The sequence below is a fragment of the Pseudooceanicola aestuariicola genome (genome assembly GCF_045763785.1).
GTDB lineage: Bacteria > Pseudomonadota > Alphaproteobacteria > Rhodobacterales > Rhodobacteraceae > Pseudooceanicola.
Window position 1 is genome coordinate 230,687 of the sequence record NZ_JBJGSF010000001.1, and the last position, 113,257, is coordinate 343,943.

General features: G+C 61.2%; 110 protein-coding genes, 1 tRNA gene and 2 riboswitches (2 of these 113 cut by a window edge). Of the genes, 55 read left to right on the forward strand and 56 right to left on the reverse strand.

The window, feature by feature from the left end; genetic code table 11:
* Positions 1-793: the 3' portion of a LacI family DNA-binding transcriptional regulator gene (locus ACI3GR_RS00980; protein WP_407491923.1), read on the forward strand. It extends 230 nt beyond the left edge of the window; 793 of the gene's 1,023 nt are visible here — the last part of the coding sequence; its start codon lies beyond the left edge, outside the window; its stop codon occupies positions 791-793.
* Complete coding sequence (locus ACI3GR_RS00985) at positions 793-1,998, forward strand: winged helix-turn-helix domain-containing protein (protein WP_407491925.1); 1,206 nt, start codon at positions 793-795, stop codon at positions 1,996-1,998. Before ACI3GR_RS00980 ends, ACI3GR_RS00985 begins: the two co-directional genes overlap by 1 nt.
* Before the next feature lie 58 nt (positions 1,999-2,056).
* On the opposite strand, the gene ACI3GR_RS00990 is transcribed toward ACI3GR_RS00985, so the two are convergent.
* The 4 genes from ACI3GR_RS00990 to ACI3GR_RS01005 form a co-directional block, all read right to left on the reverse strand.
* Entirely contained in the window at positions 2,057-2,842 is a 786-nt protein-coding gene (locus tag ACI3GR_RS00990; RefSeq protein ID WP_407491926.1) for an FAD binding domain-containing protein, read from the reverse strand.
* A 20-nt stretch (positions 2,843-2,862) separates the two neighbouring features.
* Entirely contained in the window at positions 2,863-5,229 is a 2,367-nt protein-coding gene (locus ACI3GR_RS00995; protein ID WP_407491928.1) for a xanthine dehydrogenase family protein molybdopterin-binding subunit, read from the reverse strand.
* Positions 5,230-5,306: 77 nt separating this feature from the next.
* Positions 5,307-5,792 (reverse strand): (2Fe-2S)-binding protein, encoded by a 486-nt coding sequence (locus ACI3GR_RS01000; RefSeq protein WP_407493578.1) that lies wholly within the window; start codon positions 5,790-5,792, stop codon positions 5,307-5,309.
* 38 nt (positions 5,793-5,830) lie between these two features.
* The gene (locus tag ACI3GR_RS01005) at positions 5,831-6,346 is read right to left on the reverse strand and encodes an SRPBCC family protein (RefSeq protein WP_407491929.1); all 516 of its coding nucleotides are present in this window, start codon (positions 6,344-6,346) and stop codon (positions 5,831-5,833) included.
* A 306-nt stretch (positions 6,347-6,652) separates the two neighbouring features.
* On the opposite strand from ACI3GR_RS01005, the gene ACI3GR_RS01010 reads away from it, so the two are divergent.
* The 6 genes from ACI3GR_RS01010 (at position 6,653) to ACI3GR_RS01035 (ending at position 12,974) form a co-directional block, all read left to right on the forward strand.
* A complete protein-coding gene (locus tag ACI3GR_RS01010) occupies positions 6,653-7,795 on the forward strand; it encodes a phosphoserine transaminase (RefSeq protein WP_407491931.1) in 1,143 nt (380 codons plus the stop codon).
* Positions 7,796-7,902: 107 nt separating this feature from the next.
* The gene (gene serA / locus ACI3GR_RS01015) at positions 7,903-9,498 is read left to right on the forward strand and encodes a phosphoglycerate dehydrogenase (protein WP_407491933.1); all 1,596 of its coding nucleotides are present in this window, start codon (positions 7,903-7,905) and stop codon (positions 9,496-9,498) included.
* 126 nt (positions 9,499-9,624) lie between these two features.
* A complete protein-coding gene (locus tag ACI3GR_RS01020; protein WP_407491934.1) occupies positions 9,625-10,356 on the forward strand; it encodes a metallophosphoesterase family protein in 732 nt (243 codons plus the stop codon).
* A 96-nt stretch (positions 10,357-10,452) separates the two neighbouring features.
* On the forward strand, positions 10,453-11,631 hold the full coding sequence (locus tag ACI3GR_RS01025) for an acetyl-CoA C-acyltransferase family protein (RefSeq protein ID WP_407491936.1): 1,179 nt from the start codon (positions 10,453-10,455) through the stop codon (positions 11,629-11,631).
* A 131-nt stretch (positions 11,632-11,762) separates the two neighbouring features.
* On the forward strand, positions 11,763-12,203 hold the full coding sequence (gene aroQ, locus ACI3GR_RS01030; RefSeq protein ID WP_407491937.1) for a type II 3-dehydroquinate dehydratase: 441 nt from the start codon (positions 11,763-11,765) through the stop codon (positions 12,201-12,203).
* A 3-nt stretch (positions 12,204-12,206) separates the two neighbouring features.
* The gene (locus ACI3GR_RS01035) at positions 12,207-12,974 is read left to right on the forward strand and encodes an HpcH/HpaI aldolase family protein (RefSeq protein WP_407491939.1); all 768 of its coding nucleotides are present in this window, start codon (positions 12,207-12,209) and stop codon (positions 12,972-12,974) included.
* 179 nt (positions 12,975-13,153) lie between these two features.
* Here the strand turns inward: ACI3GR_RS01035 and ACI3GR_RS01040 are convergent, their stop codons facing one another.
* The 15 genes from ACI3GR_RS01040 to irr all read right to left on the reverse strand — a co-directional run bounded on the left by ACI3GR_RS01040 (position 13,154) and on the right by irr (position 24,933).
* A complete protein-coding gene (locus ACI3GR_RS01040; RefSeq protein WP_407491940.1) occupies positions 13,154-13,627 on the reverse strand; it encodes a DUF3237 domain-containing protein in 474 nt (157 codons plus the stop codon).
* The gene (locus ACI3GR_RS01045) at positions 13,624-13,911 is read right to left on the reverse strand and encodes an ArsR/SmtB family transcription factor (RefSeq protein ID WP_407493579.1); all 288 of its coding nucleotides are present in this window, start codon (positions 13,909-13,911) and stop codon (positions 13,624-13,626) included. The genes ACI3GR_RS01040 and ACI3GR_RS01045 overlap by 4 nt, the downstream gene beginning before the upstream one ends.
* Positions 13,912-14,028: 117 nt before the next feature.
* On the reverse strand, positions 14,029-15,252 hold the full coding sequence (locus tag ACI3GR_RS01050) for a mandelate racemase/muconate lactonizing enzyme family protein (RefSeq protein WP_407491942.1): 1,224 nt from the start codon (positions 15,250-15,252) through the stop codon (positions 14,029-14,031).
* Between the two features lie 3 nt (positions 15,253-15,255).
* Positions 15,256-16,341 (reverse strand): zinc-binding dehydrogenase, encoded by a 1,086-nt coding sequence (locus ACI3GR_RS01055; protein WP_407491943.1) that lies wholly within the window; start codon positions 16,339-16,341, stop codon positions 15,256-15,258.
* A 96-nt stretch (positions 16,342-16,437) separates the two neighbouring features.
* Positions 16,438-17,763: a lyase family protein gene (locus ACI3GR_RS01060; protein ID WP_407491945.1), complete on the reverse strand. Its 1,326-nt coding sequence runs from the start codon at positions 17,761-17,763 to the stop codon at positions 16,438-16,440.
* Entirely contained in the window at positions 17,763-18,455 is a 693-nt protein-coding gene (locus ACI3GR_RS01065; protein ID WP_407491946.1) for an alpha/beta fold hydrolase, read from the reverse strand. Before ACI3GR_RS01065 ends, ACI3GR_RS01060 begins: the two co-directional genes overlap by 1 nt.
* Entirely contained in the window at positions 18,455-19,054 is a 600-nt protein-coding gene (gene pcaG, locus ACI3GR_RS01070) for a protocatechuate 3,4-dioxygenase subunit alpha (protein WP_407491948.1), read from the reverse strand. Before pcaG ends, ACI3GR_RS01065 begins: the two co-directional genes overlap by 1 nt.
* Before the next feature lies 1 nt (position 19,055).
* Positions 19,056-19,796, reverse strand: a complete 741-nt coding sequence (gene pcaH / locus ACI3GR_RS01075) for a protocatechuate 3,4-dioxygenase subunit beta (protein ID WP_407491949.1) — start codon at positions 19,794-19,796, stop codon at positions 19,056-19,058.
* Positions 19,789-20,172 carry a 4-carboxymuconolactone decarboxylase gene (gene pcaC, locus ACI3GR_RS01080; RefSeq protein WP_407491951.1) on the reverse strand — a complete coding sequence of 128 codons (384 nt, stop codon included), beginning with the start codon at positions 20,170-20,172 and terminating at the stop codon, positions 19,789-19,791. Before pcaC ends, pcaH begins: the two co-directional genes overlap by 8 nt.
* A complete protein-coding gene (pcaD, locus tag ACI3GR_RS01085) occupies positions 20,165-20,953 on the reverse strand; it encodes a 3-oxoadipate enol-lactonase (RefSeq protein ID WP_407491952.1) in 789 nt (262 codons plus the stop codon). The genes pcaC and pcaD overlap by 8 nt, the downstream gene beginning before the upstream one ends.
* The gene (gene pobA, locus ACI3GR_RS01090) at positions 20,953-22,122 is read right to left on the reverse strand and encodes a 4-hydroxybenzoate 3-monooxygenase (RefSeq protein WP_407491954.1); all 1,170 of its coding nucleotides are present in this window, start codon (positions 22,120-22,122) and stop codon (positions 20,953-20,955) included. The genes pcaD and pobA overlap by 1 nt, the downstream gene beginning before the upstream one ends.
* A gap of 46 nt (positions 22,123-22,168) precedes the next feature.
* A complete protein-coding gene (locus ACI3GR_RS01095) occupies positions 22,169-22,618 on the reverse strand; it encodes a MaoC family dehydratase (protein ID WP_407491955.1) in 450 nt (149 codons plus the stop codon).
* Entirely contained in the window at positions 22,618-23,598 is a 981-nt protein-coding gene (locus ACI3GR_RS01100; protein WP_407491957.1) for a threonine ammonia-lyase, read from the reverse strand. Before ACI3GR_RS01100 ends, ACI3GR_RS01095 begins: the two co-directional genes overlap by 1 nt.
* On the reverse strand, positions 23,595-24,413 hold the full coding sequence (locus tag ACI3GR_RS01105; protein ID WP_407491958.1) for an alpha/beta fold hydrolase: 819 nt from the start codon (positions 24,411-24,413) through the stop codon (positions 23,595-23,597). Before ACI3GR_RS01105 ends, ACI3GR_RS01100 begins: the two co-directional genes overlap by 4 nt.
* 103 nt (positions 24,414-24,516) lie before the next feature.
* Positions 24,517-24,933, reverse strand: a complete 417-nt coding sequence (gene irr, locus ACI3GR_RS01110; RefSeq protein ID WP_407491959.1) for a Fur family transcriptional regulator Irr — start codon at positions 24,931-24,933, stop codon at positions 24,517-24,519.
* 186 nt (positions 24,934-25,119) lie between these two features.
* On the opposite strand from irr, the gene fabA reads away from it, so the two are divergent.
* Complete coding sequence (gene fabA / locus ACI3GR_RS01115; protein WP_407491961.1) at positions 25,120-25,629, forward strand: bifunctional 3-hydroxydecanoyl-ACP dehydratase/trans-2-decenoyl-ACP isomerase; 510 nt, start codon at positions 25,120-25,122, stop codon at positions 25,627-25,629.
* A gap of 67 nt (positions 25,630-25,696) precedes the next feature.
* On the opposite strand, the gene ACI3GR_RS01120 is transcribed toward fabA, so the two are convergent.
* Positions 25,697-26,299, reverse strand: coding sequence for an SDR family oxidoreductase (locus ACI3GR_RS01120; RefSeq protein WP_407491962.1), 603 nt, complete (start codon positions 26,297-26,299; stop codon positions 25,697-25,699).
* 76 nt (positions 26,300-26,375) lie between these two features.
* Positions 26,376-27,755, reverse strand: coding sequence for an NAD-dependent succinate-semialdehyde dehydrogenase (locus ACI3GR_RS01125; protein WP_407491963.1), 1,380 nt, complete (start codon positions 27,753-27,755; stop codon positions 26,376-26,378).
* Between the two features lie 141 nt (positions 27,756-27,896).
* Between ACI3GR_RS01125 and ACI3GR_RS01130 the strand changes: the two genes are divergently transcribed.
* Positions 27,897-28,232 carry a zinc ribbon domain-containing protein YjdM gene (locus ACI3GR_RS01130; protein WP_407491964.1) on the forward strand — a complete coding sequence of 112 codons (336 nt, stop codon included), beginning with the start codon at positions 27,897-27,899 and terminating at the stop codon, positions 28,230-28,232.
* 110 nt (positions 28,233-28,342) lie between these two features.
* On the forward strand, positions 28,343-29,572 hold the full coding sequence (fabB, locus tag ACI3GR_RS01135) for a beta-ketoacyl-ACP synthase I (RefSeq protein WP_407491965.1): 1,230 nt from the start codon (positions 28,343-28,345) through the stop codon (positions 29,570-29,572).
* A 32-nt stretch (positions 29,573-29,604) separates the two neighbouring features.
* Here the strand turns inward: fabB and ACI3GR_RS01140 are convergent, their stop codons facing one another.
* Complete coding sequence (locus tag ACI3GR_RS01140; RefSeq protein WP_407491967.1) at positions 29,605-30,129, reverse strand: DUF421 domain-containing protein; 525 nt, start codon at positions 30,127-30,129, stop codon at positions 29,605-29,607.
* A gap of 187 nt (positions 30,130-30,316) precedes the next feature.
* Between ACI3GR_RS01140 and ACI3GR_RS01145 the strand changes: the two genes are divergently transcribed.
* Positions 30,317-31,102: an enoyl-ACP reductase FabI gene (locus ACI3GR_RS01145; RefSeq protein WP_407491968.1), complete on the forward strand. Its 786-nt coding sequence runs from the start codon at positions 30,317-30,319 to the stop codon at positions 31,100-31,102.
* Positions 31,103-31,159: 57 nt separating this feature from the next.
* A complete protein-coding gene (locus tag ACI3GR_RS01150; RefSeq protein WP_407491970.1) occupies positions 31,160-31,840 on the forward strand; it encodes a ferredoxin reductase domain-containing protein in 681 nt (226 codons plus the stop codon).
* A gap of 124 nt (positions 31,841-31,964) precedes the next feature.
* On the opposite strand, the gene ACI3GR_RS01155 is transcribed toward ACI3GR_RS01150, so the two are convergent.
* Positions 31,965-32,834: a hypothetical protein gene (locus ACI3GR_RS01155; RefSeq protein ID WP_407491971.1), complete on the reverse strand. Its 870-nt coding sequence runs from the start codon at positions 32,832-32,834 to the stop codon at positions 31,965-31,967.
* Between the two features lie 122 nt (positions 32,835-32,956).
* On the opposite strand from ACI3GR_RS01155, the gene miaB reads away from it, so the two are divergent.
* The 4 genes from miaB (at position 32,957) to ACI3GR_RS01175 (ending at position 36,589) form a co-directional block, all read left to right on the forward strand.
* Complete coding sequence (gene miaB / locus ACI3GR_RS01160) at positions 32,957-34,282, forward strand: tRNA (N6-isopentenyl adenosine(37)-C2)-methylthiotransferase MiaB (RefSeq protein ID WP_407491973.1); 1,326 nt, start codon at positions 32,957-32,959, stop codon at positions 34,280-34,282.
* 236 nt (positions 34,283-34,518) lie between these two features.
* Positions 34,519-35,109: an OmpA family protein gene (locus ACI3GR_RS01165; RefSeq protein WP_407491975.1), complete on the forward strand. Its 591-nt coding sequence runs from the start codon at positions 34,519-34,521 to the stop codon at positions 35,107-35,109.
* 10 nt (positions 35,110-35,119) lie between these two features.
* On the forward strand, positions 35,120-35,449 hold the full coding sequence (locus ACI3GR_RS01170; RefSeq protein ID WP_407491976.1) for a hypothetical protein: 330 nt from the start codon (positions 35,120-35,122) through the stop codon (positions 35,447-35,449).
* A gap of 120 nt (positions 35,450-35,569) precedes the next feature.
* A complete protein-coding gene (locus tag ACI3GR_RS01175; RefSeq protein ID WP_407491977.1) occupies positions 35,570-36,589 on the forward strand; it encodes a PhoH family protein in 1,020 nt (339 codons plus the stop codon).
* A gap of 51 nt (positions 36,590-36,640) precedes the next feature.
* Here ACI3GR_RS01175 and ACI3GR_RS01180 read toward each other — a convergent pair whose 3' ends face one another.
* Positions 36,641-37,021 (reverse strand): hypothetical protein, encoded by a 381-nt coding sequence (locus ACI3GR_RS01180; RefSeq protein WP_407491978.1) that lies wholly within the window; start codon positions 37,019-37,021, stop codon positions 36,641-36,643.
* A 190-nt stretch (positions 37,022-37,211) separates the two neighbouring features.
* Here ACI3GR_RS01180 and ACI3GR_RS01185 point away from each other — a divergent pair, with 190 nt between their 5' ends.
* From ACI3GR_RS01185 to metK, 5 genes are all read left to right on the forward strand, one after another.
* Positions 37,212-37,442, forward strand: a complete 231-nt coding sequence (locus ACI3GR_RS01185; RefSeq protein WP_407491980.1) for a hypothetical protein — start codon at positions 37,212-37,214, stop codon at positions 37,440-37,442.
* Positions 37,443-37,528: 86 nt separating this feature from the next.
* The gene (gene ybeY / locus ACI3GR_RS01190; RefSeq protein ID WP_407491982.1) at positions 37,529-38,029 is read left to right on the forward strand and encodes an rRNA maturation RNase YbeY; all 501 of its coding nucleotides are present in this window, start codon (positions 37,529-37,531) and stop codon (positions 38,027-38,029) included.
* Positions 38,030-38,092: 63 nt separating this feature from the next.
* Entirely contained in the window at positions 38,093-39,043 is a 951-nt protein-coding gene (locus ACI3GR_RS01195; RefSeq protein ID WP_407491983.1) for a hemolysin family protein, read from the forward strand.
* 11 nt (positions 39,044-39,054) lie between these two features.
* On the forward strand, positions 39,055-40,587 hold the full coding sequence (gene lnt / locus ACI3GR_RS01200) for an apolipoprotein N-acyltransferase (RefSeq protein WP_407491985.1): 1,533 nt from the start codon (positions 39,055-39,057) through the stop codon (positions 40,585-40,587).
* Between the two features lie 38 nt (positions 40,588-40,625).
* A riboswitch (SAM-SAH riboswitch) is annotated at positions 40,626-40,675 on the forward strand.
* A gap of 7 nt (positions 40,676-40,682) precedes the next feature.
* Positions 40,683-41,864 (forward strand): methionine adenosyltransferase, encoded by a 1,182-nt coding sequence (metK, locus tag ACI3GR_RS01205; RefSeq protein ID WP_407491986.1) that lies wholly within the window; start codon positions 40,683-40,685, stop codon positions 41,862-41,864.
* A 66-nt stretch (positions 41,865-41,930) separates the two neighbouring features.
* Here metK and ACI3GR_RS01210 read toward each other — a convergent pair whose 3' ends face one another.
* Positions 41,931-42,350, reverse strand: a complete 420-nt coding sequence (locus ACI3GR_RS01210) for a DoxX family protein (RefSeq protein ID WP_407491988.1) — start codon at positions 42,348-42,350, stop codon at positions 41,931-41,933.
* Positions 42,351-42,567: 217 nt separating this feature from the next.
* Here ACI3GR_RS01210 and ACI3GR_RS01215 point away from each other — a divergent pair, with 217 nt between their 5' ends.
* The 4 genes from ACI3GR_RS01215 (at position 42,568) to gltX (ending at position 46,473) form a co-directional block, all read left to right on the forward strand.
* Positions 42,568-43,131 (forward strand): hypothetical protein, encoded by a 564-nt coding sequence (locus ACI3GR_RS01215; protein WP_407491989.1) that lies wholly within the window; start codon positions 42,568-42,570, stop codon positions 43,129-43,131.
* 60 nt (positions 43,132-43,191) lie between these two features.
* Positions 43,192-43,905, forward strand: a complete 714-nt coding sequence (gene trmB / locus ACI3GR_RS01220; RefSeq protein WP_407491990.1) for a tRNA (guanosine(46)-N7)-methyltransferase TrmB — start codon at positions 43,192-43,194, stop codon at positions 43,903-43,905.
* Between the two features lie 153 nt (positions 43,906-44,058).
* Positions 44,059-44,964, forward strand: coding sequence for a hypothetical protein (locus ACI3GR_RS01225; protein ID WP_407491991.1), 906 nt, complete (start codon positions 44,059-44,061; stop codon positions 44,962-44,964).
* A gap of 183 nt (positions 44,965-45,147) precedes the next feature.
* Complete coding sequence (gene gltX, locus ACI3GR_RS01230; protein WP_407491993.1) at positions 45,148-46,473, forward strand: glutamate--tRNA ligase; 1,326 nt, start codon at positions 45,148-45,150, stop codon at positions 46,471-46,473.
* Between the two features lie 255 nt (positions 46,474-46,728).
* On the opposite strand, the gene ACI3GR_RS01235 is transcribed toward gltX, so the two are convergent.
* Positions 46,729-47,298, reverse strand: coding sequence for a gamma-glutamylcyclotransferase family protein (locus ACI3GR_RS01235; protein WP_407491995.1), 570 nt, complete (start codon positions 47,296-47,298; stop codon positions 46,729-46,731).
* Between the two features lie 116 nt (positions 47,299-47,414).
* On the opposite strand from ACI3GR_RS01235, the gene ACI3GR_RS01240 reads away from it, so the two are divergent.
* The 4 genes from ACI3GR_RS01240 (at position 47,415) to gcvP (ending at position 52,547) form a co-directional block, all read left to right on the forward strand.
* The gene (locus ACI3GR_RS01240; RefSeq protein ID WP_407491997.1) at positions 47,415-47,879 is read left to right on the forward strand and encodes an RrF2 family transcriptional regulator; all 465 of its coding nucleotides are present in this window, start codon (positions 47,415-47,417) and stop codon (positions 47,877-47,879) included.
* Between the two features lie 36 nt (positions 47,880-47,915).
* Positions 47,916-48,002, forward strand: a riboswitch (glycine riboswitch).
* A gap of 138 nt (positions 48,003-48,140) precedes the next feature.
* Entirely contained in the window at positions 48,141-49,259 is a 1,119-nt protein-coding gene (gcvT, locus tag ACI3GR_RS01245; RefSeq protein WP_407491999.1) for a glycine cleavage system aminomethyltransferase GcvT, read from the forward strand.
* 18 nt (positions 49,260-49,277) lie between these two features.
* Positions 49,278-49,637 (forward strand): glycine cleavage system protein GcvH, encoded by a 360-nt coding sequence (gene gcvH / locus ACI3GR_RS01250; RefSeq protein WP_407492001.1) that lies wholly within the window; start codon positions 49,278-49,280, stop codon positions 49,635-49,637.
* 69 nt (positions 49,638-49,706) lie between these two features.
* On the forward strand, positions 49,707-52,547 hold the full coding sequence (gene gcvP / locus ACI3GR_RS01255; protein WP_407492003.1) for an aminomethyl-transferring glycine dehydrogenase: 2,841 nt from the start codon (positions 49,707-49,709) through the stop codon (positions 52,545-52,547).
* 409 nt (positions 52,548-52,956) lie between these two features.
* On the opposite strand, the gene ACI3GR_RS01260 is transcribed toward gcvP, so the two are convergent.
* Both ACI3GR_RS01260 and ACI3GR_RS01265 read right to left on the reverse strand, forming a co-directional pair.
* Positions 52,957-55,497, reverse strand: a complete 2,541-nt coding sequence (locus tag ACI3GR_RS01260; protein WP_407492005.1) for an ABC transporter permease — start codon at positions 55,495-55,497, stop codon at positions 52,957-52,959.
* Positions 55,494-56,180, reverse strand: a complete 687-nt coding sequence (locus ACI3GR_RS01265) for an ABC transporter ATP-binding protein (protein WP_407492007.1) — start codon at positions 56,178-56,180, stop codon at positions 55,494-55,496. Before ACI3GR_RS01265 ends, ACI3GR_RS01260 begins: the two co-directional genes overlap by 4 nt.
* Between ACI3GR_RS01265 and ACI3GR_RS01270 the strand changes: the two genes are divergently transcribed.
* Positions 56,179-56,871 carry an arylesterase gene (locus ACI3GR_RS01270; protein WP_407492009.1) on the forward strand — a complete coding sequence of 231 codons (693 nt, stop codon included), beginning with the start codon at positions 56,179-56,181 and terminating at the stop codon, positions 56,869-56,871. The two genes, ACI3GR_RS01265 and ACI3GR_RS01270, sit on opposite strands and share 2 nt — an antisense overlap.
* Before the next feature lie 288 nt (positions 56,872-57,159).
* Here ACI3GR_RS01270 and ACI3GR_RS01275 read toward each other — a convergent pair whose 3' ends face one another.
* Entirely contained in the window at positions 57,160-58,308 is a 1,149-nt protein-coding gene (locus ACI3GR_RS01275; RefSeq protein WP_407492010.1) for a geranylgeranyl reductase family protein, read from the reverse strand.
* A 5-nt stretch (positions 58,309-58,313) separates the two neighbouring features.
* Positions 58,314-59,210: an alpha/beta fold hydrolase gene (locus ACI3GR_RS01280; protein WP_407492012.1), complete on the reverse strand. Its 897-nt coding sequence runs from the start codon at positions 59,208-59,210 to the stop codon at positions 58,314-58,316.
* 134 nt (positions 59,211-59,344) lie between these two features.
* On the opposite strand from ACI3GR_RS01280, the gene trxC reads away from it, so the two are divergent.
* Complete coding sequence (trxC, locus tag ACI3GR_RS01285; protein ID WP_407492014.1) at positions 59,345-59,770, forward strand: thioredoxin TrxC; 426 nt, start codon at positions 59,345-59,347, stop codon at positions 59,768-59,770.
* Positions 59,771-59,794: 24 nt separating this feature from the next.
* On the opposite strand, the gene ACI3GR_RS01290 is transcribed toward trxC, so the two are convergent.
* Positions 59,795-60,361 (reverse strand): L,D-transpeptidase, encoded by a 567-nt coding sequence (locus ACI3GR_RS01290; RefSeq protein WP_407492016.1) that lies wholly within the window; start codon positions 60,359-60,361, stop codon positions 59,795-59,797.
* 213 nt (positions 60,362-60,574) lie between these two features.
* Positions 60,575-60,781, reverse strand: coding sequence for a cold-shock protein (locus ACI3GR_RS01295; RefSeq protein ID WP_407492018.1), 207 nt, complete (start codon positions 60,779-60,781; stop codon positions 60,575-60,577).
* Between the two features lie 236 nt (positions 60,782-61,017).
* Between ACI3GR_RS01295 and ACI3GR_RS01300 the strand changes: the two genes are divergently transcribed.
* Complete coding sequence (locus tag ACI3GR_RS01300; RefSeq protein WP_407492019.1) at positions 61,018-61,578, forward strand: REP-associated tyrosine transposase; 561 nt, start codon at positions 61,018-61,020, stop codon at positions 61,576-61,578.
* 211 nt (positions 61,579-61,789) lie between these two features.
* Here ACI3GR_RS01300 and ettA read toward each other — a convergent pair whose 3' ends face one another.
* Positions 61,790-63,445 carry an energy-dependent translational throttle protein EttA gene (gene ettA / locus ACI3GR_RS01305; protein ID WP_407492020.1) on the reverse strand — a complete coding sequence of 552 codons (1,656 nt, stop codon included), beginning with the start codon at positions 63,443-63,445 and terminating at the stop codon, positions 61,790-61,792.
* A 150-nt stretch (positions 63,446-63,595) separates the two neighbouring features.
* Here ettA and ACI3GR_RS01310 point away from each other — a divergent pair, with 150 nt between their 5' ends.
* The 3 genes from ACI3GR_RS01310 (at position 63,596) to dacB (ending at position 67,010) form a co-directional block, all read left to right on the forward strand.
* Positions 63,596-64,765, forward strand: a complete 1,170-nt coding sequence (locus ACI3GR_RS01310; RefSeq protein WP_407492021.1) for an AI-2E family transporter — start codon at positions 63,596-63,598, stop codon at positions 64,763-64,765.
* A 69-nt stretch (positions 64,766-64,834) separates the two neighbouring features.
* Positions 64,835-65,446 (forward strand): nicotinate-nucleotide adenylyltransferase, encoded by a 612-nt coding sequence (locus ACI3GR_RS01315; RefSeq protein WP_407492022.1) that lies wholly within the window; start codon positions 64,835-64,837, stop codon positions 65,444-65,446.
* Positions 65,447-65,516: 70 nt separating this feature from the next.
* Positions 65,517-67,010: a D-alanyl-D-alanine carboxypeptidase/D-alanyl-D-alanine endopeptidase gene (dacB, locus tag ACI3GR_RS01320; protein WP_407492023.1), complete on the forward strand. Its 1,494-nt coding sequence runs from the start codon at positions 65,517-65,519 to the stop codon at positions 67,008-67,010.
* 2 nt (positions 67,011-67,012) lie between these two features.
* Here the strand turns inward: dacB and ACI3GR_RS01325 are convergent, their stop codons facing one another.
* Both ACI3GR_RS01325 and ACI3GR_RS01330 read right to left on the reverse strand, forming a co-directional pair.
* A complete protein-coding gene (locus ACI3GR_RS01325; RefSeq protein ID WP_407492025.1) occupies positions 67,013-67,159 on the reverse strand; it encodes a hypothetical protein in 147 nt (48 codons plus the stop codon).
* 129 nt (positions 67,160-67,288) lie between these two features.
* Positions 67,289-67,714, reverse strand: coding sequence for a tellurite resistance TerB family protein (locus tag ACI3GR_RS01330; RefSeq protein WP_407492026.1), 426 nt, complete (start codon positions 67,712-67,714; stop codon positions 67,289-67,291).
* A 107-nt stretch (positions 67,715-67,821) separates the two neighbouring features.
* On the opposite strand from ACI3GR_RS01330, the gene ACI3GR_RS01335 reads away from it, so the two are divergent.
* The 3 genes from ACI3GR_RS01335 (at position 67,822) to ACI3GR_RS01345 (ending at position 72,318) form a co-directional block, all read left to right on the forward strand.
* On the forward strand, positions 67,822-69,396 hold the full coding sequence (locus ACI3GR_RS01335) for a lysine--tRNA ligase (RefSeq protein ID WP_407492028.1): 1,575 nt from the start codon (positions 67,822-67,824) through the stop codon (positions 69,394-69,396).
* 104 nt (positions 69,397-69,500) lie between these two features.
* A complete protein-coding gene (locus ACI3GR_RS01340; RefSeq protein ID WP_407492030.1) occupies positions 69,501-69,908 on the forward strand; it encodes a DUF4864 domain-containing protein in 408 nt (135 codons plus the stop codon).
* 118 nt (positions 69,909-70,026) lie between these two features.
* Positions 70,027-72,318, forward strand: a complete 2,292-nt coding sequence (locus tag ACI3GR_RS01345) for a glycosyl hydrolase family 28-related protein (RefSeq protein ID WP_407492031.1) — start codon at positions 70,027-70,029, stop codon at positions 72,316-72,318.
* 7 nt (positions 72,319-72,325) lie between these two features.
* On the opposite strand, the gene ACI3GR_RS01350 is transcribed toward ACI3GR_RS01345, so the two are convergent.
* The 3 genes from ACI3GR_RS01350 to ACI3GR_RS01360 all read right to left on the reverse strand — a co-directional run bounded on the left by ACI3GR_RS01350 (position 72,326) and on the right by ACI3GR_RS01360 (position 74,399).
* Complete coding sequence (locus tag ACI3GR_RS01350) at positions 72,326-72,808, reverse strand: HugZ family pyridoxamine 5'-phosphate oxidase (RefSeq protein WP_407492032.1); 483 nt, start codon at positions 72,806-72,808, stop codon at positions 72,326-72,328.
* A 37-nt stretch (positions 72,809-72,845) separates the two neighbouring features.
* Positions 72,846-73,556 (reverse strand): hypothetical protein, encoded by a 711-nt coding sequence (locus ACI3GR_RS01355; protein ID WP_407492034.1) that lies wholly within the window; start codon positions 73,554-73,556, stop codon positions 72,846-72,848.
* A gap of 144 nt (positions 73,557-73,700) precedes the next feature.
* On the reverse strand, positions 73,701-74,399 hold the full coding sequence (locus ACI3GR_RS01360) for a response regulator transcription factor (protein ID WP_407492035.1): 699 nt from the start codon (positions 74,397-74,399) through the stop codon (positions 73,701-73,703).
* A 371-nt stretch (positions 74,400-74,770) separates the two neighbouring features.
* Between ACI3GR_RS01360 and ACI3GR_RS01365 the strand changes: the two genes are divergently transcribed.
* Positions 74,771-75,055: a hypothetical protein gene (locus tag ACI3GR_RS01365; RefSeq protein ID WP_407492037.1), complete on the forward strand. Its 285-nt coding sequence runs from the start codon at positions 74,771-74,773 to the stop codon at positions 75,053-75,055.
* A 266-nt stretch (positions 75,056-75,321) separates the two neighbouring features.
* Here ACI3GR_RS01365 and uvrB read toward each other — a convergent pair whose 3' ends face one another.
* Entirely contained in the window at positions 75,322-77,514 is a 2,193-nt protein-coding gene (uvrB, locus tag ACI3GR_RS01370; RefSeq protein WP_407492039.1) for an excinuclease ABC subunit UvrB, read from the reverse strand.
* A gap of 383 nt (positions 77,515-77,897) precedes the next feature.
* Between uvrB and ACI3GR_RS01375 the strand changes: the two genes are divergently transcribed.
* Entirely contained in the window at positions 77,898-78,209 is a 312-nt protein-coding gene (locus ACI3GR_RS01375) for an ETC complex I subunit (RefSeq protein WP_407492041.1), read from the forward strand.
* A 170-nt stretch (positions 78,210-78,379) separates the two neighbouring features.
* A tRNA-Arg gene (locus ACI3GR_RS01380) sits at positions 78,380-78,456 on the forward strand.
* A 691-nt stretch (positions 78,457-79,147) separates the two neighbouring features.
* Here the strand turns inward: ACI3GR_RS01380 and ACI3GR_RS01385 are convergent.
* The 7 genes from ACI3GR_RS01385 to ACI3GR_RS01415 form a co-directional block, all read right to left on the reverse strand.
* Entirely contained in the window at positions 79,148-80,356 is a 1,209-nt protein-coding gene (locus ACI3GR_RS01385; protein WP_407492043.1) for a hypothetical protein, read from the reverse strand.
* Between the two features lie 132 nt (positions 80,357-80,488).
* On the reverse strand, positions 80,489-81,958 hold the full coding sequence (locus tag ACI3GR_RS01390; RefSeq protein ID WP_407492044.1) for a trypsin-like serine peptidase: 1,470 nt from the start codon (positions 81,956-81,958) through the stop codon (positions 80,489-80,491).
* A 243-nt stretch (positions 81,959-82,201) separates the two neighbouring features.
* On the reverse strand, positions 82,202-83,143 hold the full coding sequence (locus ACI3GR_RS01395) for a reverse transcriptase family protein (RefSeq protein ID WP_407492046.1): 942 nt from the start codon (positions 83,141-83,143) through the stop codon (positions 82,202-82,204).
* Complete coding sequence (locus ACI3GR_RS01400) at positions 83,124-83,429, reverse strand: helix-turn-helix transcriptional regulator (protein ID WP_407492047.1); 306 nt, start codon at positions 83,427-83,429, stop codon at positions 83,124-83,126. Before ACI3GR_RS01400 ends, ACI3GR_RS01395 begins: the two co-directional genes overlap by 20 nt.
* Positions 83,430-84,197: 768 nt before the next feature.
* A complete protein-coding gene (gene acmB / locus ACI3GR_RS01405) occupies positions 84,198-85,397 on the reverse strand; it encodes a methyl acetate hydrolase AcmB (RefSeq protein ID WP_407492049.1) in 1,200 nt (399 codons plus the stop codon).
* Between the two features lie 96 nt (positions 85,398-85,493).
* Positions 85,494-86,516 (reverse strand): AraC family transcriptional regulator, encoded by a 1,023-nt coding sequence (locus tag ACI3GR_RS01410; protein WP_407492050.1) that lies wholly within the window; start codon positions 86,514-86,516, stop codon positions 85,494-85,496.
* 353 nt (positions 86,517-86,869) lie between these two features.
* Positions 86,870-87,820 (reverse strand): hydrogen peroxide-inducible genes activator, encoded by a 951-nt coding sequence (locus ACI3GR_RS01415; RefSeq protein ID WP_407492052.1) that lies wholly within the window; start codon positions 87,818-87,820, stop codon positions 86,870-86,872.
* A 99-nt stretch (positions 87,821-87,919) separates the two neighbouring features.
* Here ACI3GR_RS01415 and ACI3GR_RS01420 point away from each other — a divergent pair, with 99 nt between their 5' ends.
* On the forward strand, positions 87,920-88,885 hold the full coding sequence (locus tag ACI3GR_RS01420; RefSeq protein WP_407492054.1) for a sodium-dependent bicarbonate transport family permease: 966 nt from the start codon (positions 87,920-87,922) through the stop codon (positions 88,883-88,885).
* A 47-nt stretch (positions 88,886-88,932) separates the two neighbouring features.
* Positions 88,933-89,061, forward strand: coding sequence for a hypothetical protein (locus ACI3GR_RS01425; RefSeq protein ID WP_407492056.1), 129 nt, complete (start codon positions 88,933-88,935; stop codon positions 89,059-89,061).
* A 44-nt stretch (positions 89,062-89,105) separates the two neighbouring features.
* On the opposite strand, the gene ACI3GR_RS01430 is transcribed toward ACI3GR_RS01425, so the two are convergent.
* Entirely contained in the window at positions 89,106-89,333 is a 228-nt protein-coding gene (locus tag ACI3GR_RS01430; RefSeq protein ID WP_407492058.1) for a YdcH family protein, read from the reverse strand.
* 151 nt (positions 89,334-89,484) lie between these two features.
* On the opposite strand from ACI3GR_RS01430, the gene ACI3GR_RS01435 reads away from it, so the two are divergent.
* Positions 89,485-90,417, forward strand: a complete 933-nt coding sequence (locus ACI3GR_RS01435) for a hydrogen peroxide-inducible genes activator (protein ID WP_407492060.1) — start codon at positions 89,485-89,487, stop codon at positions 90,415-90,417.
* A 995-nt stretch (positions 90,418-91,412) separates the two neighbouring features.
* Here ACI3GR_RS01435 and ACI3GR_RS01440 read toward each other — a convergent pair.
* The 5 genes from ACI3GR_RS01440 to ACI3GR_RS01460 form a co-directional block, all read right to left on the reverse strand.
* Positions 91,413-91,745 (reverse strand): hypothetical protein, encoded by a 333-nt coding sequence (locus ACI3GR_RS01440; protein WP_407492061.1) that lies wholly within the window; start codon positions 91,743-91,745, stop codon positions 91,413-91,415.
* Between the two features lie 58 nt (positions 91,746-91,803).
* The gene (locus ACI3GR_RS01445; RefSeq protein WP_407492063.1) at positions 91,804-91,998 is read right to left on the reverse strand and encodes a helix-turn-helix domain-containing protein; all 195 of its coding nucleotides are present in this window, start codon (positions 91,996-91,998) and stop codon (positions 91,804-91,806) included.
* A 133-nt stretch (positions 91,999-92,131) separates the two neighbouring features.
* The gene (locus tag ACI3GR_RS01450; protein WP_407492064.1) at positions 92,132-92,791 is read right to left on the reverse strand and encodes a hypothetical protein; all 660 of its coding nucleotides are present in this window, start codon (positions 92,789-92,791) and stop codon (positions 92,132-92,134) included.
* On the reverse strand, positions 92,784-93,995 hold the full coding sequence (locus ACI3GR_RS01455; protein WP_407492065.1) for a tyrosine-type recombinase/integrase: 1,212 nt from the start codon (positions 93,993-93,995) through the stop codon (positions 92,784-92,786). Before ACI3GR_RS01455 ends, ACI3GR_RS01450 begins: the two co-directional genes overlap by 8 nt.
* A 266-nt stretch (positions 93,996-94,261) precedes the next feature.
* The gene (locus ACI3GR_RS01460; protein WP_407493580.1) at positions 94,262-95,164 is read right to left on the reverse strand and encodes an AEC family transporter; all 903 of its coding nucleotides are present in this window, start codon (positions 95,162-95,164) and stop codon (positions 94,262-94,264) included.
* Between the two features lie 137 nt (positions 95,165-95,301).
* Between ACI3GR_RS01460 and nthA the strand changes: the two genes are divergently transcribed.
* From nthA to ACI3GR_RS01480, 4 genes are all read left to right on the forward strand, one after another.
* Positions 95,302-95,907: a nitrile hydratase subunit alpha gene (nthA, locus tag ACI3GR_RS01465; protein WP_407492066.1), complete on the forward strand. Its 606-nt coding sequence runs from the start codon at positions 95,302-95,304 to the stop codon at positions 95,905-95,907.
* Entirely contained in the window at positions 95,904-96,554 is a 651-nt protein-coding gene (gene nthB, locus ACI3GR_RS01470; protein WP_407492067.1) for a nitrile hydratase subunit beta, read from the forward strand. The genes nthA and nthB overlap by 4 nt, the downstream gene beginning before the upstream one ends.
* A complete protein-coding gene (locus ACI3GR_RS01475; protein ID WP_407492069.1) occupies positions 96,547-96,897 on the forward strand; it encodes a nitrile hydratase accessory protein in 351 nt (116 codons plus the stop codon). The genes nthB and ACI3GR_RS01475 overlap by 8 nt, the downstream gene beginning before the upstream one ends.
* A gap of 82 nt (positions 96,898-96,979) precedes the next feature.
* The gene (locus tag ACI3GR_RS01480; protein ID WP_407492070.1) at positions 96,980-98,209 is read left to right on the forward strand and encodes an N-acetylmuramoyl-L-alanine amidase; all 1,230 of its coding nucleotides are present in this window, start codon (positions 96,980-96,982) and stop codon (positions 98,207-98,209) included.
* Positions 98,210-98,212: 3 nt separating this feature from the next.
* On the opposite strand, the gene ACI3GR_RS01485 is transcribed toward ACI3GR_RS01480, so the two are convergent.
* The gene (locus ACI3GR_RS01485) at positions 98,213-98,650 is read right to left on the reverse strand and encodes a hypothetical protein (protein ID WP_407492072.1); all 438 of its coding nucleotides are present in this window, start codon (positions 98,648-98,650) and stop codon (positions 98,213-98,215) included.
* Positions 98,651-98,789: 139 nt separating this feature from the next.
* Between ACI3GR_RS01485 and ACI3GR_RS01490 the strand changes: the two genes are divergently transcribed.
* From ACI3GR_RS01490 to ACI3GR_RS01500, 3 genes are all read left to right on the forward strand, one after another.
* Entirely contained in the window at positions 98,790-101,312 is a 2,523-nt protein-coding gene (locus ACI3GR_RS01490; RefSeq protein WP_407492074.1) for a penicillin-binding protein 1A, read from the forward strand.
* Positions 101,313-101,599: 287 nt separating this feature from the next.
* A complete protein-coding gene (prfB, locus tag ACI3GR_RS01495; RefSeq protein WP_407492075.1) occupies positions 101,600-102,724 on the forward strand; it encodes a peptide chain release factor 2 in 1,125 nt (374 codons plus the stop codon).
* A gap of 221 nt (positions 102,725-102,945) precedes the next feature.
* Complete coding sequence (locus tag ACI3GR_RS01500) at positions 102,946-103,827, forward strand: aldose 1-epimerase family protein (protein ID WP_407492076.1); 882 nt, start codon at positions 102,946-102,948, stop codon at positions 103,825-103,827.
* Between the two features lie 16 nt (positions 103,828-103,843).
* On the opposite strand, the gene ACI3GR_RS01505 is transcribed toward ACI3GR_RS01500, so the two are convergent.
* Positions 103,844-104,635, reverse strand: coding sequence for a lytic murein transglycosylase (locus ACI3GR_RS01505; RefSeq protein ID WP_407492077.1), 792 nt, complete (start codon positions 104,633-104,635; stop codon positions 103,844-103,846).
* A 166-nt stretch (positions 104,636-104,801) separates the two neighbouring features.
* On the opposite strand from ACI3GR_RS01505, the gene ACI3GR_RS01510 reads away from it, so the two are divergent.
* Complete coding sequence (locus ACI3GR_RS01510; protein ID WP_407492079.1) at positions 104,802-106,220, forward strand: amidase; 1,419 nt, start codon at positions 104,802-104,804, stop codon at positions 106,218-106,220.
* A 77-nt stretch (positions 106,221-106,297) separates the two neighbouring features.
* On the forward strand, positions 106,298-107,083 hold the full coding sequence (locus ACI3GR_RS01515; protein ID WP_407492080.1) for a DUF2189 domain-containing protein: 786 nt from the start codon (positions 106,298-106,300) through the stop codon (positions 107,081-107,083).
* Between the two features lie 23 nt (positions 107,084-107,106).
* On the opposite strand, the gene ACI3GR_RS01520 is transcribed toward ACI3GR_RS01515, so the two are convergent.
* Positions 107,107-111,216: a translocation/assembly module TamB domain-containing protein gene (locus tag ACI3GR_RS01520; protein ID WP_407492081.1), complete on the reverse strand. Its 4,110-nt coding sequence runs from the start codon at positions 111,214-111,216 to the stop codon at positions 107,107-107,109.
* On the reverse strand, positions 111,213-113,009 hold the full coding sequence (locus ACI3GR_RS01525; RefSeq protein ID WP_407492083.1) for an autotransporter assembly complex protein TamA: 1,797 nt from the start codon (positions 113,007-113,009) through the stop codon (positions 111,213-111,215). Before ACI3GR_RS01525 ends, ACI3GR_RS01520 begins: the two co-directional genes overlap by 4 nt.
* Before the next feature lie 247 nt (positions 113,010-113,256).
* Between ACI3GR_RS01525 and ACI3GR_RS01530 the strand changes: the two genes are divergently transcribed.
* Position 113,257: a 1-nt sliver of a hypothetical protein gene (locus ACI3GR_RS01530; protein ID WP_407492085.1), read on the forward strand. It continues 1,283 nt past the right edge of the window; just 1 of its 1,284 coding nucleotides falls inside the window; the start codon is cut by the window's right edge — 1 of its three bases falls inside, at position 113,257; its stop codon lies beyond the right edge, outside the window.

A 113,257-nucleotide genomic window follows, 5' to 3' on the forward strand; every position in this document is an offset into this window, starting at 1 on the left:
GAACATGGTCTTTCCCGAAGTTATGTCGGGCATCAGCCGCGTGCTGGAGGAGACAGAGCTGCAACCGGTGGTTGGCGTAACAGACTATTCGCCGGAAAAAGAACAGCGGGTCCTGTACGAAATGCTTTCGTGGCGTCCATCGGGCGTGATCGTCGCGGGGCTGGAGCATTCCGACCCATCTCGCACCATGCTGGCCGAAGCCGGGATCCCGGTGGTGGAAATCATGGACGTGGACGGTCAGCCCATCGACGCGGCGGTGGGTATTTCGCATCGCCGGGCCGGTCGCGAAATGGGCAACGCTATCCTGAAGGCGGGCTATAAACGGATTGGTTTCATGGGGACCAAACTGGGCCTCGACCACCGCGCGCGCAAACGGTTCGAAGGCTTCACCGAGGCGCTGGCAAAAGGCGGGGTGGAGATCGAGGATCAGGAATTCTACAGCGACGGATCGGCCTTGGCGAAGGGTCGTGAGATGACGATCCAGATGATGAAGCGCTCTCCTGACTTGGACTTTCTCTATTACTCCAATGACATGATCGGTGCGGGTGGTCTGCTGTGGCTGCAAGAGCAGGGGTACGACATACCGAACCGCATCGGGCTGGCGGGGTTCAACGACGTGCAGTTCTTGCATGGGTTGCCGACGAAACTGGCCACGATGGATTCCTGCCGTCAGGATATCGGGCGGCGTGCGGCAGAGTTGATCCTGAAGCGGTTGAATGGCGAAGAGGCCGAGAGCGGCAAGATCGAGCTGACGCCCAAAATCAATCTGGGTGACACCCTGCGCGCCAGCTGATGGCCCGCGCGGTTCTGGATAATCAAACCGCGCGACGGCTGTTTCTGCACAAACACCTTCTGGGCACCCCACCCGTTGGGCCGGGGAAGGGCGATGATCTGCTGAGCGTGATCCGCGATCTGGGTTTCGTTCAGGTCGATAGCGTCAGCACGGTTGAACGCGCGCACCATATGATCCTGTTTGCTCGTCGACCGGCCTATCGCCCTAAGGCGCTGACCCGATTGTTGGAAAAGGATCGGCTGCTGTTTGAACACTGGACGCATGACGCGGCGATCATTCCTGCAGAGTTCTATCGTTATTGGCATCTGCCGTTCCGTAGGTCTTATGAGCGTTTATCGCAGAAGTGGCAGAACTGGCAGGGTGGGGCGTATCTGGACGAATTGCAGCGGGTGTTGGACCATGTCGCTGAAAACGGGGCCTGCAAGTCGTCAGAACTGATCGCGGATGAGCATCGCGGGCAGTCTGGTGGATGGTGGAACTGGCATCCGTCCAAGGCGGCGTTGGAGTTTTTGTGGCGGACCGGACAGCTTGCGATTTCGAAGCGTCAGGGATTTCAGAAATTTTATGAAATTCCGGAAAAGGCCTATCCTGATCCCTGCGCTGAGCCTGTGCCGGACAATGGCGAGGCTATCGAATGGTTCTGTACCGAAGCACTGAACCGTCTAGGCTTTGCAACGTCCGGAGAGATCGCGGCCTTCTGGGATCACGTCTTCCCTGCCGAGGCAAAGGACTGGGTCGCTGAAGGATTGGCGTCAGGTCGCCTGCAGGAAATCGATGTTTTGGGCGTGGATGGCAAGCCGCGCAAATCCGTCGTCTGGCCCGGCACGGTCGAGGCGGCGCTAACTCTGGACCCAGCCCCAAACCGGGTCCGCATCCTAAGCCCTTTCGACCCGGCGCTGAGGGACCGCACGCGTGCTGAGCGGTTGTTCGGGTTCTTCTATCGCATTGAAATCTTTGTGCCGGAGGTTAAACGCCAATACGGGTATTATGTCTTTCCCATCCTCGAAGGCGAAACGCTGATTGGTCGGATCGATATGAAGGCGGATCGCAAAAACCGCGTTCTGGACGTGACCAAGCTTTGGCTAGAGCCGGGCGTGAAACCCGCAAAAGGGCGGCTGGCAAAGCTGGATGCCGAATTGAACCGGATGGCGCGCTTTGCTGAATGTGACAGGGTCAATTACGCTAAGGATTGGGTGCAGGCCTAAATGCGAAACGCCACCCCAAGGGATGGCGTTTCAGATTTTTCAGAAATCCCAGACGATATCAGGAGCAGGCAGTAACAGCCCTACCGGTCAGAACCTTCACAAGGTTCGCCCGGTAGGCCGCTGACCCGTGCAGATCGCTGATCATGTCGTCCGACGGCACAGACAGACCAGAGATCGCGTCGGCCGAGAAGTTCGACGACAGAGCCTCTTCGGCTTCCGTCCAGCGGAACACGCCGTTGTTCGACGCACCCGTCACGGCCACGCGGACCCCGTCGGAATACTTCGCGACGAACACGCCCGTCAGGGCAAAGCGCGACGCGGGCTGTTCGAACTTCTGATAGTTCGACGCCTCTGGGATCGGGAACTTGACGGCGGTGATGATCTCACCTTCTTCAAGCGCCGTGGCGAACATGCCTTCAAAGTAGTCGTCCGCCGCGATTTCCCGCGAATTGGTCACGATGGTCGCGCCCGACGCCAAAGCCGCCGCCGGATAGCAGGCCGACGGGTCATTGTTGGCTAGCGATCCGCCGATGGTCCCGCGGTTGCGCACCGCAGGATCACCGATGTTGGACGCCAGGGCCGCGAGGCCCGGGTAATCCGACGCCTCGGCTGCGACGGTGGCGTGGTTGGTTGCCCCACCAATCGTCAACGTGCCGCCAGAAGAGGACACGCCGACCAGATCGGAAATCCCCAAAAGGCTGACCAGCTTTGACGGCTGGTTCAGGCGTTGTTTCATCGTCGGGATCAGGGTTTGCCCGCCCGACAGCGGCTGCGCGTCTTCGTCTTTAAGCGCCGCCACGGCCTCATCCACAGAGGAGGGTTTGACGAATTCAAAGTTATACATCTTGTTTCTCCTATCGTGACTTAGCCGTTCATCGCGGACCAGACCCGCGACGGGGACAGGGGCATGTCGATATGTTCGACAGCATGACCGTTCCGGTTCAGCGCGTCCAGCACCGCATTCACCAGCGCGGGCGGGGATCCGATCGCACCGGCCTCACCACAGCCTTTAACGCCAAGCGGGTTGTGCGTGCAGGGCGTCTGGCAGGAATGGTCGACCGTGATCATCGGAATGTCCGATGCGCGCGGCATGGCGTAGTCCATGTAGGACGCCGACAGCAACTGACCGTCCGCATCATACGAACAGTTTTCCAGCATGGCCTGACCAATGCCCTGACCCACGCCACCGTGGACCTGACCTTCGACGATCATCGGGTTGACGACGTTGCCGAAGTCATCCGCCGCGGTAAAGTTCAGCACGTCGACTTTGCCGGTGCCTTCGTCCACTTCGACTTCACAGATGTAGGTGCCCGACGGGTAGGTGAAGTTCGCGGGGTCGTAGAACGCCGTTTCCTCCAGCCCCGGTTCGATCGAATCCAGCGGATAGTTGTGCGGCACGTAAGCGGCCAGCGTCACATCCCCCCAAGCCAGCGATTTATCGGTGCCAGCAACGGTGAATTGACCGTCCTTCAGCTCGATATCGCCTTCGGCAGCTTCCATCATATGGGCCGCGATCTTCTTGGCCTTGTTGATGATCTTTTCGGTCGCGCGGAACATCGCGGACCCGCCCACGGCGAGGGAGCGGGAGCCATAGGTGCCCATGCCCATCGGCGTGTTGGCGGTGTCGCCGTGCACGATTTCCACCTGATCCGCGCTGATGCCAATCATGTCGGCGATCACCTGCGGGAAGGTCGTTTCATGTCCCTGACCATGGCTGTGCGATCCGGTCATGACCACGATGCCGCCAGTGGCGTTGACGCGAACGGTAGCGGATTCGTACAGACCGGCGCGGGCGCCCAGCTGACCAACAAGGTTCGACGGTGCGATGCCGCAGGCCTCGATATAGTTGGAAATGCCCAGACCGCGCATCTTGCCGTTCTTCTTCGACTCTTCTGCCCGCGCTTCGAACCCGGCGACGTCGGCCAGTTCAAGCGCCTTGTCCAGCGTGGCGTGGTAGTTGCCGGTGTCGTATTCCACCGCGACCGGGGTCGCATAGGGGAACTGGTCAGGCTTAATAAAGTTCTGACGACGCAGTTCCGCCGGATCGACGCCCAGTTCGCGGGCACATTTGTCGATGCAGCGTTCCAGCTGATAGGTCGCCTCGGGCCGGCCAGCGCCGCGATAGGCGTCGACAGGCACGGTGTTGGTAAAGACGGCCTTCACGTTCACGTAGACAAGCGGCGTGCGATAGTTGCCCGCCATCAGCGTGCCGTGCAGCCACGTCGGAACCGACGGTGCGAAGGTCGACAGATATGCGCCCATGTTGGCGTAGGTGTCGGTGCGCAGTGCGGTAAAGTTATTGTCGGCGTCCAGAGCGATCTGGATCTTCGACACGTGGTCACGGCCATGCGCGTCGGACACAAAAGCCTCGGACCGCGAGGACGTCCATTTGACCGGGCGCTTCAGCTGTTTTGCTGCGAAGGTACAGAAGGCTTCTTCGGCGTAGTGGAAGATCTTGGTGCCGAAACCACCGCCCACGTCAGGGGCCACAACGCGCAGCTTATGCTCGGGGATACCCAGAACGAATGCGCCCATCAGCAGGCGGATCACATGCGGGTTCTGCGACGTGGTATACAGCGTCGACATGTCGTCATGCGCGGTATAGTCGCCGACGGCCACGCGCGGCTCCATCGGGTTGGCGACAAGGCGGTTGTTCACCAGCTCTAGCGTGGTGACATGGGCTGCCTTCTCGAAAGCTTCGTCCACGGCGGCCTTGTTTTCTTCGACGAAACCCCAGTCGTAGCAAAGGTTCGAGGTCAGGTCGTCATGCACCTTGGGCGCGCCATCCTTGACGGCGTCCTTCATGTTGATGACCGCCGGAAGCTCATCGTAATCCACGACGATCGCTTCGGCCGCATCGCGCGCTTCTTCGATGCTGTCAGCGACGACGGCGGCGATGATTTCACCGACGTGGCGAATTTTGCCCTCGGCCAGGATCGGGTGCTTGGGTTCCTGCATGGGTTGGCCATGCTTGTCCGTCACCTGCCAGCCACAGGGCAGACCGCCCACACCGTCGAAATCGGCGGCGGTGAAGATTCGGTGCACACCGGGCATGTCCGCAGCGGACGAGGTGTCGACGGAATTCAGCGTCGCATGTGCCACGTCAGAGCGCAGGAAATGCACATAGAGTTGCTTGTTCAGGTTGATGTCGTCCGTGTACCGGCCTTGACCGGTCAGGAAACGAAGGTCTTCGCGCCGCTTGGTGCTGGCGCCAATGCCGTCCTTAGGCATGGGTATTCCTCCCTTTGGGGTGGCGCCTCCTCCGGCGCCGATGTCATGTCACGGCGCACAGGCGCCGGGATAATGGCTTATTCTGCTGCGACCGCAGGCACGTCCTGACCGGATGCGGCCAGCGCGGCTTTGACGATGTTGTGGTAGCCGGTGCAGCGGCAGATGTTGCCTTCCAGATGGTGGCGGATTTCGGCCTCGGTCGGCTTGGGGTTCACCTCAAGCAGCGACGTGATCGCCATCACCATGCCCGGCGTGCAGAACCCGCACTGAAGCCCGTGATGATCCTGAAACGCCTGCTGAACCTTGGACAGCGTGCCATCGGAATTCGCCATGCCTTCGATGGTGGCGACGTCTGCGCCATCCGCTTCTGCGGCGAACATGGTGCAGGATTTGACCTGCTTGCCATTCACGTGAACCGTGCAGGCGCCGCATTGCGACGTGTCACAGCCGATGTGAGTGCCCGTCAGGCCCAGTTCTTCCCGCAGGAAGCTGGACAGAAGGGTGCGGCCTTCGGCGTCTCCGGACATGGTCTTGCCATTGACCGTCATTGAAATTTTCATGATTTCCTCCCTATTGCTTGCTTATTTCGCTGGCGGATGGATCAGCTTGTCAGCCGTTTGAACCATCCCTTTTTGGGCTGATCGCCCGGGCCTTCCTCTGCCTCGGCCTCTTCTTTCGGGCCTTCGACAGCATTGGCGAAATTCTCGAAAAACTGGTCGGCCATCTTTTTGGCGAACCCGTCGATGATGCGGCTGCCCAGCTGGGCCAGTTTGCCGCCAACTTTGGCTTCGACGTCGTAATGCAGACGCGTGCCGCCTTCGATCGGCTCCAGCCGGACGTCGGCGCCGCCCTTGGCGAAACCGGCCGCGCCGCCTTTGCCTTCGCCCGACAGGGTCAGGCTTTCGGGCGCATTCATGTTCGACACCGTCACTGTTCCCTTGAACGTGGCTTTCACCGGGCCGACCTTTTGAACCACGGTGGCCTCGAACCCGTCTTCCGGCGTTCCGGTCAGTTCCTGACAACCCGGCACGCATTCTTTCAGCACATCCGGTGTCAGAAGCGCAGCGTAGACGGTCTCTTGATCCGCCGAGATATCGCGGGAATCGGTAAGTTGCATAAAGAGCCTCCAATTTTATGCGAGCCTAGCGTGACTCGGCTACCCCGCAATCGCAAAGAGTGAAATGCCGCCTTTTTGGGTCTGTTTCACGGATCTGTCTCAGGCCTGAGACACTTTGATCGGACCCACGGTGCACAAGGCCGGGGAAGGGTGCGCGCGGTCCAGTTGCGACACGGCGAGCCATTTGCGACCTAATGGCGCGAATTTCCGTCATTTCTGTCATTGCCTGTTTACGGAATCAGGCCTATATGCGGCGGCGGGACACCCCTCCCCAACGAGGGGCGCTTGACTGGAAGGTTACCATCAATGGCGAACAACGCTCCGGCATCGCGGCCGGCTAATCCGCGATTCTCCTCTGGCCCCTGTGCCAAGATCCCCACATTTGAACTGTCCAAATTGTCCGACGCCGCTTTGGGTCGGTCGCACCGTGCTGCGATTGGCAAGGAAAAGCTGAAAGCCGCGATCGAAGAAACGCGCGACATTCTGGGCATCCCCGCTGACTACAAGATCGGCATTGTTCCCGCGTCCGACACCGGCGCGGTCGAAATGGCCATGTGGTCCCTGCTCGGCGCGCGCAAGGCGACGATGATCGCATGGGAAAGCTTTGGCTCTGGCTGGGTCACCGACGTGGTCAAACAGCTGAAGATCGACGCCGAAGTGAAAGAAGCCGGTTATGGTGAAATCGTCGATTTCGCTACCGTGGACTTCGACACCGACGTGGTTTTCACTTGGAACGGCACGACCTCGGGCGTGCGTGTCCCCAATGGCAACGCGATCCCGGCAGACCGCGAAGGCCTGACCATCTGCGACGCGACCAGTGCCGCCTTCGCGCAGGACCTGCCGTGGGACAAATTGGATGTGACCACCTTCTCTTGGCAGAAGGTGATGGGCGGCGAAGCGGCGCATGGGATGCTGATCCTGTCGCCCCGCGCGGTCGAACGTCTGGAATCCTACACCCCCGCATGGCCGATGCCGAAGATCTTCCGCATGACCAAAGGCGGCAAGCTGATCGACGGTATCTTCAAGGGTGAAACGATCAACACGCCCTCCATGCTGGCGGTCGAAGATTACCTTGTCGCGCTGGATTGGGCGCGCTCGGTCGGTGGGCTGAAGGGCCTGATGGATCGCGCGACGGCCAACGCCAAGGTCATCTGGGATTTCTGCGATCAGAAGGATTGGATCGCCAACCTCGCCGTTGATCCGGCGACGCGGTCCAACACCTCTGTCTGCCTGAAGTTCACGGACGATCGCATCAAGGACGGCGCAACCTTTGCCAAGGCCGTTGCCAAACGGCTGGAGGCCGAAGGCGTGGCACTGGACATTGGCGCCTATCGTGACGCCCCCGCCGGTCTGCGGATCTGGTGTGGTGCCACGGTCGAGACGTCAGACGTCGAAGCCCTGATGCCCTGGCTGGAATACGCCTTCGACGCCGAGATCGCAGCGCAGTAACGGTGTGGCGGGGTGAACCCCGCCCTACACCCCTGACACTCGTAGGGCGGGGTTCACCCCGCCTTCGCCCGACAAATCAAGACATATCAAATTGAGGAGCGCCCACCATGGCCCCCAAAGTACTCGTATCCGACAAGCTTTCGGAAACCGCCGTTCAGATCTTCCGCGACCGCGGCATCGATGTGGATTTCATGCCCGACCTTGGTAAGGACAAGGAAAAGCTGGCCGAGGTGATTGGCCAGTATGACGGTCTTGCCATCCGGTCCAACACTAAGGTCACTGCCGCCCTGCTGGAAAAAGCCGACAACCTGAAGGTCGTTGGCCGTGCAGGCATCGGCACCGACAACGTAGACAAAGACGCCGCGTCGAAAAAAGGCGTGATCGTCATGAACACGCCCTTCGGCAACATGATCACGACTGCCGAACACGCCATCGCGATGATGTTCGCCGTTGCCCGCCAACTGCCCGAAGCGTCCGCTTCGACCCACGCGGGCAAGTGGGAAAAGTCCAAGTTCATGGGCGTGGAACTGACCGGCAAGACCCTTGGCGTCATCGGCGCGGGCAACATCGGTGGCATCGTCTGCGACCGCGCCCGTGGCCTGAAGATGAAGGTCGTGGCCTACGACCCCTTCCTTGGCGAAGAAAAGGCCGAGAAGATGGGCGTCGAAAAGGTCGAGCTGGACGAACTGCTGTCCCGCGCGGACTTCATCACCCTGCACGTGCCGCTGACCGATCAGACGCGCAACATCCTGTCCAAGGAAAACCTTGCCAAAACCAAGAAGGGCGTGCGCATCATCAACTGTGCCCGTGGCGGTTTGGTCGACGAAGAGGCGCTGGCCGAGCTGCTGAAATCCGGCCATGTCGCTGGCGCTGGCTTTGACGTTTTCGCCGAAGAACCGGCGACGGAAAACGTGCTGTTCAACCTGCCCAACGTCGTCTGCACGCCGCACCTGGGCGCATCCACGACCGAAGCACAGGAAAACGTGGCCCTTCAGGTCGCGGAACAGATGTCCAACTATCTGATCGACGGTGCGGTGGAAAACGCCCTGAACATGCCGTCGATGACCGCCGAAGAAGCCAAGGTCATGGGCCCCTGGGTCGCGCTGTCTGGCCATCTGGGCGCGTTCATCGGCCAGATGACGGACGAACCGGTCAAGGCGATCAACATCCTCTACGATGGCGTCGTGGCCGACATGAACCTTGCCGCGCTCAACTGCTCGGTCATTGCGGGGATCATGAAGAAATCGAACCCGGACGTGAACCTTGTCTCGGCTCCGGTCGTCGCCAAGGAACGCGGCATCCAAATCTCGACCACCAATCAGGACAAATCCGGCGCGTTCGAAGGTTACATCAAAGTCACCGTTGTCACCGAAAAGCGGGAACGCTCTGTCGCGGGCACGGTCTTTAGCGACGGCAAGCCGCGCTTTATCCAGATCAAAGGCATCAACGTCGATGCCGAGGTCGGTCCCCACATGCTCTATACCACGAACGAAGACGTGCCGGGCATCATCGGGACACTTGGCTCGACCCTTGGGGAACACGGCGCAAACATCGCGAACTTTACCCTTGGCCGCGCGGCAGCGGGTGGCGAAGCGATCGCGCTGCTGTACCTCGACGACGCGCCGAGCGATACCGCGCTCAAGGCGCTGGCCGACACTGGCAAGTTCCGCCAGATCAAGCCGCTGACCTTCGACGCGGTCTGATCTGACAACCTGATCCTGCGCCGTCCCCATCCAAGGGGGCGGCGTTTTCACTTCGGACCTGTTGCTTGGCGTCGGGCCACCCTACCTTGCAGGCAGTCCATCCCCGAAAGCGAGCCGCGCCACCTCATGCCGAACGCCCCCCTTTACGTCATTCCCGATATTCACGGTCACGCCGACCAATTGGACCGTGTCCTGACCCATATCGAAGCGGACGGTGGCAATGACGCACGGATCATCTTTCTGGGCGATTACGTTGACCGCGGTCCCGACAGCCGTAGTGTGCTGGACCGGCTGATCGCGGGACGGGACGCAGGACGCGACTGGCGGTTTCTGCGTGGCAACCACGACCGCATGATGCAATGGTTTATGGAGCCTGTGCCGCGTTGGGATCCGCACTGGATGGTCGGGATGCACTGGTTCCATCCGCGCATCGGCGGCGTCGAAACCATGGGGTCTTATGGCGTGACGGCCGATGACACCCGACGGTTCAAAGAGGTCCACGCCGACGCGATCAAAGCCGTTCCCGCCGCCCACGTCCATTTCCTGAACAACCTCGAAAATCTGATCCACCTTGACGGTCTGTTGTTCGTGCACGCGGGCATCCGCCCCGGCGTGCCCCTAGCCGATCAAACCGAAGAAGACCTGATCTGGATCCGCGAACCGTTTCTGTCGGATGACCGGGATCACCCTACACTGGTCGTCCACGGGCATACCGCGCTGGAACAGGCGACGCATTTCGGCAATCGCATCGATCTGGATGGCGGCGCGGCCTACGGTCGTCCTCTCGTCGCCGCAGTTTTCGAAGGCCGTGACTGCTGGACGCTAACCGACAGCGGGCGTCAGGCTCTGACACCCTAGCACGCAAACATGCGGCCTCTGCGTTGCAACTTGCGGCGCGGCGGGGCATCAACGACTTAACTGGCGGCGCAGCCCGCCCCCAATGGGAGAGATCTTATGGAAGATATCGTCATTCTCAGCGGCGCACGCACCGCAATCGGCACCTTCGGTGGCAGCCTTGCAGGTACCCCGCCGACGCAGCTGGGCACCGTGGTCGCCAAAGCCGCGCTGGAACGTGCGGGCGTCGAAGGTGGTCAGATCGGTCACGTTGCCTATGGTCACGTCATCAACACCGAACCGCGCGACATGTACGTCTCGCGCGTGGCGGCAATCGATGCGGGCATCCCAGACACGACCCCCGCGATGAACGTCAACCGCCTGTGTGGCTCTGGCGCGCAGGCCATCGTATCGGTCGCGCAATCTCTGATGCTGGGCGATGCGGACTTTGGTCTGGCAGGCGGCGCGGAATGCATGTCCCGGTCGCCGTTCATCATCCCCGATCAGCGCTGGGGCGCCAAGATGGGCGATGTGCGCACGCAAGACATGATGCTGGGCGCGCTTAACTGCCCCTTTGGCACCGGCCACATGGGCGTGACGGCGGAAAACGTGTCTGGCGAACATGACATCAGCCGCGAGGCGCAGGACGCATTCGCACTGGAAAGCCAGAAGCGCGCCGCCGCCGCCATCGAAGCGGGCTACTTCAAAGACCAGATCGTGCCCGTCATGGTGAAACAGCGCCGCGAAGAAGTGGCCTTCGACACCGACGAACACGTCAAGGCGAACACCACGCTGGAAGGTCTGGCAGGTCTGCGTCCGGCGTTCAAAAAGGATGGCACCGTCACCGCGGGCAACGCATCCGGCATCAACGACGGTGCGGCAGCGCTGGTGATGGCCCGTGCCTCGGCGGCGGAAAAGGCGGGTCTGAAACCGCGCGCCCGCATCCTTGGCTATGCACACGCAGGTGTCCGCCCCGAGGTCATGGGCATCGGCCCGATCCCCGCGGTCGAGATGCTGTTGAAACGCACCGGCCTGTCGGTCGAAGATTTCGACGTGATTGAGTCGAACGAAGCCTTCGCTGCGCAGGCGCTGGCGGTGAACAAGGGTCTTGGCCTCGACGCGGCCAAGGTGAACCCCAACGGCGGCGCGATCGCACTGGGCCACCCCGTGGGCGCGACCGGCGCGATAATCACCGTCAAGGCGCTGTACGAGCTTGAGCGTATCGGCGGATCGAAGGCGCTGATCACCATGTGCATCGGCGGTGGTCAGGGCATCGCACTGGCCATCGAACGCATGTGATCCGACCTCAGGTTTGACTATCGAAGGGCGGCCCAAGGGTCGCCCTTTCGCATTCCAGCACATCAGCAACCGTATGGCGTCATGGCCCAAACATGCTATGACCACCCGGAGTTACCCACCCCGAGGCCCCAATGACCAAGCCCATCGCCATCCTGAACGGCCCCAACCTGAACCTGCTGGGCCAGCGCCAGCCTGAAATCTACGGGGCCGATACGCTGGCCGACGTCGAAAAGCTTTGTGCCGACACGGCAGAGGTGCTGGGAACCTCGACCACCTTCTTCCAGTCGAACCATGAAGGCGAGATTGTCGAGGCGATCCATCAGGCCCGCCATGACGCATCCGCCATCGTCATCAACCCGGCCGCCTACACCCATACATCCGTCGCAATTCTGGATGCGCTGAACGCCTTCGACGGCCCCGTGATCGAGGTGCATATCTCGAACGTCCACAAGCGCGAGGCATTCCGCCACCATTCCTATGTCTCGGCCCGTGCCGATGCCGTCATCGCGGGCTGTGGGGTGCAAGGCTATGCCCTCGCCATCCAGCGCGTCGCCACTCTGTTGAAAGCGTAACCCATGGATTTGCCCAAGAACCGGTTTAAAGCCGCGCTGAAAGAAGGCCGCCATCAGGTCGGCTTCTGGAACACAATCGCTGGCCCTATCGTGCCCGAAGCGCTCGCAGCCCATGGATTCGATTGGATCGTGGTTGATACGGAACACACCACGACCGAAGCGTTTCAGGTCCACGCCTCGCTTCAGGCCATCGCGGCCTATCCCGAGGTCTCGGCGGTGGTGCGGCCCGTGTCCAACGACCCGGCCTATATCAAACGCTACCTCGACATGGGCGCGCAGACGTTGATGATCCCCTTCGTCCAATCGGTGGAAGAGGCGGAGGCAGCGGTCACTGCCATGCGCTATCCGCCGCGCGGCATCCGCGGCATGGCCGGCGGCACCCGCGCGTCGCGCTATGGTATGGTCAAAGATTATATGACCCGCGCCGAGGAAGAGCTGTGCCTGATCGTGCAGGTCGAAACCGTCGACGCGATGGAGCACTTGGAAGACATCGCGCAGGTCGACGGTGTGGATGCGGTGTTCATCGGTCCTGCGGACCTGTCAGGCTCTATGGGCCATCCCGGCAATCAGGCGCACCCGGACGTGGTGGCGGCGATCGAGGACGGGTTCTCCCGCCTGAAAAAGATCGGCGTTCCCTCGGGCATCCTGACGCTGAACGAAGATTTCGCCCGTCGGCTGATGGACCTTGGGTCCGGCTTTACCGCAATCGGGACGGATATTTCGTCGATGATGCGTGACGTGGGCGCAGTCAAAGGGCGGCTGGCAAAGTGACGCGCTGACGCGCGTGCCTCCGGCGGGGATATTTTCACGACCAAAGAAGTCGGGGCCACGTCCCTTGTTCTTCTGGTTCGAAAATACCTTGGGGGTCCCGGGGGCAAAGCTTCCGAGAAGGTTCGCATTGGGCAAAGCCCCCGAAAAGGTGCGTATGGGGCAACGCCCCGAAATGGCGCCTAGTCCACCGTGTAAAGAGATACGGTCACACCCAGTTGCTGGCGCGATCCGGTGCCGATGAACAACGTGCGGTTCACCCAATCATAGCGCGGATCGCCGGTTTCCAGTCGCGCCTGCGTGCGCATGTAATATTGGTCCGCCGGAACCACTTCGCCCGCCATGATGCGCTTTAGAACCTCTTCGGGTCCGTGGCGATAGCCGTAGTTGATGATCTCGATCACCGCGCCATCGTGGGTTTCCATCGCGTAGCGCGTGTCCAGTTCGGCGACGCCACTGGGCCAAATGGTTTGCCAATCTGCACCGAGGTTCAGCAATTTGCCGTTCAGCTTTGGTCCTTCGACGCGGCCTCCGATGATCGGGATGATGCGGCGATGACCCGCGCGGCCCTGTCCCATTTCGCGGATCGGGTCCAGTTCCACGTGCAGATCGCAGACATGGGTCAGGCCGGGGGCCGGGTGGGTGGCTTGGGTCATTGTGTGGGGCCGCAGAACTGACGGTAAAGCAGGCCGATGACCTCGGAGACCTGTTCGTTGGCGAGGCTGTAATACACCGCTTTGCCGTCGCGCCGGGTGCTGACGAACCCTTCGTCGCGCAGTCGCGCGAGCATCTGGCTGACCGCCGCCTGACGCATGCCCAGAAGCTCTTCGAGTTCCCCGACCGAGCGTTCGCCGCCGCCGAGGTGACACAGGATCATCAGACGCCCTTCATGCGCCAGCGTCTTTAGAAACGCGGCGGCGCTTTCGGCGTTTTTCTCCATCTCGAGAGGAGAGACTGAGGGTTGAATCTCGGCCAAGTGCGGCAATCCTTTGTTGTATCTGACGAAGTTTTTACCACGTAGATCTGGCCTTGTGTAGATCCCGGTCAAGTGCGTGGCTTATTCGCGTGGCGCGCCCCCGGCAAAGCTGTTGCCCTGTGCGTAATCACAGGGCGCTTCCTGCATCTCAAGGTGCAGTGCGGTGCCAGTGTAAGGGTGCGCGCGGGCCAGATCCTCATCCACCTCAATCCCGAGGCCCGGGGTGTCCGGGGGGCGAACAAAGCCACCCTCGACCTTGATCGCACCTTTGATCAGGTCGTTATGGAATGCGGTTTCGATCGTCTCAATCATCAGCAGGTTCGGGCAACTCGTCGCCAGATGGATGTTGGCGGCCCATTCGATCGGCCCCGCATAAAGATGCGGCGCAATCTGTGCGCCCGCGGCTTCGGCCAGCGTCGCGATCTTTTTGCCTTCCCAGATGCCTCCTACGCGGCCCACTGCGGGTTGCAGAATACGCACGCCAGCCTGCAATAGCGCCGCGAACTCCGCCTTGGTCGTCAGGCGTTCCCCGGCGGATACAGGGATGGTTGTCGCGGCCTGTACGGCGGCGATGCCCGCCCAATCATCCGGTGGCACCGGTTCTTCGAACCACAGCGGGTCATAAGCCGCGATGGCCTGTGCCAGCCGGATCGCGCCGTCCGCCGTGAACTGTCCGTGTGTGCCAAATAGCAGATCGGCCTTTGTCCCCACGGCCTCCCGAATGGCGCGGCAGAAGGAGGCTGACAGGGCGATATCCGTTAGCGCAGGGCTATGTCCGCCGCGGATCGTATAGGGCCCCGCAGGGTCGAATTTCACCGCCGTATAGCCACGCGAGATCAGATCGCCCGCGCTCTCTGCCGCCATCTCGGGCGAGGTCCAGAAGTCCGGCAAGGGATGGTGCGGCAGCGGATAAAGGTAGGAATAGGCCCGCAGACGATCGTTCATCTTGCCGCCTAGCAGGGCCCAGACCGGGCGACCCCGATCTTTGCCAAGGATGTCCCAGCACGCGATCTCTAGCCCTGAAAACGCGCCCATCACGGTGGGGTCTGGCCGTTGCGTGAAACCCGCCGAATAGGCGCGGCGGAACATCAGTTCGATATTTTCTGGGTTTTCGCCCGCCATGTGCCGGTTGAACACGTCGGCGATCACGGCGCGCATCGCATCCGGACCAACGCTGGTGGCGTAACATTCGCCCCAGCCGATTAGCCCGGTGTCGGTGGTCAGCTTGACCAATATCCAGTACTGACCGCCCCAACCCGGTGCGGGTGGGGCGGTGATGATGATATCGCAGCTATCCAGCCGCATCCGTTACTTGAAGACGATGACGTTGCGCCGGGCCGCGCCGGACTTGGTGTCTTCGATCGCTTCGTTGACCTGATCCAGAGTCCAGCGTCCCGAAATCAGCTCGTCCAGCTTCAGGCGACCCTGTTTGTACATGTCGATGATCCACGGAATGTCGCGTTTCACCACGACGTCGCCCATCATCGACCCGACGATTCCCTGACCTTGGTTGGCCATGACCAGCGGCGAATAGGAGGACGTCTTGTCACCATGCGGCAGGCCCACCATGACGACGCGACCACCAGCGCCAAGGTAGCGCGGCGCCTGATCATAGACCTGCGCGGCCCCGACGGTCACCAGAACAGCGTCCGCGCCTTTGCCGAGCATCTTTTTCACTTCGGACCAAGGCTTGCCTTCGGCCAGAACCACGTCGGTCGCGCCGAATTCCTTAGCCACTTCAAGTTTTTCGGGCAGCATGTCCACGGCCACGACGCGGCGCGCCCCGGCGATTTTGGCGCCTTGGATGGCGTTCAGACCCACACCGCCTGCGCCGATGACGACGACGTCCTGACCCACTTCGATGTCGGCGGCGAAAACAGCCGCGCCAACGCCGGTGATCACGCCGCAAGAAATCAGCGATGCCACATCCTTGGCCATATCATCCGGGATCACACAGATCTGCGACTGGTCGACCACGACCTTTTCCGCAAAAGCGCCCGAGGCCATAGCTTGGAAAATCGGCTCTCCATTCTCGTCCGAGATGGGGGATCCTGCCATGTTGTCCTTGGGCGTCGCGCAGATCGTCGGCTTGCCCGATTGGCAGGGAGTGCAGTGGCCGCAGGAATGGATCAGCGTGACGCAGACGCTGTCGCCTTCTTTGATGCCCATAACGCCGTCACCGACCGAGGTGACGATACCAGCCGCTTCGTGGCCGTAAACTGCAGGCAATGCGCCGCCGAATCCGCCCTGCCAGAACGAGATGTCGGAATGGCAGATTGCCACCGCTTCGATATCGACAGCCACTTCGCCCATGCCCGGCGCGCGCAGCTGGACCTCTTCGATCTTAAGGGGCGTGTTGAATTCCCGGCATACTGCCGCGCGTACCTTTTGCATGTGATCCTCCCAGTGATTGACCAAACCTGTACATTCAGGCGCACCTTAGGCAAGGCCGGATTGGAATTCCACTATTCGGAAGAATTTTCCGCAACGTCAAGTGGCGCGGGCGGCTTTCGCAAATGCGCGGGCCTGATCGGCCGCGTCGCCCAGCTGGCCTTCGGGGCCAAAAACGGGGCTCAGGTCGATATCCGGAAAGGCCTGCTGCGCCGCGTCCTGAAGCTGCGCGCCAGAGCTGATCACCTCTTTGCACAGGCGTTTCACTTCGGCCTGCGCATCGGGGCGGGGCATGTGGGACGACAAATGAAAGCTGAGCGCCTCGGCCTGCATCAGGCCTTGCGACTGGTCAAAGGCGGCTTTCATGGCGTCCGCGTTCGGGGTCAGCCCCGGGACCATCTGACGGGCGGTTTCCACGCAGGCGGCCGCCGCCAAGCAAAGCTGGGGCACCACCATCCATTCGGTGAACCACGCGGCACCGTCGCGCTGCTGGCGCGCCATGCCAGCGCCTTGCAGCGTGGCGTTCAATCCCACCGCATGGCGCGCGGTGGCCACCAGAACGGCGGGCTGCACGGGGTTCTGTTTCTGCGGCATGGTGGACGATCCGCCCGCCTTACCCAAACGGATTTCGCCGACACCGGATTGCGCCATGATGGTCAGGTCTTCGCCCATCTTGGCCAAAGCGATCGAGACGCGGGCCAGCCATTCGGCGACCTTCAAGACCGGGCTGCGATCCGCATGCCAGCTGCGGCCCGGATCACCAAGGCCAAGGCCTTTGGCCAATGCCGCGCGCAGGGCAGGGGCCTTATCGCCCCAGACCGATCCCGTACCGGCTGCGCCAGATAGCGACACGAGGAGAGAGGCCTTCACCCCCTCCAAATCGGCCAGACAGTCGATCAGCGGCTGCCCCCAGCCTGCGACGACCGACCCAAAGGACACGGGCGTCGCATATTGCCCATAGGTCCGCCCCGCCATCGGTAGGTCGGCGTTGTCTTCTGCCAATGTGCCAAGCGTGCGAACGGTTTCGTGCAATGCGGTTTCGACCAGCCCCAACAACTGGCGCAGCCGCAGCATCAGACCGCTGTCCACGATGTCTTGGGACGTCGCGCCCCAATGTACGTACTGCGCGTGTTCCGGCGCTTGCATTTCGTCCCGGAAGGCCGTGACCAGACCCGGCACCGGCACGCCGTTGACCGCCGCCGCAGCGCCCAAACCGCCTGGGTCCAGCGCGATTTCCAGTGACGCACGGTGGATAGCCTTGGCGGACAATTCCGGGATGATGCCCAATTCGCCCTGTGCCTTGGCCAGCGCGCCTTCGACGATCATCATCGCGCGCACTTCTGCGGTGTCGGTGAACAGCTTTGACGCCTCGCCCGCATCGAAAAGCTTGTGATAGATTGCGCTGTCGTGGACGGAACCGGCCATTATGCCCCCAAGTCGTTCAGATGTTTGGCCAGACCGGCCGGGTCGGACAGGAACGGCGAATGACCCGTGTCCATGCGCCGGATGGCCGTGATGCCAGCCGCCATCCGGTCCTGATCCACAGCAGGGATCACCCGGTCTTGGGTGCAGACGATGACCGCCTTGTCGGCGCTGTCGAAATTCGCGCCCAGCTGGATCGGATCGCGGTGCGGGTCAGAGGGTTCATAGCAAATCCGCTCTAGCGCCCAGTCCATCGTTGCCTGATCCGCATCATTATACAGGGCCGGCCCCGCGCCATCGGTATCAAAGCAATAGCTGAGCTTATCCTCGGCCCGTTTGAACCGCACCTCTGCGCGTTCCCCCGTCAGCGCGCCCATAAGCCCGCCGACCGTATCGCCGTTCTGGGGGATCAACGCGGCGACATAGATCAGACGTTCAACCCGGTCCGGCGCGCGTTCGGCAGCGGCTGAAATCGCCAGACCGCCCGCAGAATGGCCCACCAGAACGGCCGACCCGTCATAGGCCGCCAGAACCGCCTCGGCTTGATCTGCCAAACTCAATCCCGCAACGCCGCCGCCGCGTCCGGGCAGGTCGATGGCCGATACGGAATGTCCCTGCGCTTGTAACGCAGGGACAATGTCACGCCAGCACCATGCGCCGTGGCAGGCGCCGTGCACGAGGATGAAGTGGGTCATCAGATATCCAGAAATACCGTTTCCTTGTCGCCCTGAAGGACAACGTTAAAGGTATACTGACCGTCCCCGGTCTTCTTGGCAATCAAGGTATCCACACGCAGGCGCTGTTCGATCCGCGCCAGCAGGGGGTCACTGTCGTTGTCTTCATCTTCGAAATAAATCCGGGTCTGAAGGCCGACGTTGATCCCGCGCGCCACCACCCAGATCGAGATATGGGGCGCCTGCTTTCCGCCACCGCGCGCCGGAACGGCCCCGGGTTTGACGGTGCGCAGGGTGAACTTGCCGCTGTCTGCGTCTGCCGCGAAGCGGCAAAAGCCCGAAACGGATGGGTCCGCGCCGTCTTGGCCGGGGAATTTGCCCGCTGCATCGGCCTGCCAGGATTCCAGCATCGCGTCGCGCAGCGCCCAGCCGGTGCCGTCGATGACCTCTCCGGTGATCTCGATGATCTGACCTTTGGCACCATCGGCAATCGGGCTTCCCCCGATTTCCTGATCGTAGGCACCTGCATTGCCCGCGTAGGTCGGCATACAGCCGATGTGGACGTAAGGGCCTGCCGTCTGGGACGGGGTTTCGATCAGACTGTCCAGTTTCTGTACCATCTTACATCCCCTCCAGCTTGTTTTCGAACATGGTCTGACGACGCCCGCGCAGCACGATGTCGAACTTATAGGCAAGGAAATCCATCGGACGCGCTTTGGCCATGTCCAGCGGCGCGACCAGAGTGTCCAACTGGCTGCGATCCTTGATCGTTGCCGCGATGGGGCAGCGATAGATCAGCGGATCGCCTTCGAAATACATCTGGGAAATCAGGCGCTGACCAAAGGCATGTCCAAAGATCGAAAAGTGGATGTGCATGGGCCGCCAGTCATTGGCACGGTTCGGCCAAGGGTAAGCCCCGGGACGGATGGTCAGGAATTCGTAATACCCATTCTCATCCGTGATGGTCCGCCCGCAGCCGCCGAAATTCGGGTCGAGCGGGGCGAAATACGTATCCTTCTTGTGGCGATACCGGCCACCGGCGTTTGCCTGCCAGATCTCGACCAGCGTATGCGGCACGGGCCGCGCGTTTTCGTCCAGCACCCGACCATGAACCAAGATCCGTTCGCCGACTGCGGGCGCTTTGCCCCGCGTCCAGTTCATGATCAGATTGTTGTCCCATTCGCCCAGCATGTCGTGGCCGAACGTGGGGCCGGTTTCCTCGGACGGAGAGCTTTCCATCGACAGCAGCGACCAGCGCGGGCTGCGCGGGACCGAGGTCTTGTAGTCGATGTCGTATGCGGGCGGATGCACATCCCGGTTGCGGGGGATCAGCGGACCCAGATCCCTGTTGGCGTCAGTCATTCTTGGCCTCCAATTCGGCATAGATTTGACGGGCGACTTTGAAGGCGTGGTTCGCGCGTGGCACGCCAGCATAGATCGCCACATGATGAAGCACTTCGCGGATGTCCTCCTTGGTCGCGCCGGTGTTCACCGTCGCCCGCAGGTGCAGTTCAAATTCTTCGAAATTTCCAAGACCGGCCAAAAGCGCCAACGTGATCATCGACCGTTCGCGTTTGCTTATCGCATCCGACGCCCAGACCGTGCCCCAGGCACCTTCGGTGATCAGGTCAACGAACCCTTTGTCAAAGTCTGTCGCATTGCCTTGAGATTTGTTCACGTGGGCTTCGCCCAGAACGGACCGGCGGGTGGCTTCCCCTGCGGGGCGGCGATCAGGCATGCCCTGTCTCCTTTATGAAATCGGTGAGGATCTCGGCGTAGTCTTCGGGCTTTTCGACACAGGGCAGATGCCCCGCCCCGCGGATCAGCGCGAACTTGGACCCCGGAACCAGATCGACGGTTTCACGCACCAGATCGGGCGGGGTGGATCCGTCTTCGGACCCGGCGATGCCTTGTACGGGCAGGCGCAAACCAGACGTCGGCGTATAGAAATCCGTGCCGGAAATCGCGGCGCAACAGCCCGCGTAGCCATCGACCGATTGCTGGGTCAACATGGTGCGCCAGGCCGACAGTTCGGGCGTCGCGCGGAAGGCCTTGCCGAACCACCGTTCCATCACCCCGTCGGCCATCGGTTCGATGCCCGAAGATTTCACCGCCGCGATCCGCTCGTCCCACATCGACGGAACACCGATCTTGGCGGCCGAGTTCGAGATGACCAGCGCCCGCACCTGATCCATGCGTTTCACCGCAAGGCCCTGACCGATCATCCCGCCAATAGACAGGCCGACAAACAACGCGTCGCGGATGTTCAGGTGGTCCAGCAGTTGCTCGGCATCGCGCACTAGCGTGCCCATTGAATAGGGCGCAGGGGTCGCGCGGGTCAGGCCGTGGCCGCGTTTGTCATAACGGATGAATCGCAGACCCTTGGGCAGCAGCTGCAGTACCGCGTCCCACAGCCGAAGATCGGTGCCCAAAGAGTTCGCGAACACCACCGGCGCGCCGTTCGGGTCGCCATCGTCGCGGTAATGCACCGCCAGCCCATCAAGTTCTGCTATACGCATCAGTACGGAAGCCCCACATAGTTTTCCGCCATGACCTTCTGCGCAGCATCGTTATCACGCAAGAAGGCAATTTCCGCCTGCTGCATTTTCAGGTCGAATTCCGTCTGGTCGGGGAAGCGATGCAGAAGGGTCGTCATCCACCAGCTGAACCGCTCGGCCTTCCAGACGCGCAGCAGGGCCTTGGCGGAATAGCCTTCGATGCCCGCATCGTCCTTTTCCAGATAATGATCGCGCAGCGCGTGATACAGGTAATGGATGTCCGACGCCGCGGTGTTCAGCCCTTTGGCCCCGGTCGGCGGTACGATGTGGGCCGCGTCCCCGCACAGGAACAGCCGGCCATATTGCATCGGTTCGCAGACAAACGACCGCAGCGGCGCGATGGATTTTTCGATGGTCGGGCCGGTGATCAGCTTGTCGGCGGCCTCGTCCGGGATGCGGCGCTTCAGCTCGTCCCAGAAGGCGTCGTCGGACCAGTCTTCGGGTTTGTCGGTCCGCGGGCACTGCACGTAGTAGCGCGACAGATTCGCATTCCGCATCGAACACAGCGCAAAGCCGCGCGGTGAATTTGCGTAGATCAGTTCGTCATCCACGGGCGGTGTTTCGGACAAAACACCAAGCCAGCCAAAGGGATAGACCTTTTCATATTCGCGGCGCACGTCCTGCGGGATGGTCTGGCGGGACACGCCGTGGAACCCGTCACAGCCCGCGACATAGTCGCAATCGATCCGTGTCTCGACCCCATCGACCTTGTAGGTGACATAGGGCGCGTCGGTCTTGGCGTTGTTGATCACCACGTCTTCGACGTTGAACACAATCGCGCCGCCGTCTTTTTCCCGCGCCTCGTACAGGTCGCGCGTGACCTCGGTTTGGCCGTAGACGACCACCGATGTGCCGATCTGTTTGGCAAAATCGATACGGAAGGATTCGTTGTTGGCCGCGATCAGCGTCCCATCATGGACGAAACCTTCAGCTTCCAAACGGTCGCCCAACCCGACCTCTTTCATCAGGTTGACCATGCCGCGTTCCAGCACGCCGGCGCGGATACGCGACAGAACGTATTCCTTGGTTTTCCGTTCTAGGACGACAGAGTCGATGCCTGATTTCAGCAGTAGCTGAGACAACAGCAGACCGGACGGCCCGCCACCGATGATGACGACTTGAGTTCGCATATTCGCCTCCCCTTGGCGGGTAGGTGACTCAAGTTAGTTGTCTGTGTCAATTACTTTGCGGGGCGCGTCTACGCTGCATATGTGTGATCGAATAGGTGAGTATCAGGTCTTCCTTTTGATTTCTCACGGAATAGTCGATCACGACGCGACCCCTGTCGGGGCGCGATTTAGATGGCACCTGTTCAACAACCTCAGCAAAAACCCGGATTTCGTCGCCCGGACGCACCGGTTTCAGCCACCGGATTCGGTCCATCCCCGGCGACCCCATCGAAGATTCGTTCAAGATGTTGGCCTTCAACGTCAGCGCAAAGGCCACCGCGCAGGTCTGCAACCCACTGGCGATGATCCCGCCGTAAATCGACTGCGCCGCGGCTTCGGGATCGATGTGAAACGGCTGGGGGTCATAGACGCGGGCGTAGTCCATGATGTCCGCTTCGGTAAAGACATGCGCAGGCGTGTGAAATGTGAACCCCACCGTCAGGTCTTCGAAGAACATCAGGTCTTGTCCCCATGTCTCGCCAGCGCTTCGGTGAACATCGCCGGGTCCACATTGCCGCCGGAAATCGTACAGATCACCGCTTCGTCTTCGATCTGATCCTTGCGCAGCAGGGCGGCCGCCAAGGCCACCGCGCCGCCGGGTTCCGCCACGACCTTGAGCCGTAGAAAAGCCTGCGCGACCGCATAAAGCGCCTCGTCATCCGTGACCGCCAAACCGGGCCCGCAGAGCCGTTGTATGATCGGAAAGGTCAGATCGCCCGGTTGCGGCGTCACGATCGCATCGCAGATCGACCCGCCCATCTGCGCATTCCGCTGGATCGTACCAGATGCCTGCGACCGGGCCACATCGTCAAAGCCCTCAGGCTCAACCGGACGGACGCGCAGGCCCGGTGCCTCGGCCTCAACCGCCAAAGCGATGCCCGAGGTCAGGCCGCCCCCGCCGCAGCACACCAGCACATCGGCGTGGTCGATCCCCGCCTCGCGCGCCTGCTCCGCGATCTCCAGCCCGACGGTGCCCTGTCCGGCGATCACCTGCGGTTCGTCATAGGGTTTGACCAGCGTCAACCCACGCTCATTGGCGATGGCCGCACCAATCTCTTCCCGGCTTTCGGTGGTGCGGTCATATAGCACCACTTCGGCCCCAAGCGCCGCTGTATTGGCCCGTTTCAACGCGGGCGCATCGGATGGCATCAGGATCACGCAGGGTGCGCCATGCTGCGCGGCGGCCCAAGCCATGCCCTGCGCGTGGTTGCCGGACGAATAGGCCATGACGCCCGCCTTGCGGACCTCAGGCTCCATCGCAGACAAGGCGGACCATGCGCCGCGCGCCTTGAAGCTACCGGTATGCTGCAGACACTCGGGTTTGACGAAAACCCGGCGTCCTGCGATGTCGTCCAGAAACGGGGACGACAGCAAGGGCGTGCGCCGGATGACGCCAGCGGCACGGTCTGCCGCGGCGCGGATCATGTCGATGTTCATTGCAGCTTCTCCAGCCATAGGCGCAGACCGGTCAGCGCCTCTTCTTCGTCAAGAAACGGGATGTGTCCGCGGTCCGGGACGGTTGTAACGATCAAGTTGTCCCGTCGCCGCGCCATTTCCTGAACCGTTTCGGCGGACAAGAGGTCAGAGTTTTCGCCGCGGATCACCAAACAGGGCAAATCCGCCAGCAGGTCGTACACGGGCCACAGATCGGGCGCGGGCTGATCGAACGCGGCAGCCACCGCATCGCGCAGCGCCAGATCGTATTTCAACGCCAACCCGTCGCCGGTTTCTTCGACGTTGTGCGACAGGAATGTGCGCCAGCGTTCGACCGGGATATTGTCAAAGGCCGGATCCGTCAGCTTGGCCCGGGCCAGCACGTCCAGCGACGGGGCATCCGGCACCACGCCCAGATAGCCCATGATCACGTCCAAGCCGCCCGCATCCACCACCGGGCCAATGTCGTTAAAGGCCACGCCCAGAAGCCGGTCGTGCGCCATCGCGCCAAGGATCATCGCGATCAGCCCGCCGCGCGATGTGCCGATGACCGCGGCCTTTTCAATTCCCAGATGATCCAGCAGGGCGATGGCATCCTTCGCCTCGGTCGGGACGGCATAGGTGTCTTTGCCGGTGTTTTCCGACAGTCCGCGCCCCCGATAATCCATGCGGATCAGGCGAACACCCGGCAGATGCGGCGCAACAAAGTCGAAATCGCGGGAATTGCGGGTCAAGCCCGACAGGCACAGGATGGGAAGACCTTCGCCCTGTTCTTCGAAATACAGGCGGGCCCCGTCCGGGGCGTTGAAATAGGGCATGGACCGTCCTTCCGCTCAGGCAAACAATTTTGCCAGACCGTACCACTAAGGTCGCGAGGGGAAAGAGGTTTTACAAAATCCAGCCGCAGCCGGGGCGACGCGCTTAACGGCGGCGCAGGCGGATGACCACGTCGACCTTGGACAGTTCGGCGCCTTCAGGGATGTCCGGCAGGCTGGTGATCTTTAGCTGTTCTGCAGGTGCATCGGTCAGGTGACCTTCGTCTTCCCAGTAGAAATGCGGGTGATCGCCGATGTTGGTGTCGAAATAGCTTTTCGACCCGTCCACGGTGATTTCCTGCATCAGACCCGCATCGCAAAACGCCTTGAGCGTGTTGTAGACCGTCGCCAAGGACACCGACTGACCGGTTTCCTGAACCGACGCGAACAGGCTTTCCGCTGTGACGTGGCGGTTCTTGCCATCACCCACCAGAAGGTCGGCCAGCAACATACGCTGGCGCGTGGGGCGCAAACCGCCCTTCGTCAGCCAGTTCGTTGCAGTATTGTCAGCCATATCTTTCATCCGGGCGTACACCACGTCCAATTGCTAGGTCGTTGCTGAATATAGGGGGTTTCGACCGAGGAATTCAATGCTCTTGCTCTGATTGTGGTTTCGGGATGGGGGTGACGAGGGCCGCGCCCTTGCCTCTGCCGGGACGTGGGTGCTAGAGGGGGCGAAGTTTTTCGACAACCAGAAGGGGCCGTCGACATGGCCGAGTATCCGACCAGCTTTGACCGGGATGATCTGCTGAAATGTGCGCGGGGCGAATTGTTCGGCCCCGGCAACGCGCAGCTGCCAGAACCGCCGATGTTGATGATGGACCGGATCACCGACATCAGCGGTGACGGTGGTGAGCATGGCAAAGGCCACGTCCGCGCCGAATTCGACATTACCCCGGACCTGTGGTTCTTTGACTGTCACTTCCCCGGCAACCCGATCATGCCCGGTTGTCTGGGTCTGGACGGATTGTGGCAGCTGACCGGCTTTAACCTTGGCTGGCGCGGATGGCAGGGGCGCGGCTATGCGCTGGGCGTGGGCGAAGTCAAGCTGACCGGGATGGTGCGTCCTGATCGTAAGATGCTGACCTACAAGGTGGATTTCACCAAGGCGATCCAGACCCGCCGCCTGACCATGGGCGTCGCCGACGGTATCGTCGAAGCGGATGGCGAAGTGATCTATCAGGTCAAGGACATGAAGGTCGCGCTAAGCGAAAGCTAAGCCGGACCTGTTCCATGTTAAAAGGGGGGCCGCATGGCCCCCTTTGTTGTTTCAACAGGCGGACAGATTATGCCGTCTGCATATCCTGCGCTTTGCCGTCGTGATCGCCGGTCACCGCAGCCTCGGCCAGAACAGCCGCCACATCCGCGCGCCGCGCCTTGGCCTTCTGGTCCACGCTTTCGCCCAGCACCACGTCGCCCGTTTTGGGATCATCGTTCAGCGCCACGGGCCGCAGGATCGAATAGACAAGGCCCGAATGCTTCAGGTGTTCGTCCGCCGCGTGCTTGGCCTTTAGGTAATGCGCGATCTCGTGATCCTCGGGCGGGTTGTCCGCGCCGATGGAACTTAGCATCACAAACCGCGCGACCATGGCCTTTTGGGCAATGTCGACCAGACGCTGCGCACCGTCGCGGTCTACCTTGTCGGTCATGTCGGCGCCGGTGCTGCTGCCCGAACCGGCGGCAAAAACGACCACGTCGACCCCGTCACAGACGTCGGGGGACAGATTGGTCAGATCGCCCATGCGCAGATCGGTGCCCTCCGGCAGGCCGGATGTGTCAGAGCTTTCGCGCACCAGCGCAATCGGGTTGACGCCGCGGTCGCGCAATTCGCTGACGACCAGTTGCCCGGTTTTGCCGGTCGCACCGGCCACGAGAATATTCAGGGACATATGGACCCCCCATGTTTCGAATGAAAAATGCGGGCGGCCCGTCGCAGGCCGCCCGTCGTAACGTCGTTGCTGTCGCTTAGGACGGCAGGAACACCGCTTTGATGTTCACGAATTCAGTCATGCCAAAGCCGCCGTGTTCGCGCCCGTAGCCAGAATCCTTGACACCACCGAAGGGCATGTTCGGATCGGCCGCGCCAAAGTTGTTGATGCGCACCATGCCGGTGTCGAACTCTTCCCGGGCCAGTCGCAGGGCGTGCTCTTCATCCTGACAGAAGATGCCGCCGCCCAGGCCGTATCTGCTGTCGTTGGCGATCCGCATCGCATCTTCGTCGTCCTTGGCGCGGATCACAGCCGCCACGGGTCCAAAAATTTCGTCGTCATAGGCTGGCATGCCGGGCGTCACATCGGTCAGCACGGTTGCGGGGTAATAGGCCCCGGTGCGATCCGCGACCTCACCGCCGCAGGCAATCTTAGCGCCTTTTTCGACGCTTTCCTTGACCTGATCACGCACGGTGTTCAGCTGCTCTTCACTCGACAGCGGGCCAAGCTTGGTGTCCTCATCCATCGGGTCACCCATAGGGATCTGACCCATCTGGTCGACATAGGCATTAACGAAGGCGTCATAGACCTTATCCGTTACAACGAACCGCTTGGCGCTGACGCAGGTCTGGCCGTTATTATAAAGCCGACCCATGACCGAGAATTTGACCGCCGTTTCGATATCGGCCTGTTCCAGCACCAGATAGGCGTCATTCGACCCCAGCTCGAGCACCGATTTCTTCAGGTGCTTGGCCGCGACAGACCCGATGTGGCTACCTGCGCCGTCAGACCCGGTCATGGTCACGCCGCGCACCAGTTTGTGCGCGATGACCTCGTCACTGGTGTCGTGGTCGATGATGATGACCTGAAACAGGTCTTCGGGCAGGCCGGCCTTGATGCACAGGTCGCGCAGCATCAAGGCGCTGCCGGTACAGATCTCGGCGTGTTTCAGCACGCATCCGTTGCCCGCCATCAGGTTCGCCGCCAGCACGCGCACCGGCTGATACAGCGGGAAATTCCACGGCTGGATCGAATAGATCACGCCAATCGGCTGATAAGTGACCACGCCGCGTTTCTTGCCGCCGGAATGTGTCCGTTCTTCGTCTTTCAGAACCTCTGGGCCGCGATCGGCCGTGTATTCGAACAGTTGCGCGCACAGTTCGACCTCGGTCAGGCCGTCCTTGTACAGCTTGCCAACCTCCTGGGTCATCAGCTTGGCGATATCGCCTTTGTATTCGCGCAGCATGTCGGCGATGGGGCGCATGATCTTGCCACGGTCCTCGTGGCTGAGTTTGCGCCAATCCTCGAACGACTTGTGGCTCGCCTCGACCTTGGCAAAAGCCTCGTCCTTGGACATCACGTCGTAGGTGGTCAGGTCTTCGCCCGTGGCGGGGTTCTTGGTGGTGATGGTTGGCATGAAAATCTCCAGTTCTTTCAAAGCGAACCAACGGCGGGCTAGGGGGGTTCCATGATCGTCCCGATCAGCCGATCACGGCAGCGCGAGGCTGCGACCACGTTGACCGTATCCAAAAGCACATCGATGCCCTAAGGCGGTGGAATGAGTGATCCTTTGCCCCCGTGCCCCGACTGCGCCTCGACCTTCACCTACGAAATGGACGCTCTGCTGGTCTGTCCGGAATGCGGGCATGAATGGTCCGCGTCAGACGAACAGGGTGATGTGATCCGTGACAGCGTGGGCAACGTGCTGCAGGACGGCGATACCGTGACGGTGATCAAAGACCTCAAGCTGAAGGGCACGTCCCAGACGGTCAAGGTCGGCACCAAGGTCACGAACATCCGGCTGGTGCCCGGCGATCACGACATCGATTGCAAGATCCCCGGCGTCGGGCCGATCGGTCTGAAATCACAATTCGTCCGTAAGGCAACCAAGTAACGCCCCGCGTCAGGGGCTTGCACGGCGATGGGATAGCGCTTTGACCGCTACGCCTTGCACGCCCGGGCCCCGATGCCCTACATAACCGACAATACAGCAAGGGATATGTTATGCGCCGAGTCGTCGTCACCGGATTGGGGATCGTCTCCTCTATCGGGAACAATGCGGAAGAAGTCACCACGTCGCTGAAGGCGGGGAAATCGGGGATCGTTGCCTCGCCCGAGATGGCAGAGCACGGGTTCCGCAGCCAGATTGCCGGAACGCTCAAGATCGATCCGGCCGAACATATCGACAAACGCACCCTGCGTTTCATGGGGGGCGGCGCGGCTTATGCTTATATCGCGCTGCAACAGGCGATCGCGGATGCGGGCCTAGGCGAAGACATCATCTCGAACCCGCGCACCGGTCTGGTGGCAGGCTCTGGCGGGCCGTCCACCAGCGCGATGTTCGACGCGCATCAGACGGTGCTGAAAACCGGTGCGACCAAGCGGATCGGGCCCTTCGCGGTGCCGAAATGCATGTCGTCCACCGTGTCCGCGAACCTCGCGACCGCGTTCAAGATTAAGGGCATCAACTATTCGATCACCTCGGCCTGCTCGACCTCTCTGCATTGCATCGGCAATGCGGCGGAACAGATCATGCTGGGCAAACAGGACGTGATGTTCGCAGGCGGCGGTGAAGAACTCGACTGGACCCTGTCCTGCCTGTTCGATGCGATGGGGGCGATGTCGTCCAAATATAACGACGCGCCCGAAACCGCATCGCGCGCCTTCGACGAATCCCGCGATGGGTTTGTCATTTCCGGCGGCGGCGGCATGGTGGTTCTGGAAGATCTGGATCACGCACTGGCCCGCGGCGCCACGATCTATGCCGAGGTGACGGGATACGCCGCCACCAGCGACGGTCACGACATGGTGGCCCCGTCGGGCGAGGGCGGCGAACGCGCGATGCGTCTGGCCGTCGCGACCCTGCCCGAAGGCCGCAAGGTCAGCTATATCAACGCGCACGGCACCTCGACCCCCGTGGGCGATGTGGGCGAAATCCAAGCCGTCCGCCGTGTGTTTGGCGAAGGCACCACGCCGCCCGTCAGCTCGACCAAGTCGATGACGGGTCACGCGCAGGGTGCCGCTGGCGCGTTGGAGGCAATCTTCTGCCTGCTGATGCTGAAGGACGACTTCATCACGCCGTCGATCAACGTGGCCACGTTGGACCCGGCGCTGAAGCCCGAAGAGATCGCGACCAAACTGGTGGAAAACGCCGGTCTGGATACGGTGATGACGAACTCTTTCGGGTTCGGTGGCACCAACGGCTCGATGCTGCTGTCGCGCTACACCGACTAAGCTACACCGACTAATCGGATACCCGACGCGCGTCAGTCGCGCGTCGGGTCCGTCACACCTTCTAACAATCGATCATCGTATTCGGCCCCATGCAGGACCGAGATATTGCCCGTTGTTTCAAGCACGACAGCGCGGACCTGATCGAAATTCAGCGCATTGGCTTCGCGCAGCTTGGCGATCAGATCGTCGCGCGTCACTCGCGTCCGCGATAGCGTGTCATCGAAAATCACACCGTCTTTCATCAGCAAAACAGGCCGGTTCTGCAGAACGCGCGTGACTGTCAGGCTGGCCAGTCGCGCCCGCGCCACGGCCCATTGCACGCCAAGCAGGGTACTGATGGCCAACACACCTTGCCAGAACCCCGACCATTCCGTCGCCTGAGAGCTGCCCGCCAGCAACGACCCTGTAGCAACCGTCACCACGAAATCGAACGCCGTCATCTTGGAAAAGGCCCGCAGACCCACAAGCCGCACGGTCATGATGACCCAGAAAACCGCCAGCGTGGACAAGATCACGGCGCGCAGAATGACGTCCAGAGAAGTCAGGGTTACGAACATTGTGCCTCCGTTCGGTTGATGCGCATGTCACGCGCCTGTGACCAACACATCGCAGGTCGCCTTGTTCCGTCTTGGCGGCTGTGACGCAAACGCTACGTCTGGTGATCGGTGTTCCGGACAACCTTCGACAACTTGACGCCAGTCGTTAGATTGGTCACATCCAAGACGAAGTCTGGGGGAAGTACCGATGTTGTCTCTTGAAAACAAACGCGGCCTTGTGATGGGCGTCGCCAATGAACGGTCCATCGCATGGGGCATCGCCAAGGCCATGGCCGAAGCGGGCGCAGAGCTGGCGTTCAGCTATCAAGGCGAAGCCTTTGGCAAACGCGTGCTGCCGCTGGCGCAATCCGTCGGCTCGGACTTCATCGTCGATATGGACGTCACCGATGAGGCGTCGATGGATGCAGGCTTTGCCCAGCTGAAGGACAAGTGGGGCAAGATCGATTTCGTCGTTCATGCCATCGCCTATTCCAACAAGGACGAACTGGGCGGCCGTTTCATCAACACCAGCCGCGAGAACTTCAAGAACTCGCTTGATATCTCGTGCTATTCGCTGATCGACGTGGCCCGCCGCGCGGCCCCGATGATGAAAGAGGGCGGCACCATCCTGACCCTGACCTATGGCGGCTCGACCCGCGTGACGCCCTATTACAACGTGATGGGCGTGGCCAAGGCAGCGCTGGAATCCGCTGTCCGGTATCTGGCCAATGACCTTGGCCCCGATGGCATCCGCGTCAACGCGATTTCCCCCGGCCCGATGAAAACGCTGGCGGGCGCGGCCATCTCTGGTGCGCGCAAAACCTTCCGCCAGACCGAAGCGAATGCACCCCTGCGCGCCAACGCCACGTTGGAGGCGGTCGGCGGTACGGCGGTCTATCTGGCCTCTGACGCAGGCGCCTTCACCAGTGGAGAGATCATCCGAGTCGATGGCGGCTATCACGTTCTGGGCATGCCGCAGCCGGAAAACCTGTAAAGCCCGCAGGGAACCACCGAAGCGCCGCACTGGTTGAGGTATCAAAGGAGATACCTCATGACCCAGACACTTACGCTGCAACGCATCGAACCCGTCACGCCGGACACGCACCACCTGTGGTTTGACCGGCCCGAAGGCTTTGATTTCACCCCCGGTCAGGCCGTCGACATGGCCTTGGACAAGGACGGTTGGCGCGACGAAAAACGCCCTTTCACCTTCGTGTCACTGCCGGATGAACATCAGCTGCAGTTCGTCATCAAATCCTACCCCGACCATGACGGCGTCACCGAACAGATCGGCAAGATGACCAAGGGCGACAAGGTTCTCATCGAAGAGCCGTGGGGCGCGATCAGCGACGAAGGCCCGGGTTATTTCATCGCAGGCGGCGCGGGTATCACGCCCTTTATCGCGGTGATGCGCAAACGTCTGGCTGACAAGGGAACGCTGGAAGATTGCACGCTGATCTTTTCCAACGAGACCGAAAAAGACATCATCCTGCGCGAAGAGTTCGAACAGATGAACGGTCTGAAAACGATCTTCACCGTCACCGATCAGGACATCGCCGGGAAGGGTGTCGAGACGCAGAAGATCGACAAGGACTTCCTGTCAGACAAGATCGAGCCGTCGAAGGGCAAATACTACATCTGCGGTCCCGAGCCGATGATCGACGATATCGAACAGGCGCTGAAAGATCTGGGCGTCGACGAAGACCGGATTATCACCGAAGATCTGGACTGATCAGTCAGGTCCGATTTGGTCAGCGGGGCGCCGGAAAACCGGCGTCCCGTTTTTTGCGGACCATGGATGCCTCCGGCGGGGATACTTCTGGGAAGAGGATGGGGCAGGGGGCTCTGGCTTCAGCTCAGAACCACTGGCCCGGTTCCATCAGGCCCAGATCCATCAACTGCTGCGACGTCCAGTCGAAGCTTTCCGAATTGTGCCAGTGGAAAGTCTTGATGTCGTGGGTCGACCCGGGATTCCGCTTTAGCGCTTTGGCCACGCGGAACGAACAGACCGCGGCCGTCAGGTTGTTGTGCCACTTGCAGGAATATGTGTTGTACTCTTCGTCATCGAAGGTGAAATCGGGACGCAGCACCAGCCCGGGACGGGCGCGGAACAGCGAAATCCTGTCGATGCGGCGGCGATCGGGGGGCACGAACTCTTCGAACCGCCAGCGCAGACCGCCGAAGAAATCCAGCTGCCGTTCTTTCGGGTGATTATGTACCTCTGGGTCCAGCCGCGCCTGCGCGTAGTAACCGGACTTGTCCAGACAGGCATCGTCCAGCGACACCGCGTTGGGCGCGTCTTTCAGATTGCTGGCGTATAGATCGATGACATAAGTCAGCATGGCATCGCGCCGTTCTTCGCCGTGGAATGTCATCATCTCACCGATGCTGCGCGTTTCGCAGAAGGGAAAGAACAGGTACTCGGCGTTGTAGCAGTAATAGAGCCACGCGCCCGGCGCGATGCTAATGGCGGCGTTCACCGCATCGATCAGCGACGCGCCGGCGGCCATGTCGTAATTCACCCGGATCACACTGGTCTGCAGCTTACGATCCAGCTTGAATTCCGGATGGCCGAACAGAACCACGGACTTAAAGCCCGCGTTCAGATGATGGTAGAGGGTGCTTTCGATCTCGACCCCGTCTTCGGCAAAGATCATCGCCGACGGCCCCTTGGTAAAGGCCGGGGGACGCGCCGCGATAAAACTGTCTAGATCGGGAAACTGCACGGGGTCATTCCAGAATGTTTTTCGCAACGTCCCGTCTTTTGCCCTGCATTGCAAGCCCATGCACTTTCCGTTAGTCAGCGCTGAATTCCCCACCAGTCTGTCCAAGCGATCCGAGCCGAACCATGTCCCAGCCGAAAAAGCTATTTATCAAGACCTACGGGTGCCAGATGAATGTCTACGACAGCGAGCGTATGGCAGAGGCTTTGGGCGGCAACGGCTATACCGAGGTGGGCAGCCCGGACGAGGCGGATATGATCCTGCTGAACACCTGCCACATTCGGGAAAAGGCGGCCGAGAAGATTTATTCCGAACTGGGCCGCTATAAGGATCTGAAGGCAGCCAAGCCTGATCTGAAGATCGGTGTGGCCGGCTGTGTGGCGCAGGCCGAGGGTGAAGAGATCATCCGCCGTCAGCCCATGGTCGATCTGGTGGTCGGTCCGCAATCCTACCACCGCCTGCCCGAGATGGAGGCGAAGGCCGGCAAGGAAAAGGTGATCGACACCGACTTCCCCGAAGAAGACAAGTTCGAGAAGCTGAAAGCCCGCCCCAAGGCCAAACGCGGCCCGACCGCGTTCCTGACGGTGCAGGAAGGCTGTGACAAGTTCTGTGCCTTCTGCGTCGTGCCCTACACCCGAGGGGCCGAAGTATCGCGCCCTGTCTCCCGCGTGCTGGCCGAGGCGCGCGATCTGGTCGAGCGTGGCGTGCGCGAAATCACGCTGCTGGGCCAGAACGTCAACGCGTACCACGGCGAAGGTTCGGACGGAAAAGACTGGTCGCTGGCCCGCCTGATCTGGGAACTGGCTGAAATCGACGGGCTGGAGCGTATCCGCTTTACCACCAGCCACCCCAACGACATGGACGACGACCTCATCGACGCCCATGGCCGGTGTTCCAAGCTGATGCCCTATCTGCATCTGCCCGTGCAGTCCGGGTCTGACCGTATCCTCAAGCGCATGAACCGCAGCCACGATCGCGACAGCTATTTGCGCCTGATCGATCGCATCCGCGCAGCGCGGCCTGACATCCTGATCTCGGGCGACTTCATCGTCGGTTTCCCCGAAGAAACCGACGAAGATTTCCGCGACACCATGCGCCTGATCGAAGAGGTCCGCTATGGTCAGGCCTTTTCGTTCAAATACTCCACCCGCCCCGGCACGCCTGCCGCAGAACGCGCGCAGGTGGACGAAGCCGTCGCCAGCGCCCGCCTGCAAGAGCTGCAGGCCCTGATCACCGATCAGCAGCGTGCGATCCAGAATGCCATGGTCGGCCAAGAGGTTGGCGTGTTGATCGAACGGGCCGGGCGTCTGCACGGTCAGATGGTGGGCAAATCCGATCACCTGCACGCGGTTCATATCAACGCTGACCTCGCCCCCGGCGATCTGGTGCGGGTGCGGATCACCGACAGCGGCCCGAACTCTCTGGCCGGAGAGCTGATCACAGCAGAGTGATTCTGGTGTTAACCTGTATGCCGGCGACGATCCCGTCCGATCGGCGGCATTTCTGCGGGTTTCATCTACAATTCGTACCCAAGGTGCCGAAATATCCCATATTTTGGCGCCCTTTCCGTGGATTGAATCTTCACAAGTATTTCTAAAGCGTTAAAGTGAAGGGACAAAACAACGCTTGGGCCAAGGCGAACATTACCGTCCGCATTGGTCCTTCGGGGGAAGCAGAGGACAACATAGTGGTGAAGATCAGCTTCGAAGCCGCCGGACGGATGATGAAAGGGCTTGCTGCCGCTGCCCTGTGCGTCGCGACCGTCTCGGGCCCGGCGCTGTCTCAGGGTATTCCGCCCGTGGGGCGCAACCTGGGCTATAACGAAAAATACATTCCGACAATTTGGGTCGATCCCGATGGCTGCGAACACTGGGTGATGGACGACGGTCTGGAGGGCTACATGAGCCCCCACGTCAACCGTCAGGGTATCCCGGTCTGTAATCGCGGTAACGTCTGTGGTGTGATGCAGTCGGACCAGTTCTTCGCGACTGACAAGTATCACATCAGCGCCGCGAACAAGCAGCGTCTGGCGCAGTTCTTCCAAAGCTCGACCGCGACCGCCTTCATCATCGCCGGTCACACTGACAGCCGCGCGTCTGACGAATACAACATGCGCCTGTCCTACAACCGCGCCAATGCGGTGGCTCAGGTCGCTGCGGCAACGGGGGCCCGTATCGCGGACGTCCGCGGCTATGGTGAGCGTATGCCCGCGGCATCCAACAACACGGCGGCTGGCATGGCCCAGAACCGTCGCGTTGAAATCATCTGCATTCGCTAAGGGGGGCGATATGAACCTGACGAAAATCGCCCTTGGATGTGCCTTGGTTGCCGGTGTGGCCGCCTGTGGTCACCCCAGCCCGACGCCGGATTTCAAAGGCCGCGACCGCGGCTTTGGCCAAAAACACCTGTCCCAGCTTCAGGCTGGTATCTGGATCGATCCCAACGGCTGTGACCACTGGATCATCGACGACGGTGTCGAAGGCTACCTGTCGCAGCGACTTGACCCCTATGGCAAGCCGGTCTGCTCGGGCACGGCCCCGCCGAACACCGCAACGGGCGGGTTCAAGCGCGGCGGTCACATCTTTGACCCGCGCACATCGACACGGCCCGCCGGCTAAGATGCCAGCGCAAGTCGCATATCACGCAAAAAAATGCCGCAGGGACCTCCTTGCGGCATTTTTTGTTTTCCGACCCGACCGAACCTACATAACCTGAAAGCACTAGATTAGGAGATCTGCTTGGCCGCCACATTGCTGCCCCCCCGCGACGCCGCCACCGACACTCTGGCAGAGGTCGCTGTCGAGTTTCCCGATAACTTCCTGCTGATCGAGCTGTGCGGCGAATTCGACCGCAACATCGCCGAAATCGAACAAAAGCTTTCCGTGCAAATCCTGCGCCGTGGCAATCATCTGGTTGCCATGGGCGAAAAGCCCGCCGCAGAAGAGGCGGTGAAGGTGCTCAAAGCGCTTTATGCGCGGCTGGAGGCCGGTCGCCCGGTTGCCAGCGCCGACATCGACCGTGAGTTGCGGATGCCGGGCGCCAAGCCAGACCGGGCTAGCCGGGACGGTAAACAGATCGAGATGTTCAAGGACGGCCGGGTCGAGATTAAGACCCGCAAGAAACTGGTCGAACCCCGGACCGAGGCGCAGAAAGCCTATGTCCGCAACCTGTTCCAGAACGAACTGGCCTTTGGCATCGGCCCTGCCGGGACGGGGAAAACCTATCTGGCCGTGGCCGTGGGCGTGTCGATGTTCATCGACGGCGCGGTGGACAAGATCATCCTGTCGCGTCCCGCCGTCGAAGCGGGCGAAAAGCTGGGCTATTTGCCGGGCGACATGAAGGACAAGGTCGATCCCTACATGCAGCCGCTGTATGACGCGCTGAATGACTTCCTTCCGGGCAAGCAATTGGCCAAGATGATGGAAGAAAAGGTGATCGAAATCGCACCGCTTGCCTTCATGCGCGGTCGGACCCTGTCCAACGCCTTTGTCGTGCTGGACGAAGCGCAGAACGCCACGACTATGCAGATGAAGATGTTCCTGACCCGTCTGGGTGAAGGGTCCCGCATGGTCATCACCGGCGACCGGTCACAGGTCGACCTGCCGCGCGGCATGCCGTCGGGGCTTCAGGATGCGGAACGTCTGTTGGGCGGGATAGATAAGATCAGCTTTAACTACTTCACCGCCAAGGACGTCGTCCGCCATCCGCTGGTCGCGGCGATCATCGAGGCCTACGAGGCGGATGAAGCAAAAGGGTAGAGTAAAGTCTCTGGCTAGCTCCGCATCGACGACGGTCGGTGCTGGGTCAGCTTAACCGGCCTCACGCTCAAATAGCATTTCGACTGAAAGCGGCTTGTCGAGCCATGCCGTGACCTTTGGCAGGGACGCGTCTTCTGCGCAGGTCGAGACAACGAATACTGGCGTCAGTCCGGCTGTCATCCACTCCAGCATGCTGTTCAGCGCATCGTTCTTTTTCTCAACGTCCAGAATGATGGCTGCATAATCGTCAGTGCCATAGGCTTTTAAGTCAGGTCCCGCAGAATGCGGACGGGTCACCGCGACAAAGCCCCTCGGCGCCAGCGCCATAGACAAATCCAAGGTCATCAATGCGTTGTCACTGACAATCAACACATCGGACGGGCGCGTCCCATTAGGGTCCCAAGAAGCGATTTTAGTAAAGATTCTCTCCATGGTTCCACACTCTGCTGATCTGGAGAGATTGCAAATGAAATCAGTCGCTTATTATATGATACCAAGCGGAATGAGTGGTCTTGGCATTTGCCGCTCTTTACTCATAATGAGCCGTATGCAGACTTCTTTCCAACGGGCAGATCGGTTACGCTGATCATAGATTGGGCCGCAAAGGATCAAGGGACGGTGAATGGCAGACGGTAAGCGACTGGAAAGGTTGCAGATCATGTTGACGGACGAAGAATTGGCTGCCGTCGACGACTGGCGTTTCACGACGCATATGCCCAGCCGCTCCGCCGCCGTCCGAGAGTTGTTGCGCCGTGGTTTGGCGGCCGAAGGGCACTATGACCTTGCGAAAGGCGGTAGTTCTTCCAGCAGCTATGGCGTTCTGGACGCAAAAAAGCGCAACGAGGAAGAGTAACGATTTCGTCAGTCTTGGGCGACGAGCCGCGGTCAGCGCCCCGCGCTCTATGGCGCTGGCCCAACTGACCTGATAACTGCCGCGCCATGAGTTTGATCGACTGCATCATCGAAGACGACCGCTGGACCGACGCGGGGCTGGAGCCTTTGGCCGAAACCGCGGCGCTGGCGACGCTTGGGCACCTTGGACTGGACGCTGACGACTGGGAAATCTCTCTGCTGGCCTGTGATGATGCGCGGATTGCTGCCCTCAATGCCGATTTTCGCGGCAAACCGACGCCGACGAACGTGCTGTCCTGGCCGTCCGAAGAACGCTCCGCAGAGGTGGAGGGAGACAGCCCCGAATTGCCAGACCCCGGCCCTGATCCAGAGCTGGGAGACATCGCCATCGCCTTTGAAACATGCGCCCGCGAGGCGCAGGAGCAGGGCAAGCCAATGGCCGATCACGTGACCCACCTGATCGTTCATGCAACGTTGCATCTTTTGGGCTATGATCATGAACGTGACGCCGATGCCACGCTGATGGAAGCGGCAGAGGTCGAAATACTTGGCAAAATGGGTCTACCGGACCCATATAGGGAGAATTGAGGGGCTGACCCTCGGGCCGGATGATTCGTGGTGAACAGATCCGGCGGCAATTGGTAAGGATTGATGGGCGAACAAAGCGACGGGTCTTCTAACGCAGCGCATAGCGCGCTTCCCGACAGTTTGAAGCAGGACGAACACGGCACCTCCCACCCTCAAAGAGGGTTCTGGGCGCGGCTATTTGGCAAGGATGCGCCAACGCCTGTTCCGCATACGGCCCAATCCAACAGCTCTCCGGCGACGGCACGGCCTATCCATGGCATGATCAACCTGCGCCGGATGCGGGTCGAAGACGTGGCGATCCCCAAGGCGGAAATCGTCGCCGTTCCCGCATCGGTGACGCGCGATCAGCTTGTGAAAACCTTCCGCGATACGGGCATGACCCGTCTGCCGGTGTTTCAGGACACGCTGGATACGCCCATCGGTATGGTTCACCTGAAGGATTTTGCCCTGCGCCACGGCTTTACCGCCAAACCGGCGCGCTTTGTCATGAAATCCATGTTGCGGCCGCTGCTGTTCGTGCCGCCATCGATGCCCATCGGCGTGCTGCTGCAGAAGATGCAGCAGGAGCGTCGCCACATGGCGCTTGTGATTGACGAATACGGTGGTGTGGACGGTCTGGTGACCATCGAAGACCTGATCGAACAGGTCATCGGCCAGATCGAAGACGAACATGACGTCGAAGAAGACAAGCTCTGGACCAAAGAAAACGAGGTGACCTACCTCGCTCTGGCCAAGACGCCCTTGGACGAATTCGCGCAGGAAACCGGCTTTGACCTGACCGCTGACGACAGCGTGGACGAGGAAGAGATCGACACGCTCGGCGGTCTGGTCTTCATGCTCTCGGGCCGCGTCCCGGCCCGAGGCGAGGTTGTCCCCCATCCCGCGGGCCATGAATTCGAAGTCGTCGATGCCGATCCCCGCCGGATCAAGCGTCTGCGCGTCCGGTTGCGCCCCGAAGGTGCCGAAGACGCGGTAGAGGACGGCGAAGAGACCGCCACGCTCGCCGCACAATGAGCCGCGCCGCGATGCTGACGCGTCGTATCGATGTCCTTATGGCGTTGTCGCCCCTGCGCAAGTCGCTGGTGGCGGCATGCGCAGGGGCCATTGCGGCGCTAGGCCAAGCGCCCTTTGACCTCTGGCCCCTGACGCTGATTGGCTTGGCCGTGGTTCACCTTATGGCCAGCGCTCTGCCGCGTCCGCTGCAGGTCGCGCGCCTGTGGTGGGCGGCGGGCGCGGGGTACTTTGCGGTCGCGCTTAGCTGGATCGTTGAACCCTTTCTGGTCGATATTCAGACCCACGGATGGATGGCCCCCTTCGCCCTGATTTTCATGGCGGCCGGGATGGCGTTGTTCTGGGGCGCGGCCGGGGGCTTGGCCCGGTTCGTGGCGGCAGGCCGGGGCTTCCGGTTTGCTCTGGCAACGACCCTCACCTTCGTGCTGATCGGCTACCTCCGGGGGCTCGTCTTTACCGGTTTCCCTTGGGCGCTGCCGGGTCACGTCCTGATCTCTACCCCAGCAGTGCAATGGGCGCAGTGGATGGGCGCCATGGGCCTAGGGGCACTCATCTTCCTGTTCGCAACGTCACTGCCATTGATCTGGGCCGCACCGCTTAAACGCGGCTTGGCATGGTGCGCGGCCCTTGCAGTTGTCATGGCGGGTGGGGCTTTGCTGACCCCGCCTACCGCAGATCTGACCGGGCGTCCGATCATCCGCATCGTCCAACCCAACGTGCCGCAACACGAAAAATGGGACCGGATGCTTGCCCCGCAGCATTTTGACAGGACATTGTCGTTGACGGCCCAAGGCATTGATCCCGCAAATCCGCCCGCGCTGGTGGTCTGGCCCGAAACCTCTGTCCCGGCGTGGCTAGAGGAGGTTCCCCATCTCATGCCCACCCTGTCGCAGGCGGCGTCGGGCCAGCCGATGGTCTTTGGCATCAATCGTGGCGAAGGTCAGCGCATTTTCAACGCAATGGCCCTGTTGGGTGAGGGCGGAGAGGTGCGGGACGTCTATGACAAACATCATCTCGTGCCTTTCGGGGAATATATCCCGTTGGGCGATTTGCTGGGTGATCTTGGCCTGCCGGGCCTCTCGCAACGCACTGGCAACGGGTTTTCGGCCGGTTCCGGTCCTCGCCTCATGGACATCCCGGGCGTCGGGTCTGCTTTGCCGCTGATCTGCTACGAAGGCGTCTTCCCCCGCGATATCGCTGGCGCGCCAGGTCGGCCTGATTTCCTGTTGCTGATCACGAACGATGCGTGGTTCGGCAAAGTCTCGGGCCCCTACCAGCATTTGGCACAGGCGCGGCTACGGGCGATTGAACAGGGCCTGCCTATGATCCGCGCGGCCAACACCGGTATCTCTGCCCTGATCGATCCGGCGGGCCGCCTGTCCGGTGCCATGCCCCTTGGCACCGCAGGCGTCCGCGACCTGCCTTTGCCGCCTGCCAATCTGCCGACACCCTACGCCCGTATCGGAGATCTGCCGATTGCGGCGCTGGTGCTACTGTGTCTTGGCGTCCTCGTCTTTGGCAATCGCCGCCGATCCGCATCAACATAGCGTTGACGCGGCATGACCCGCCGTATAGGCGGGAGGTACCACCGCCCCAACGGCTTCCTGGCGGGGTGGTTTGTCATTTACCGGAGCACTATTTCATGACCCGCAAGAACTACATCTTCACCTCGGAATCCGTTTCCGAGGGCCACCCGGATAAGGTCTGTGACCGTATCTCTGACGCCGTTCTGGACGCTTTCCTATCCGAAGAACCCCACGCGCGGGTCGCTTGTGAAACGTTTGCCACTACCAACCGTGTTGTCATCGGTGGCGAAGTTGGTCTGGCCGATCAGGCCAAGCTGACCGAATACATGGACAAAGTCGACAGCATCGCCCGTGCCTGCATCAAGGACATCGGGTACGAGCAGGACAAGTTCCACCACGAGACCGTGGAAATCACCAACCTGCTGCACGAACAATCCGCCCATATTGCGCAAGGTGTCGACGCCAGCGATAACAAGGACGAAGGTGCCGGTGATCAGGGCATCATGTTCGGCTACGCCACGACCGAAACCGACGACCTGATGCCTGCGCCGATCCAGTTTGCGCACCAGATCCTGCGCCGTCTGGCCGAGGTCCGCAAGAACGGGACCGAGCCGACGCTGGGCCCGGACGCGAAATCTCAGGTCTCTCTGCGCTATGAAAACGGTGTGCCTGTCGAGGTGACTCAGCTGGTTCTGTCGACCCAGCACCATGACGAAAACCAGACCTCGGACGACATCCGCGCGATTGTTGAACCCTACATCCGCGAAGTGATCCCCGGCGACTGGCTGACCAACAACACCGAGTGGTGGATCAACCCGACTGGCAAGTTCGTCATCGGTGGCCCTGATGGGGATGCGGGCCTGACGGGTCGTAAGATCATCGTCGACACCTATGGCGGTGCCGCGCCCCACGGCGGTGGTGCCTTCTCGGGCAAAGACCCGACTAAGGTTGATCGCTCTGCCGCTTACGCCGCGCGCTATTTGGCAAAGAACGTCGTCGCGGCCGGCATGGCTGAAAAGTGCACCATTCAGCTGTCCTACGCGATCGGCATCTCGAAACCGCTGTCGATCTATGCCGATACCTATGGCACCGGCCACGTGCATGAGGCCGAGATCGAAAAAGCCGTGGCACAGGTCATGGACCTGACTCCGCGCGGCATTCGTGAACATCTGCAGATGAACCGCCCGATCTACCAGCGTACCGCAGCCTATGGCCACTTTGGCCGCAAGCCCGAAGAAGACGGCGGCTTTAGCTGGGAAAAGACCGATCTGGTCGAGGCGCTGAAAAAGGCCGTCTGATCCCATCAGCTCCAAACAAAAAGGGCCGGAGATTTCCCCGGCCCTTTTCGCGTCAATGGGACAGACTTATTCCGCAGGAACGACCTTGGCGGATTTGCCAACCGACAGGGTGCCGGGGCCAAATGCGATGACCATCAGCATGCCGCCTGCGATCGTCATGTTCTTCATGAACGAAATCATCTGCATCTGAGCATCCATGCCTTCCATCGCGAAGGACGGCACAAGGTGGAACAGCACGCCGGACACGACCGAGAAGCCCGCCAGCAGGAAGGCCGCAATCTGCGCCTGCCAGCCGACCAGCAGGGCGATACCGCCGACCAGTTCGACGATGATAACAATCGGCAGCAGCGCGCCGGGGACGCCCATCATCTCCATATAGCCTTGGGTACCGGCATAACCGGTGATCTTCTGAAAGCCAGAGAGGATGAACATGAAAGACAGCAGCACACGGCCAAGCGGTGCGGCATAAGCAAGTAGGTTAGACATCGGTTTATTCCCTTTAAATTCCGTATCGGACCCCGTGATCCGGGGGACGGAGGAACCTTGCCTCAGCCAGACGCACCGCACCATTCCAAGAAATTCGACATAATCTGTGCGTAGATGCGCAGTAACAGACCGGACCGTGCGTGCATTGGTCACGCGGAATTAGGATGACATATGCCAAAACTCGCATGATAGTCTGCTCAAAGGATCGGAGGTCCCAATGCGCGCTATTTTAATCTGTCTATCGCTACTCATGGCCGGCTCCGCCATGGCGCAATCGGGCCACGGCTCTATGGGTCACGGCGTCATGGGGCATGGGCACGGTGCCGACGGCACTGGCCACGATATGGTCAATATGCCCGGCCTGCGCGGTAAGGATGCCACGCCAGAAGAAAGCGCCGAGATGGCAGAGATGTTCCGCTATTTCGCGCTGATCGAACGGGACGTCGAAAACCTGCCCAATGGCATCCGCGCCACCACTAGGACCGAAGACGAGGCTCTGGCCACCGCCCTCATCAGCCACATCACCGGCATGATTGCCCGCGTTGAGGAGGGCCGCGACCCTCAGGTCTTTATCCAGTCCCCGACGCTGGACATTCTGTTCGAACGCCGCGACGCCATCGTGACCGAGATTGAGGCCATAGACGGCGGCCTAATCGTGACCCAGACCTCGGACGACCCAGAGGTTGTCGCCGCCCTTCACACCCATGCTGCCGAAGTGTCTGACATGGCGTTGCGGGGCATGGATGCGGTCCACGAACGGATGATGAAAACAAACCACTAAGGGCAGGGGCCAATGGGCCGGGTGCTTGATCCCGTCCCGCCCTGACGCTATGGCCGGGGCATGAGCGATCAGCACCCCTCCGGCGCCCCGTGGCGCAACTTTTATGGCCGGTTCAAGGGCAAGGCCCTGCGCCCCTCGCAAGAGGCCTATCTGGATCAGGACCTGGCGGACCTGTCGCCCGGCGCTGTTGGCTGGGAGGAAAATCCTGATCGCACGCCGCTGGACCTGCCGTCCTTGTTCGGGGATCGCGACGTCTGGCTGGAAATCGGCTTTGGCGGCGGCGAACACCTTGTCCATCAGGCCGAGAACAACCGCGACGTCGGGATCATCGGGGCGGAGCCCTACATCAACGGCGTCGCCATGTTGCTGGGCAAGATCCGCAAGGCTGGTGTCGACAACCTGCGTGTTCACCCCGGCGACGCCCGCGATCTGTTCGACGTGCTGCCCGCCCAATCCATCAGCCGCGCCTTTCTGCTGTACCCCGATCCCTGGCCCAAGAAACGCCACCACCGTCGCCGTTTCGTGACGCCAGAGCATCTGGAGCCACTGGCGCAGGTTCTGAAACCCGGCGCGATTTTCCGCGTGGCGACCGATATCCCCGACTATGTCCGCCAGACGCTGGAACAGGTGCCGCGCCATGGGTTCGAATGGCTGGCCGAAAAGCCTGCCGACTGGCGCGAACCTTGGGATGACTGGATTTCCACCCGGTACGAACAAAAGGCCCTGCGCGAAGGCCGTACCCCGCACTACCTGACATTCCGCCGTCTTGGTTGATTGTCCGGGCTTCGGAAACCGATTGTTCGAAGCCACTTTTTTGAAACCATACGTGTATACAGGGCAGCTTCGTGATGGCGCTAATTGCCCTGCCGTCCTGGCTGTGCCGCGGACGACCCGCGGCTGGACCACCGCAGGGAAGGAACACAGCACATGTTTGGTTTCAGATTCAATATCTTCGCAAAGCCCACCGTCACCAAAAGCACGGTTTACGAAAACCCTTACACTCAGCCCGGTCTGACGCAGGACAACGGTCTTGTAGACGACCTCGCGGGGGATGGCGGCACCTTGGACACCATTTTGACCGGGGACGATCACCCCGATAATTCGGAAACCGAAGGTGTGGTCGATGACGTCACGGCCGAAGGCGGGATCTTGGACGAATTGGCCGGGACCGGCGGCACGCTGGATGACCTTCTGAATGGCGAAAGTGATGCAGATGGGACGGAAACGCACGGGGTGGTTGATGCGGTGCTCGGCCATGGCGGCACCGTTGACGAACTGACCGGGCTTCTGGGCAAGACCACTGGTGGTCGTTTCACGAAAGGTGACGACGAAGGCCAAGGTGACAGCAAGCTGCTGGACGGACTGTCTGGCCTTACCGACGAAGGCGGAGCCGTAGACAAGCTGACGGGTGACGGCGGCACGCTGGACCATTTGCTGACGGGCGACGGCGATGCCGATGGCTCTGAAACCGACGGCCTGATCGATGATATCTTTGCCGAGGGCGGTATCCTTGACGAACTGGCCGGTGATGGCGGCACGCTGGATGATCTGCTGACCGGCGACGACCAAGCAGACGGATCGGCCAATAACGGCCTGATCGACAACCTGCTGGCCGAAGGGGGCACGGTCGATGAACTGGTTGGCAACGGCGGCACGGTCGATGATATCCTGACCGGCAACAACACCCCTGATGGCACCGACACCGAAGGTGCGATTGCGCATCTGCTGGGCGGCGGTGGTGCTGTGGACGAACTCTTTGACCATGATGACATGGGCCATGACGACGGGCACGACGATTGCGGCTGTGACGATATTTTCGCCGGGCTCTTCTAAGCTCTGAATAGGCTTTTAGGGCATAGGGGCCCGCCGACGGTTCATCGCGACCATCGGCGGGCCTCACTCATTTGGCGGTGGCTCATCCCCTCGCCACGGGCGCACCACACGGCTATCCCGTACATGCAATGGACATTTCCACCGCGCTGTGACACATCCCGCCTCGATATCAAGAGGCCCGCCATGACCGTTACCCGCTTTGCCCCGTCGCCTACCGGCTACATCCACGTCGGAAACCTGCGCACTGCGCTGTTCAACTTCCTGATCGCGCGCAAACAGGGTGGGACGTTCATCCTGCGGATCGATGACACCGATCCCGAGCGGTCTAAGGAAGAATACGTCGACGCGATCAAGCAGGACCTCGACTGGCTGGGCCTGCATTGGGATCGGGTCGAACGTCAATCCGAACGGCTGGACCGCTACGCCGAAGCCGCCGACAAATATCGCGACATGGGCCGGTTCTACGAGGCGTTCGAGACCCCGACCGAACTGGACCTCAAGCGCAAGAAACAGCTGAACATGGGCAAGCCGCCGGTCTATGACCGCGCCGCGCTGGCCCTGTCGGACGACGAAAAAGCCAAGCTGCGCGAAGAACGCGGGCAGGGCGTCTGGCGGTTCAAGCTGGATCAGGAACGCATCGAATGGAATGATGGCTTTCTGGGCGATCTGTCGATCGATGCGGCATCCGTGTCTGACCCGGTGCTGATCCGTCAGGACGGCCAGGTTCTTTATACGCTGGCGTCGGTCGTGGACGACACGGACATGGGCGTGACCCATGTCGTGCGCGGATCGGACCACGTCACCAACACCGCCACGCAGATCCAGATGATTCAGGCGCTTGGCGCGACACCTCCGGCGTTCGCCCACCACTCGCTGCTGACCGGCCCGCAGGGCGAAGCGCTGTCCAAGCGCCTTGGCACCCTTTCGATCCGCGACCTGCGTGCGCGGGGCGTGGCGCCGATGGCGCTGCTGTCACTGATGGCGCGTCTGGGGTCGTCGCAGCCGGTCGAACTGCGGTCGTCGATTGACGAACTGGTGGAAGGGTTTGACCTGAACACCTTCGGCTCTGCCCCCACCAAGTTCGATGAAAATGACCTATTCCCGCTGACGGCCAATGTGCTGCAAGCCACGGATTTCGAGACGGTCAAACCCCGCATCGCCACCGCTGGTGTGCCGTCTGATATCGCCCCGGCCTTCTGGTCGGTCGTGCGCGACAACATCACCGTGCTGGACGAAATCGACGGCTGGTGGGCCATGATGCGCGATGGGGCAGAGCCCTTGGTCGATGACGAGGACGCGGATTTCATCCGTCAGGCCATGCCACTGTTGCCCCAAGACATCGACGGCGACACCTGGGGTCAGTGGACCACGGCGGTCAAAGAGGCGACGGGCCGTAAAGGCAAGGGCCTGTTCATGCCGTTGCGCAAAGCGGTCACCGGGCAGGAGCGGGGGCCGGACATGGCGTCGCTGTTGCCGCTGCTGCAGGTGATCAAGGCGCGCGATTTTTAATCGTCGCCAGTTTTGGCCGTTTCAGCCAGCCGTTAGCTTTGAATTCACAGAAGAGGGCAGCGATCGACCCGGGGAGGCGCGATAGCGCCGCCCATGGGGCGGGTCGGCGCTGCCCGGCGTGCCGCCGGGCGGGAAATATAATCAATGTTTAGTTTGCGGGCGGAGGCCAAGGCGGGGCAAACCTCGCCCGACAGGCTCTCAACCGTGCGAAAAATGCGTAGGGCGGGGTTCACCCCGCCGCCCCAGCAACCGAACTCACGCCTTCACGATCTCAGCGCCCAACTCTGCCAGCTTTTCATCCACGAACCGCGTCTCATCCGCGCTTAACACCTGCGCGCGCGGATACATCGGCGCGGCCCGGTCGTCCAAAACCGGCCCGGTCCAGCCGACCGTCGTGTCAAAGAAATGATGCCCGCCGGTGGCCCCGAAGACCTGCAGATACCCCTGCACGACCACGTCCAGATACGACAGCAGGATCGGCCGATCCTCATCCGCCGGGCCGTGCTTGTCCGCCGGGATGTGGTACACCGCGATCTCTCCGGCGCCGTCGGCCTGATGGGTGATACCAGACGCCACGGGCACCCGGTCGTATCCCTGTTCACGGTCGTCCAGCGCGCCCCAATCGGCCCCCGGGACCGCCGCGATCAGCCCGTCGATCCAGACACCGTCGCAAGGTTCCGCAGTCAGGAACGCCATGTCGCGGATCGGCGTGTGTCTCCAGACCCGCCGCCAGCCCTCTAGTCGTGCGGGCGCATGCCGCCGGTAAACATGGGTCGAGACGTTCACAAGGCTGCCGTAACCGAAAAAGAATGGGTCTTGGGACACAGGCGGCTCCATTTGATCTGAGTCATATACATGTTTCAAGATGCGTGTTAGCACGCTGCAACGACAGCCTTGCAAAATTCGTTACGCCAAGGCTGCGGGTCGTGTGGAGGTGTATGATGCGTTTGACCAAAAGATCCAATATCTCGATGCGGGTGTTGATGTACTGCGGCGTCAACGAAGGCCAGCTGGTGACCAAGTCCGAGATTGCAGAGGCTTGTAATACCTCGGAAAATCACCTCGCTCAGGTCATTAACAGGCTCGCTCAGCTTGGGTTCCTCTACACGCAGCGTGGGCGCAATGGCGGTCTGCGACTGTCCCGCCCGATGGAAGACATCAAGGTCGGCGAAGTGTTCCGCGCGACCGAGGCCAGCGTGCCCATCACCGAATGCTTCGCAGCTGACGAAAACACCTGCCCGCTGGTCGAATCGTGCCGCCTGAAAGACGTGATCGCCACCGCGACCGAGGCGTTCTATGCCTCTATGGACGATGTGCGCCTGTCGGACCTCGTGTGCGACAATACTGGGCTAAACGCGATCCTCGCGGCCCCAATTGCCTGCCCAAGGCCGCACGTCCCAGCCTGACCACTTGCACAGGTCGCATCCTCGCGCTAAAGCGTCGTTAACGGACAGGGAGAACTGGCCCTAGCCAGTGCCGAAGGAGCAACCGCCCCGGAAACTCTCAGGCCCATGGACCTGCCCGTACCGACAAACTCTGGAGAGTGGCGCGAACTGCGCCCGCCGAAGGGATAGCGATCTCAGGCGCAAGGACAGAGGGGGCATCGAGGCACGGGATCCCCCGTGCCCTGCGATGCCCGGCGCTTTCCGGGCGGGAAAGGGCCGTTGATGAGTGATCTCGAAGACCTGCCGCTAAACGATCTCCACGTTGAACTGGGGGCCAAGATGGTGCCCTTCGCGGGCTACCAGATGCCCGTGCAATACGCCCTTGGCGTGATGAAGGAACACCAGCACACCCGCACCGCCGCAGGCCTTTTCGACGTGTCGCACATGGGGCAGGTGCTGTTGAAAGGCGACGTGGAACAGGTCGCGCTGGCGTTCGAAACTTTGATGCCGGTCGACGTTCTGGGCCTGCCCGAAGGCCGTCAGCGGTACGGCCTGCTGACCAACGATCAGGGCGGTATTCTGGATGACCTGATGTTCGCCAATCGCGGCGATCACCTGTTCGTCGTCGTCAACGCCGCCTGCAAGGCCGCCGACATCGCCCATATGCGCACCCAGATGCCCGATGTTGAGGTCGTCGAAGTGACCGACCGCGCGCTGCTGGCGCTGCAGGGCCCCAAGGCCGAAGCCGCGCTGGCCACCCTGAACCCTGAAGTGGCAGAGATGCGGTTCATGGACGTCCGCACGGTGACGCTATGCGGGGCCGAGGCGTGGGTGTCCCGCTCTGGCTACACTGGCGAGGATGGGTATGAAATCTCGATCCCCGTGACCCATGCCGAAGCTTTGGCCCGCGCGCTTGTGGACCTCGACGACGTCGAACCCATCGGTCTTGGCGCGCGCGACAGCCTGCGGCTTGAGGCGGGGCTGTGCCTTTACGGTCACGACATCGATACCACCACCACCCCGGTTGTGGCCGCGTTGCAATGGGCCATCCAGAAGGTCCGCCGCACAGGTGGCGACCGCGCGGGCGGCTTCCCGGGCGCGGATGTGATCCTTGACCAACTGACCAACGGTGCGCCCCGCAAACGCGTCGGCCTGTCGCCGCAGGGCCGCGCGCCCATGCGCGAAGGCGTGGCGTTATTTGCCAGCGACGACACGACCGACCAGATCGGTGCCATCACCTCTGGCGCGTTCGGCCCCACGGTGCAGGCCCCCGTCGCCATGGGCTACGTTCCCATTGACTTGGCCACAAACGGCACGATCATTTCAGCCGAGCTTAGGGGGAAACGGGCCGCCGTGACGGTCGCACCGCTGCCCTTTGTCCCGGCGCAATTCAAACGATAGTCCAACAGGAGCCCTTGAATGAAATTCACCGAAGAACATGAATGGCTGCGCGAAGAAGGCGATGAAATCGTCGTCGGCATCACCGAGCACGCCGCCGAACAACTGGGCGACATCGTCTTTGTCGAACTGCCCGAGGTCGGCACCGAAGTGTCGAAAGACGACGAATGCGTGGTGATTGAGTCGGTCAAAGCGGCATCAGACATCCTTGCCCCCCTCGACGGTGAGATCACCGAGGTGAACGAAGCGCTGGTCGACGATCCCGGCAAGGTCGGAGAAGACCCCTTGGGCGACGGCTGGTTCTTCAAGATCAAGCCCGCCGACAAGTCCCAGATGGACGACTACATGACCGAGGCGCAGTATCAGGACCTGATTTCCTAACCGCCCGAAGTTCCCCGCGCGGCGGTCTGTTTCGCCGCGCGTCCCCGCTGCCAAACCGACCGGATCATCATGACCTTCACCCCGACCGACTACGACGCCTATGATTTCGCCAACCGCCGCCACATTGGCCCATCCCCGGCTGAAATGGAGGAGATGCTGAAAACCATCGGCGTCAAATCCTTGGACCAGCTAATCGACGAAACGGTGCCGAAATCGATCCGTCAGGCTCAGCCTCTCGACTTTGGCGCGCCGCTGTCGGAATCGGAACTTCTGAAAAAAATGCGCGAGGTGGCGGACAAGAACATCGTTCTGACCTCGCTGATCGGGCAGGGGTATCACAACACGATCACGCCCCCGGCGATCAAACGGAATATCTTTGAAAATCCTGCGTGGTACACCGCCTACACGCCCTACCAGCCCGAGATTTCGCAAGGCCGGCTCGAGGCGCTGTTGAACTACCAGACGATGATCTGCGACCTGACGGGTCTGGATATCGCCAACGCCTCGCTGCTGGACGAATCCACCGCCGCGGCGGAAGCGATGACCATGGCGCAGCGCGCGGCCAAGTCGAAATCGATGAAGTTCTTCGTGGACGAAGCGCTGCACCCCCAGAACATCGACGTCATCCGCACCCGCGCCGAACCCTTGGGCATCGAAATCGTCATGGGCCGCCCGTCCGACATGGACGCGGCGGACGTCTTCGGCGCGATCTTCCAATACCCCGGCACCAACGGGTTGCTGCGCGATTTCACCCCACAGATGGAGGCGCTGCACGAAAACAAGGCGCTTGGCATTGTGATCGCTGACCCGATGGCGCTGTGCCTGCTGAAGGAACCGGGCAAGATGGGCGCAGATATCGCCGTCGGCAGCACCCAACGCTTTGGCGTCCCGCTTGGCTACGGCGGCCCCCACGCCGCCTACATGGCCTGTAAGGACGCGTTGAAACGGTCAATGCCCGGCCGCATTGTCGGCGTCAGCATCGACGCCCGTGGCAACCGCGCCTACCGCCTGTCCCTGCAAACCCGCGAACAGCACATCCGCCGCGAAAAGGCGACGTCGAACGTCTGCACCGCGCAGGCTCTGCTGGCCGTCATGGCGTCCATGTACGCGGTGTTCCACGGGCCTGCGGGCCTGAAGGCCATCGCGCAGGGCATCCACGCCCGCACGGTCAAAATGGCCGAAGGTCTGCGCGACGCAGGCTTTGACGTCTTCCCGAAAAAGGTCTTCGACACCATCACGGTAGAGGTGGGCCCCTTCCAAGGCGCGATCCTGAAATCCGCGGTCGAAGAGGGCCTGAACCTCCGCCCTGTGGGCGACACTCGCATCGGTATCACGCTGGACGAAGTCACCACCGCCGACACCATCGCCGCCGTCTGGCGCGCCTTCGGGATCAAGGCGACGGTGCCCGAGGGCCAGACCTACGACCTGCCCGAGGCGCTGGTGCGGGAAAGCGACTACCTGACCCACGAAATCTTCCACATGAACCGGGCCGAGACCGAGATGATGCGCTACATGCGCCGCTTGGCGGACCGCGATCTGGCGCTTGACCGCGCGATGATCCCCCTCGGTTCCTGCACCATGAAGCTGAACGCCGCTGCCGAGATGATCCCGGTGTCGTGGGATGAACTCAACGCCCTGCACCCCTTCGTGCCCGCCAATCAGGCCGAAGGTTACACGGAAATCTTGGGCGATCTGACCGCGAAATTGTGCGAGATCACGGGCTACGCGGGCTTCTCCATGCAGCCCAATTCCGGCGCGCAGGGCGAATACGCGGGCCTTTTGACGATCCGCAACTACCACATTGCGAACGGAGAGGGCGACCGCGACGTCTGCCTGATCCCCATGTCCGCTCATGGCACCAACCCGGCGTCGGCACAGATGGTCGGCTGGAAGGTCGTGCCAATCAAATCGGCCTCCAACGGCGACATCGACCTGCAGGATTTCCTGTCCAAAGCGCATGAACATAAGGACCGCCTTGCCGCCGCGATGATCACCTATCCGTCCACCCATGGCGTGTTCGAAGAAACGGTGACCGAGGTCTGCAAGATCACCCACGACCACGGCGGTCAGGTCTATATCGACGGTGCGAACCTGAACGCGATGGTCGGCCTGTCACGGCCCGGAGACCTTGGCGGCGACGTCAGCCACCTGAACCTGCACAAGACCTTCTGCATCCCGCACGGCGGCGGCGGCCCCGGCATGGGCCCCATCGGCGTCAAGGCGCACCTGATCCCGCATCTGCCCGGCCATTCCGTCGCTGGGACGCCTGGGGCCGTGTCCGCGGCGCCATACGGCTCGCCCTCAATCCTGCCGATCTCTTGGGCTTACTGCCTGATGATGGGCGGCGAAGGTCTGACCCAAGCCACACGCATCGCGATCCTGAACGCCAATTACATCAAGGCCCGCTTGGGCGACGCCTACCCGATCCTCTACAAAGGACCTCAGGGGCATGTGGCGCATGAATGCATCCTCGACACCAGACCTTTCGCGGATCATGGCGTAACCGTGGACGACATCGCCAAACGCCTGATGGACTGCGGTTTCCACGCGCCGACGATGTCTTGGCCGATTGCTGGGACGCTGATGGTCGAACCGACAGAATCCGAGACCAAGGCCGAACTCGACCGCTTCTGCGACGCCATGCTGGCCATCCGGGACGAGATCACGGACATCGAGAGCGGCACGATCAGCCACGACGCCTCCCCCTTGGCGCACGCGCCGCACACTGTCGAGGATTTGGTGGGCGAATGGGAGCGCGACTACACCCGCGAACAGGGCTGCTTCCCGCCGGGCGCGTTCCGGGTGGACAAGTATTGGCCGCCGGTGAACCGCGTGGACAACGTCTGGGGCGACCGGAACCTGACCTGCACCTGTCCCCCGATGAGCGATTACGCCGAGGCGGCGGAGTAAGGCGAAGGTGGGTTGAAAACCCACCCGACGTCGTGCAGCCGAGTTTCTTGGTGAGCGCAAAGTCCGCCCCTGGGTGGGTATCTGCTACGATTGATCGATGGCGCTTAATAGTGCCGTGTCTTCGTTCAGAAGTGGTCTTCGATACGGAGATGTGATGCCCGCCCGATGGTTGGGCCCCTCTCGGCGATTGCGCCGCAATCACCTGTCGGGCAAGGGGGCATCGCGCGGGTTGGTCGCCGGCGCTGCCTATGGTCATATCTGGTAGAGAAAAGGCGGGGTGAACCCCGCCCTACATATCCGCACTCAGCGCGAGACTGATAAACCCCGTAGGGCGGGGTTCCCCCCGCCAATCGGCGCCAACTCGTAGGGTGGGTTTCTAACCCACCATCCCCGGCCACAAATCCCCCAATCAATCCGCCGACCGCAAAACCTGCGCCGGACGCGCCGCCAAGGGCCGCCAAGCGAACACCAGCCCGGCCACCAGGTTGGCGACCAAACCGCCCAGCACGATGGCGAAGGCATTGCCCCAGATCACCGAATAATCCGTCTCCATCACGAAGGTGCAGACCGCCCAGCCGCCGGCGATCCCGGCGGCCAGAGCGACAACCCCGGCCCCTGCGCCCATCAGCGCCGACCGCAACGCCAAGCTTTTCAGAATCCGCGCGCGCGAGGCGCCCAAAGTCTTCAGCACCGCGGCCTCATAGACCCGGTCCCGCTCCCCGCTCAGCGCCGCGCCGATCAGCACCAGAAACCCAGTCAGCAAGGTCGCCGCCGCACCCCAGGACGTGGCCGAGGCGATCCCCGCCAACAGCACCGACACTTGATCAATCGCGTCCCGCACGCGGATGGCGGTCACGTTCGGCGCGTCCCGGCCCACGTCACGTAGGATCGCCGCTTCGGCCTCTTCCTCAGCATAGACGGTGGCGATGAAGGAATGCGGTGCGCCCTCCAGAGCCGACGGGTTCATTGCGGTGATGAACCCCATCCCGGCAGTCGAAAAATCGACCTCTCGAAAGGACGTGATCGTGCCGGTGATGTCGCGTCCAAGGATGTTCAGCGTCATCGTGTCGCCGATGTTCAACCCCATCTCCAGCGCCTCTTCGGCAGCGAAAGAGATCTGCGGCTCACCCTCATACCCTTCGCCCCACCATTCGCCCGCAGTGATTGTCGTCGTATCGGGCAAAGGCCCCGAATAGGTCACCCCCCGGTCGCCATTCAGCACCCAGTGATCGCCCGCCACCTCTTTCGCCGGACGCCCGTTGATCTGGGTGATGATCCCCCGCAGCATCGGCGCGTAGTCGACGCGGGACACGGCGGGATCATTCTCTACCCTTTCCAGGAACCCGTCGATCTGATCCTTCTGGATATCGACAAAGAAATACGACGGCGCGCGCTCTGGCAGCTCGGCCACGATGGCGCCGCGCAGGTTGCCGTCGATTTGCCCCACCGACGCCAGTACCGCCAGCCCGAGGCCTAGGGACAGCACCACCGGCAGCGCCTCACTGCGCGGCCCGCCGATGGACGCCAAGGCCCACCGCAACGCCGCGCGTCCCCGTGCCAGCCCCTGCGCCCGTCGCGCCACGGCCCGCAGGCCCGTACCCGCCAGTGCCAAAAGGATCAGCGATCCAAGGATTCCACCCGCGGTCCAGATCGTCAGCGTCCAGGTGTCGCTGAACACCGCCGCCAGCATCACCAACGCCACCAGAAGCACCACGATCACCGCCAGATAGCGGGGCCGGGGCAGGGCGCGGCCACCGGAGAGCGCATCCCGGAACAGCGTCGCCGCCCGGATGTCTTCGGTCCGCGCCAAGGGCCAGAGAGTGAATATCAGCGCGGTCAGGAAACCGTACAAAGCGGCCTCTCCCAACGCGCCGGGGTAGATGCCGAAACGTGCGGGCACCGGCAGTTGGTCCGCGATCACCGGGGCAAGCGCCAAGGGCACCAATCCGCCCAGCAACAGCCCCAAGGCGATGCCCGCCACGGCCAAGGCCCCGATCTGCAGGAAGTACGTCAGAAAGATCACCCGCCGCGATCCGCCAAGGGTCCGTAGCGTCGCGATCACAGCCGTTTTGCGCGCCAGATAGGCCCGCACGGCCGCAGAAACGCCTACGCCCCCGACCGCCAGTCCCGACAGCCCGACCAGCACCAGAAACGCGCCCAACCGGTCCACGAACCGCGCCACGCCCGGCGCGCCATTGCGTGCGTCCCGCCAGCGCAGGCCACTGTTTTCAAACCGCTCCAAAGCCTGCGCCTTGGTCGCCTCCAGATCCGTGCCCTCTGGCAGGGTCAGGCGGTAATGGCTGTCGAACAGGGTCCCCGCCTGCAACAGGCCGGACCCATCCAGATCAGCCCGCTTCACGATCAACCGCGGCCCAAGGCCAAAGCCACCCGTGGCGCTGTCCGGTTCTCGCTCCAGCACCGCGGCAAGGGTGAAGTCCTTCGTGCCCAGCCGCAGCGTATCCCCGGGCACCAGCCCCAGCCGGTCGGTCAACAAACGCTCCGCCACCACGCAGGGCCGGTCCGGATCGCAGCCAAACGCCCGATCCAGCGGCATTTCCGGCGACAATTCGACCGAGCCGATCAGCGGATAGGCATCGTCCACCGCCTTGATCTGCGTCAGCCCGCGTTCGACCACGCCGTCACGCTCGACCACCGCCATTGATCGGAAATCAGCGACCTCGGACACATCCGTGGCGATACTGTCCAGCCACGCGCGCTCTTCTTCATTGGCAAAGCGATAGGTGAACGAAACCTCCGCATCGCCGCCCAAAAGGGCCGCACCTTCTTCGCTTAGCCCCGCCTCAATCGCCGCGCGGATCGATCCGACCCCGGCAATCGCCGCGACGCCAAGCGCCAGACAGGCCAATAGGATGCGGAACCCCGACAGGCCCCCACGCAATTCCCGGCCTGCGAACCGCGCGGCCAGCCTTACATCGCTTAGCAGGCTCATGCGGTGACCCCGGCCATGTCCAGCGCACCATCGCGCAGCCGGATCACCCGGTCACAGCGGTCTGCCAGTTCCGGAGCGTGTGTGACGAGCACCAGCGTCGCGCCATGCCGGTCGCGCAGACCGAACAGCAAATCCATGATGGCCTGACCGTTGGGTCCGTCCAAATTCCCCGTCGGTTCATCCGCCAACAGGATATCGGGCCGCGGGGCCGAGGCCCGCGCCAGCGCCACGCGCTGCTGTTCGCCACCTGACATCTGCGCCGGGTAATGGTTTGCACGTCCGGCAAGACCCACGGCGGCCAATTCCTCGGCCGCGCGGTCAAAGGCGTCGTCCACGCCCGCCAGTTCTAGCGGTGTCGCGACGTTTTCCAGCGCGGTCATCGTGGGAATAAGGTGGAAGGATTGGAACACCACCCCCATATGATCCCTACGAAAGCGGGCAAGGGCGTCTTCGTCCATCGCGGTCAGGTCCTGACCAAGCGCCCGGATGACCCCGCCCGTGGCGCGTTCCAACCCGCCCATGAGCATAAGGAGAGATGATTTGCCCGACCCCGAAGGCCCGATCAGCCCCAGAGTTTCGCCCTTGGTGACCTCCAGCGTGATGCCGCGCAGGATCTCGACCGGGCCGGCGTTTCCGTCCAATGTCAGCGCCGTATCGGTGAGGGAAAGGATCGGGTCGGTCATGTCTGCTCTCTCTGCAATGCGGCGTAAATTCTCATATGGGCACTTGTCGCGCCACGGCAAGGCGATAGCGGTCATTCTTGGCCTGCTGGCCACGCCCGCCATGGCCCAAGAGGTGACGATCCTCGCCTTGGGCGACAGTCTGACCCAAGGATACGGGCTTCCGGTTGACGAAGGGTTCGTGCCGCAGCTTGAGGCCTGGCTGACGGATCGCGGTCATGACGTCGACCTGATCAATGGTGGTGTCTCGGGCGATACGTCGCGCGGCGGACTAAGCCGCGTCGACTGGTCCCTGACGCCCGAGGTGGACGCGATGATCGTGACTTTGGGCGGTAACGATATCCTGCGGGGTTTGGACCCGGCCGAGACGCGTAAGAACTTGGACGGGATCCTAAGCGCGGGTCAGGCCAAGGGGGTCCAGATGCTGGTGATCGGCATGCAGGCTGCGGGCAATTACGGGCCGGACTATAAGGCAGAGTTTGACGCGAATTACCCGGAACTGGCCGAGGAATATGGGACGTTGTACGAGCCCAGCTTTTTCGGCGGCCTTCTGGTGGAAGGCGATGATCCATCGGCTGCAATGGGGTTCATGCAGGGGGATGGGATCCATCCGAACGCCGACGGTGTTGCGAAGATCGTTGAGGTGATCGGCCCTCGGGTTGAGGAACTGATCGCGCGGGTCGAGGGGGAGTAGGGCGCGCAAAATCCCAATCCTTGCCCGAGACGCGCTTCGTACTTTGACTTCGCATGCTGCGTTGGATCCGGCATTTGTAAACGCGCAGAGTGCTGCGCCCGACCCTGGGTGGGCGCGTTGATCGGCCTGTGGTCTGCGGTTTTTCTCAAAAGCATCTAGCGCGTAACATACGGCGTGTGACATCGCCAAAGCGCCCTCCCGGGGGGAGGGTCGGGCGCGGCACGGGCTAGTCGCCCGTGCCATCGGATGAATTCAACGGTGCGACAGGTTCCTTAGGCCAAACGGCGCCTACCGCCCTGTCACGCTCCGCACCACAAACCCCGGTACCTTCTTGGCGGTCGCCCATGCAAGCGCTGGGTACTCGATCTCTCCGGCCATCAGCCGCAGGTACTGATGCCGCACGGTCCCCGACCCTTTGAATGCCCGCAAGAACGCGCCACGGAACCGCCGACCAAAGATGATCTGCCGGATCCATCGCGCATGGAACATGGCCGAATGAATGGGCCGCAGCTTCTGTTTATATAACGTCAGCGCGCGAGGCGGATGGTTGGCGGCCAAGGCCTCTGCCGCCGCTTCGCCGGCAAAGGCACCCGACTGCATCGCATAGGCGATCCCTTCGCCGGTGATCGGATCGACAAGCCCCGCGGCATCGCCGGCCAGAAGCACCTCGAACCGACCGGGCCAGCGGCGCACGTCACCAAAGGGCAGAAACGCGCCCTTCACGCGATACCCATCACCGACACCAAAGATGTCCATGTAGTCCCGCATGGAGGCCTTCATATCAGGGTTTTTCGAATGCACCCCGCCGATCCCGATGGTCGCCGACCCGGCCTTGGGAAAGTTCCAGCCGTATCCCCATTCTGCCGCACCGAAATCGATCCGCACAGGCGCGTCAGGCGCAGGCTCCGGCCCCTCGATCTCAAGCCCGAAGCCGATCCGGTCATGATCGAACGCCGCACCGTAAAGCGCCCGCGCCACGGCAGAGTTCGCCCCGTCGGCCCCAATAAGCACGCGGTAGCCGAGCGTTTCGCCGCCTTTCAGCGTGACGACCCGCGCTTCCAGGTCGACATCCTCTAACCCTGTGCCGGTAAAATCCTCAGCACCCGAGGCCAAGGCATGCCCCACAATCGACGCATCCATATCGCGGCGCATGGTCATGTGGATGGGTGGAATATCCTCAATCCGGGCCAGTTCCTCGCCATGGGCGTGAAATTCGACCGTCTTCTTGGTGATAATGATGTCGTCGGGAATGTCTGCCCCAAAGATCTCGCGGTAATACCGATAGCTGCGGCCCGTGAACCCGCCCCCGCACAGTTTTTCGCGCGGAAAGGTATGGCGGTCGACCAAGGCGACCTTCAGCCCGGCCTTGGCGGCCACATGCGCTGCTGCCCCTCCGGCGGGGCCGCCGCCGATCACGATCACGTCGTAGATGTTCATGAACCTTAAGAACCCAGACCAAAAAATGCGCGGACGTCATCGAAAAGGTGCGGTTCCGTGACGAACAGCAGATGACCCTGGCCCTCATAACTGCGGAAGGTCTCGGCGCGCAACCGTTTGGCATAGCGTCGCGTCAGCCATTCCGAAAAGACCGAATCCTCGGCCCCATGGAAGAACCCGATGCGGTCGTCATAAACCGACGACGGGTCTTCGAACCGCCAGGTCAGCAGATCGGCCATATGCGCCATGGTCATCTTGTTGGGCGGCTTGACGATCTGGCCGCGCTGCATGGCGGCCATCTGGCGGCTTTGCTCGGCCAACTCGTCCTTTGAGAAATGGTCGCGGCCATACAGAAGCGTGCGGTAATTCTCCAACATCGCCTCGTCTATGCCCTGCTGCTTGGACCGGAACATCGCCTTCACGATATCCACTGCCCCGCGAAGCGAGGCGAGAGAGGCCGCAGGCGAGTCACTGGCAGAGGAGATCAGCGCAATCTGCACCTTGTCCGCCTCCAGCCGCTTGGCCGTTTCCAACGCGATGGGGCCGCCCGTGGAATAGCCGATCAGATAGACTTCATCGACCTCCAGCGCGTTCACCGCCCGCGCGATCATCGCGCCGCTGTCGACGATATCGATCCGGTGGTCCAGCTTCATCCCGTCAACGCCGGGAAAGCGGTAGGCAATCACGGTGCTGTTGGGCACATTCCAATCCATCACGGGCGCGAACAATTCCACCGACGACAGGGCGCCGGGCACCATGATAATCGCCCTTTCGACGCCTTTTTCCGCGTTGCCGTCATGCACCATCGGCTGCACACCCGCCCGCTGTGGCGGGGGCAGGTTCGAACAGGCCGCCAAGGCGAAGAAGGGGGCCAGCAGGACGATAAGGAACAGGGCGCGCATCAATGACCTTCGGGGGACAATTGCCCAAACATACCGCGGCGCAAACGAATGGCCAGCCCGCCCCTTTCAAATCGGCGGGATAAAACATATATCAATTATAGAATGTAAAGTGATGGGCTGAAGGAGGCCCGACCATGAGCGCCAAGAAACTGACCTGTCTGGACTGCGGCCAAGTGAACCGCATTCCCGAAGACCGACTGACCGCGGGCCCAAAATGCGGCACCTGCGGCGCAAAGCTGCTGGGTGGCAAAGCGATCGAAGTGGACCTTGCCACGCTGCAAAAGGCCGCGCGGTCCGACGATCTGCCCTTGGTGGTGGATTTCTGGGCCCCGTGGTGCGGCCCCTGCCGGATGATGGCGCCAGAGTTCTCCAAGGCCGCGCAGGCGCTGGAAGGCAAGGCACGTCTGGTCAAGCTGAACACCGAAGCGCACCCCAAGGCGGGGCAGGCCTATGGTATCCGGGGCATCCCGACCATGGTGGCCTTCGCGGGTGGGAAAGAACGCAAGCGCCAGTCTGGCGCGATGCCTGCGCCCGCCATTGTTGACTGGGCGCAGGGCTAAGTCATTCGCGGACCAGCGCGAAGGTTACTGCAGAACGGTAACCTTCGTGCCCAAAGGCACGCGATCATACAGATCGATGACGTGTTCGTTGATCATCCGGAAGCAGCCCGAAGACGCGGCACGCCCGATCGACCGCGGCGAGGTTGTGCCGTGGATGCGGATGTAGGTGTCCTTGTTGCCTTCGAACAGATACAGCGCCCGTGCGCCCAAGGGGTTGCCGGGGCCACCGGGCATCCGGTCTTCGTTACCCGCAAACTTGCCATAGGCCTTGGGATCGCGCGCGATCATGTCCTTGGTCGGACGCCACGTCGGCCATTCGACCTTGCGCTGGATCGTGGCGGTGCCGGTATAGCCCAGCCCGGGCTTGGCCACGGCGATGCCATAGCGGATCGCCTCACGCGGGGCGGTCACGTAATACAGGTAATAGGCGCGCGGCAGGATCACGATCTCGCCGGGTTGGAATTGCGCGGAAATACGCACCTTGGTCGGCAAAAGGTTTTTGGGAGGAGTATACGCCAGAGCAGGAAGAGGAAGCGCAGATGCAGCCGCAGCGGCTGCGGCGGCGGTCAGGAAGGTACGACGATCGGTCATGGGGGCAGCCTTTACTTGTAAATAATGCTCGATATTGCCACGGCTTGGCCGATTCGTAACGGCTGGAGTTGGTCAGATGTTCCTTGTCCGGGCCTGATCTGTGTCCATTAGGGCACTAAAATCCGATCACATAACCGCGACTGCACGAAAAACCGCCCGAAAGCGCGGGGCTCTCGGGCGGTTCAAAGTCTTGGCGATCAAAGGATCGGCGGCTTAGAGCAGCGCCAGATCCACTGCGCTTTCGCGGCCGTCGCGGCCAGCTTGCAGTTCGTAGCTCACTTTCGCGCCATCCTGCAGGCCGGTCAGGCCAGAGCGTTCAACGGCAGAAATGTGGACGAAAATGTCTTTGCTGCCGCTTTCGGGTGCGATGAAGCCGTAGCCTTTGGTGGTGTTGAACCATTTTACGGTGCCAGTGGCCATGTCCGTAGTCTCCTGAATAGTACCGCACGCAGAATGCTGCGGTTCGGCTGTCCTTAGTCTAGCGAGGACTGTTGCCGGTACGGGTAAACAGAAGGGTCGGTAGAGGTCGTAAAGCAGGTGAAGTATGGCAGATTTTCCGCTCGATTCAAAGGGGATTCGGGGCCGGCTCTGGTCACGAATTGGCGACAGAGGCGTGCCTTCACCCTTTGGTAACCATGTCTGGGGGAGGCTGGGTCATGCCCCACTATATTCGCCCCCGCCAGATGAATGTGCCGGTGTTTTTTACGGTCTGTTTGGCGGACCGCCAGTCTGACATGCTGACCCGGCAAGTTGATGCGCTGCGGTCTGCTGTTGTTGCGACACTGTTAGATAGGCCTGTGGATGTAGGTGCATGGGTCGTTTTGCCCGATCACATGCATTTTGTCTGGACGTTGCCGCCGGGCGACACGGCATATGCGCTGCGCATCGCAGCGATCAAAGCGCGGTTTTCCATGGCAATGCGTAGGGCGGGGTTTACCCCGCCAGCCCCGGTTGGACGTCTCAATGGCGGGGTGAACCCCGCCCTACGGCGGAAAGGAGAGGTCGGGTTATGGCAACCACGTTTCTGGGAACATCACATCCGCGATCAACGCGATTACGACGCCCATGTGCGATACTGTTGGATGAACCCGGTCAAACACGGATATGTGCCGCGCGCCGTTGATTGGCTGTATTCGTCGATCCACCGCGACATCCGACTTGGTCAGATCGAGCCGGAATGGTCCGGGCAAATTTCCGAGGGTGCATTCGGAGAGTAGGGCGGGGTTCACCCCGCCGATTCCCGGTTGAGCGATGGAGAGGCGGGGTAAACCCCGCCAATCGCCAATTACCGCGAAAACGTCTCATGCTTCAGACGCTTCGGCTCGATCCGTTCCGAAGACCTCGACCGGATGCCGCTCTCACGGTATGCAATCGCAAACCGTTGCCGCGCACGGCTGGAGCCCAAGCGCGGCGCAACGAAATCCTCCCTTAACGGGAGAATTTCTTATGCTTCAGGCGCTTCGGCTCCAGCGCATCCGGACCAAGCCGGCGCTTCTTGTCCTCTTCGTAGTCTTCGAAGTTGCCCTCGAACCACTCCACATGAGCATCGCCCTCAAAGGCAAGGATATGCGTACAAATCCGGTCAAGGAAGAAACGGTCGTGCGAAATGACCACCGCGCAGCCTGCGAATTCGGTCAGAGCGTCTTCCAAAGCCCGCAGCGTTTCCACGTCCAGATCGTTGGTCGGTTCGTCAAGCAGCAGGACGTTGCCGCCCTCTTTCAGCAGACGCGCCATGTGCACGCGGTTCCGTTCACCACCGGACAGCAGGTTCACCGTCTTCTGCTGATCGCCGCCCTTGAAGTTGAACGACGAACAATAGGCGCGTGAGTTCACCTGAGCATCGCCCAGCTGGATGATCTCGGCCCCGCCGGTGATCGCTTCCCAGACGGTTTCGCCATCCTTCAGATCGTCGCGCGACTGATCGACATAGGACAATTCAACCGTATCCCCGAACTCGATCGAGCCCGCGTCAGGCTGTTCCTGACCCGTCAGCATCTTGAACAGCGTCGATTTACCCGCGCCGTTCGGCCCGATCACGCCCACGATGCCACCCGGCGGCAAGGAGAAGGACAGATCCTCGATCAGCAGCTTGTCGCCCATGGCCTTTTTCAGACCTTCGACCTCGATCACCTTGTTGCCTAGGCGCTGGCCTGCCGGAATGACGATCTGCGCGCGGGTGATCTTTTCCCGCTCTGACTGGTTGGCCAGCTCGTTGTAGGCCTGAATACGCGCTTTGGATTTGGCCTGACGCGCCTTGGCACCCTGCCGCATCCATTCCAATTCGCGCTCCAGCGTCTTTTGCTTGGCCTTGTCGTCCTTGGCCTCACGCTCCAGCCGCTTGGCCTTCTGCTCCAGCCAGGACGAATAATTGCCCTCGTAGGGGATGCCGCGGCCACGGTCCAACTCAAGGATCCAGCCGGTGATGTCATCCAGGAAATACCGGTCGTGGGTCACGATCAGGATCGTGCCCTTGTAGTCGATCAGGTGCTGCTGCAGCCAGGCGATGGTTTCCGCGTCCAAGTGGTTGGTCGGTTCGTCCAGCAGCAGCATGTCCGGCGCTTCCAGCAGCAGCTTGCACAGGGCAACGCGGCGTTTCTCACCACCCGACAGGGTCGACACGTCCGCATCGTCCGGCGGGCAGCGCAGCGCCTCCATCGAGATGTCGATCTGCGCGTCCAGATCCCACAGGTTCTGGCTGTCGATCTCGTCCTGCAGCTTGGCCATCTCTTCCGCCGTTTCGTCGGAATAGTTCATCGCCAGTTCGTTATACTTATCCAGAATGGCCTTCTTCTCGGCCACGCCCAGCATCACGTTGCCACGCACATCCAACGATGGATCCAGCTCGGGCTCCTGCGGCAGGTAGCCGACTTTGGCGCCCTCGGCATGCCAGGCCTCGCCCTGAAAATCCTTGTCCCAGCCAGCCATAATTTTCAGCAGCGTGGATTTACCTGCGCCGTTCACGCCGACGACGCCGATTTTCACGCCGGGCAGGAAGTTCAGGTGGATGTTCTCAAAGCATTTCTTGCCGCCCGGATAGGTCTTGGAGACACCGGACATGTGATAGACGTATTGATAGGCGGCCATGGGATCGCTCCGTCAGTTAAAGGCAATTTGGCCTCCAATACAGAAAGGGCAGGGCAGGGGCAATTGCGATGCGGGTGTGTGATCCATGTAAATCGGCGGAACCCCATGGCCCGGGCCAGCGTTGGCGACAGGTATGACAGGGGACCCTTCGTGACCACGCCAAATTCTGCCGAGCCATCTTCGGAGACACCGCCCACCACGCCCCGGCCCGTGGCGCCCGAAGGCGATTCTGCGGTTCTGCGTCGGATCGAACATATTCTGGCCGGTCTTCTGGTGCTGTTCTTCCTGTGGTCCATTTCGCTGGCCAAGGTGGTGATCCTGCCCATCGTGCTGGGCTTTCTGATCGCGCTGACCCTGTCGCCTTTGGTGCGCTGGCTGGGCAAACGCGGGATCCCAGCCAGCCTGTCTGCCATCGTCATCGTCACGACCATCGGTCTTAGTTCGTCGCTGGGCGTCTATGCGTTGTCCGGCCCCGCGGGCCGACTGGTCGAATCCCTTCCCGAGGTCCGGGGCGAGGTCGAGCGTAAGTTGTCCACCGTCAGCCAAAAGTGGGCCAAGGTCCGCGAGGCCGAAGAACAAATGCAGGAAATGGCTGACGGCGAACAGGAGAACGAACCGGGCGTTCCGGATGTGACCCGCGTGCTGGTCGAAGAACCCAGCATGATCGAAACGGCTCTGGCCTCGCTCGCTGGCACTGGATCGACCCTGTTGATCGCGCTGGTGCTGTCGATGTTCCTTCTGGCCTCTGGCGACATGTTCCAGACCAAGCTGGTGCAAAGTTTTGCAAGGTTCGGCGACAAGAAACGCGCGCTGAAGATATCGCACGATATCGAACGCCAGATTTCGCGCTACCTAGGCGCGATCACGGTCATCAATGCCTGTCTCGGCGTGTCGATCGGCCTGACCCTGCATGCCTTGGGGATGCCCTATGCCTATGTCTGGGGCGCGGCGGCTTTCCTGTTGAATTACCTGCCATATCTGGGCGCTATGATCGGCGTGGTGGCCGTGGCGGCGGTATCGCTGATCACGTTCGAAACCTACGGCGCCATGCTTGCCCCGCCCATCGCCTACCTGATCCTGACCTCGCTTGAGGGGCAGATCGTGACGCCCCTGATGGTGGGCCGACACCTTAGCCTTAACGCGGCTGCCGTTTTCGTCGCGGTGATCTTCTGGGCATGGCTTTGGGGTGTGGCGGGCGCGCTGATGGCGGTGCCGTTTCTGGTCTTCGTCAAGGTCGTCTGCGACAGCCTGCCAAGGCTGAATTTCATCGGGGTCTTTCTGGGCGGCCGCGACCAGACCGAAGAGGACATCGCCGCCTGATGCGGGCCGAGCGCCGACGCATTCGCGTAACCTCTTGGGTGGCGGTCAGAAATCCTGTAGGTCATCGCCATGCGATACGCGCTTCCCAAGGCTTACCCCGGTCAGGTGATCGGACTGCTGGGCGGGTCTTTCGACCCTGCCCACGACGGTCATGCCCACATCACACGCGAGGCGCTGCGCCGTTTCGGGCTGACCCATGCGTGGTGGCTGGTCAGCCCCGGCAACCCGCTGAAATCGCGACAGCCCGCACCGATGGCCCAAAGGATTGCCCATGCCAGAAAGGTCATGGATCATCCCCGCGTCACCATCACGGATATCGAGGCGCACCTTGGCACCCGGTACACCGCGCAGACGTTGAAACGGCTGACAGACCTCTACCCTCAGACCCGGTTCGTCTGGCTGATGGGGGCCGACAATCTGGTGCAGTTCGATCAGTGGCAGGACTGGCACTGGATCATGGAAAACGTGCCCGTTGGCATCCTTGCGCGGCCGGGCGACCGAATCTCGGCCAGAACGTCCAAAGCCGCGCGGCTTTACGCCCGCTACCGCCTGTCGGCCCGCGCCTCGACCCTGTTGGGGCGGTCCATCGCGCCATGTTGGTGCTTTGTGAACGTGCCGATGGTTTCCACATCTTCAACAATGCTGCGCAATCGCGGCGATTGGGTGCAGACGCTCACCTGATTGGGAACAAACCCCTCTTGAGCGTGACGTTAACCCCTGATTAACCTAGCAATATGACATGGGGGATCACATGACACGGGCTGTCAGCAGACGATTGTTTCTGACGGGCGCGGCCGCGACGGCGCTGCTGGCCTCTCCGGCAATTGCCGTTCCGCCCGAGTCGTCCCTGCGTCCGCAAACGCGCCCCGGATCAGCGCAGCCGCTGGCCCAGACGGCTGATCAGATCATCGCAGACGCCAACCTAAGCGGTGAGGTCTCATTCTCGGTCTTCGATCTGACCACAGGCCGCCCGCTAGAGGCCAAAGGCCCCACCCAAGCCATGCCCCCCGCCAGCGTCGCCAAGGCGCTGACATCATTGTATGCGCTGGATATTCTGGGCGCCGATCACCACTTTGAAACCCGCGTTCTGGCGTCCGGAGAGATCACGAACGGCACCCTGAACGGCGATCTGGTTCTGGTCGGTGGCGGTGATCCGACACTGCAGACCGACGACATGGCTGAACTTGCCGCGCAGGTCAAAGCCACCGGGCTGACCAACGTGACGGGCCGCTTGCTGGTCTGGGGCGGGGCGCTGCCCTTCGCGCCGGTGATCGACACGCTGCAGCCAGATCACGTCGGCTATAACCCGGCGATCTCTGGCCTCGCGCTGAACTTCAACCGCGTACACTTCGAATGGAAACGATCGGGTGGGCAATGGGGCGTCACGATGGACGCGCGCTCTGAACGGTACCGGCCCGAGGTCGCGATGGCCCGGATGCGCGTCGTCAGCCGTGATGTGCCCGTCTACACCTATGCCGATGCGGGCGCGCGCGACGATTGGACGGTTGCATCAACCGCGCTGGGCAATGGCGGATCGCGCTGGCTGCCCGTCCGCAAGCCCGAGCTTTACGCAGGCGAGGTCTTTCAGACCATGCTGCGATCCCACGGCATCAAACTGCCCATGCCCGAGGTGACGAACATCCTGCCGCCCGGCAAGGTCATCAGCCGCCGCCAAAGCCAGCCGCTATCCGACATCCTGCGCGACATGCTGAAGTATTCCACCAATATCACGGCGGAAATGGTCGGCATGGCGGCCTCGGCCCGGAAACTGGGGCGGCCAGAGACTCTGGTCAATTCAGCCGCCGCCATGTCCGATTGGGCGCGCGACGTGCTGGACCTGAAGGCAACGCAGATGGTCGATCATTCGGGCCTTGGGGATGCGTCGCGCACCACCACGGGCGATCTGGTCCGCGCCATGTCCAGCCCACTGGGCCGCAACGCCCTGCGCCCGCTGCTGAAACCGATCCCGATGCGGGACGATGAATATCGCACGATCTCGGCGCATCCGCTGACCGTGGTGGCCAAGACCGGCACGCTGAACTTTGTGTCTACGCTTTCGGGCTATGCAAGCATGGAAGACGGCACCGATCTGGCCTTTGCCATCCTGACCGCCGACATGCCGCGCCGCGACGCCCTGACCGAGGCTGAACGCGAACGTCCCGATGGTGGCCGCGCGTGGAATCGTCGGTCAAAGATGCTGCAACAGGCGCTGCTGCAACGCTGGGGCCTTTTGCACGCCAGTTAAAGCTAGTAGCGAACCGTCACAGGCTGGGCCACCGGGGCGGTCAGGCGCACAGTGCGATCCCCCGCTTCGGACCCGGAGCCGAGCGATCCGATGATCGGCATGGCGCACAACAGCAAAACACCAACGGCAAGAACGAAATAGCGGGTCATGGGGCAAATCCAGATACATGCGGAACACATGTAATTTGACCCAAGCCAGCCGATCCGGTCAATTCACGCGAATGAGAGCACCTGTTTTGCGCCAATTTCCGCCGCTGCACCTGCGCGGCGGGCAGGGGGTCACACGGTCATGTGCCGCGCACGCGCGCCCCGCTCGATAGCGCCTGCGTGCAACCGGTCGATGTTCAGCTCATCCCGGATTTCTTCCAACAGACGCAATTCGCCCACCCGGATGCTGCCATCCGCCGCGGCTACGTCACAACACAGCGCATAGGCGGTTTCGTTAAGCTTTTCCGGCATATTGTCCTGAACCAGCCCGAAAAGCGCGTCCAGCCCGTCTTCTTCGGCGAACAGGTCATAGACCATTTTCGACATCAACGTGATCCGGTCGATGTCGTAGGTGCCAAAGATCGGCAGCGTGTTCACTTGGCTTTCGATCTTGATCAATTCGGACGTGCGGACCGTCTGGTCTGACACGGAAACCGCGATCATCAGCATCACAAGGCAATCTTGCGGCGAAAGGGCCTGATCTGACGTGTCGTTCATGGGACGCTCCAAAATGGTGTTGCAGTGCAGAATATTGACCCTTTCAGGCCCGCGCAATAGAGAGAGCCGACCGCCGGACCCCTTCGGCGACAATGATGGAGACCATAATGAGCGATCTGCGCGACGCGGGCATGACGTCCAAGGCCTGGCCCTTTGAAGAGGCGCGCCAGCTGCTCAAACGGTATGAAAAGGCGCCGCCCGAAAAGGGCTATGTGCTGTTTGAAACCGGCTATGGCCCCTCGGGCCTGCCGCACATCGGCACCTTTGGCGAAGTGCTGCGCACCACCATGATCCGCCGTGCCTTCGAGGTGATCAGCGATATCCCGACCCGTCTGATCTGCTTTTCCGACGATATGGACGGTATGCGCAAAGTGCCGGGCAACGTGCCCAATCAGGACCGCTTGAAAGAAGACCTGCAGCGCCCGCTGACCAGCGTCTACGACCCGTTTGAAACGCACGAAAGCTTTGGCCACCACAACAACGCCATGCTGCGCCGTTTTCTTGATACCTTCGGCTTCGACTACGAATTCTATTCGGCGACCGAATTCTACAAGTCCGGTGATTTCGACGCGATCCTCAAGCGCGCGGTCGAAAAATACGACGATATCATGAAGGTCATGCTGAAATCGCTGCGCGATGAGCGCGCCCAGACCTATTCGATCTTCCTGCCGATCCACCCGGAAACCGGCCGCGTCCTCTATGTCCCGATGAAGTCGGTAAACAAAGACGATTACACCATCACCTTCGACGACCCCGATGGGCGCGAATGGACCCTTCCGGTGACGGGCGGGCAGGTGAAACTGCAGTGGAAGCCCGATTTCGGCGCCCGTTGGGCCGCGCTGGACGTGGATTTCGAAATGTATGGCAAGGACCATTCGACCAACACGCCGATCTATGACCGGATCTGCGAAATTCTTGGCGGCAAAAAGCCCGAACACTTCACCTATGAACTGTTCCTCGACGACAAGGGCCAGAAGATCTCGAAATCTTCGGGCAACGGCATTTCGATCGACGAATGGCTGACCTACGCCAGCACGGAATCGCTGTCGTATTTCATGTTCCAGAAACCCAAGACGGCAAAGCGTCTGTATTTCGACGTCATCCCCCGCGCGATGGACGAATACCACCAGCAGCTTCGCGCCTATCCGACCCAGACGGTCGAACAGCAGGCCGCGAACCCGGTGTTCCACATCCACAACGGCGATGTGCCGGCGTCTGATATGGTTGTGCCCTTCTCGATGCTGCTGAACCTCGCGTCCGTGGCGGGCGCCGAGGAGAAAGAGCAGCTTTGGGGCTTTATCCGCCGCTATGCGCCTGACGCCTCGGCCGAGGCGAATCCGCAGCTGGACGCTGCCGCAGGCTATGCGGTGCGCTATTACAATGACTTCGTGAAGCCCGAGAAGACCTACCGCGCCCCCACGGAGGCCGAGCGTGAGGCGCTGGAAGCCCTGCGCGACGCGCTGAAATCCTATGACGGCCCGGTCGACGGCGACGCGCTGCAACAGGTGGTGTTCGACGTGGGCCGTGACCGGTTCGACCCGATGCGCGACTGGTTCAAGGCGCTGTACGAGGTGCTGCTGGGCGCGTCCCAAGGTCCGCGCTTTGGCGGGTTCATCGCGCTTTATGGCGTGGATGAAACCGTGGCTCTGATCGAAAAAGGGCTGGCGGGAGAGTTGGGCTGAACACGGGACGGCCCCAAGGGGCCGTTGCCTGCGGCGCGAGTATTTTTGGAAAGATGAAACCAAACAGGCGGAGGTGGCGTACCTTTTAAGAAAGGAGACGCCCCATGCGCCTGTTCCTCGCCCCCATTGCGGCCCTTTGCCTGACCCTGAGCGCCGCGCCGACATTTGCTCAGACCAACGCTCCGTCGGATGTGATCACAAACCAGTTTGACGCCTTTCGTGACGGTGACCTGCCGCGCGCCTTTTCCTACGCCAGCCCCATGCTGCAGCGTTATTTCCGCACCCCGCAGAACTTTGGCTTTATGGTCCAGCACGGCTATTCCATGGTCATCGATCCCGACCAGATGCGTATGCTGGACGCCCGAGAAGAGGGCGAACGCGTCATCCAGCGGGTCGAGGTGATCGACCGCAAAGGTGTGGTGCACCTGCTGGACTACGAGATGGTTGAGACCGAAGACGGCTGGAAAATCAATGGCGTAGAGTTCGTCAAAGCCCCGCCGATGGCGGTCTGAGCCGCCCCCACCGCGCGGTGGCCCAAGGTTTAGTTAACCAACTGGCAATATCTCTTTTCCCCTGAAACCCGCACGGGTGGCCATGCCCCGGACCGGGGCCAAGGATAAGGGGAAGAAGATGAACAAGGCGATCACTGACGGCATCCTGTTTATGCCGACCATGTTTGAAGACGGGCTGGATGTCTGGTCCAAGGGCAACGGCACCCCCGGGTCCGATACTTACGACGCCGATCCCAACGCCGCCTATGTTCCGGCGGATCAGGATTTTGGCGGATGTCTGGAAATTCTGAAAACTTCGACAACTCAGAAATTGCGGTATATGGGGCGCACGCCAATCCTGCCCGGCTGCTATCTGCGCATCCGGATCAGGATCAAATGCGTCGCCGGGGCGCTGCCGTCCTTCCGCATCGCGGGCTGGGCAGCCAAGGGCAACGACAGCCATGTCAGCGGCTTGACCGAAGAGGCGACGCAGATTGATCTGACCTCTTACGGTGAGGTGGTGGAGCTCTCGGCAATCGTCGGGTCGGGCAACCGTAACGGCGTGGATATGATCTGGGGACAGGAACCGGACTACGGGTATTTTGGGCTGGACCTGTTGGGCCCCAATGGCGGCACGGTGCGCATCGACGACGTAGTGATTGAAGATGTCACCAGCGTGTTTTTGCGAGACATGATGTCGTGGGTGGATGTGCGCGACTATGGGGCCAAGGGCGATGGCGTGTCCGACGACACTGCCGCGTTCGAGGCCGCAGATGACGCTGCCAACGGGCGTATGGTCATGGTCCCCGCCGGGACCTATCGACTGGCCAATTCGGTCGCCATGGAAAGCCGCGTGACGTTTGAAGGCGCGGTGACGATGCCGACGGACAAGGTTCTAGCATTGCGCAAGAATTTCGATCTGCCCACCTATATCGACGCCTTCGGAAACGAAGAGCTAGCGTTCAAGAAAGCGTTCCAAGCGTTGCTGAACAACACCGACCACGAAAGCCTTGATATGGGCGGTCGTCGTATCGGTGTGACCGCGCCGATCGACATGCAGGCCGCCGTGCCGGACAAGGGCAGCTATGCCACCCGTCGTTTGATCCGCAACGGCCAGTTCGAATGTATTGCCGGCCCCGCCTGGGATACGGTGACGGTCAGTTCCCAAGCGACCTATGCGGCCTCTAACGCGCTGAAGCTGACGAATGTCACCAACATCGCCAACATCCCCGTCGGCAGCCTGATCGAAGCCAGCGGTGTGGGGCGCGAAGTCTATGTGCGGGATGTCAATATCGGCGCTCAGGAAATCACCCTGTCCAAGCCGCTGTATGACGCGGAGGGCACGCAGAGTTATACGTTTCACAGATTTCAGTATCTTCTGGAATTCTCTGGTTTCTCAAAACTCGATAAGTTCGAACTGTCGGACATCGAATTCCAATGCTGGGGCGATTGCTCGGCCATCATGCTGGCTCCGTCTGGGTCCATTTTCCGGCTTCGGGATTGCTTTATCACCCGTCCCAAGGATCGGGGCATCACCTCGCACGGCTCTGGCTGTCAGGGCATGATGATCGACCGTTGCCAGTTTCTGTCAGACGAAAGCTCCAAGCTCGGGCAGGATCGCGTGTCCATCGGGTTCAATTCCAACGCAAACGACCTGAAAATCCGCGACAACCGCGCCATGCACCTTCGCCACTTTGCGGTCATTGGCGGGGCGAACACGATTTTCACTGGGAACCACTTTTTTCAGGGCGATAGTGCATCCAACGCGATCCGCACAGCCGGGATTGTGATCACAGAGATGTCGTGCCGCATGACCTTTGTCGGAAACTACGTCGACAACTGTCATATCGAATGGGCCAACGAACACGACCAATACCCTGATTTCGCGTCGGAACTTAGCTTTTCCGCGATGAACATCACCGACAATGTGTTCCTTGCCAGCCACGTGGCCCCTTGGTTCACCTTCATCACGGTGCGCCCCCATGGCGCTGGCCATTTCATCAACGGCATGTCGGTCACCGGTAATCTGTTCCGGACAGTTGCCGGGGCAATCGACCGGGTCGAGGGGATCGACACGTCTTTCGCCGGGATGGACATGGGCCGCATGAAGAACATCACCTTCGCGGACAACGCCTATAATCTGGTGAATGTAGGGACCTCCAACCCTCTGGTGGTCGAGCACACTGAAAATTCGCCGTCGCTGGTCTGGACCGTCGATTGCGCCCCGAAACTGCCCTTTGGTGGCTGGGCGCAGACGGTTGAGTCGGTGATCCCGAAGAACGCCATCGTCACCGGCGCGAACGTCAAACAATTCTACATGCCCTATGTCACCACGGAACAGGGGTCGAACCGGGATCAGATCGACCTGCGCTGGCAAAGCGATGTGAAGGGGACGGTGGTGATGCGGGTGCGGATGGACAATCCGATCTAGGCTGTGATCACAGGCCCAGATCGGCGGGCGTCAGGCGAAAGGCTTTGCCGAACCCGCCGTTCAGAAACGCGGCCTGAACGTCGAACCGGACCAGATAAAAGTCGCCAAAATCGATGTAGAGTTTCGATTTCGGGCGTTGCGCGGCGTAATGGTCGCGCAGCGCCGGAAACTCGGGCGCATCCCGCGGGATGGCCTTGGCCTGCGCCTGAACGGTAAGCCGGGGATGCGTCAGCGGATCCCCCTTTGACCCCGGATCACCGACCAGCAGGGAACACCGCCCATCTTGCGCCATCGCGGTCGAATGGGCCGAGAGCGACGACACAAGGCTGATCGGGCATCCATCCGGGGCCAGCGCCAAGGCGATCCGGCTAAGACTGGGCGCGCCGCTTTCAGGGTCCAACACGGCCAAGGCCGCGTGTTCGGCCCCTGCCAACAGGTCGCGCGCCATCTGCCGGGCGTCGTCGTCAGTGGGGCGGATCGGTGTGCTCATGCCCGCAGGGTAGCGCAGGCGGAATTGGCCCCCAAGCCTAGAATTCGGCGGTAATCCCCAGCTTCACCCGCCTTGTGCCGCCCTGTTGCACCCCCTGAGAGATACCGAGATCAATCGCAAGCCCTTCGCGGACGGGGATCGAGGCATTTAGGCCCAGGCGGACTTCGGGGGGGAACCAAGTGATCGTCGTCACCGGCGGTGGGCCGAAGAACGGGCCGGGTGGGATCACGACGGTCACCGGGGCGGGATCGTGTAGGAAATGCCGCGATGAGAGCTGTCCGTAGAATTTGATCCCGCGTGCGGTGGTGACGCCTACGGTCACTTCGGTTGTGCCGACGATCACCTTCCGGGTCGCCAAGGCCTGAAACTCCGTTGCCAGCCATGCCGCGCGCCCCGCGATTTGGAAGCTGCGGCCCACCGACAGGCCAGCCATCGCCGCCGGATCATTTTCGTGCAGGCCAGCGCCGAGAGACCATGCCAGTTTAACCCGCCGCCCGGGCCAGATATCGCGAGAGATCGCGGCCAGCAGATTGACCTTGCCGTCAAAGCTGGTCCCCTGTCGCAGGATAAGGGTGGTGCGGTCGGTTACACCCCACTCGTGATACAGGCTTTGCCACGGCTGCCCCGCATCCACATCCTGAGAGAGCGCGAAGGACAGGTAATGTTGTCCGTCCCCACGGGGCCATGGTCCGGCCACAGCGGCCCCTATGGTCAGGATCCATATCCAGAACGCCAGAATGATACGCATGACAGGCCCCCTTGTCGTCCTGCTCAGGATGCGCTGTCGTGGTTAACAAGGTCCTAATAAACAAACGCCCACCGGGAGAGAGACCGGTGGGCGCATGCGGAGGGGGCAGGGCGCACCCCGCCAGAAAACGATCAGAGAAAGCGATCAGGCGGCGGCGGGCAGGACCTCGGCCGGGCGGGTGTTCAGGCGATAGCCTTGAGCAAAAGAGGTCATGATCACGTCGTCCGTTGCCCCTGCGGCGGCCAGCTTGGCCCGGATGCGGCAGATATAGACATCGATGATCTTGGCGTCGGGTTCGTCCTGCCAAGCGTATAGCTGCAGCATGATCTCTTCACGGGTGATCAGCTTGCCGTTGCGCAGGCACATCGTTTCGATCAGCTCGTATTCCAGCCGGGTCAGGTGGATGGGCATGTCGTTCAGATGCACGCTCTGCCGGTCCAGATCGACGCTTAGATCGCCGACCTTAACCACGGGGCTGCCAAAGCCAGAGGCGCGGCGGACATAGGCGCGTAGGCGGGCCTCGATCTCTTCCATTGTCATGGCGTTGTCAAAGATATCGTCCGCACCGCAGGTCATGGCGCGCAGACGGTCGGCCTTATCCATATCGCGGGTGTGGATGCACAAAGGCATCTGCGCATGGGCCGCGCGCAACTGGCGCAGCAGGTCGGGCAGGGTGCCCGAGGGCAGATCAGGATCAATCACCACCGCGTCCTGTTGACCGTTGCGGGCGAATTCCAGCAGCTCGGCCACGTCTCCGGCCTCGGTCACGAAAAATCCTGCGTCGCGCAGTTTCTTGGCCAGAATTGCCATGGCCCATGTGGTGTCGGTCAAAAGGATACGCATCGGTCGGCGCCTTTCACAAAGGACAGCGGGGCGATGCGCCCGGGTGCGGGGCAAGACCGGCCCACACCGTCAGGTTCGAATGTTCAGGAAGGGGCGACCGTTCTGCCGCCGATAGAAGTTGTATACCAATGCTCTTTGGCGCTGTGACCTGTCCGAAAGGATAAATCCGCCTGCTTTTGAAGGGCTTGGTTAACGTGCGTTGGGTCCGGGCCACGTCCTAGCAGCGCTCTCCTGCAATGCCGCACCTGCGAATAAATCTGGTTTAGTTTGGAACCTCACAGCCGTGTGAGCGTTGGTTCTGCAATCGGGCTGGACAGGCCCACTGGAAACGGGCGCTGACCTAAGCGCTTGTGATCGAAAGGAGTTTTGAGATGAAAACCGGAGCCGCAATTGGACTTGGAGTTGTAGCCGTCGCCGCGATCGCCTTTGGCGTCTACATGGTTGATCTGGACGTAACCGAAGAGGGCGCGCTGCCCGACGTCGACGTATCGGTCGAAGGTGGTAACCTTCCCGAGGTTGACGCAGAATTCGGCGAAGTCGTCGTTGGCACCACCGAAGAAACCGTCGAAGTGCCGGACGTCGACGTTGAAGTCGACACCCGCGAGGCCGAAGTTCAGGTCCCGACGATCGGTGTGAACCCGCCGGAAGACAATTGATCTAAGCTAAGATCACCGCGCTGTTTGGCGCGCTGGCCCCCTTCGCGACAGCGGAGGGGGTTTTTGTTTGTGGTGGGTCAGGGGGAGGCGGGGCGAACCCCGCCCTACGGTGGTGGGTTGGAAACCCACCCTACTGGGGCGGAACTCAGATTTGACAGGTCCGCGCGATATAGGGGCAGAGCCTGTCTGCCGGACAGGCGCTGGCCCGGCGGCGCTATGCGCCTTGTTCCGGGCAGGATCAGTGCATTGATATTTGAGTTTTCCTCCTACCGCTTCTTCCGCCTTTGCACATTCCCCCCACGCTGCCCCGGCCGCCCAGCCGTTGACCGACCCTTCGACCCAACCGCCGCTTCGGCCGCCTTCTCAACCGCGAACTGCCGCGCCATCGGATCGTCCGAGACCGCCAGATCGACCGCCTCCAGCCGCTTGACCTCGTCTCGCAGGCGCGCGGCCTCTTCGAATTCGAGGTTCTCGGCCGCCTTGCGCATCTGGTCGCGCAACCCGTCCAGATGGGCCTGCAGGTTCGCGCCGTGCATCGGTTTCTCGACCTGAGCCGTCACGCGGTTCATGTCCACGTCGCCTTTGTAGAGGCCCGCCAGAATATCCTCGACGTTCTTCTTGACCGTCGCAGGCGTGATCCCGTGTTCCTCGTTATAAGCGATCTGCTTTTCGCGGCGGCGTTCGGTTTCGCCAAGCGCCCGCTCCATCGAGCCGGTGATGCGGTCGGCGTACATGATGACCCGGCCTTCGGCGTTCCGCGCGGCGCGGCCGATGGTCTGGATCAACGACGTCTCGGACCGCAAGAAGCCTTCTTTGTCGGCATCCAGAATGGCGACCAGCCCACACTCGGGGATGTCCAAACCTTCACGCAACAGGTTGATCCCGATCAGCACGTCGAACGCCCCGAGCCGCAGATCGCGAAGGATTTCAATGCGTTCGATCGTGTCGATGTCCGAGTGCATGTAGCGGACCTTGATCCCCTGTTCATGCAGGTATTCAGTCAGATCCTCGGCCATCCGCTTGGTCAACGTCGTCACCAGCGTGCGGTAGCCATCGGCGCTGACCTTGCGGATTTCGTCCAGCAGATCGTCCACCTGCATCTTCACGGGCCGGATTTCGACCTGCGGGTCCAGCAGGCCGGTGGGGCGGATGACCTGTTCGGTAAAGACACCGCCCGTCTGCTCAAGCTCCCAGTTGCCCGGCGTGGCCGAGACATAGATCGACTGCGGGCGCATGGCGTCCCATTCCTCGAACTTCAGGGGGCGGTTATCCATGCACGACGGCAGGCGGAACCCGTGTTCGGCCAGCGTGAATTTGCGCCGATAGTCGCCCCGGTACATGCCGCCGATCTGCGGGATGGACACGTGGGATTCGTCTGCGAAAACAATGGCGTTGTCAGGGATGAATTCGAACAGGGTAGGGGGCGGTTCGCCCGGCGCGCGGCCCGTCAGATAGCGTGAATAGTTCTCGATCCCGTTGCAGACGCCGGTGGCTTCCAGCATCTCCAGATCAAAGTTGGTGCGCTGTTCCAGCCGCTGCGCCTCCAGCAGCTTGCCTTCGGCCTGCAACTGGCCCAGCCGCTCTTTCAATTCCTTTTTGATGTTGATGACCGCCTGCTGCATCGTCGGCTTGGGCGTGACGTAGTGGCTGTTGGCGTAGATGCGGATTTGGTCGAACGTGTCGGTCTTGGTCCCGGTCAGCGGATCGAATTCCGTAATGCTCTCAAGCTCTTCGCCAAAGAACGACAGCCGCCAGGCGCGGTCCTCAAGGTGCGCGGGGAAGACTTCCAATGAATCGCCCCGCACCCGGAACGACCCCCGCTGAAACGCTGCATCATTGCGCCGATACTGCTGCGCCACCAGATCCGCGATCACCTGCCGCTGGTCATATTGCCCACCCGCCTTCAGGTCCTGCGTCATGGCCCCATAGGTCTCGACCGAGCCGATACCGTAGATGCACGACACCGAGGCCACAATGACCACATCGTCCCTCTCCAGCAGCGCCCGGGTGGCCGAGTGGCGCATCCGGTCGATCTGTTCGTTGATCTGCGATTCTTTCTCGATGTAGGTGTCGCTGCGCGGCACATAGGCTTCGGGCTGGTAATAATCGTAGTAGGACACGAAGTATTCGACCGCGTTGTCCGGGAAGAAACCTTTGAATTCGCCATAAAGCTGCGCGGCCAAAGTCTTGTTGGGTGCAAGGATGATCGCCGGGCGCTGCGTTTCTTCGATGATCTTCGCCATGGTAAAGGTCTTACCCGTGCCGGTCGCGCCCAGAAGCACCTGATCCCGCTCGCCCTCCATGATGCCGCCAGACAGTTCCGCAATTGCCGTCGGCTGGTCGCCCGCCGGGTTGAATTCGGTGTTCATGACCAGCCGATGCCCACCCTCAAGCTTGGGGCGCGCGCGGACCTGGTCCAGCGTTTCGGGCATGGCAGTAGACGTCATGGGCGTATTCATAAGCGATTCTCCGGCAGTGGGGTTAATTTGACCTCTCCGGCCCGCCATTCAACCCCGCCCCCTGACAGCCCGTGTCAGGAGCCTGCGCCGCCCCAACGGAAAGCCCGGATTTGCAGCACTGCGCACAGCGCCCGCAAACCCCTTAACAGGCTGAGTGTGCTCACCTTTTATTGATCAGCCGGTCAAATCATCATGCTTGCCGGTAAAGCTAAGTCGTGAAAGCATCTTATCGGCGCTGCAAGAAATGGTCGCCGTGCCCGCACCGACCTTACCCTTCGCCCTCGCGGGCGGGGCTTGACCAGACCTTGCAGCGTCGGCCAATCCCCCTTGCCTGAGTTTCACCGATATTACATAAGGCTTTCAGATCAGACCGGAGATCCCGCATGCCCGCACGTATCTATCGCCCCGCCCGTAACGCCATGTCCTCTGGAATGGCCAAGACGAAACAATGGGTTCTGGAATACGTCAGCGACACCGCGCGCGAAGTTGATCCGCTGATGGGCTGGACGTCGAACGAAGACACCCAGGCCCAGGTGCGCCTGCGCTTCCCGACCAAAGAGGCCGCCTTGGAATATGCCAAGGACAACGGCATCGATGCCACGGTCACCGAACCGCACCGCCGCAAGGCCAACGTCCGCAAGGGCGGCTATGGCGACAATTTCGCCACCAACCGCCGTCAGGTCTGGACGCACTAAAGCGCAAGCGCCTGTCCGCCGCGCCCTTATCTTCTTTGGTCAGATAAATATTCCCAGGCTACGCGAACCCCTTCGGGCTTCTGCTACGGGGTCCGGGGGCAAAGCCCACGCCGTTACCTGAACGCCGACTCTTGCCAATCGCGCCGCGATATTCCAAACCCCTGATCAGCGGTCCCTTAGCTCAACTGGATAGAGCAGCTGACTTCTAATCAGCAGGTTGAGGGTTCGAGTCCTTCAGGGATCGCCATTTTTATCTTATTAAATTCAGAGTCTTGATTGGGATAGGCTTTGTTGCCGAAGGCGGATTTTTTGGCGAGATCAGTCCCTGGGAGACAGTGGGGAGACTTTTTCAGCCCGGCTGGACCAGCACTCAGGGCTGAATTTCGGTTCTTCGGAAATGAACGCGCAGAGAGACTATTACGCAACGCGCTGAGGCGCAGTGGTGGTATATGCGACCGTTTGTTTGTGAGGGTATCCAATTTGAAATCTTGCCAGGGCGCTCGGGTGCCCCCCCCCGCCCTAAATCTTGAGAGCTTTCGAGTTCCATACCGGCTGAAGCTCTGCGTACATTGCCCTGCATTTCAAAAATAGAGTTACGGTACTTCGGCGTGACTCTTCGGTCTAATTGGAGCTATCGGCTTGCTAAAGTTTCGGCCCAAAGCCGCCGGTCGCCCTCGACAATTGCTGCTCTGCCGCATTTCCGGAAGCTGCCATTCGTCGTGCTCCGCAGCAAAGACCTGGCCGGGATGGTAGCGATGTGGGACAAAGCTATCATTCGCTACGGCGGTGACCAGTGTTCGCTGCGGGAGGAAAGCCGAATAGCAGCCTTCGGGGTACCAATAGTGGAAAGCCGACTTTCGGCGGTCCTCACGCTCGGCTTTACTCCCGCGAGTGCCTTCCATCTCGCTGGCTGGCATTTGCAGTCTTGCGGTCTCTGTTCAGTAGTCCATGTTTGCGTGGGTGGTCCACATTTGGCCCCATCGCTCTATCCACTGTTCGACGGCGTCTGCGCCCTTAGCCATTACTCCAGCATATTCAGAGAGTGTTTCGGCATCGAATGACGGATCAACGCCCGCATCGACGAACCGGTGTGGAAACGCTAACGGCCCCGTCGACAGCATGTCGTGGACCGAATCGAAAACCGAGCAGCATTCGTCAAAGTTATCGACCTTAATCGGGACGAAGGAGAAACGAGGACTGTTAGCAAAGTTCGAAAAATTCGCTGGAACGGCTCCGATACCTGGAAGGTGGAAGAACAGCGATCCCCCGTCGTTCTCGACGCCGCCATGGCTGAAAGGATTTCGCAACCGCTCCTTGATCCGCCTGAGCTTGCCTAATGTGACACCGGCCTGATGATTGTCGGTGAGCGGGAGGACCGTCTTGAGCTTTTCATCCCATGATTTTTTCAGGAAGTCTTCAAGTCCTCCTGGGTTGAGTTGAAGACCTCTAAATGCCAAGAGCAGAATTAGTCTGTGCTCCAGCGCGCTGAAAAAGGCATCGATCATCGCAGTGGTCAGATAGTATCCTTCGGTTTGTGCTGCATGCTGGTGGTTGAGCATAGCCGCAATCATGCCGACAGGAAATTCTGGCTCGCCTTTCTTCTTTTTTCCTTTTGGTTTGGGAATCTTGGCCGGCTTGTCGGCCTTGGCGAATGCCTTGTGGGCCTTGTCACGAAAGTAGCGGTAACGGCTTTCGAACTCACCGAAGCGGTTGACTATCAGGACGTTGCCCGAGCGGGTCTGTTCGATAGCGAACGGCGCCAAAAGGTCTTCGATCTGCCGCATGGCCGCGCCCACCTGTCCAACGATGCGATCATATGGAAGCTTGGAATCTTTCGCACGAAGGATGGTGAAGCCGAACTTCCTCAGTTCAAACCCCACTGGTTCGCCCAACACACTGCCATAGACGGTCCAACGCACCTTTTCGCCGCCTCCACTCCACCGCCAGCCCAGGATGTTGCGAAAAGCGAAGAGCACCAGCTCCGGCACCGGAAACAGTTCTGCAGCTGGTCGTGACGACTCCATATCCCAAGGATTCAGGTCAGCAGGGAAATCAGAGGAGAAACCTACAAGAGCCTTGTTGAGACGCTTACGGATCTTCGTTAGCGCCTCGTCCGCTGCCGCGTCTTTTTCAATTTTCTTGGGCATGGGGCTCTCGCATCTTCTATCTCAATCAGCTCCTCCGCCTGCAAGATCGTGCACTGTTCGATCTGGCGATCAACAGCAAGCTTCTGGGCCGCGACCTGTTACTGTTGATCGTCCGGTTCTAGCAGGGCATTCTCACGGACCGTCCACCTCGGCTGCGACGCCCGGTTGCCGCATCTTCCCTCTTCGCCTCGGCTTTAATGCGCTGAGCGTGATCGCGGCGTCGGAAAAAACTTCAGCGCCCCGGCGGAAGATGGCCGAACCACGGAAGTAGCGGCGTTGATACGCTTCCATCCGGACGATGCCGTGCTCTCGGCGCGCATTGTAGAAATGCTCATCGAGACCTTCCGTGTTGTCGCGTACGAACGCCTCGTCAATCTCCACCGTCCAGATCAGTGTGCCCACATCAAAATAATAGTCTAGGCGAAAGCTGTCCTCGTCGATCTCCTCGGTTGCGGTGACCGTGAGATCCTCCACGCCGTCGCAGTCCTCAACGGAGAAGCCTTCAATGGCATCCAGATATTTTTGCGGAATGCAATCGTCCTGGAGAAACTCGCGCGCCTTATCTACGCTGACCTGGCCCAGCACGTGGATCGCGCTTTCGAGTGCCGCATCTTCGAGATCTGCTCCCCAGCTGTCGAGAAAAGCTTCGAGCTGGTTCTCGTCCAGTGCGCGCGGCTTGGCCGCTTCGACTACCGAAGGCGAGACAGACTCAGCAAATAGCTCGCCTTCTGCCTCGGAGAGCTTAAGCGTTACGTCTCCGAAAGGATCGCGCTCGACATGTCCCTTTAACTTCGCGAACCCGAGCGCTTGGGCGCCGAGCAGGCTGACAGTTTTGTTCTCCATTAATTTCGGAGTAGCGCCCGAGACTCGGAAACGAAGCGCTTCCCAGATCAATGTGATGTGTGAAGGCCCGCCCTCTAGCGATGACGATACTATACCGACAAGACGACCGTCGGCGTTGACGACTGGACCGCCGCTCATCCCGCCGATCGTGTCCATATCGACTTCGAAACAGGGCGAGGCCATGCGCTCGCCCCTGCCATGAGGGAAAGCGGCTGTCACCAAGCCGGAAGAGACGAATGGCGTGACCAGTGCCGAACGGCCGTCCATGCCTTGGTGTCGAAATCCCATTGCCCAAAGCCGGTCGCCGACCAGTGGCAACGCGACCTCCATCGGCGCGAGCATCAAAGGATCGTCGGCATGCGCCTCCGAATTTAGCGTGCAACTCACCAGCGTGATGTCGGACTTGATCGTTTGCCATTCATAGAACTGGCTGGGCCGAGCTACCGTCACTTGATCTCTTCGAAACCAGGCTCGGCTACCATTCGGCAGGAAGGTCAGGAATACGGGGCCCGGATCATCGCTAGGGAATTCGTCCAAGACGTGCGTCGCGGTCAGCAAGAGGCCTGGTCCGACCATCACGCCACTGCCTAGGATCGTCGCGCCGCCGCCTTCTTCGAGCCGGGCAACTGCGACCAAGGAATCGCCGGCCTCGTACAGCGATCCCATCGGTCCCAAGCCGTCCTCGTCCGAATATTTGGCGGTCTGCCAGGACAGAACTAGATTGCCGAGCGCTGGATTATCCTTGGTGATTTTGGTCAAATGATAATCCTGCATTTCCGTAGAAGGATACTATAGGAGCACCGCGGTTCAGGCCAGTGTCGTCGAACGTGGTCGCATCCCGCCTTGTCCGCTGGCGCCCGGTAAATGCCCAGAGCGGCAGATCTTCGAGAAAACTGTCGTTGGTGATGTGCCCTGCGAGCCGCGTATCTTGGAGTCGCTTCCCCGACCCCGGCCCTTACCGGTCATTCAGTCGGCGCAAAATAAAGGTCGGCTTTGAGTTCTTCAAGTCTTCGGGTTTTCAACTTGTTTCCGCTGAGAAAGGCGCCCCGCGATTTGATTGTCGATCCGCTGCTGGAGTTTTGGGTTCGTCGTCCTAGCGCGCTCCTGCTTCAGCTCTGCAAGTCGCTTCAGTTGGCGGTTGGGAAGGTGTGTAGCCCCACCCTTTACAATGACTCCTGTGATATCGGCCGGGGCGTTTATCAAGCTGACTTCCTTCGATGCCTTTAAGCGTAGCCCGTTGCCAAAGATAAGCTTTTTGATCTCCCAGATCAGCGCTTTGGGCACGATATCGCCGGAAATGGTTATGTCGTCTGCATAGAGGCTCAGTTTACACCCTTTCGCCCTCACCAGCTTCTCGACGGCAAGCCAGATATGGCTGTTGCTGTAGTAGGCCAGGATCGGGCTACAGGGAGAACCTTGGGGCAGGCATCCGCCCAGAGTTGCGAGGTGAACCAAAACGGCGGTTACGTCCCGAGAGCATTCAAGCTCCCGATGAAAAAATCGGGCGACGTTGTTGGCTGAACAACTTGGGAAGTAGTCCGCGACGTCCAGTAGCCAGAACGCCTTGGCCTCTTTGTGGTGTGCTGCGTTTTCGACGTATGAGCGTCCTTTTACCGGGCTGAAAAGAAACTCTGGAGCTTTGACGCGCCCCAGAAGATCACCAATGCGGCCTTGCATCGCTTTAAGCTGCGGGTCGGGAATGTCGATAGGGCGGTAGTTCTCCGCCTGTTCCGGCGTTGGAGGCTGTTTCAGCCAGGCGCCTTTTTCATCATCCTTTAGCTTCTTGTGCTTCCAGCGGCGAACGTAGAGGTCATGGCGGTGGCTGATCTCGTCCAAAGTATCGGCGGACACTCTGAGAAGCTTAGCCAGTTGCTTCCGGCTTCTGAGGCGGAAAAACGGGCTATCCTTGAGTTGGTAACCCTCTTCAGGCTGCGTCTTCGGCATCAGCTTTCCTTTCAATGAAACGCAGAATGTCGATGACCTTGCCTGCAATTTTTGAACGGATTTTGTCGCCAGACTTGGCGCTAGGCAACTCTTCCGCAAAGAACATGATAGAAGAAACCGGAATTTTGAACTCTGTCGCATATCTCTGGATCAGATCGAGCGAGGGGGATTTGTTACCCTTTTCGATCTCCGAGATATGGGACTTCGAGACGCCGAGTTTTTCCGCCAGTTCGACCTGTTTCAAGTCATGGAACACTCGGATCAACCTTAGTGCTTCATGTATCATCGTTTCATCCCGTTTGCCTTTCCCGCTTAGACATTAGGCGGGCGGCGATTAGCCGGGCGATCCGAAAATCGCCATCAACCACCGGACAAGCCGGTAGATGAAGATGGCCACCCTAAGGATGACCATCACGGTGCGAGGGTTCCGGAGTTTCCTCCAAAACCGACGTCGCCGCCGCCGTCGGTGTGTATCTTCAGAGAGAGCCATATTGCTCCTCCTTTCTGTTGGCCCCGGCGCAACATCCAAAACGGATACCACTAACCAAGGGTCCTCACCCAACAGAAAACGGAAACCGACGACTAAACCCTTTGCCTAGACGCGATAGCTGTCCTTGCTATCGCGTCTGCTTCGCCCGCCGCCGTCCCCTCGTCCCCCTCCGGGGGCCTCCGGGCCGTCTGCGGTAGAAGTGGTAGAGGGGAAAACCCCTCCGCGCTTGAACAAGTCCAAGCTGGGTATGAGGAACTTCTTCCGTTTTTACACAATTGGCATGTGGGGACGGGGGCGTCGGCTTTCAAGGGAAAAAGTTCACTGTAGGCGAACTTTTTCTGACGTGGTCGAATAGGTGGGTTTTTCCAAAGGAGACATTGAACCAGAACGCAGCGAACGGCGGCTCCCCGCCCTTGACGACCAAGTCATCTCCCGGCGCGGAGCGGTCATTCGATCAAGCGTCGCCAATAACTTCTTTGGGTCATAACCTCTCTAAGGCGCGAAAACCGGCAAGTCGGACGGGGCGCGCGGGCGCCCCGTCCATTGGCATAGCAGAAAACGTGGTTATTGGCCCGAGAGGGCCGCGTAGACCGCGCTTTCAAAATCCATATATCCTGGGAAAGACACTCCATCCGCGAACGGCAGGATCTGCGTTGCCCAGTAGCCACCGATGCCATTCTTGCGGTCGATCCAATAGTAGCTGTTGGCAAGCCCGGCCCAGCCAATCGCTCCGGCGGGACGTCCGGTCGGGGCTTCTTCGGAATTGACCATGAAAGTGTAGGACCAGTCCTTGGGCATGCCCGGGAAAAACTCCGCGTCGTTTGAAAGCGAGGGAATGACGCCGGGCAGCATGGTGACCTTCTGCGGCGGGACAAGGGCACCCTGCACGGCCCATTCGACGGTTTCGGGCTTCAAAACCCGCCCGTTCGGGCCTGCACCGTCGTTCAACCACATGCGGATGAACTTCATGTATTCCGGCACGGACGCACAAAGCCCATGGCCACCCATGTGCACCTCGGGGTCGTCTGGCAGCGCGAAGTCATCCATTGGGGTCAGCCCGCCATCCTCGCCTCGCGCGTGGATGGTCGCGGTCCGCTCTTTCATGCCAGGCGACCGGGTAAAGGCAATGTCCTGCATGCCCAGCTGGTCAAAGATCCTCTCTTTCATCACCTCGCCCAGTCGTTTGCCGCGGATGCCTTCGACAACCTGTCCGACCCAGTCGATGTTCGTGCCATATTCCCACTTTGTGCCCGGATCGAACAGCAGTGGCGTTTCAATGCAGGCACGGCTTCCGGTGACGACAGAGGGTTGGCCCTGCTCTTCGGCAAGACGCTTGTAAGTCTCGTTAAAGAAATCATAGCCGAACCCGGCCGTGTGCAGCATCAGTTGGCGGGTCGTGACATCGCTTTTCGGGGCGCGCAGGCGGGGGGGCCCGTCCGCGTCGAACCCGTCGATCACCTGAAGTTCACCAATGGCCGGGGCGTAGTTTTTGGCCGGGGCATCAAGGTCCAACAGACCCTCTTCGACACATTGCAGGGCTGTGGTGCCTGCAATGGCCTTGGTGGTCGAGAAGATGGCGAAGACCGTATCTTCTGTCATCGCGTCGCCGTCCAGCCGCCGCTCTCCGGCCGCGCCAGAGTAGATATCGCCATTACGGTCCGTGGCCATGGCGACAACACCGGGCACACGTGACGGACCGGTGACGCGCTCATTCAGAACTTGGTCGCAACGGGCTTTCAAATCGTTTGTGTCGATGTCCTTCATTGGTTCCTCCCTTAAAGACATGCAGGAAAGAATGCCGGACACCGGGCGGGCACGCTGTCCGCGACCGGTATGATCTGTCCGATTTCGGAAACAGAATTAGTTCGGGCGGGTGCCTCGCCCGACCCGGCCGCGCGTCTGCGACGGTGTTTCTCCAAATCTGTCGCGATACCGCCCGGCTAACGCGCCGAAGTTCGAAAAGCCCCAGTCGGACGCGATCGCGGTGACTGTCACATCGTTTGGCATCTTCTCAAGATCCCGGCGAAAGCCCTCAAGCCGGCGCGCCGCCAGAAAAGCCCGGGGCGATAGGCCCCGAAACTTTTGAAACCCGCCGGATAGCGTCCGCGCAGAAACGCCGACACGTTTGGCCACATCGCCAATTGAAGGTGCTTCGCGCGCTTCGGCTTCCATGAACTCTTCGGCTGCGCGAACGTAAGCAGGAGCGGCACATCGAGCCCCCGTTTCAAGGCTCACTCCAGCCGCCGACGCCCACTGACGCAGAAGTTCGACGCAAAGCATCTCTTCGATGTGCCGCGCCAAGACTGTGTCGGACGCGACCTCACCTTCGCGCGTCAGGGCGCGCGTGGCATAATCCAGCAGCGCGGGCCAGGCTGAGTTGGGTCCGCCGATCTTGACGCGGCTCGTCCACAGCCGATCATCCGGCACAAAACCGAACCACCGCTCCGCTGTTTCAACCATCGCTTGATGTGGAATGGTAAGGTTCAGCTGCATATGGTCGGGATCACCCTCAAGCCAGTATTCAGCCCGCGAACAATCCACGACAAAGCTTTCACCTGCACCGGTATCAACAGAGCCGCCGTCGGTCTGATGATCCAATGCCCCGCGCAAGGTATTCAAAACGAGGATGTTTCCGGCATCAGGATCGAAACGGTCAAGGTGAATACCCGTGCCGTAGGCAAACCGGGTCATGGTCACACATCCCGCCTTCGCCGAAATCATGGTCGCGTCCGGCCGGGAAAGACGATCCAAAGGCCGCACGCGATACCGCATATAGACCGATCGGCAGAAGTCCTCTACCTCGTCCCAATCGGCTGAATGCGTCTTCTGCTGGTGCCGGATCGGCGCCCCCAACGAATCCAGAACAAGTGCATGTTCCAGCAAAACCCCGCTCCTCCCCGTGGTTCAGGCGTCAATGTAACACGATTCTGGCGCGGTAGACATCAGGCGTTGGTCGTACAGTTATCGACGGGGTGTTTCCGAGGCGCCGACGCGGTCGCGAACTGGCGAAGGTTCTGATCGAGCGCGTTGTCCCTCGGCGTGTGAGGCTCAACAATGCCGACATTGGTGCAAGCCGCAGCTAAAGTCCGCTTCCCGCCCGAAGGAACAGCGATTGCTCCCCACAATCAACGTCGATCAAAGCCGCGACGATGGGTGATTTCCCGCAACATACCCGTCGCCAATGGTGCGAGATGCAAAGAACCATGTCGGATGAGTATAAGATCGCACTCAACAAATTATCCGTGCTGAGATTGAGAGCTATCGTTCTCATTCCTTTGGGGCGGCAACGTATTGAGCTCAAGTCTTCGCGAAGCTTCTCGAAGTATCCCGGCGAGGCGATATGCAAAAGCCTCTGACCGATCTGATGGAATGAGGAGGCTGATCGTGCGGTCGGCGTCGGGCATGGCGAGAGGCATGATCTTGACCTCGCTCCTGTGGACGCCCTGTAGACGGGCAAAAAGGTCGGGCAGAATTCCGATCCCCGCTCCAGTAGCCGCCATTAGAACGATCGAGTCGAGGCTGGTCCCCTCATAGTCGTCGGAGACAGTGGCCCCGCTCGCCCCCGCGATACCGTAGACGATCCGCGCCAGCCGATGGCCGGTGTCCAACGTCAACAGTCGCTGTCCAGTCAGATCTGCAGGCTCAACCCGCGACCGGTGCGCAAGGGGATGGTCCAGCGCAACTGCAACCCATAATGGCTCAGAGAATAACGGGTGCTGAAGCGTGTTAGGGTGGTCCTCCGGCGTAGATATCACGGCGTCGAAGCGACCGTTGCGGATGCCTTCATCAAGGCTTGCTGTGTTCTCCTCGCGCACGATGACCCGCAGCTCGGGTTCCGCCGCATGGAGGGCCTGCACGGCCTGCGGCAGGAGATATGGCCCTATAGAGGGAAGGACACCAAGCCGCAGTCGCCCGCCGAATGGAAGGTCTGACCGCATGACGGCTCTCAGGGCTTCGACCTCTGACAGGATACGCCGGGCACGGGTCACGAACTCCAGCCCCCGGGCCGTTGTACGTGCGCCGGACCGCCCACGTTCGAAAAGGCGAATCCCCAGTTCGGTTTCCACTGCGGCGATCTGGTTGGACAGGCTCGGCTGGCTCACGTGCAGCACCTCGGCGGCGAGGCCGAAGCTGTTTAGTTGGTGCACGGCGACGATGTACTCCATCTGGCGCAAAGTAGGGCGCATTCATAACCTCAAGCTATGCTAATCATCTGATGATTGTATTTAAGCTATTCATGAATTCCCGGCAACAGGCCCACACCCTGTCATCGGAGTTTTAGAGCAATGCAGATATTCGATAGCCTCGTCGGCAACCTTATGGTTCCGACCATCCTGTTCTTCGTCCTCGGCCTGCTGGCCGCTGTCCTGCGTAGCGACTTGTCCATTCCCGAAGGGGCCGCAAAGATAATGTCGCTCTACCTGTTGCTGGCGATCGGCTTTAAAGGCGGCCACAGCTTGGCTGACAACGGCCTAAATGGCGACGTCTTCGCCGCCCTCGGGGTCGGATTGGTCCTGTCGTTCCTGATCCCGTTCATCGCCTTTGGCTTGCTGCGCGGGCTGACCCGGTTGGACACGCTGAATGCCGCGGCGGTGGCCGGTCACTACGGCTCGATCTCCATTGTGACCTTCGTGGCGGCATCCAGCCTGCTGGACCTGTCGGGCATCGCTTCGGACGGCTACATGGTCGCTGTCGCCGCCGCGATGGAAGTGCCCGCCATCCTCTCGGCACTCTGGATCGCGCATCGCTATGGACGGCAAGGGGACACCGGCAGCGTTCCGGCGAGAGAGTTGTTCGCCAATGGCTCCATCGTACTGCTGGCCGGGGCTTTCGTCATCGGGGCGCTGACACAGGACCGCGGCATGGACATGATCGCCCCCTTTGTCGTCACCCCTTTCACTGGCATCCTGTGCCTGTTCCTGCTGGACATGGGGCTTTCAGCAGGGCGGAGTCTCTTGCGTAATCGTCATCTTCTTAACCCGGGGCTCTTCATCTTCGGTCTGATGATGCCAATGATTGGCGCGGTTCTGGCTATGGGGCTGGGCGCGCTCATCGGACTGCAGACAGGCAGTCTTTTCCTGCTAATGGTTCTTGCCGCGTCGGCCTCATACATCGCGGTTCCGGCCGCCATGAAGATCGCGCTGCCGAAAGCCGAGGCGGGCATATACCTGACACTGTCGCTTGGCGTGACCTTTCCCTTCAATGTGACCGTGGGCTTGCCGCTCTACCTGTGGCTGGCTGGGCTGGTCTGAAAAGCGGAGGGGCCAAATGGCCCCTCCGTGCGTCCGGACTATTTTAGATGAGTGCCAGGGGACGCACTGTGAACAAGCGCCAGTTGACGGATATCGGGACATCCTCCGTCAGGACCATCATCATCTTCGTCGAGGATGGCGCGGCGCATGTCCTCAAGGTCCGGACTATGCAGTAAGGGCGCGGTGCGGCTGAATAGGTGGGCGTGGAACATTCTGCCCCTCACGCCATATGTGCGGGACGCGTATCGCCACCGCCGGAATGGACGCTGTAGCTGGCGATCTGGTCTTTCAGACGTACACGCTGCTGCTTGAGACGTTTCAGTGCGATGCTACAGGGAACCGGACGCCGCAGTTCATCTTCGATCTGCTTCGCCAGGTTCTGACGGCGACGGCGCAGTTGCGCGATCCTTGCCGTGAATGCGGGACGATGTCTGGCGTGCGTGGTCATTATATTCTCCTTAATCGCGGTTGCTCGGGACGATCCGTCATGATCGCAGGGTTGATGTGGGAAATTTTTTAATTGGAGGTAGAGAGCGGACCCTGAAATTTTGATAGGCTTTGCCTATATTCCGGATGAACGTTCAATTCGGGAAAAAGTGATGTCCGGCGACCTGACCCTTCGGCAATTAAGCTATTTCGTGGCCCTCGCCGACGCGCGCCATTACAGGCGCGCTGCGGAGCGCGTCGGGATCAGCCAGCCCTCCCTCAGCCAACAGATCGTCGGCCTCGAAGGCGCACTTGGCGTGACACTGATCGACCGCGGACAACGCGGAGCAGTTCTGACACCGCAGGGACGTACCATCCTTGAGCAGGCACGCCGCATCATGGACGAGACCGCGACGCTACGAGCGTTGGCGCAGGATGCGAAGGAAGGCGTGAACGGTACAATCAGGCTTGGGTCGACACCGACCCTTGGGCCGTATCTCCTGCCTCATGTTATGGCTAAGCTGCACAGCGCTTATCCCGATCTAAAGGTGATAGTGCGCGATGCGGCTCCGGCTGTTCTGCAAGACGAACTGCTGAGCGGAGAACAGGACCTTATCCTGACGCAGCTTCCAGTGCCTTCGGCAGATACCGAGGTGATGCGGCTGTTTCGCGAACCCCTGAAACTGGTGATGGCGCGGGACCATCTTCTGGCGCAGGCATCTTCGGTTTCAGACGCTGATCTGGCTGGTCAGGATGTCCTAACACTTTCCGGTAGTTACCGACTGCACGCCCAAGTGGCGGGTCTGTGCGAGGAACTGGGCGCCAACCTGCGCCGTGACTACGAAGGCACCAGCCTCGACGCACTGCGCCAGATGACGGCTTTGAACATGGGCATCAGCTTTCTTCCAGCGCTTTACGTGCGGTCCGAGGTCTCGACGGAAACCGGTGATGTTGTTGTTCGTCCCTTCCGGCGGGATCGAATGACCCGATCCATTGGCTTGGCTTGGCGGCGCCGGTCAGCACACGTCGGAGTCATCCGACACATGGCAAATGTTATCTCGAAGGTGGTCAGAGCGAAATTCGCTGAGCACGTGGTCTTGGAGTGATATTTTTCAATGCCGCGGCTTCAAGTTCAGCGATGCTGGAGGAGATTGAGCAAGACCGGACCTTGCGTGGGTGCGCAGCGAAAGTCAGCTTTCCGCCCAACCCCGGCGTTCGCCAAAGCGGCACCGGCGGTACAACGACCGCCGGTGTTACAGTTCAAATGCGTTGGTTTAGCGAAGTCCTATCCTAGCTCTCGCTGAGCTTCCAATTTCTGCAGAAATACCAAAAACCCGGCCGTCGAGCTTGACGGGTGTCGGATGCTGGAGGGGCTGGGTGGCTATGTATTCAGCTGCGCCGAAAGCTCCGTCGGCTGAAGTCCTAACCATATCGACCTGCCAACCGCCGCTGTTGGAACGAGAGAAATAGTCCCCTTCGTAAGGAACGTTAACGGCTGCCGCGCTATCCCCAGTCAATTTCTCCAGTAGCGACACGAGTTCTCTCAGACGGTGTACGGGCCAAAACATCAAGCAATGACAATGCACCCCCATTCGGAGCCCGACGTCCCGAGCCCATATAAGTGCCAAGGAGTGGCCAAGAGACCGTAGAGAGACGCGGAGCGCGCGGATAAGGCGCTGGACGCGCTCTTGATCGGGAAGGGCGAGGATATGACCTTCAGCGCGGTCTCCATAAATGCAGGCTCCCCATGTGATGGTCACCATGACAGTCATAGGCAGATCGCTGCGGTGGGCAAACTCGACCGCTTCTCGCGCGGATTGGCGTCGTTTTCGAAGTGCGCGTTCTGATAGAGGCTGTTTCTGCTTATTGCTTCCCTTTGCCTTAATACCGGTAGCTATATTTTCGCTACTATTAGTGAGCTGCGGCGCACTTGGATCGGAATCCTTGTTATTATAGGCCCTGGCTGCTCCGGCGGGCCGTTCATCCTGTCGAGTTAGTTCCGCCGAATTTCTGACCGGAGCCGTCGTGAAACTGCGCTTCTGCAAAGAAAGAGGGGGCCGAAGCCCCCTCTCACCTGCTTTTTTGTTGTTTTCGGGTCCCGTCATTTGGTCAGAGTCCCAGTGCGCGTCGCCCAACAATTCATGACGTAAACAGCGTACCGGCTGCCATCGGTCCGGCACTGCATGACGGTAGCGATTTCAAAACCGATCTTCCGCAACTTCGAAATCTGGCTCTTGATACAGAACCCATCGGCCACGGTAATCGGGTGGAGGATCAGAGCCTCCAAGACACGCCGAGAACCGGCCTGAACCGTCGCGGCGCTATAGCGCCCGTTGGCGAAATAGTCGTAGGAGCGAGTGGCCGTGAGGTCGGGCAAATCTTCCCAAGCTTTGAGCTGTTTAACTGCGGACGGGGTGAGAGTGGTGCCGGACATATGACAGCCTTTCAATTCGAGTGTTTCGACATTTGCGAAGGGGAGGAGAGAAGACATGTTAGGCAACGCTCTCGTCGATCCAGCGATCCAGCTCACTGCGTTCGATGCGCGTACTGCCGCCGATCTTAAGGAGCTTCAGGCGGCCTGCCTTAGCCTCGCCATAGAGCTTGGTGCGGCACACACCCGCGTAGTCGCTGCCTTGACGCAGCGTGAGCAAGCGCCGTTGGTGAATAGGGGTGGAGTTGGTTTGCAAACTTGAACCTTTCTAAACAGTTCGGTCGAAGGCGGAATTGCCTCGAACGTCTGTGAACTGTCATGGTCAGGTTAGGCTTCGCAAAACGGATGGATTTAGAAGCTAGTAAAAATCCATTCCTTAGTGCCTGTTTTTACTGAGAATAATCTAGTGGTGGGTTATCGAAGAGCTCAGCGCGCGCAATGTTCATCGGAGCCGAGAGATGGAGAGGCCAATCAGAAAAGTTCAAAGAAATTGCTTCTGCAAATATCATTGCTTTGGATGAGGGATTACCGTTCGCATCTAGTCCCAAAGCAATCAACTTTTTCCAGTTCGGAGGAGGTTCTTGCCCAAGTTCTTTCGGATAGGGTCCACTCACAGGAAAATTTGTTCGGCCTTCAGGATTCCAGCGCGAAAAGATATCCAACACTAAGTAGCATCGCCCTACGTGGACGGGGAGCGTTTTGGGGAACGGATTTTGAAGGAAACCTTCGTGGTATCGTTGCGCTCTTGTCGCGATCTGCGTCAATTGATCCAAAAGGGTGGGTAGGGGTTGTCGGTATCCTTGGGCATCTTTCAAGATGTCCGGATCAATTTTCGCGAATGCGTTGCTCAGTTTTTCAATTAATTTCAAAGAGCTAGAAGAGGCCGAGTGGCTGGTTCGGTAGTGCGCTCTTGATCGGTCGTCGCCCTTCAATGCCAACAGGTGTTCCACATCGCGAAGCAACCTCACCTTTTGGTCTTTTGATAATCGAGTAAGTCTCAAGCCCAGTTGGCTCCTGATTGTTCGAACCAAACCTGTTTTGTTAGCCATGTATCTTCAGAACTTTAGCCGAATTTCCCGTGACCATGCTGGTCCATTTTTCTAGCGCAACCCGGCGCTCTGGCAGGCGGTCATGCCTATTATAAACCCCCGCAACGGCGCTTGGCGCAGAGCCGACCGCACCGTGATTTAGAAGCTTATCTACCGTTCGCTCGTCGATACCACCCGCAGCCAGCGCGGTAGCCATAGCCCGTCTCAAATCGTGAAGACGCCACGACGGGAAATCGTTACCAAGAATTTTGTCCAACTGCTTCTTCGCATGAGAAACGTTCGAAGTCCCGCCTGTGCTGCCGAAAATGAAAGCGTCCGGTGAGCCGCGTTCTCCAAAGCAAGCCTTAGCGGCGGTTGTTAAGTGAGTGATATGCGGTTTGCCGTTTTTCGTTTTGGAGCCGGACAACTCGATTTCGTTTTCTTTGATGTCACGCCACTGAAGGCCAAGAATTTCACCGCGCCGCTGACCTGTCAGGACGAGGAGCCGGAAAGCTGAGCGCCAAGGCTCTTGGAGCTTTTCGCAAGCTTGATAGATCGTTGCGACCTCAGAGATCGACAGCGTCAGCTCTCGCGCTTTCTCGTCGCCCGCTTTGTCCAGCTTTGCCCCGATGTCTTCAGCCACATAACCGCGCCGCCAAGCCCATTTGGTGAAAGCTCGAATGGCCGAACGAAGGCGGTTAGCCATAACGATTTTGCCTTCACGAGCCTTCGCGTCGATAGCAGCCTGTAGGAAGGCGGTATTCATGTCGGTGATGTGAGTATCAAGGATTGAGCTCAAGACCGCCTGGAGTTGCTTCGTCCTCTCTGCACCAGACCGAAGCTGCGACAAGTTCATATCAATATAATTGGCCAGAACGGCGCGCACCGTGACTTTGCGTGCTTCATCGGCAGCCTTAGCTGCGCGGGCCTTCTCGGCTTCACCTATACGGTCGATGCCGTTCCTTGCTTCGACCCTAATTTCGGCTGCAAGGTTTCTAGCTGCCGCCAAAGACATCTCCGGATACTCACCCAATGTGATCTTTCGCTTCGGGCCAGCTTTAACCCGGACTTCTGCAGCCCAAACTCGGCGCATGCCGTCTGGGCGGCTAGGGTCAGGTGATACGCGTAGACGCAGTCCTCGCTGTGCTTCGTCCGAGATGTCTAAACGCTGGCCTACTTCCGCTTTGGCACTTCGCACGAACGGATCAGATAGCTTGTGCCGCACAATTCCTCCTTGACACCCTCCAAGCTGCGATGCCTCTGGGAGACAACTGGGAGACAAAATTTTGCAGATGCCAGCGAACATCCTCGGACGAATTTAGACACTCTTCGCCATGATATCGCAAGTTTTCGTTTTGATTTATATCAACAAATTTCGCTGATCCGAACCAGGGTGGACGGATTTGGATTTTGGCGGAATTTGCTCAAAATCGCCTGTTCACTGACTTCTAATCAGCAGGTTGAGGGTTCGAGTCCTTCAGGGATCGCCAGTCACCCCAACACCCACAGCACCACCGGAATCGTCGCCACCGCCGCCAAGGTCTGTGAGGTGATGATGCCCGCCATATAGGTCCCGTCGCCCTTCAGCTGTTGCGTCAGCACATAGGCCGTGGTTGCGGTGGGGATGCCGCAGAAAATCACCAGCACCAGGGCTGACACCGGGTCCAGCGAAAAGGCCCAGCCACAGGCGGCGGCGATCAGGGGCATGATGAACAGCCGGGCCATGCCGACGGCGGTCAGGGCAGGCAGGTCCAGCCGCAGGGTCGCAGGCCGCAGTGCCGCCCCGACGCAGAGCAGGCCAAGGGGCAGGCTGGCGCGGCCCATCAGCTCCAGAAACCGACCTGTGCCGAAGGGCAGGCCAATCCCGGTCAGGCTTAACGCAAAGCCCAGAAGGCAGGCGATGATCAGCGGATTGCGCAGGATCGAGCGTGCCAATACGCCCGGCGATCGCAGGGGGCTGTCCTCGCTAAGTGCCATGATCGAAATGACGTTGACCAAGGGCACCGCCACCGCAAGGTAGACTGCCGCGCGGGCTAAGCCTTCGGGCCCGGTAAGGCTGCCGACGATGGCCAATCCAAGGTAGGTGTTGAAGCGGATGATCCCTTGAACCGCGGGGCCAAACCGCGCGGCGGGCTGCGGGCGTATCTTGCGCCACAGGGCCATCAACACGACAGCGATCAGGATTGTCACGACTGCGGCGCCGCCCAGTCGCAGGATATCCGGATCGCGCACGGGGGCGTCGGCCAGCGACACCACCAGAAGCGCGGGGAACAGGATGAAATACGTCAGCTTTTCCGCCGCAGGCCAGAAATCCGCGGTGGGAAAATCCCGCCGGGCCAGAACGAAGCCAAGGCAGATCAGCGCAAAAAGAGGCCAGATTGTCAGGATCAGCAAAGGAGCGGGGCCTTTCATATAATGACGCTGGCTTAGCACCGGGCACCACGGATTGACCAGTGCAGGACCGCCCTGTGCCGTCCCACATTGCCAAGCGCCTAGCCTTGTGATCCTGTCAGGGCAAAGACGAGGATCCCATGCCCCACGATCACGACGACCACAGCCATCTGGACGACGAAACCGCCCGCGTCATGGCGCTGGAAAAGCTATTGGCAGACAAAGGCCTGATCGACCCCGCTGCGCTGGACGTGGTGCTGGACACTTACGAGACGAAGGTCGGCCCTCGCAACGGTGCCAAGGTCGTCGCCCGCGCATGGACCGATCCGGAGTTCGCGCAGGCGCTAAAAGAAGACGCCACGACCGCCATCCACGACATGGGGTTTGCGGGGCGGCAGGGCGAACATATCACTGCCGTCTACAACACGCCCGACACCCACAACCTTGTCGTCTGTACGCTGTGCTCCTGCTATCCGTGGTCTGTGCTGGGGCTGCCGCCGACGTGGTACAAATCGACCCCGTACCGCGCCCGCGCCGTCAGCGAACCGCGTGCTGTTCTGGGTGAATTCGGTGTCACCCTGCCGGACGAAACCGCCATCCGTGTCTGGGACAGTACGGCCGAGATGCGGTACCTCGTCATCCCCATGCGCCCTGCGGGGACAGAGGGGCTGGAGGCCGATGCGCTGGAGCAGATGGTCAGCCGGGACAGCATGATCGGCACCGCGCTGGCGGGGATGTCCGCATGAACGGCCCACAGGATATCGGCGGGCGTGACGGCTTTGGCCCGATTGATCCCGACCCGAATGAACCCTTGTTCCACGCTGACTGGGAACGCCGCGCCTTGGCCATGGTCGTGGCCGCAGGCGGTGCGGGACAATGGACCATCGACGAAAGCCGTTTCGCGCGCGAAAACCGTAATCCGGCAGAATATTACGGGCTAAGCTATTACCAGTTGTGGCTGCGGGGATTGGAACAGCTTTTGCAGACCAAAGGGCTGGCCAGCGCAGAAGAAATCGCCAGCGGCCAGTCGCAGACAGACCCGGTCGCCACGCCTTTGGCTGCCGATCAGGTGCGGCCTGCGCTGATGCGTGGGGCATCCTATGACCGCGATCCCAAGGGCGCGACCCCTTTGTTCGCCTTGGGTCAAAGCGTCACGACCCGCAATCTGCAACCGCGCGGTCATATCCGGATGCCCGCCTACGTCCGCAACCGCACGGGCCGGGTTACCGCCATCCATGGCTATCACGTCTTTCCCGACACCTCGGCGCAGGGCGACCGGCAGACGGCGCATTGGCTGTACAACGTGACCTTTGCGGCGCGGGATCTGTTCGGTGACAGGGCAGGGGCGCAGGATCAGGTCTCGGTCGATCTGTGGGAGCCGTATCTTGAGTAGCCTGCCCCTGACACCGGAGTCCGAGCCGCAGTTTACCGCGCCGTGGCAGGCGCGGGCCTTTGCGTTGACGGTCCATCTGCACGACCGCGGGCTGTTCGACTGGCCCGAATGGGTGGCCTGCTTTTCCGGCCATATCGCAGGGGCGACTGATGTGCCGGACGGGTCGGACGGCGCGGCGCATATCGACGCCTATTTCCAGACGTGGCTGACCGCGCTGTCGGACTTGCTGGATCAAAAGGGGCTGGCCGAGGCCGACGCCGTGCGCCAGATGGCCGACGTCTGGCGCCGCGCCGCCCATGCCACGCCGCATGGCACCCCGATCCGTTACGAGGCCGGGCTGTAACGCCGCGCAAGACCCCCGTTCCAAAGGTCCGCGGCTTGGCGTATGCTGGGCGCAACAACCCCGGGGCAACACCGGATCGGACATGAGCAGACTGGCACAGATATTCCTGACCGCCGCGCTGATGATGGCGCTGGCTTTGACGGCCCCGCGCGGCATGGCGCAGGGGCTGAGCGCTTTGGCGCGGCTGGACACGGGCGACAGCCGGATCGCGGATCGCGGGCGCGGTGTCGACGTGGTTCTGGCCCTGTCCCAAGGGGTGCCGTGGCGGGTGTTTTCCCTGACCGACCCCACCCGGATCGTCATGGATTTTCAAGAGGTTGACTGGGGCGATCTGACGGCCGAAAGCCTGTTAGACCCCGGCCAGGTGACGGAAATCCGCTTTGGCACCTATCGTCCCGGCTGGTCGCGTCTGGTGATGACGTTGGCCGACCCGATGGAGGTCGACACCGCCACCATGCGCATCGACGACACCACCGGAGAGGCGACGCTGACCGCCCGTCTGACCCCCACCACGGTCGAGGCATTTGCCGCCAGCGCCGGCGCGCCGCGGGATCCCCAGTGGGACCTGCCTGAACCGGCCTTGGTCGCGCCTGCCGTCGATAAGGACGACGTGATCACCGTCGTCATCGATCCGGGCCATGGCGGCATCGATCCCGGCGCAGTGCGCGGCGATCTGGTGGAAAAGACCCTGATGCTGGATCTGGCCCGCGCGGTTCAAGAGGCGATGATCCGGCAGGGCGGCACACGGGTGATCCTGACCCGGGACGAAGATACCTTTGTCCCCCTAGAGCGGCGCGTGTCCATCGCGCATGAAGCGCGGGCGGATGTCTTTATCTCTTTGCACGCTGACGTTCTGCCCTACGGCAACGCGCGCGGCGCGACGATCTATACGCTGGCCAAAACGGCAAGCGATGAGGCCTCGGCCAAGCTAGCGGAACGTCATGACCGCGATGATCTGCTGTCGGGTGTCGATCTGACCGGCAAAGATGACGTGGTTGCAGGCGTTCTGCTGGACCTTGCGCGGCAGGAAACCGCCCCGCGGACGACCGCCTTGTCGAAGGCGCTGAAAACCGCGATCGGCGCGGCAGAGGTGCCGTTGAATTCTCGTCCGCACCGGGCGGCGGATTTCTCGGTCCTGAAAGCCGCCGACATCCCGTCGGTCCTTATCGAGGTCGGGTATCTGTCGTCAGACCGCGACCGCAAGAACCTAAGCGATCCCGCCTTCATCGACCGCATCGCCCGCGCCCTGCGCGCAGGCATTGCGGCTTGGCAGGCGGATGATGCGGCGCGTCGCCCGCTGGTGCGGCAGTAAAGCTTAATTCATCAGGCGGCAGGTCTTGTCGCCGTTGCCTGTGCCGTATTCTGCTTCCCATCTCTTGCAATTGGCCATCGCAACGGACTGCGCCTTGGCTTCGTCCTTATACCAAGCGTACCCGCAGCCACGGATCCCGGTGATCGTCGAGGCTTTGCGGCCTGCAAAAGCAAGGTAATAACCTTCTTTCGCGGCGGATTCCTTTTGTCGCTTGATCTGCTTGCGCACGGCAGTACAGCCCGCGAGACTGCGTTCCATCGTCTGTTTCATGCAGAAGTCGAAACTTTTTCCTGCGGCGCGACACAGGTCGAAAATTTTGTTGGCTTGGGCGAGCGCAGGGGCGGCCGAGGCAGTCAAAGTCAAGGCGGCTGCAAGATAAAGGGCGGGGAATTTAGTCATGTCATCAAACTCTTTACCAGAAACTATCGACATCAAAGGCACCCGGCGGGCTCAAGTCAACTTTGGATCGCATGACGCGATAGTTTGGATCGGCACAGAACCGCGCGTCACTGGCGGCATCGTGTTTTGACCGTTCGGGCCCGGACGCGTATATGATCGGGGAATTCGGCACAGGATCCACATGCTTAGATTCGTTCTGTCCTTCTTCGGAGGCATCTTCAGCTTTATTACCCTTGGCGCGATGGTCATCGCGCTGAGTATTGGTGCGATCTTCTGGGTCTATGGTCGTGACCTGCCCAGCCACGAAAGCCTTGCGCAGTATCAGCCGAAAACGATCAGCCGGATCTATTCGTCCGAAGGCAGGATCATCGACGAATTCGCCGTGGAACGCCGCCTGTTCGCACCTGCCGGGGAAATTCCCGATCTGGTGAAGCACGCGTTCATTTCGGCCGAAGACAAGAACTTCTACACCCATTCGGGCTATGACACCCGCGGCATCGCCGCCGCGATCGTCGAAGCGGTGCAATCGCGCGGTCAGAACGTGCGGGGTGCATCGACCATTACGCAGCAGGTGATGAAGAACTTCCTTCTGTCGGGCGACCGTCAGATCGAACGGAAGATCAAAGAAATCATCCTTGCCACCCGTCTGGAAGAAACCCTGCCCAAGGAGAAAATCCTTGAGCTGTATCTGAACGAAATTTTCCTCGGCCAGAACTCTTACGGTGTGGCAGCGGCTGCGCAGACGTACTTTAACAAGGCGCTGTCGGAACTGGCCCCGCACGAGGCCGCGATGCTGGCATCGCTGCCCAAGGCGCCGTCCGATTACCACCCCGTCCGCCGCAAGCAACGTGTGACCGAACGCCGGAACTTCGTCCTGCGCGAGATGATGGAGAACGGCTACATCACGCAGGCCGTCTATCAGACCGAGGTGCAGCAGCCCCTGCGCTCGGTGCAGAACGGTGACTTTGAAAGCTATCGCACCGAACGCCCGCCGCGCGACTATTTCACCGATGAAATCCGCCGCCAGCTGTCGCGGGACTTTGGCGAAGGTGAATTCTTTACCGGTGGCTTTACCGTCCGCGCGACCATTGATCCCGACATGCAGGTGCTGGCCGCCAATTCGCTGCAACTGCAGTTGGAACAATACGACCGTGGCCTTGGTCGAGTGCGCCCCAGTGGCAAGAAAATTGACCCTGCCAAACTGGGGTCTGAAAAGGAATGGCGCGCCGCCCTTGCCGATGTGCGTATCGCCCGTGACGTCAATCTGGAAAGCCAGTGGTATCCGGCCGTGGTCCTGTCGATTGGCGATCAGGAAATGCGCGTCGGCATTGAAGACGTTCAGGAAACCGAGGCAGAGCCCTTTGTTATCCCGCGCAAAGACATCGACTGGGCCAAAGGCTCTTTCAAGGACAACTTTGAAGTCGGCGACGTGGTGCATGTCCGCCGCATGACCGAAGATGGCAGTGGCGCTTTCATCCGCTGGACCCTGCGGCAAATCCCCAAGGTGCAGGGCGGGTTCATGGCGATGGACGTGAACACCGGCCGTGTGATCGCGATGCAGGGTGGGTTCAGCTATCAGAACTCGGTCTTCAACCGCGCCACGCAGGCCCGTCGCCAGCCGGGGTCAAGCTTTAAGCCCTTCGTCTATGCAGCGGCCTTGGACAGCGGCTACACCCCCGCGACGATCATCATCGACGCCCCGATCGAGATCAACACGCCGCAGGGCTTGTGGCGCCCGCAGAACGCGTCGAACCAGTTCTATGGCCCCACGCCCCTGCGGACCGGTATCGAACGGTCGCGGAACCTGATGACCATCCGTCTGGCCCAAGAGGTCGGCATGGAGGTCGTCGCCTCCTATGCCGAGAAGTTCGGGGTCTACGATAACCTGTCACCCTATCTGGCCAACGCGCTCGGGTCGGAAGAAACGACGCTGTATAAAATGGTGTCGGCCTACGCGATGTTCGCCAACGGCGGGGAACGGGTTGAACCGACGCTCGTCGACCGTGTGCAAGACCGCTATGGCCGCACGATTTATCGCCACGATCAGCGCGACTGCGTCGATTGTAACGACCCGACGATCCCCCGGTCGCGCAGCCCGCGCATCGTGTCGGACCGCGCACGGGTAATGGATGCGATCACGGCGTATCAGCTGACCTCGATGATGCAGGGCGTGGTGGAACGCGGCACGGCCTCCAAGGCGGTGAACCTTGGCGTGCCTACCGCTGGTAAGACCGGGACGACCAACGACGCCAAGGACGTTTGGTTTGTGGGTTTCACCTCGAACGTCGTGGCGGGCTGCTACATTGGCTATGATGATCCGGTGTCTCTGGGCCGTGGTGCGTCGGGCGGCGGCTTCTGCGGGCCGGTTTTCCAGCGCTTCATGGTCGAAGCGGTCAAGAAATTCGGCGGCGGCAAATTCAAGGTCCCGCCGGGTGGTCACTTTATCAAGATCGACCGCTTTACCGGGGCACGTCTGCCCGATAACGCCAGCGGCGAAAACGTCGTGGCGGAATATTTCCGCGACGGAGAAGAGCCGATCTTTGGTGTCAGCTTTGACGGTGGTTTCGCCATGGGCGCGGACCTGCCCCTGTTCGACGAGGTGCGCAGCGGTGGTGCCCGTCAGGTCACCACATCGACCGGACGCAAGGCGGTGGTCGGACCCAAGGCGAGCTTTGGGACAATGTCGTCGGGCGGATTGTACTAGCGTCGGTCTGTGGGTTGAAAACCCACCCTACGTGGGGTGTCGCGCCCCGCCCGGAATCAAGGCGCGAAGCGCCGCCGGGCAGCATCCGACCGCCTCTTGGGCGGACGCTTCTTCAGATACAGCGCGATGATTGAATTGATGGCTACCACTTTGCCATAAACCACAGACCACAATTGGAGCTGCGTCCCCCCACGGTCGGACGCTGCCCGGCTTACCGCCCTAGCTACCTTGCCCCCAACCAGCCATCGCGTTATCACGCAGGCCATCTAGTTACGAACGGACCCCCCATGCGCGCCGAGACCCAGAACCTTGTCTCTGACATCGAAAAATCGCTTGAGCTTCTGCGCCAGCGGATGAACTGGGAAACGGCCAAACACCGGCTGGAGGAGTTCAACGCCCGGGTCGAAGATCCCAACCTGTGGGACGACCCGGAAAAGGCGCAGGCGCTGATGAAAGATCGTCAGGCGCTGGTGGATTCCATCGCCGTCCATGACAGCATCCAGCAAGAGATGACCGACAACGTCGAACTGATCGAACTGGGCGAAATGGAAGACGATCAAGAGGTCATCTCGGACGCCGAGGCCGCCCTGAAAGCGCTGAAAGAAAAAGCCGCCGCCAAGGAACTGGAAGCGCTGCTGAACGGCGAGGCCGACAGCAACGACACCTTCCTTGAAATCAACGCAGGTGCCGGCGGGACCGAGGCCTGTGACTGGGCGTCGATGCTGCAGCGGATGTACGTACGTTGGGCCGAAAAGCGCGGCTACAAGGTCGAACTGCAATCCGAAGAAGCGGGCAGCGAAGCAGGCATCAAATCCTGCGCCTATAAGATCAGCGGCCATAACGCCTATGGCTGGCTGAAGTCCGAATCCGGCGTGCACCGTCTGGTGCGCATCAGCCCCTTCGGCAAAGGCACGCGGGAAACCTCTTTCGCGTCCGTCTGGGTCTATCCGGTCGTCGACGACAATATCGAGATCGAGATCAACCCCGCCGATATCCGCATCGACACCTACCGATCCTCGGGCGCAGGCGGTCAGCACGTGAACACCACCGACTCGGCCGTGCGGATCACCCACGCGCCGACCGGCATCGTTGTGACCTCTTCCGAAAAGTCGCAGCACCAGAACCGCGACATCGCCATGAAGGCCCTGAAATCGCGCCTGTACCAACTGGAACTGGACCGCCGGAACGAAGCGATCAACGAAGCGCACGAAAGCAAAGGCTCGGCTGGCTGGGGCAACCAGATCCGGTCTTACGTGCTGCAGCCCTACCAGATGGTCAAAGACCTGCGGACCGAACATGAAACGTCGGATACCCAAGGCGTCTTGGATGGCGCGCTGGACCCGTTCATGGCGGCCACGCTTGCGATGAACGTCAGCGGTAAATCCCGGGCCGAGGCGAACGCCGAAGACTGATCGAACCGGGCCGATCCGGCCCTGTGTGCCCATCAATCAAAGCCCGTCGAAAAGCGCCTGCCAATAAAGGCTCGTCAATCCACTTGAACCATGGCCCGCACAGCGGATCGGCAAAGCTTTGCCAGCCAGCCGGTCAGTTTCCGCGCATATCCATTCCGCCCCTTTGGTCCTGTCCCCCAACCGTGGCACAGTAAGAAAAAAGCCAAAAGGCGGGACAGGACATGGACGGACAACAACCACCCCAGATCACCTGGATCGAAAGCGATGACCTGCGGGTCGCCGTTTCTGATCTTGGTGCGGAAATGCAAATCCTGCGCGATGCGGAGGGGCGTGATTTTCTATGGGATGGCGATCCTCAATGGTGGTCTGGCCGGTCACCCATCCTGTTCCCCATCGTGGGCCGCGCGCCCGGTGATCGTGTCGAAATCGACGGTCAGGGCGGAGAGATGCCGCAGCATGGTTTCGCCCGCCGCATGGTGTTCGAATGCGTCCGCTCCGAACCCTCGCGCGTGATCCACTCCCTGACCGATAGCATCGCCACGCAATGTTCCTACCCGCGGCCCTTCGCGCTGACCGTCGGCCATGCGGTGAAGGGCAAGACGCTTAGCGTCACCGCCACCGTGTCGAACACCGGCCGGTCGCTTCTGCCCTTTGGTCTGGGGTTTCACCCGGCCTTCCGCTGGCCCTTGCCGGGGGGCGAAGACCGGCCGCACACCATCCGTCTGCACAATGGGGCAGAGCCGGAACTGGCCCGGCTTGAGGACGGGTTGCTGCGCCGCGATCGTCGCCCATCGCCCTTCCGTCAGGGCAAACTGACGCTAGAGCCGGGGTTCTTCGAAGATGACGCGATGATCTTTCCCGAAGACGCGGGCGAGGCGCTGACCTACCGCGCAGAGGCCGGACCAAAGCTCGACTTCCGCTTCAACGGCTTCCCGAACCTTGGCCTGTGGCAGAAACCCGGCGCCCCCTTCATCTGCATCGAACCGTGGCACGGCATGGCCGCCGAACAGGGCGCAGGTCCCGAAATCAGCGACCGCCCCTTTACCAAGACGCTCGCCGCCGGGGCCATCGCCCGGTTTTCGTGGTCGGTGACGATCGGGTAGACCAGGCGCCTGAGGGTTACCCGTCGATCTGCGCCGCCGCGATCGCAATCGCCTGCTGATAAACGGTGGCCGCATTCCATTCGTTCAAAACGCGGAAGTTCCGGGTGCCTTCGGAATAAGGTTGCCCCGGCTTCCAGCCCTTCTGACGCAGGAAATTCGCCGTCGAAACCATGGCGTCGCCAATGTTGAACAGATCGACCCGCCCGTCGCCGTTGCCGTCCTTGCCATACTTCAGCACGTTACCGGCCAGAAACTGCGTATGCCCGATCTCTCCATGCGCCGCGCCACGCGCGCCCGGGTCCAGCCAGCCGCGATCCACCAGCTTCAGCGCCGCAATCATATGTCCGCTGAAGAAATCCGACCGACGGCAATCATAGGCCACCGTGGCGTTCGAACTTAGCACATTGTATTTGCCAAAGGTCCGGCCAAAGCCCGACTCCATCCCGTGGATCGCCAGCAGGATACCCGCCGGCACGCCATAGGCCTTTTCGACCGAAGAATAGAACCCAGGGTTCCCGGTTTTGCGTTTCTTGCCTCCCGCGACGATGGCGTTCACGCCCCGGATGCGCATGAAGTCGTTCAGTGAATAGCGCACGCCCTTCTGGTTGCGATCCGCCGCGATGGTACCGTTGGAATATTGCACGCCTGCCAGCGCGTTCAGCCCACGCTGTTTCACGCCCGCCCGCGCAGCCTCTTGCGCGAAGGCGGCTTTCCATTGCTCGAACCCTTGGGCCGTGTTGCCACAGGGTGCGGCCTGCGCGCCGCTGGCCAGAAGGCCCAGTCCTAATGCGAGTGCCAGAAGTTTCATAAAAATATCCCCACCATAAAAATCGACTCGGGCTCTAGCGTAACCGCCCCTGCGCAACCCACCAAACTTCATCTTTCCAAAAATAATCAAACCTGCGGTCCAAACCGCAAAAAGGCTGGAACATGGGCCTCAGCCGAATACACTTCGCCGCAACAGGGGGGATATCATGACGTTAACCGATCTTTCGGCCACCAAGCTGCTGGCCATGCTGCACGCGCGCGAGGTGACGGCGGCCGAGGTGATGCAGGCCTGCCTTGACTGTATCGCGCAGGAAAACCCGCCCTTGAACGCCATTGTCGCGCTGAAAGACACCGACGCGCTGATGGAGGCTGCGGCGCAGGCGGACAAGGACGGGCCGAGCGGCGCGCTCTGGGGACTGCCCATGGCGGTCAAGGATACGGCCAATGCGGTGGGATTTCCCGGCACGCTCGGCTCGCCCATCTTGGCCAAGTTCATACCGAAACGCGACGATCTGCACGTGGCCCGGATGCGCGCGGCGGGCGCGATCTTTATCGGCAAGACCAACGTGCCGGAATTCGGGCTGGGATCGCATTCGGTCAACCCGGTCTATGGCGCGACCCGCAATCCTTATGACACGGGCCGGTCGGTGGGCGGGTCTTCTGGCGGGGCGGCCGCATCACTGGCCTCGCGGATGCAATGGGCGGTGGACGGGTCCGACATGATGGGCAGCCTGCGCAATCCGGCGGGCTGGGCCAATGTCTATGGCTTCCGCCCGTCCTTTGGCCTTGTGCCCGCCGATCCCGACCGTGACCTTTATCTGCACCCCTTGGCCACCTCTGGCCCCATGGCCCGAAGCCCGGAGGATCTGGCGCTGCTGCTGGACGTGCAGGCCGGGCGCGATCCGCGTGTGCCGTCGTCTTATGACGATGGCCCGTTTGCGACGCAGCTTGATGCCGATCTGAAAGGTCGCCGCGTTGCATGGCTTGGCGATTGGGGCGGGGCTTGGCCGATGGATGACGGGGTCATCGCCACGTGCGAGGCCGCGTTGAACACCTTCGACATGCTGGGCTGCACGGTCGAGTCTCTGCCAGCCCCGTTCCCGGCAGAAGACCTGTGGCAATCCTGGATCGACCTGCGGTCCTTCGCCGTCGCGGGCAGCCTCGGTCCGCTGTATGACAACCCGGACTACCGTCCGCTGATCCGCGAAGACGCCATCTGGGAAATCGAACGCGGCCGGGCGCTGAGCGCGCAGCAGATCATGCGCGCCTCGTCCATTCGGTCGAACTGGTTCCGCAAGGCATCCGAACTGTTCCAGACCTATGATGCGCTGATCGCCCCCACCGCACAGGTCTGGCCTTTCCCGGTCGACTGGGCGCATCCGAAACAGATCGCGGGCCAGCAGATGGACACCTATCACCGCTGGATGGAATGCGTGATCCCCTGTTCGCTGATCGGTCTGCCGGGCGTCGCCGTGCCTGCGGGCTTTGGTGACAACGGCCTGCCGATGGGGCTGCAGTTCATTGGTCCGCATCGCGGCGATCTGGGCGTGCTGCAGCTGGCCCAAGGATGGCATCAGGCGACCGGCTGGCCCGACAAACGTCCGCCGCAGGGGGCGGCAGGCTAAAGCTGTATCTGGGATGTTCTTGATCTGGCGCGGTTTTCCCGCTTCCTTAGTTCAACTGAATGGGGAAGGAGGGGCCCGTGCCAGATACACCAAAGCCCGGCGTGCCGAAATTACAGCCCGTCACGCTGCACCATCTGGGTGAGGCGCTGCGCCGTGGGGGCCGCGACATGCGTCGCGCGCCGCTGTGGGGGTTGTTCTTCGGGGCGACCTACGTGGTCATCGGCTGGATCCTTGCATGGATCACCATCGCCACGGGGCAAAGCTACTGGCTGATCTTCGCGGCGGTGTCTTTTCCGTTGTTCGGCCCGTTCGCGGCCGTGGGGCTCTACGACGTCTCTCGCAGGATCGAACAGGGCCGCCCCCTGAACCCGCGTGCGATCCTGACGGTCATCCTGCGTCAGTCGAAACGGCAGCTTCCGTCGATCTGCGCGATCATCGTGTTCATGCTGCTGTTCTGGTTCTTTCTGGGTCACATGATCTTTGCCCTGTTTCTGGGGCTGTCGACCATGACCAACATCTCGTCCTCTTACGAGGTGTTCCTGACCCCCAACGGCTTGACCATGCTGGCAGTCGGCACGGCCGTCGGCGCGGGTTTTGCGCTGCTTTTGTACATGATCACGGTCATCGCGCTGCCGATGTTGCTGGACCGGGAAATCGATTTCGTCACGGCCATGATCACGTCGTTTCAGACGGTGACCAAAAACTTTGGCCCGATGCTGGCATGGGCGATCTTTATCGCGGTCGCGACTTTCGTGGCGCTGATCCCGGGGTTCTTGGGGCTGTTCATCGTGCTGCCGCTGCTGGGGCACGCGACGTGGCACCTGTATGACCAACTGGCTTACGGAGAGGCGGGGTCGGGTTAGGGCGCGGCCCGATGGGCCGCCCCTTAATAATCCTTCTCGAAGAACAGACCCAGTGAACTGTCGCCATCGGATCCGACCTTGCCCTTGGCGGTTAGGTTGTCGGTCACGTCCAGATTGATCGACAGGTTCGTCGTCCCGCCCGAGGTCGCCTCGACCTCTGTATAGACGTTGTCGCTGATATATTTCCCTGCGCTCAGCGCGGTTTCCCCGTCTTCCGTCTGGCTGACGTCCAGATCGTCCAGCCCGGCGCCTTCGCGGATTTTGCCAACGACACCGCCGCCGCCACGGCCCGTCAATTCGGCAATCGCAAGGGCCAGACGCGCGGCCTGTAGGGGCGACAGCGATGCGATGTCGCGTTCAAAGAACAGCTGCGACAGTACTTCGTCCTCGGGCAGTTCGGGGCGCGAGGTAAAGACCACCTCGGGTGCGCCTGCGGGACCTTCCAGCACGATCTGCACCACGAATTCCCCGGCCTGACTTTCGGCGACCAGCCGGATGATTGGATCGAACCCACCGGCCAGACGGATGCGGCCTTCGGTCAGGTCCAGACGTTTGGTCAGGATGTCGATCCGACCGCGCACCAGATCAAACTGACCCACGGGGCGCACGTCGTTGGTCGTGCCCTCCAGCACCAGACCACCGCGCAATTCGGCATCAATGCCGCGCCCCCGTAGGAAGATTGAATCGTCGGCCTGTACGGACAGGTTCAGCCGCAGCGGTGTGCCGCCCCCGCTTGCCCCGCCAGAGCCGCCGTTGCCATCAGTCAAACCCGCGCGCGCCCGCGTCGCGCGGCTGCCCGCGTCCTCATTGACGTGGCGCATGTCGGGGATCGGTTCGACCCCGCCAAACCCGCCCGATGGGATGCGCAATTCCGTCCCGCTAAGCCCGATGCGCCCCGCGACCAGACCACCGCCCGTCAGCCCGCCGTTGACGGTGACCTGACCGCTGGCGCGCGTGGTGAACAGCCCCGGCCGTTCCAAGGGAATATTGTTCAGCGTGGCGGTCAGGTTCGCCGGGTAATTGCCAGACAGGGTCACAGGACCAGAGACTGTGATCGCCCCGCCATTGACGCTGGCCGACAGGTCCACCTGCGCCCGCCCGCCAGACAGAGACACCGCGCCATTGATGGCCTCAACCGCGATCCCGGCCGAGGGGACAGAGGCCCGCGCACCTGACAGGTTCACGCGACCTGACAGCGCGGACAGCCCCGGTTGACCATTCATCGCCAGATCAAAGCTGGCCTGCCCTGTCACGCTGCGCGGGGCGATATAGGGGTTCGCCAGCGCAAGCGGCGCACTGCCGTTGATATCCAGATTGACCGCCCCACCCGGCAGGCCGACCTGGCCCGTCACGCGGGCAGACGTGCCGCCCGGTCCGTCAGCGTCGATGTTCAGCGTCAGGGCACCGCCAGCCCCCTGAGCGATCGACCCACTGGCCGACAGCGGACCCGCAGGGGCCTGTGGCACAATCTGCGACAAGGACGCCAGCCGGGCTGAGAAATCGACATTCGTGGCCCCGCTGGCAACGGTGCCGCTGGCGCTGGCGGTAAGGCTGGTCCCGTCAACCCGCGCCCGGTCCAGACGCAATTGCCCATCATTGACGCGGCCCGCGGCGGAAAAGCTGGTTTGCCCCCGCAGGATGTTGTCAACCAACGCCTGACCTGTGCCGATATTCTGGCCAGAGCCGTCGACGGTCAGGTCGTAGGCCTCACCTTCCTGCACTGCGCGCAGATTGGCCGTGACCGGCCCACCGGAGGCGCCAAGCGGTGCGCCGGAATTGTTCAGCGTCACGCTGGCCCGGATGTCGCGTTGACCGGCGGTCAGGTCACCTTCGGCCTGCAGGCTTAGCGCGGGGTTGGCGATTGTCGCATCCGTCAGCAGCAGCCTGTCGCCAAGGGTCAAAGAGATATCCAGATCGGTCTGTCCGCGCAGCAGCGTGTCTGCCTGCGTGATGCCAGTCACCAGATCGGTGCCCGTTCCGGTGATCGTCACATCGGTATCATCGCCCGCCTGTTGTGCGCGGATCGTCAGATCGAAAGGCCCGCCCTGATTGCCGGTCACGACGCCGCTGTCGTAAAGCTGCCCGGTCACGGTCACGTCGCGGGCCCCGGCTGTCAGTTCGCCCTCGGCCTCGACCGACAGGGCAGGGGTGGCGATGCGTGCTTCTTCCAGCATGATCTGATCGGTGAGGGTCAGTCGTACGGCCAGATCGGTTTCGCCGCGCAGCAGGGCGTCCACCTGTTCGATCCCAGTGGCCAGATCGGTGCCGCCGCCATAGGCCGATACCTCGAACCCCTCGGGCAGACGTTGCACCGCGCCGCTGATCGACAACGGACCGCCTTCGGCCCCCGTGAAGGCGCCAGAGTTCACCAGCGCCGCGTCATATTCGATCCGGCCAGAGCTGTCGCCCAAAAGGCCCGACACGCCAAGCGTGATCTGATCGTTACGTAGGCTGAACGTTTCGATCCCGATACCGTCGGGGCTGCGGTTCACGGCCAGCTCCAACTCGGCATCTCCGCCGATGACCGGGTCCAATTGTTCGATCCCTAGCGCCAGATCGGTGGTCGACCCTTGCGCCGTGACGGCAAAACTGCCCCCCAGCACATCCGCCGACAGCGACACGCCCAGATCGGCCCGGCCCGACAGATCGGTGCCTGCCAGTTGCGACAGGCGCGACAGGTCTTCGAACCCGGCGCGGCCATCAGCCGTCGCGATATAGGTGCCGCCGCCCGCCGTCAGCGTGGCATCGACCTGAGCAGAGTAATCCGTGCCGCGCAGGTCCAGCCGGTCCAGCACGATGTCGTCGCCTTCGGTCCATGCGATACGGGTCGTGGCGGTGATGGCGTCGCCAACTGCGGCTTGCAGGGCGGGGTCGGTGAAGGCCAGTTCCGACAGGTTGGCATCCACACCCAGATCGACCGAGGGCGTACCGCTGGTCGCCAGCGTGCCACGCACCGCCAGTTCACCGATCCCGATGCTGAGGTCGGGCCGGATGAAATCGGCGAAGGTCAGGTTGGCCACGACCTCATCGCTTTCGCTGGCATCGAACTGCGCGGCGATGGTGCCCTGCCGCAGGGTGGGGCCATCGCCAAACGGCAGGGTCACTGGATCCCCATCCGCAGAGGCGATTTCGCCGTTCAGGGCGAACCGCGCCGGGCGGCCGTCCGCATCCGTGGCGAAAGACCCTTCAAGCGATACCGACGCCGCCTGAACCGACAGGCTGTCCAAAACCAGCGCGCCGTCCGCGCCGCTGACGCCTTGGGCGGTCAGGCGGACGTCGTTGCCCAGAAATTCCCGCGCTTGCGGCAGCAGAATTGCGGTCAGGTCCCCGCCCAGATCGGCGGAAAAGGCCTGACCCCCGTCGCCCTGACCGGCCAGCGTCACCGTCCCCGACAGACGATCCTGCCCGTCGGACGCCAAAGAGATATTGGCGGTGAAATCATCCAGCGGACCATCACCATCCACCTGCAGCGATACCGAAGGCCGGCCCGGCAGGTCCAGCAGACGCGCGGCGATACCGTTTTCGGGCTCTTCCGCCGTAACCTCGACCACCAGCTGGTTTTCGTCGGGCTGCACGTCGATGGTGGCGGTGATCAGGCCTTCGCGGTCCACACGTTCCAGCCGCAGCTGCGTGGCCAGACGGTTGCCATCCAGCAGCGCGTTCCCTGCGAAGGTGAATTGCGCGGGTTCCCCCAGCACAGGTTCGCCAAGGTTCAGCGATCCGATCGACACCTCACCGATGTTCACCGACACGGGCAGGTCAGGGATGGCAAAACCCGAGGCCTCGGCCCCGGTATCCTCGGATTCCGGAAGGCGGTTGATCGACAGGGATTCCGCCGACAGCTCCTGCACCTCTAGACGCCCGCGCAACAGGGCACTGCGGTTCCAGCTTAGGACCGCGCCGTTCAGCTCTAACCAGATGCCGTCTTCGTCCGAAATCGTCATCCGTTCCAGCGTCGCCTGCGACGACAGGGCGCCACGGAACCCTTCGATGTTCACCGATCGCCCCGCATCCGACAGGGAATCCTGAATAAGCCGGGTCAGAAACCCTTCGCCATCATCCTCTTGTGCAGAGGCGAGGCTGGGAAAGGTCGCAAGGGTGATCAGAAGAAGGAGGGTGTAGAGATGTCTCAAAATGCCTGCCCGATCCCGACGTAAAGGCTGACGCTTTTGCCCGCGCGTGACCCTGTGATCGGAGTTGCCAGATCGGCGCGCACTGGGCCGATCCCGGTTTTGTATCTGACGCCGATGCCCGCGCCGCCGTGCCAATTGCCGCCCTCAAAGGTGCTGGAGGCCGCGACATAGCCAAAATCGACAAAGCCCACGGCCCCGATCTTGCCAGTCACATCTGCACGCACTTCGGTACTGAGCGCGGCGAAGGATCGTCCGCCAGTGCGCCCGGGTCCAGTGCCCACGCCAAGCGATTGGTAACCCTGACCGCGCACAGTGCCGCCGCCGCCCGAGTAAAACAGGAAATCCGGCGGGGTAGAGGCGATGGACGGCCCCATGACCGACCCAAGCTGCACGCGCCCTGCCAGAACGACTTTTTCGCCGACAGAGCGGTAGCCGCGCATGTCGGCGGTCGCCATGATGCCCGAGGAAGATCCAGAGACACCGATAAAGGGTTTCAGTTCAACATCGGCATAGGCCCCGGTGCGCGGGTCGTTGGCGTCATCGCGGTTGTCCCACGTCGCGCCGCCCATCAGCAGCACATGGCGGAAATCGCGGGTGCCGAAGACGTCACTGGTGCGGGCCAAGCGCAGCCCGACCTCGGACCGCAGGGTCAGCTTGTCGTTGATGATCCGGTCGACCCCGACGGCCAGTTCGAAATGATCCGACAGGTAGGTCGGTTCGTCCTCGCGCTCCAGCAGCGCGCGGAAAGTCAACTGCGCGTCGGGATGGCGGAAGGCGGGGCGGGTCAGGCTGACGCCAAGGCTATAGTCGATGCCGCCCGTCTGGCCCCCGATCCCGGACACTTCTGCGTCAAAGCGCAGCCGCTCGGCGCCGCCGAACGCATTCCGATGCAGCCAGTAGCCCGACAGACGCAAACCTTCGACGGTCGAAATCTCGGCCCCCACGCCAAAACGGCGGGGTTTCGCGTCTTCGACCTCGATCTGGGTGCCAAGCGTATTGCCGGGGCCGATCGCCTCATCTTCGGTGATATTCGCGGCGCGGAAGGCCCCGGTTCGACGCAGGCGGCGTTCGGCGCGGGCGATTTCGTCTGGGGAATAAACCTCGCCCTCGGGCACGCCGGCGATGGCGCGGATGCGTTCCGGCCGCACGGCGCTGTCGGCGGAATTGGCAGCGATACGGGCAGGGCCAAAGGTCAGGCGCGGGCCGGGCGTGATGCGAAAGGCCGCATCCACCAGGGTCGCGTCGTGTCGGACCAGAATGCTTTGATCGGTCACCTCGGCCTTGGCGTGACCGGACTGACGCCAGCTTTCGACCCCGTCATTCGCCGCTTGGCGCATGATGGCGGTGCCCGCAGGCGCGCCGGGGGCAAAGCCTTCAGTCGGCGCGGCGGTCGACGGCAGCGGCGCGACCTCGGCCCGGCCAAAGCGGAACGAGGGGCCGGGCGCCACATTGATTTCGATCTGATTGACCGACGCAGGCGGGTTCAGCGCCGACAATTGCGCGGCCTCGCGTCCGTCAATGCGGATATTCACCTCGGCGCTGAAATACCCACGCTCGTAAAGCGCGGCCAGCACGCGACGGTAATCGGCCTGCGCAGCGGCAATCAGGTCTTGCACGTTGGTGGTACCCTCATCCAGCGCGCTTTGCGCCAGAGAGGCGGATTTCAGGTCTTCCTGCAGATCATCGGGTGCACGCACCACCAGTTCGGCCGCCCAAGAGGGAACCGCGATGGCAAGGCTGAGCACGGCAGCAAGAAGGGATCCGGGCACGGCGGCGCGGAGAGGGGTGATCATAGGGTCTTCTGTCCCGAGACGAGTGTTTCTGACACCAAACTATAGCGACGGGGGCCGAGTTCCAGCACAATCACGCCGATTGCAATCACTATGCGGCGAGTCGCCGAGGTGTTGGGGAATGTGTCATCGCTCGGGTATACTAGTACGCCGATTTGCCATGACCCAACAGCTATTCCGGCGGGTGGTGGAGTGGTTTATACCATCCTGAGCGTCAAAGCCTTTGACGCACGCGACGGAAGGGTTTGCCA

Coding starts and splice junctions, on each gene's coding strand:
- ACI3GR_RS01425 (WP_407492056.1), top strand. CDS start 88,933: ATGAGTGCCAGGGGACGCACTGTGAACAAGCGCCAGTTGACGGATATC.
- ettA (WP_407492020.1), bottom strand. CDS start 63,445: ATGGCCGCCTATCAATACGTCTATCACATGTCCGGTGTCTCCAAGACC.
- ACI3GR_RS01290 (WP_407492016.1), bottom strand. CDS start 60,361: ATGACCGATCGTCGTACCTTCCTGACCGCCGCCGCAGCCGCTGCGGCT.
- ACI3GR_RS01100 (WP_407491957.1), bottom strand. CDS start 23,598: ATGAACATCGACATGATCCGCGCCGCGGCAGACCGTGCCGCTGGCGTC.
- ACI3GR_RS01335 (WP_407492028.1), top strand. CDS start 67,822: ATGAGCGATCTGCGCGACGCGGGCATGACGTCCAAGGCCTGGCCCTTT.
- gcvT (WP_407491999.1), top strand. CDS start 48,141: ATGAGTGATCTCGAAGACCTGCCGCTAAACGATCTCCACGTTGAACTG.
- ACI3GR_RS01185 (WP_407491980.1), top strand. CDS start 37,212: ATGGCAGACGGTAAGCGACTGGAAAGGTTGCAGATCATGTTGACGGAC.
- ACI3GR_RS01180 (WP_407491978.1), bottom strand. CDS start 37,021: ATGGAGAGAATCTTTACTAAAATCGCTTCTTGGGACCCTAATGGGACG.
- fabB (WP_407491965.1), top strand. CDS start 28,343: ATGCGCCGAGTCGTCGTCACCGGATTGGGGATCGTCTCCTCTATCGGG.
- ACI3GR_RS01035 (WP_407491939.1), top strand. CDS start 12,207: ATGGATTTGCCCAAGAACCGGTTTAAAGCCGCGCTGAAAGAAGGCCGC.
- ACI3GR_RS01300 (WP_407492019.1), top strand. CDS start 61,018: ATGCCCCACTATATTCGCCCCCGCCAGATGAATGTGCCGGTGTTTTTT.
- uvrB (WP_407492039.1), bottom strand. CDS start 77,514: ATGAATACGCCCATGACGTCTACTGCCATGCCCGAAACGCTGGACCAG.
- pcaG (WP_407491948.1), bottom strand. CDS start 19,054: ATGGTACAGAAACTGGACAGTCTGATCGAAACCCCGTCCCAGACGGCA.
- ACI3GR_RS01400 (WP_407492047.1), bottom strand. CDS start 83,429: ATGATACATGAAGCACTAAGGTTGATCCGAGTGTTCCATGACTTGAAA.
- ACI3GR_RS01345 (WP_407492031.1), top strand. CDS start 70,027: ATGAACAAGGCGATCACTGACGGCATCCTGTTTATGCCGACCATGTTT.
- ACI3GR_RS01355 (WP_407492034.1), bottom strand. CDS start 73,556: ATGCGTATCATTCTGGCGTTCTGGATATGGATCCTGACCATAGGGGCC.
- ACI3GR_RS01120 (WP_407491962.1), bottom strand. CDS start 26,299: ATGTCCCTGAATATTCTCGTGGCCGGTGCGACCGGCAAAACCGGGCAA.
- ACI3GR_RS01360 (WP_407492035.1), bottom strand. CDS start 74,399: ATGCGTATCCTTTTGACCGACACCACATGGGCCATGGCAATTCTGGCC.
- ACI3GR_RS01210 (WP_407491988.1), bottom strand. CDS start 42,350: ATGTCTAACCTACTTGCTTATGCCGCACCGCTTGGCCGTGTGCTGCTG.
- ACI3GR_RS01330 (WP_407492026.1), bottom strand. CDS start 67,714: ATGAACGACACGTCAGATCAGGCCCTTTCGCCGCAAGATTGCCTTGTG.
- acmB (WP_407492049.1), bottom strand. CDS start 85,397: ATGAAGGACATCGACACAAACGATTTGAAAGCCCGTTGCGACCAAGTT.
- ACI3GR_RS01450 (WP_407492064.1), bottom strand. CDS start 92,791: ATGGCTAACAAAACAGGTTTGGTTCGAACAATCAGGAGCCAACTGGGC.
- ACI3GR_RS01055 (WP_407491943.1), bottom strand. CDS start 16,341: ATGCAAAAGGTACGCGCGGCAGTATGCCGGGAATTCAACACGCCCCTT.
- ACI3GR_RS01480 (WP_407492070.1), top strand. CDS start 96,980: ATGAGCAGACTGGCACAGATATTCCTGACCGCCGCGCTGATGATGGCG.
- trmB (WP_407491990.1), top strand. CDS start 43,192: ATGAGCGATCAGCACCCCTCCGGCGCCCCGTGGCGCAACTTTTATGGC.
- ACI3GR_RS01170 (WP_407491976.1), top strand. CDS start 35,120: ATGAACCTGACGAAAATCGCCCTTGGATGTGCCTTGGTTGCCGGTGTG.
- ACI3GR_RS01225 (WP_407491991.1), top strand. CDS start 44,059: ATGTTTGGTTTCAGATTCAATATCTTCGCAAAGCCCACCGTCACCAAA.
- ACI3GR_RS01500 (WP_407492076.1), top strand. CDS start 102,946: ATGGACGGACAACAACCACCCCAGATCACCTGGATCGAAAGCGATGAC.
- ACI3GR_RS01050 (WP_407491942.1), bottom strand. CDS start 15,252: ATGCGGCTGGATAGCTGCGATATCATCATCACCGCCCCACCCGCACCG.
- ACI3GR_RS01365 (WP_407492037.1), top strand. CDS start 74,771: ATGAAAACCGGAGCCGCAATTGGACTTGGAGTTGTAGCCGTCGCCGCG.
- ACI3GR_RS01060 (WP_407491945.1), bottom strand. CDS start 17,763: ATGGCCGGTTCCGTCCACGACAGCGCAATCTATCACAAGCTTTTCGAT.
- ACI3GR_RS01525 (WP_407492083.1), bottom strand. CDS start 113,009: ATGATCACCCCTCTCCGCGCCGCCGTGCCCGGATCCCTTCTTGCTGCC.
- ACI3GR_RS01040 (WP_407491940.1), bottom strand. CDS start 13,627: ATGACCCAAGCCACCCACCCGGCCCCCGGCCTGACCCATGTCTGCGAT.
- ACI3GR_RS01315 (WP_407492022.1), top strand. CDS start 64,835: ATGCGATACGCGCTTCCCAAGGCTTACCCCGGTCAGGTGATCGGACTG.
- ACI3GR_RS01195 (WP_407491983.1), top strand. CDS start 38,093: ATGGGCGAACAAAGCGACGGGTCTTCTAACGCAGCGCATAGCGCGCTT.
- ACI3GR_RS01105 (WP_407491958.1), bottom strand. CDS start 24,413: ATGCCCTATTTCAACGCCCCGGACGGGGCCCGCCTGTATTTCGAAGAA.
- ACI3GR_RS01150 (WP_407491970.1), top strand. CDS start 31,160: ATGACCCAGACACTTACGCTGCAACGCATCGAACCCGTCACGCCGGAC.
- ACI3GR_RS01145 (WP_407491968.1), top strand. CDS start 30,317: ATGTTGTCTCTTGAAAACAAACGCGGCCTTGTGATGGGCGTCGCCAAT.
- ACI3GR_RS01430 (WP_407492058.1), bottom strand. CDS start 89,333: ATGACCACGCACGCCAGACATCGTCCCGCATTCACGGCAAGGATCGCG.
- ACI3GR_RS01415 (WP_407492052.1), bottom strand. CDS start 87,820: ATGCGCCCTACTTTGCGCCAGATGGAGTACATCGTCGCCGTGCACCAA.
- metK (WP_407491986.1), top strand. CDS start 40,683: ATGACCCGCAAGAACTACATCTTCACCTCGGAATCCGTTTCCGAGGGC.
- pcaC (WP_407491951.1), bottom strand. CDS start 20,172: ATGCCTGATCGCCGCCCCGCAGGGGAAGCCACCCGCCGGTCCGTTCTG.
- ACI3GR_RS01325 (WP_407492025.1), bottom strand. CDS start 67,159: ATGACCCGCTATTTCGTTCTTGCCGTTGGTGTTTTGCTGTTGTGCGCC.
- ybeY (WP_407491982.1), top strand. CDS start 37,529: ATGAGTTTGATCGACTGCATCATCGAAGACGACCGCTGGACCGACGCG.
- ACI3GR_RS01270 (WP_407492009.1), top strand. CDS start 56,179: ATGTCTGCTCTCTCTGCAATGCGGCGTAAATTCTCATATGGGCACTTG.
- ACI3GR_RS00995 (WP_407491928.1), bottom strand. CDS start 5,229: ATGCCTAAGGACGGCATTGGCGCCAGCACCAAGCGGCGCGAAGACCTT.
- miaB (WP_407491973.1), top strand. CDS start 32,957: ATGTCCCAGCCGAAAAAGCTATTTATCAAGACCTACGGGTGCCAGATG.
- gcvH (WP_407492001.1), top strand. CDS start 49,278: ATGAAATTCACCGAAGAACATGAATGGCTGCGCGAAGAAGGCGATGAA.
- ACI3GR_RS01510 (WP_407492079.1), top strand. CDS start 104,802: ATGACGTTAACCGATCTTTCGGCCACCAAGCTGCTGGCCATGCTGCAC.
- fabA (WP_407491961.1), top strand. CDS start 25,120: ATGGCCGAGTATCCGACCAGCTTTGACCGGGATGATCTGCTGAAATGT.
- ACI3GR_RS01375 (WP_407492041.1), top strand. CDS start 77,898: ATGCCCGCACGTATCTATCGCCCCGCCCGTAACGCCATGTCCTCTGGA.
- ACI3GR_RS01280 (WP_407492012.1), bottom strand. CDS start 59,210: ATGCGCGCCCTGTTCCTTATCGTCCTGCTGGCCCCCTTCTTCGCCTTG.
- ACI3GR_RS01020 (WP_407491934.1), top strand. CDS start 9,625: ATGCCGAACGCCCCCCTTTACGTCATTCCCGATATTCACGGTCACGCC.
- ACI3GR_RS01440 (WP_407492061.1), bottom strand. CDS start 91,745: ATGTCCGGCACCACTCTCACCCCGTCCGCAGTTAAACAGCTCAAAGCT.
- ACI3GR_RS01350 (WP_407492032.1), bottom strand. CDS start 72,808: ATGAGCACACCGATCCGCCCCACTGACGACGACGCCCGGCAGATGGCG.
- ACI3GR_RS01125 (WP_407491963.1), bottom strand. CDS start 27,755: ATGCCAACCATCACCACCAAGAACCCCGCCACGGGCGAAGACCTGACC.
- ACI3GR_RS00990 (WP_407491926.1), bottom strand. CDS start 2,842: ATGTATAACTTTGAATTCGTCAAACCCTCCTCTGTGGATGAGGCCGTG.
- ACI3GR_RS01275 (WP_407492010.1), bottom strand. CDS start 58,308: ATGAACATCTACGACGTGATCGTGATCGGCGGCGGCCCCGCCGGAGGG.
- ACI3GR_RS01130 (WP_407491964.1), top strand. CDS start 27,897: ATGAGTGATCCTTTGCCCCCGTGCCCCGACTGCGCCTCGACCTTCACC.
- aroQ (WP_407491937.1), top strand. CDS start 11,763: ATGACCAAGCCCATCGCCATCCTGAACGGCCCCAACCTGAACCTGCTG.
- ACI3GR_RS01295 (WP_407492018.1), bottom strand. CDS start 60,781: ATGGCCACTGGCACCGTAAAATGGTTCAACACCACCAAAGGCTACGGC.
- dacB (WP_407492023.1), top strand. CDS start 65,517: ATGACACGGGCTGTCAGCAGACGATTGTTTCTGACGGGCGCGGCCGCG.
- ACI3GR_RS01265 (WP_407492007.1), bottom strand. CDS start 56,180: ATGACCGACCCGATCCTTTCCCTCACCGATACGGCGCTGACATTGGAC.
- ACI3GR_RS01010 (WP_407491931.1), top strand. CDS start 6,653: ATGGCGAACAACGCTCCGGCATCGCGGCCGGCTAATCCGCGATTCTCC.
- pcaH (WP_407491949.1), bottom strand. CDS start 19,796: ATGACTGACGCCAACAGGGATCTGGGTCCGCTGATCCCCCGCAACCGG.
- trxC (WP_407492014.1), top strand. CDS start 59,345: ATGAGCGCCAAGAAACTGACCTGTCTGGACTGCGGCCAAGTGAACCGC.
- ACI3GR_RS01340 (WP_407492030.1), top strand. CDS start 69,501: ATGCGCCTGTTCCTCGCCCCCATTGCGGCCCTTTGCCTGACCCTGAGC.
- ACI3GR_RS01065 (WP_407491946.1), bottom strand. CDS start 18,455: ATGACCCACTTCATCCTCGTGCACGGCGCCTGCCACGGCGCATGGTGC.
- ACI3GR_RS01025 (WP_407491936.1), top strand. CDS start 10,453: ATGGAAGATATCGTCATTCTCAGCGGCGCACGCACCGCAATCGGCACC.
- pcaD (WP_407491952.1), bottom strand. CDS start 20,953: ATGCGTATAGCAGAACTTGATGGGCTGGCGGTGCATTACCGCGACGAT.
- serA (WP_407491933.1), top strand. CDS start 7,903: ATGGCCCCCAAAGTACTCGTATCCGACAAGCTTTCGGAAACCGCCGTT.
- prfB (WP_407492075.1), top strand. CDS start 101,600: ATGCGCGCCGAGACCCAGAACCTTGTCTCTGACATCGAAAAATCGCTT.
- ACI3GR_RS01045 (WP_407493579.1), bottom strand. CDS start 13,911: ATGGAGAAAAACGCCGAAAGCGCCGCCGCGTTTCTAAAGACGCTGGCG.
- ACI3GR_RS01005 (WP_407491929.1), bottom strand. CDS start 6,346: ATGCAACTTACCGATTCCCGCGATATCTCGGCGGATCAAGAGACCGTC.
- ACI3GR_RS01505 (WP_407492077.1), bottom strand. CDS start 104,635: ATGAAACTTCTGGCACTCGCATTAGGACTGGGCCTTCTGGCCAGCGGC.
- ACI3GR_RS01490 (WP_407492074.1), top strand. CDS start 98,790: ATGCTTAGATTCGTTCTGTCCTTCTTCGGAGGCATCTTCAGCTTTATT.
- ACI3GR_RS01385 (WP_407492043.1), bottom strand. CDS start 80,356: ATGCCCAAGAAAATTGAAAAAGACGCGGCAGCGGACGAGGCGCTAACG.
- ACI3GR_RS01215 (WP_407491989.1), top strand. CDS start 42,568: ATGCGCGCTATTTTAATCTGTCTATCGCTACTCATGGCCGGCTCCGCC.
- ACI3GR_RS01395 (WP_407492046.1), bottom strand. CDS start 83,143: ATGCCGAAGACGCAGCCTGAAGAGGGTTACCAACTCAAGGATAGCCCG.
- ACI3GR_RS01240 (WP_407491997.1), top strand. CDS start 47,415: ATGCGTTTGACCAAAAGATCCAATATCTCGATGCGGGTGTTGATGTAC.
- ACI3GR_RS01435 (WP_407492060.1), top strand. CDS start 89,485: ATGTCCGGCGACCTGACCCTTCGGCAATTAAGCTATTTCGTGGCCCTC.
- nthA (WP_407492066.1), top strand. CDS start 95,302: ATGCCCCACGATCACGACGACCACAGCCATCTGGACGACGAAACCGCC.
- irr (WP_407491959.1), bottom strand. CDS start 24,933: ATGAAAGATATGGCTGACAATACTGCAACGAACTGGCTGACGAAGGGC.
- ACI3GR_RS00985 (WP_407491925.1), top strand. CDS start 793: ATGGCCCGCGCGGTTCTGGATAATCAAACCGCGCGACGGCTGTTTCTG.
- pobA (WP_407491954.1), bottom strand. CDS start 22,122: ATGCGAACTCAAGTCGTCATCATCGGTGGCGGGCCGTCCGGTCTGCTG.
- ACI3GR_RS01420 (WP_407492054.1), top strand. CDS start 87,920: ATGCAGATATTCGATAGCCTCGTCGGCAACCTTATGGTTCCGACCATC.
- gltX (WP_407491993.1), top strand. CDS start 45,148: ATGACCGTTACCCGCTTTGCCCCGTCGCCTACCGGCTACATCCACGTC.
- gcvP (WP_407492003.1), top strand. CDS start 49,707: ATGACCTTCACCCCGACCGACTACGACGCCTATGATTTCGCCAACCGC.
- ACI3GR_RS01260 (WP_407492005.1), bottom strand. CDS start 55,497: ATGAGCCTGCTAAGCGATGTAAGGCTGGCCGCGCGGTTCGCAGGCCGG.
- ACI3GR_RS01140 (WP_407491967.1), bottom strand. CDS start 30,129: ATGTTCGTAACCCTGACTTCTCTGGACGTCATTCTGCGCGCCGTGATC.
- lnt (WP_407491985.1), top strand. CDS start 39,055: ATGCTGACGCGTCGTATCGATGTCCTTATGGCGTTGTCGCCCCTGCGC.
- ACI3GR_RS01095 (WP_407491955.1), bottom strand. CDS start 22,618: ATGTTCTTCGAAGACCTGACGGTGGGGTTCACATTTCACACGCCTGCG.
- nthB (WP_407492067.1), top strand. CDS start 95,904: ATGAACGGCCCACAGGATATCGGCGGGCGTGACGGCTTTGGCCCGATT.